106 protein-coding genes and 1 other RNA gene (2 of these 107 running past the window's edge) are annotated in these 115343 nt (G+C 55.9%); 17 read left to right on the top strand and 90 right to left on the bottom strand.

Annotated elements, in window-relative coordinates; translation table 11 throughout:
• Both KF947_RS20625 and KF947_RS20620 read left to right on the top strand, forming a co-directional pair.
• Nucleotides 1-744, top strand: the 3' portion of a protein-coding gene (locus KF947_RS20625; protein ID WP_227404965.1) for an anthranilate synthase component I family protein. Its footprint begins 678 nt before the window's first position; 744 of the gene's 1422 nt are visible here — the last part of the coding sequence; the start codon falls outside the window, past its left edge; it ends in the stop codon at nt 742-744.
• Entirely contained in the window at nt 741-1421 is a 681-nt protein-coding gene (locus KF947_RS20620) for an anthranilate synthase component II (RefSeq protein ID WP_227404964.1), read from the top strand. The genes KF947_RS20625 and KF947_RS20620 overlap by 4 nt, the downstream gene beginning before the upstream one ends.
• 18 nt (nt 1422-1439) lie before the next feature.
• On the opposite strand, the gene KF947_RS20615 is transcribed toward KF947_RS20620, so the two are convergent.
• The 8 genes from KF947_RS20615 to cysM all read right to left on the bottom strand — a co-directional run bounded on the left by KF947_RS20615 (nt 1440) and on the right by cysM (nt 11703).
• Nucleotides 1440-1715: a DUF1294 domain-containing protein gene (locus KF947_RS20615; protein WP_133730544.1), complete on the bottom strand. Its 276-nt coding sequence runs from the start codon at nt 1713-1715 to the stop codon at nt 1440-1442.
• A gap of 26 nt (nt 1716-1741) precedes the next feature.
• Complete coding sequence (gene rluF / locus KF947_RS20610; protein WP_223288867.1) at nt 1742-2830, bottom strand: 23S rRNA pseudouridine(2604) synthase RluF; 1089 nt, start codon at nt 2828-2830, stop codon at nt 1742-1744.
• A 36-nt stretch (nt 2831-2866) separates the two neighbouring features.
• A complete protein-coding gene (locus KF947_RS20605) occupies nt 2867-3412 on the bottom strand; it encodes a DUF924 family protein (RefSeq protein ID WP_227404963.1) in 546 nt (181 codons plus the stop codon).
• A 79-nt stretch (nt 3413-3491) separates the two neighbouring features.
• Complete coding sequence (gene ppc / locus KF947_RS20600) at nt 3492-6140, bottom strand: phosphoenolpyruvate carboxylase (RefSeq protein WP_227404962.1); 2649 nt, start codon at nt 6138-6140, stop codon at nt 3492-3494.
• Nucleotides 6141-6178: 38 nt separating this feature from the next.
• Nucleotides 6179-7033 (bottom strand): nucleoside triphosphate pyrophosphohydrolase, encoded by an 855-nt coding sequence (mazG, locus tag KF947_RS20595; RefSeq protein ID WP_211596150.1) that lies wholly within the window; start codon nt 7031-7033, stop codon nt 6179-6181.
• Nucleotides 7033-9309, bottom strand: a complete 2277-nt coding sequence (gene relA, locus KF947_RS20590; protein WP_227404961.1) for a GTP diphosphokinase — start codon at nt 9307-9309, stop codon at nt 7033-7035. Before relA ends, mazG begins: the two co-directional genes overlap by 1 nt.
• A 73-nt stretch (nt 9310-9382) precedes the next feature.
• Nucleotides 9383-10780 (bottom strand): TRAM domain-containing protein, encoded by a 1398-nt coding sequence (locus KF947_RS20585; protein ID WP_227404960.1) that lies wholly within the window; start codon nt 10778-10780, stop codon nt 9383-9385.
• Nucleotides 10781-10782: 2 nt separating this feature from the next.
• Entirely contained in the window at nt 10783-11703 is a 921-nt protein-coding gene (cysM, locus tag KF947_RS20580; RefSeq protein ID WP_227404959.1) for a cysteine synthase CysM, read from the bottom strand.
• A gap of 90 nt (nt 11704-11793) precedes the next feature.
• Between cysM and KF947_RS20575 the strand changes: the two genes are divergently transcribed.
• Nucleotides 11794-14562 carry an ATP-binding protein gene (locus KF947_RS20575; RefSeq protein ID WP_227404958.1) on the top strand — a complete coding sequence of 923 codons (2769 nt, stop codon included), beginning with the start codon at nt 11794-11796 and terminating at the stop codon, nt 14560-14562.
• Between the two features lie 22 nt (nt 14563-14584).
• Here KF947_RS20575 and acpS read toward each other — a convergent pair whose 3' ends face one another.
• The 12 genes from acpS to rpoE form a co-directional block, all read right to left on the bottom strand.
• Nucleotides 14585-14974, bottom strand: coding sequence for a holo-ACP synthase (acpS, locus tag KF947_RS20570; protein ID WP_133730535.1), 390 nt, complete (start codon nt 14972-14974; stop codon nt 14585-14587).
• A 34-nt stretch (nt 14975-15008) separates the two neighbouring features.
• A complete protein-coding gene (gene pdxJ, locus KF947_RS20565) occupies nt 15009-15833 on the bottom strand; it encodes a pyridoxine 5'-phosphate synthase (protein ID WP_227404957.1) in 825 nt (274 codons plus the stop codon).
• 306 nt (nt 15834-16139) lie between these two features.
• The gene (gene recO, locus KF947_RS20560; RefSeq protein WP_227404956.1) at nt 16140-16835 is read right to left on the bottom strand and encodes a DNA repair protein RecO; all 696 of its coding nucleotides are present in this window, start codon (nt 16833-16835) and stop codon (nt 16140-16142) included.
• Nucleotides 16836-16843: 8 nt separating this feature from the next.
• Nucleotides 16844-17743, bottom strand: coding sequence for a GTPase Era (gene era, locus KF947_RS20555; RefSeq protein ID WP_009286442.1), 900 nt, complete (start codon nt 17741-17743; stop codon nt 16844-16846).
• On the bottom strand, nt 17740-18432 hold the full coding sequence (gene rnc, locus KF947_RS20550) for a ribonuclease III (RefSeq protein ID WP_133730532.1): 693 nt from the start codon (nt 18430-18432) through the stop codon (nt 17740-17742). The genes era and rnc overlap by 4 nt, the downstream gene beginning before the upstream one ends.
• A 67-nt stretch (nt 18433-18499) precedes the next feature.
• On the bottom strand, nt 18500-19303 hold the full coding sequence (gene lepB / locus KF947_RS20545) for a signal peptidase I (protein WP_227404955.1): 804 nt from the start codon (nt 19301-19303) through the stop codon (nt 18500-18502).
• A 15-nt stretch (nt 19304-19318) separates the two neighbouring features.
• Nucleotides 19319-21136 carry a translation elongation factor 4 gene (gene lepA / locus KF947_RS20540; protein ID WP_133730530.1) on the bottom strand — a complete coding sequence of 606 codons (1818 nt, stop codon included), beginning with the start codon at nt 21134-21136 and terminating at the stop codon, nt 19319-19321.
• A 195-nt stretch (nt 21137-21331) separates the two neighbouring features.
• Nucleotides 21332-22744 carry a DegQ family serine endoprotease gene (locus KF947_RS20535; RefSeq protein ID WP_227404954.1) on the bottom strand — a complete coding sequence of 471 codons (1413 nt, stop codon included), beginning with the start codon at nt 22742-22744 and terminating at the stop codon, nt 21332-21334.
• 81 nt (nt 22745-22825) lie between these two features.
• Nucleotides 22826-23290, bottom strand: a complete 465-nt coding sequence (locus tag KF947_RS20530) for a SoxR reducing system RseC family protein (protein ID WP_227404953.1) — start codon at nt 23288-23290, stop codon at nt 22826-22828.
• Between the two features lie 35 nt (nt 23291-23325).
• Nucleotides 23326-24336, bottom strand: coding sequence for a MucB/RseB C-terminal domain-containing protein (locus KF947_RS20525; protein ID WP_227406327.1), 1011 nt, complete (start codon nt 24334-24336; stop codon nt 23326-23328).
• A gap of 73 nt (nt 24337-24409) precedes the next feature.
• Nucleotides 24410-25138 (bottom strand): sigma-E factor negative regulatory protein, encoded by a 729-nt coding sequence (locus tag KF947_RS20520; protein ID WP_133730526.1) that lies wholly within the window; start codon nt 25136-25138, stop codon nt 24410-24412.
• 314 nt (nt 25139-25452) lie between these two features.
• On the bottom strand, nt 25453-26052 hold the full coding sequence (gene rpoE, locus KF947_RS20515) for an RNA polymerase sigma factor RpoE (protein ID WP_035578604.1): 600 nt from the start codon (nt 26050-26052) through the stop codon (nt 25453-25455).
• Between the two features lie 393 nt (nt 26053-26445).
• On the opposite strand from rpoE, the gene KF947_RS20510 reads away from it, so the two are divergent.
• A complete protein-coding gene (locus KF947_RS20510) occupies nt 26446-27522 on the top strand; it encodes a 3-deoxy-7-phosphoheptulonate synthase (RefSeq protein ID WP_227404952.1) in 1077 nt (358 codons plus the stop codon).
• 38 nt (nt 27523-27560) lie between these two features.
• Here KF947_RS20510 and dinG read toward each other — a convergent pair whose 3' ends face one another.
• Together dinG and rhlB are read right to left on the bottom strand one after the other, a co-directional pair.
• Nucleotides 27561-29690: an ATP-dependent DNA helicase DinG gene (dinG, locus tag KF947_RS20505; RefSeq protein ID WP_227404951.1), complete on the bottom strand. Its 2130-nt coding sequence runs from the start codon at nt 29688-29690 to the stop codon at nt 27561-27563.
• Nucleotides 29691-29695: 5 nt separating this feature from the next.
• A complete protein-coding gene (gene rhlB, locus KF947_RS20500; RefSeq protein ID WP_244286488.1) occupies nt 29696-30970 on the bottom strand; it encodes an ATP-dependent RNA helicase RhlB in 1275 nt (424 codons plus the stop codon).
• A gap of 144 nt (nt 30971-31114) precedes the next feature.
• Between rhlB and KF947_RS20495 the strand changes: the two genes are divergently transcribed.
• Entirely contained in the window at nt 31115-31372 is a 258-nt protein-coding gene (locus tag KF947_RS20495; RefSeq protein ID WP_133730523.1) for a hypothetical protein, read from the top strand.
• Entirely contained in the window at nt 31372-32199 is an 828-nt protein-coding gene (gene xthA, locus KF947_RS20490; protein WP_133730522.1) for an exodeoxyribonuclease III, read from the top strand. Before KF947_RS20495 ends, xthA begins: the two co-directional genes overlap by 1 nt.
• Nucleotides 32200-32346: 147 nt before the next feature.
• On the opposite strand, the gene KF947_RS20485 is transcribed toward xthA, so the two are convergent.
• The 14 genes from KF947_RS20485 to KF947_RS20420 form a co-directional block, all read right to left on the bottom strand.
• Nucleotides 32347-33411, bottom strand: a complete 1065-nt coding sequence (locus tag KF947_RS20485) for a tetratricopeptide repeat protein (protein WP_133730521.1) — start codon at nt 33409-33411, stop codon at nt 32347-32349.
• A 4-nt stretch (nt 33412-33415) separates the two neighbouring features.
• Nucleotides 33416-34183 (bottom strand): energy transducer TonB, encoded by a 768-nt coding sequence (locus tag KF947_RS20480; protein WP_133730520.1) that lies wholly within the window; start codon nt 34181-34183, stop codon nt 33416-33418.
• Nucleotides 34180-34587 carry an ExbD/TolR family protein gene (locus KF947_RS20475; protein WP_022523852.1) on the bottom strand — a complete coding sequence of 136 codons (408 nt, stop codon included), beginning with the start codon at nt 34585-34587 and terminating at the stop codon, nt 34180-34182. Before KF947_RS20475 ends, KF947_RS20480 begins: the two co-directional genes overlap by 4 nt.
• Nucleotides 34580-35122, bottom strand: a complete 543-nt coding sequence (locus KF947_RS20470) for a MotA/TolQ/ExbB proton channel family protein (RefSeq protein WP_227404950.1) — start codon at nt 35120-35122, stop codon at nt 34580-34582. Before KF947_RS20470 ends, KF947_RS20475 begins: the two co-directional genes overlap by 8 nt.
• A gap of 1 nt (nt 35123) precedes the next feature.
• Entirely contained in the window at nt 35124-36470 is a 1347-nt protein-coding gene (locus KF947_RS20465; RefSeq protein WP_227404949.1) for a MotA/TolQ/ExbB proton channel family protein, read from the bottom strand.
• The gene (locus tag KF947_RS20460; RefSeq protein ID WP_133730518.1) at nt 36467-37249 is read right to left on the bottom strand and encodes a DUF3450 domain-containing protein; all 783 of its coding nucleotides are present in this window, start codon (nt 37247-37249) and stop codon (nt 36467-36469) included. Before KF947_RS20460 ends, KF947_RS20465 begins: the two co-directional genes overlap by 4 nt.
• 211 nt (nt 37250-37460) lie before the next feature.
• Nucleotides 37461-37862, bottom strand: coding sequence for an NUDIX hydrolase (locus KF947_RS20455; RefSeq protein WP_133730517.1), 402 nt, complete (start codon nt 37860-37862; stop codon nt 37461-37463).
• Nucleotides 37863-37925: 63 nt separating this feature from the next.
• Nucleotides 37926-38897 (bottom strand): class 1b ribonucleoside-diphosphate reductase subunit beta, encoded by a 972-nt coding sequence (gene nrdF / locus KF947_RS20450; protein ID WP_007114779.1) that lies wholly within the window; start codon nt 38895-38897, stop codon nt 37926-37928.
• A gap of 117 nt (nt 38898-39014) precedes the next feature.
• Entirely contained in the window at nt 39015-41120 is a 2106-nt protein-coding gene (gene nrdE, locus KF947_RS20445) for a class 1b ribonucleoside-diphosphate reductase subunit alpha (protein WP_206478118.1), read from the bottom strand.
• A gap of 98 nt (nt 41121-41218) precedes the next feature.
• The gene (nrdI, locus tag KF947_RS20440) at nt 41219-41653 is read right to left on the bottom strand and encodes a class Ib ribonucleoside-diphosphate reductase assembly flavoprotein NrdI (protein WP_133730516.1); all 435 of its coding nucleotides are present in this window, start codon (nt 41651-41653) and stop codon (nt 41219-41221) included.
• 9 nt (nt 41654-41662) lie between these two features.
• Nucleotides 41663-41884 carry a glutaredoxin-like protein NrdH gene (nrdH, locus tag KF947_RS20435; RefSeq protein ID WP_008956787.1) on the bottom strand — a complete coding sequence of 74 codons (222 nt, stop codon included), beginning with the start codon at nt 41882-41884 and terminating at the stop codon, nt 41663-41665.
• Nucleotides 41885-42148: 264 nt separating this feature from the next.
• Nucleotides 42149-42760 carry a superoxide dismutase gene (locus tag KF947_RS20430; protein ID WP_133730515.1) on the bottom strand — a complete coding sequence of 204 codons (612 nt, stop codon included), beginning with the start codon at nt 42758-42760 and terminating at the stop codon, nt 42149-42151.
• A gap of 202 nt (nt 42761-42962) precedes the next feature.
• Nucleotides 42963-43889, bottom strand: a complete 927-nt coding sequence (locus KF947_RS20425; RefSeq protein WP_133732868.1) for an electron transfer flavoprotein subunit alpha/FixB family protein — start codon at nt 43887-43889, stop codon at nt 42963-42965.
• 70 nt (nt 43890-43959) lie between these two features.
• Entirely contained in the window at nt 43960-44709 is a 750-nt protein-coding gene (locus tag KF947_RS20420; RefSeq protein WP_133730513.1) for an electron transfer flavoprotein subunit beta/FixA family protein, read from the bottom strand.
• A gap of 508 nt (nt 44710-45217) precedes the next feature.
• Here KF947_RS20420 and KF947_RS20415 point away from each other — a divergent pair.
• Nucleotides 45218-46882, top strand: a complete 1665-nt coding sequence (locus tag KF947_RS20415; RefSeq protein WP_227404948.1) for an electron transfer flavoprotein-ubiquinone oxidoreductase — start codon at nt 45218-45220, stop codon at nt 46880-46882.
• Nucleotides 46883-46952: 70 nt separating this feature from the next.
• Here the strand turns inward: KF947_RS20415 and KF947_RS20410 are convergent, their stop codons facing one another.
• The 18 genes from KF947_RS20410 to KF947_RS20325 all read right to left on the bottom strand — a co-directional run bounded on the left by KF947_RS20410 (nt 46953) and on the right by KF947_RS20325 (nt 64235).
• Nucleotides 46953-49148 (bottom strand): putative bifunctional diguanylate cyclase/phosphodiesterase, encoded by a 2196-nt coding sequence (locus KF947_RS20410; protein ID WP_227404947.1) that lies wholly within the window; start codon nt 49146-49148, stop codon nt 46953-46955.
• A gap of 109 nt (nt 49149-49257) precedes the next feature.
• Nucleotides 49258-49695: a phosphate ABC transporter substrate-binding protein gene (locus KF947_RS20405; RefSeq protein WP_227404946.1), complete on the bottom strand. Its 438-nt coding sequence runs from the start codon at nt 49693-49695 to the stop codon at nt 49258-49260.
• Nucleotides 49696-49706: 11 nt separating this feature from the next.
• A complete protein-coding gene (locus KF947_RS20400; protein WP_227404945.1) occupies nt 49707-50936 on the bottom strand; it encodes a porin in 1230 nt (409 codons plus the stop codon).
• 160 nt (nt 50937-51096) lie between these two features.
• Nucleotides 51097-53307 (bottom strand): ATP-dependent helicase, encoded by a 2211-nt coding sequence (locus KF947_RS20395; RefSeq protein WP_227404944.1) that lies wholly within the window; start codon nt 53305-53307, stop codon nt 51097-51099.
• The gene (locus KF947_RS20390) at nt 53304-53876 is read right to left on the bottom strand and encodes a DUF1285 domain-containing protein (RefSeq protein ID WP_133730510.1); all 573 of its coding nucleotides are present in this window, start codon (nt 53874-53876) and stop codon (nt 53304-53306) included. Before KF947_RS20390 ends, KF947_RS20395 begins: the two co-directional genes overlap by 4 nt.
• Before the next feature lie 42 nt (nt 53877-53918).
• The gene (locus tag KF947_RS20385) at nt 53919-54749 is read right to left on the bottom strand and encodes a TatD family hydrolase (RefSeq protein WP_133730509.1); all 831 of its coding nucleotides are present in this window, start codon (nt 54747-54749) and stop codon (nt 53919-53921) included.
• A gap of 54 nt (nt 54750-54803) precedes the next feature.
• Nucleotides 54804-55139, bottom strand: coding sequence for a PilZ domain-containing protein (locus KF947_RS20380; protein ID WP_223288168.1), 336 nt, complete (start codon nt 55137-55139; stop codon nt 54804-54806).
• Nucleotides 55140-55191: 52 nt separating this feature from the next.
• Nucleotides 55192-56178, bottom strand: a complete 987-nt coding sequence (locus KF947_RS20375; protein WP_227404943.1) for a DNA polymerase III subunit delta' — start codon at nt 56176-56178, stop codon at nt 55192-55194.
• Complete coding sequence (gene tmk / locus KF947_RS20370; protein WP_227404942.1) at nt 56169-56822, bottom strand: dTMP kinase; 654 nt, start codon at nt 56820-56822, stop codon at nt 56169-56171. The genes KF947_RS20375 and tmk overlap by 10 nt, the downstream gene beginning before the upstream one ends.
• Before the next feature lie 48 nt (nt 56823-56870).
• Entirely contained in the window at nt 56871-57878 is a 1008-nt protein-coding gene (gene mltG, locus KF947_RS20365) for an endolytic transglycosylase MltG (protein ID WP_227404941.1), read from the bottom strand.
• A 43-nt stretch (nt 57879-57921) separates the two neighbouring features.
• Entirely contained in the window at nt 57922-58734 is an 813-nt protein-coding gene (gene pabC, locus KF947_RS20360) for an aminodeoxychorismate lyase (RefSeq protein ID WP_227404940.1), read from the bottom strand.
• A 6-nt stretch (nt 58735-58740) separates the two neighbouring features.
• Nucleotides 58741-59979 carry a beta-ketoacyl-ACP synthase II gene (fabF, locus tag KF947_RS20355; protein WP_133730503.1) on the bottom strand — a complete coding sequence of 413 codons (1239 nt, stop codon included), beginning with the start codon at nt 59977-59979 and terminating at the stop codon, nt 58741-58743.
• Between the two features lie 192 nt (nt 59980-60171).
• The gene (acpP, locus tag KF947_RS20350) at nt 60172-60405 is read right to left on the bottom strand and encodes an acyl carrier protein (RefSeq protein WP_008956801.1); all 234 of its coding nucleotides are present in this window, start codon (nt 60403-60405) and stop codon (nt 60172-60174) included.
• Between the two features lie 124 nt (nt 60406-60529).
• Nucleotides 60530-61273 carry a 3-oxoacyl-ACP reductase FabG gene (gene fabG, locus KF947_RS20345; protein WP_009286414.1) on the bottom strand — a complete coding sequence of 248 codons (744 nt, stop codon included), beginning with the start codon at nt 61271-61273 and terminating at the stop codon, nt 60530-60532.
• Between the two features lie 58 nt (nt 61274-61331).
• Nucleotides 61332-62291, bottom strand: coding sequence for an ACP S-malonyltransferase (fabD, locus tag KF947_RS20340; protein WP_133730502.1), 960 nt, complete (start codon nt 62289-62291; stop codon nt 61332-61334).
• Nucleotides 62292-62404: 113 nt separating this feature from the next.
• A complete protein-coding gene (gene plsX, locus KF947_RS20335) occupies nt 62405-63454 on the bottom strand; it encodes a phosphate acyltransferase PlsX (protein WP_227404939.1) in 1050 nt (349 codons plus the stop codon).
• A gap of 43 nt (nt 63455-63497) precedes the next feature.
• A complete protein-coding gene (rpmF, locus tag KF947_RS20330; RefSeq protein ID WP_007114757.1) occupies nt 63498-63668 on the bottom strand; it encodes a 50S ribosomal protein L32 in 171 nt (56 codons plus the stop codon).
• A 36-nt stretch (nt 63669-63704) separates the two neighbouring features.
• Nucleotides 63705-64235: a YceD family protein gene (locus KF947_RS20325; RefSeq protein WP_133730720.1), complete on the bottom strand. Its 531-nt coding sequence runs from the start codon at nt 64233-64235 to the stop codon at nt 63705-63707.
• 201 nt (nt 64236-64436) lie between these two features.
• On the opposite strand from KF947_RS20325, the gene KF947_RS20320 reads away from it, so the two are divergent.
• Nucleotides 64437-65084, top strand: coding sequence for a Maf family protein (locus tag KF947_RS20320; protein WP_227406326.1), 648 nt, complete (start codon nt 64437-64439; stop codon nt 65082-65084).
• A 28-nt stretch (nt 65085-65112) separates the two neighbouring features.
• Here the strand turns inward: KF947_RS20320 and sppA are convergent, their stop codons facing one another.
• From sppA to KF947_RS20305, 3 genes are read right to left on the bottom strand one after another with little or no spacing between them, the layout of a single operon-like run.
• Nucleotides 65113-66276, bottom strand: coding sequence for a signal peptide peptidase SppA (gene sppA / locus KF947_RS20315; RefSeq protein ID WP_227404938.1), 1164 nt, complete (start codon nt 66274-66276; stop codon nt 65113-65115).
• A gap of 9 nt (nt 66277-66285) precedes the next feature.
• Nucleotides 66286-66930 carry an HAD family hydrolase gene (locus tag KF947_RS20310; protein ID WP_227404937.1) on the bottom strand — a complete coding sequence of 215 codons (645 nt, stop codon included), beginning with the start codon at nt 66928-66930 and terminating at the stop codon, nt 66286-66288.
• A 38-nt stretch (nt 66931-66968) separates the two neighbouring features.
• The gene (locus tag KF947_RS20305) at nt 66969-67910 is read right to left on the bottom strand and encodes an RluA family pseudouridine synthase (RefSeq protein ID WP_071692872.1); all 942 of its coding nucleotides are present in this window, start codon (nt 67908-67910) and stop codon (nt 66969-66971) included.
• Nucleotides 67911-68616: 706 nt separating this feature from the next.
• Between KF947_RS20305 and rne the strand changes: the two genes are divergently transcribed.
• A complete protein-coding gene (gene rne, locus KF947_RS20300; RefSeq protein WP_227404936.1) occupies nt 68617-72111 on the top strand; it encodes a ribonuclease E in 3495 nt (1164 codons plus the stop codon).
• A gap of 104 nt (nt 72112-72215) precedes the next feature.
• Here rne and murB read toward each other — a convergent pair whose 3' ends face one another.
• The 7 genes from murB to KF947_RS20265 form a co-directional block, all read right to left on the bottom strand.
• Nucleotides 72216-73226 (bottom strand): UDP-N-acetylmuramate dehydrogenase, encoded by a 1011-nt coding sequence (murB, locus tag KF947_RS20295; protein WP_227406325.1) that lies wholly within the window; start codon nt 73224-73226, stop codon nt 72216-72218.
• Between the two features lie 25 nt (nt 73227-73251).
• A complete protein-coding gene (locus tag KF947_RS20290) occupies nt 73252-73716 on the bottom strand; it encodes a low molecular weight protein-tyrosine-phosphatase (protein WP_133730496.1) in 465 nt (154 codons plus the stop codon).
• Between the two features lie 74 nt (nt 73717-73790).
• Nucleotides 73791-74591: a 3-deoxy-manno-octulosonate cytidylyltransferase gene (gene kdsB, locus KF947_RS20285; protein ID WP_227404935.1), complete on the bottom strand. Its 801-nt coding sequence runs from the start codon at nt 74589-74591 to the stop codon at nt 73791-73793.
• Nucleotides 74591-74836 (bottom strand): Trm112 family protein, encoded by a 246-nt coding sequence (locus KF947_RS20280; protein ID WP_227404934.1) that lies wholly within the window; start codon nt 74834-74836, stop codon nt 74591-74593. Before KF947_RS20280 ends, kdsB begins: the two co-directional genes overlap by 1 nt.
• 13 nt (nt 74837-74849) lie before the next feature.
• Nucleotides 74850-75878 (bottom strand): tetraacyldisaccharide 4'-kinase, encoded by a 1029-nt coding sequence (gene lpxK, locus KF947_RS20275; RefSeq protein WP_227404933.1) that lies wholly within the window; start codon nt 75876-75878, stop codon nt 74850-74852.
• Nucleotides 75875-77611, bottom strand: a complete 1737-nt coding sequence (gene msbA / locus KF947_RS20270) for a lipid A export permease/ATP-binding protein MsbA (protein WP_227404932.1) — start codon at nt 77609-77611, stop codon at nt 75875-75877. Before msbA ends, lpxK begins: the two co-directional genes overlap by 4 nt.
• Before the next feature lie 71 nt (nt 77612-77682).
• The gene (locus KF947_RS20265) at nt 77683-79962 is read right to left on the bottom strand and encodes a DNA internalization-related competence protein ComEC/Rec2 (RefSeq protein ID WP_227404931.1); all 2280 of its coding nucleotides are present in this window, start codon (nt 79960-79962) and stop codon (nt 77683-77685) included.
• A gap of 97 nt (nt 79963-80059) precedes the next feature.
• Here KF947_RS20265 and KF947_RS20260 point away from each other — a divergent pair, with 97 nt between their 5' ends.
• Nucleotides 80060-80617: a DUF2062 domain-containing protein gene (locus tag KF947_RS20260; RefSeq protein WP_227404930.1), complete on the top strand. Its 558-nt coding sequence runs from the start codon at nt 80060-80062 to the stop codon at nt 80615-80617.
• A gap of 16 nt (nt 80618-80633) precedes the next feature.
• On the opposite strand, the gene KF947_RS20255 is transcribed toward KF947_RS20260, so the two are convergent.
• Nucleotides 80634-81377 carry an ABC transporter ATP-binding protein gene (locus tag KF947_RS20255; RefSeq protein ID WP_227404929.1) on the bottom strand — a complete coding sequence of 248 codons (744 nt, stop codon included), beginning with the start codon at nt 81375-81377 and terminating at the stop codon, nt 80634-80636.
• Nucleotides 81378-81402: 25 nt separating this feature from the next.
• Nucleotides 81403-82644: a lipoprotein-releasing ABC transporter permease subunit gene (locus KF947_RS20250; protein ID WP_227404928.1), complete on the bottom strand. Its 1242-nt coding sequence runs from the start codon at nt 82642-82644 to the stop codon at nt 81403-81405.
• Nucleotides 82645-82823: 179 nt separating this feature from the next.
• On the opposite strand from KF947_RS20250, the gene KF947_RS20245 reads away from it, so the two are divergent.
• Nucleotides 82824-83891: an agmatine/peptidylarginine deiminase gene (locus KF947_RS20245; RefSeq protein WP_133730488.1), complete on the top strand. Its 1068-nt coding sequence runs from the start codon at nt 82824-82826 to the stop codon at nt 83889-83891.
• 10 nt (nt 83892-83901) lie between these two features.
• On the top strand, nt 83902-84804 hold the full coding sequence (locus KF947_RS20240) for a carbon-nitrogen hydrolase (protein ID WP_133730487.1): 903 nt from the start codon (nt 83902-83904) through the stop codon (nt 84802-84804).
• A gap of 118 nt (nt 84805-84922) precedes the next feature.
• Here the strand turns inward: KF947_RS20240 and KF947_RS20235 are convergent, their stop codons facing one another.
• From KF947_RS20235 to KF947_RS20220, 4 genes are all read right to left on the bottom strand, one after another.
• On the bottom strand, nt 84923-85879 hold the full coding sequence (locus KF947_RS20235; RefSeq protein ID WP_133730486.1) for a Nudix family hydrolase: 957 nt from the start codon (nt 85877-85879) through the stop codon (nt 84923-84925).
• A gap of 121 nt (nt 85880-86000) precedes the next feature.
• Nucleotides 86001-87230 carry a bifunctional glutamate N-acetyltransferase/amino-acid acetyltransferase ArgJ gene (gene argJ / locus KF947_RS20230; protein WP_227404927.1) on the bottom strand — a complete coding sequence of 410 codons (1230 nt, stop codon included), beginning with the start codon at nt 87228-87230 and terminating at the stop codon, nt 86001-86003.
• Nucleotides 87231-87285: 55 nt separating this feature from the next.
• Nucleotides 87286-90018 carry a preprotein translocase subunit SecA gene (secA, locus tag KF947_RS20225; protein WP_227404926.1) on the bottom strand — a complete coding sequence of 911 codons (2733 nt, stop codon included), beginning with the start codon at nt 90016-90018 and terminating at the stop codon, nt 87286-87288.
• Between the two features lie 89 nt (nt 90019-90107).
• The gene (locus tag KF947_RS20220) at nt 90108-90470 is read right to left on the bottom strand and encodes a hypothetical protein (protein WP_227404925.1); all 363 of its coding nucleotides are present in this window, start codon (nt 90468-90470) and stop codon (nt 90108-90110) included.
• 114 nt (nt 90471-90584) lie between these two features.
• Between KF947_RS20220 and KF947_RS20215 the strand changes: the two genes are divergently transcribed.
• Nucleotides 90585-91046 carry a DUF721 domain-containing protein gene (locus KF947_RS20215; RefSeq protein ID WP_227404924.1) on the top strand — a complete coding sequence of 154 codons (462 nt, stop codon included), beginning with the start codon at nt 90585-90587 and terminating at the stop codon, nt 91044-91046.
• Nucleotides 91047-91163: 117 nt separating this feature from the next.
• Here the strand turns inward: KF947_RS20215 and lpxC are convergent, their stop codons facing one another.
• The 17 genes from lpxC to rsmI form a co-directional block, all read right to left on the bottom strand.
• Nucleotides 91164-92075, bottom strand: a complete 912-nt coding sequence (gene lpxC / locus KF947_RS20210; RefSeq protein ID WP_133730481.1) for a UDP-3-O-acyl-N-acetylglucosamine deacetylase — start codon at nt 92073-92075, stop codon at nt 91164-91166.
• 134 nt (nt 92076-92209) lie between these two features.
• On the bottom strand, nt 92210-93385 hold the full coding sequence (gene ftsZ / locus KF947_RS20205) for a cell division protein FtsZ (protein WP_133730480.1): 1176 nt from the start codon (nt 93383-93385) through the stop codon (nt 92210-92212).
• A 34-nt stretch (nt 93386-93419) separates the two neighbouring features.
• Nucleotides 93420-94709 carry a cell division protein FtsA gene (ftsA, locus tag KF947_RS20200; RefSeq protein WP_022523899.1) on the bottom strand — a complete coding sequence of 430 codons (1290 nt, stop codon included), beginning with the start codon at nt 94707-94709 and terminating at the stop codon, nt 93420-93422.
• 313 nt (nt 94710-95022) lie between these two features.
• Complete coding sequence (locus tag KF947_RS20195; RefSeq protein WP_133730479.1) at nt 95023-95736, bottom strand: cell division protein FtsQ/DivIB; 714 nt, start codon at nt 95734-95736, stop codon at nt 95023-95025.
• A gap of 39 nt (nt 95737-95775) precedes the next feature.
• On the bottom strand, nt 95776-96717 hold the full coding sequence (locus KF947_RS20190) for a D-alanine--D-alanine ligase (protein ID WP_133730478.1): 942 nt from the start codon (nt 96715-96717) through the stop codon (nt 95776-95778).
• Entirely contained in the window at nt 96714-98159 is a 1446-nt protein-coding gene (murC, locus tag KF947_RS20185) for a UDP-N-acetylmuramate--L-alanine ligase (RefSeq protein WP_227406324.1), read from the bottom strand. The genes KF947_RS20190 and murC overlap by 4 nt, the downstream gene beginning before the upstream one ends.
• Nucleotides 98160-98176: 17 nt before the next feature.
• Nucleotides 98177-99274 carry an undecaprenyldiphospho-muramoylpentapeptide beta-N-acetylglucosaminyltransferase gene (murG, locus tag KF947_RS20180; protein WP_133730477.1) on the bottom strand — a complete coding sequence of 366 codons (1098 nt, stop codon included), beginning with the start codon at nt 99272-99274 and terminating at the stop codon, nt 98177-98179.
• Nucleotides 99275-99307: 33 nt separating this feature from the next.
• Nucleotides 99308-100489 (bottom strand): putative lipid II flippase FtsW, encoded by a 1182-nt coding sequence (gene ftsW / locus KF947_RS20175; protein ID WP_133730476.1) that lies wholly within the window; start codon nt 100487-100489, stop codon nt 99308-99310.
• Entirely contained in the window at nt 100486-101874 is a 1389-nt protein-coding gene (gene murD / locus KF947_RS20170) for a UDP-N-acetylmuramoyl-L-alanine--D-glutamate ligase (protein ID WP_227404923.1), read from the bottom strand. Before murD ends, ftsW begins: the two co-directional genes overlap by 4 nt.
• Nucleotides 101875-101946: 72 nt before the next feature.
• Nucleotides 101947-103029: a phospho-N-acetylmuramoyl-pentapeptide-transferase gene (mraY, locus tag KF947_RS20165; protein ID WP_133730474.1), complete on the bottom strand. Its 1083-nt coding sequence runs from the start codon at nt 103027-103029 to the stop codon at nt 101947-101949.
• Nucleotides 103030-103043: 14 nt separating this feature from the next.
• The gene (locus KF947_RS20160; protein WP_227404922.1) at nt 103044-104396 is read right to left on the bottom strand and encodes a UDP-N-acetylmuramoyl-tripeptide--D-alanyl-D-alanine ligase; all 1353 of its coding nucleotides are present in this window, start codon (nt 104394-104396) and stop codon (nt 103044-103046) included.
• A complete protein-coding gene (locus KF947_RS20155; protein ID WP_227404921.1) occupies nt 104396-105889 on the bottom strand; it encodes a UDP-N-acetylmuramoyl-L-alanyl-D-glutamate--2,6-diaminopimelate ligase in 1494 nt (497 codons plus the stop codon). Before KF947_RS20155 ends, KF947_RS20160 begins: the two co-directional genes overlap by 1 nt.
• 18 nt (nt 105890-105907) lie before the next feature.
• The gene (locus KF947_RS20150; protein ID WP_133730471.1) at nt 105908-107614 is read right to left on the bottom strand and encodes a peptidoglycan D,D-transpeptidase FtsI family protein; all 1707 of its coding nucleotides are present in this window, start codon (nt 107612-107614) and stop codon (nt 105908-105910) included.
• Nucleotides 107611-107946 (bottom strand): cell division protein FtsL, encoded by a 336-nt coding sequence (gene ftsL / locus KF947_RS20145; RefSeq protein ID WP_133730470.1) that lies wholly within the window; start codon nt 107944-107946, stop codon nt 107611-107613. The genes KF947_RS20150 and ftsL overlap by 4 nt, the downstream gene beginning before the upstream one ends.
• Before the next feature lie 8 nt (nt 107947-107954).
• Nucleotides 107955-108911, bottom strand: a complete 957-nt coding sequence (rsmH, locus tag KF947_RS20140; protein ID WP_133730469.1) for a 16S rRNA (cytosine(1402)-N(4))-methyltransferase RsmH — start codon at nt 108909-108911, stop codon at nt 107955-107957.
• Between the two features lie 68 nt (nt 108912-108979).
• Nucleotides 108980-109350: RNase P RNA component class A (rnpB, locus tag KF947_RS20135), an RNA gene on the bottom strand.
• Nucleotides 109351-109382: 32 nt separating this feature from the next.
• Complete coding sequence (gene rsmI, locus KF947_RS20130) at nt 109383-110240, bottom strand: 16S rRNA (cytidine(1402)-2'-O)-methyltransferase (protein ID WP_133730468.1); 858 nt, start codon at nt 110238-110240, stop codon at nt 109383-109385.
• 114 nt (nt 110241-110354) lie between these two features.
• On the opposite strand from rsmI, the gene KF947_RS20125 reads away from it, so the two are divergent.
• The 4 genes from KF947_RS20125 (at nt 110355) to KF947_RS20110 (ending at nt 113535) form a co-directional block, all read left to right on the top strand.
• Nucleotides 110355-111863: a penicillin-binding protein activator gene (locus KF947_RS20125; protein ID WP_227404920.1), complete on the top strand. Its 1509-nt coding sequence runs from the start codon at nt 110355-110357 to the stop codon at nt 111861-111863.
• Nucleotides 111853-112224, top strand: a complete 372-nt coding sequence (locus KF947_RS20120; RefSeq protein ID WP_227404919.1) for a YraN family protein — start codon at nt 111853-111855, stop codon at nt 112222-112224. The genes KF947_RS20125 and KF947_RS20120 overlap by 11 nt, the downstream gene beginning before the upstream one ends.
• An 84-nt stretch (nt 112225-112308) precedes the next feature.
• The gene (locus KF947_RS20115; protein ID WP_133730465.1) at nt 112309-112899 is read left to right on the top strand and encodes a phosphoheptose isomerase; all 591 of its coding nucleotides are present in this window, start codon (nt 112309-112311) and stop codon (nt 112897-112899) included.
• Nucleotides 112900-112962: 63 nt separating this feature from the next.
• Nucleotides 112963-113535: a BON domain-containing protein gene (locus tag KF947_RS20110; RefSeq protein WP_133730464.1), complete on the top strand. Its 573-nt coding sequence runs from the start codon at nt 112963-112965 to the stop codon at nt 113533-113535.
• Between the two features lie 79 nt (nt 113536-113614).
• On the opposite strand, the gene KF947_RS20105 is transcribed toward KF947_RS20110, so the two are convergent.
• The 3 genes from KF947_RS20105 to KF947_RS20095 form a co-directional block, all read right to left on the bottom strand.
• Nucleotides 113615-114121: a ClpXP protease specificity-enhancing factor gene (locus KF947_RS20105; RefSeq protein WP_227404918.1), complete on the bottom strand. Its 507-nt coding sequence runs from the start codon at nt 114119-114121 to the stop codon at nt 113615-113617.
• 65 nt (nt 114122-114186) lie between these two features.
• Nucleotides 114187-114813 carry a stringent starvation protein SspA gene (gene sspA / locus KF947_RS20100; protein ID WP_133730462.1) on the bottom strand — a complete coding sequence of 209 codons (627 nt, stop codon included), beginning with the start codon at nt 114811-114813 and terminating at the stop codon, nt 114187-114189.
• Nucleotides 114814-114962: 149 nt separating this feature from the next.
• Nucleotides 114963-115343: the 3' portion of a cytochrome c1 gene (locus tag KF947_RS20095; RefSeq protein WP_133730461.1), read on the bottom strand. It continues 387 nt past the right edge of the window; 381 of the gene's 768 nt are visible here — the last part of the coding sequence; its start codon lies beyond the right edge, outside the window; its stop codon occupies nt 114963-114965.

Genomic DNA, 115343 nt, shown 5'->3' with positions numbered 1-115343 from the left:
AAAAAACGCTTCCGTATTAAAGGCGATACCTTGGCGCTGTATGACCAGCTACGCACCATTAACCCTTCACCACAGATGTACTACGTCAAATTCGGCGAGCAGAAGCTGATCGGAGCAAGCCCGGAGCTTTTGTTCCGGCTGCGCCAGGGCGAGATGGAAACTTTCCCTCTGGCGGGTACAACCACCCGGGGACAGACGCCCCAGGAAGATACCAAGCTAGCCCGCGCGCTGCTTAACGATCCCAAAGAGATCGCCGAGCACAACATGATTGTGGATCTACACCGCAATGATATTGGCCGGGTGGCGCAGTTTGGCACTGTGAAAGTACGTAGCCTGATGGATATCAAGCGCTTTAGCCACGTTCAGCATATCTCTAGCGAGATCGTCGGCATTATCGCCGAAGGTGAAGATATGTTTACCGCGCTGGCCAGCAACTTCCCCGCGGGCACGCTCACCGGCGCACCCAAAATCGAGGCGATGAAGATTATTGATGATTTGGAAACCGATGGGCGCGGCCCCTACGGCGGCGCCGTGGGTCAGTTCTCGTTTAACGGCGACTGCACCTTTGCGATTCCGATTCGCACCGTGTTTGTGAACGGCGAGCGTGCCTACGTGCAAACCTGTGGCGGCAATGTGTTTGATAGCAACGCCGCCGATGAGTACGAGGAGATCCGCCGCAAGTTTGCCGGTACGCGCAAAGCCCTTGCCCCCTTTATGGAGACGGACATGGAGAGCCCAGCATGAAGGTACTTATTATCGATAATTACGACTCCTTCACCTATAACCTCTATCAGTTTATTGGTGAGATTCTAACCACAGAGAAGAATCGCGGCGGGCTGGCTAATTTTGAGATTATCGTTAAGCGCAATAATCAGATCGATTTCAACGCCATCGAAGCCATGGCACCGGATCGTATTATCATCTCCCCCGGCCCCGGCTCGCCGGATGACCCGCGCTACTTTGGCGTGTGCGCTGAAGTGATCGAGAAACTGGGCAAGACTACCCCGCTGCTTGGAGTGTGCCTGGGTATGCAGGGCATTGTGCATGTATTTGGCGGCAAGGTGGTGAAAGCGCCGCTGCCGATGCATGGCAAGATCAGCCCGATCAACCACAATAACGCCTCGGTGTTTAACGGCGTGCCCGACCAGCTTGAAGTAATGCGCTACCACTCGCTAATTGCCGATGCGACCACCCTGCCCGAATGCCTGGAAGTGACCGCCACCGTAGGCGCACTTGCAGCCGATAGCTTTGAGCAGCGCAGCCGCTGGCAGGCATTGGGTGAATTCGAACTGATGGGCGTTAAGCATAGGCAGTACCCGATTCACGGGATCCAGTTCCACCCGGAATCGTTTGCCACCGAAGGTGGTAAAGAGCTAATCGCTAATTTTCTTTTTGCGCCCGACGATCACGCCACAGCGTAGGCACCCAGCATAGGGTGGCTAAATGAGACTCAATGAAACCATTAGCCACCCTGCGCAGGCCAGATTTACGACAACCGTCAGCCAGAACGTAACTTGAAAGGTGGTTTTCTGGGTTTTATGTCTCAGCTGCTGTTGGGCCAGTAGCGCACCCGGCCAGCCACCCACTACCCCAAGCAGATGTAGCGACTTCTCACTCACCCGACGGCGGTTTTTAATCGCCGCCTTTTTATCGATAGCGTAAGTGATATAAGCGATAACGCTTACTACAGCGTAAAAGGCGACGAATGGAATCACAGTGAAGACTCTTGAAGGTTTAGGAGCTACTTGCGTCGCTGAGAAGGTTTGCCGCCCACCGCCGGCTTACCGCGGCCTTTACCAACAGGCTTACCTTTAGCACCAGGCTTGCTTTTAACACCGGGCTTACTTTTAACACCAGGCTTACCGGGGGCTTTACCGCCCTTGGGATGCGGCTTACCTGGCGCGCTGCCATTCGGGCCGGTACCTGTTTTTCCACTGACTTTTCCGCTGGCGGCTTTTTTACCTTTGGGAAGCGGTTTAGCCCCGGCGGCCTTGGCACCAGCCGACTTCGCGCCCGCTTTGGCCGGGCGCCCTTTCGCGGAAGGCTTTCCTGCGCCTGAGCTGTAGTTGGGTCTTTCCGGCTTAGCTTTACTTTTCTTCTCGGGTGACGCCTCTGAGCGTTCGGTCAGGGCGATAATAGTATCGATCTCTTTAGGCGTGAGATCGCGCCAGTCGCCCAGGGCCAAGCCTTTGAGGGATACATTCATAATACGCGTGCGAATAAGCTGGGTAACCTCGTAGCCGAAGTATTCGCACATACGGCGAATTTGCCGATTGAGCCCCTGCACCAGGGTAATGGTGAATACAAAGGTGGACTCTTTTTGTACCTTGCAGCGCTTGGTCACCTTGCCAAGAATCGGCACGCCACTCTGCATGCCCTCGATAAACTCGTCGGTGATCGGCTTGTTCACCGTCACCTGGTACTCTTTTTCGTGGTTGTTATTGGCGCGCAGAATCTTATTAACCAGATCGCCGTTATTGGTTAAGAAAATCAGCCCCTGGGAGTCTTTATCGAGCCGCCCAATGGGGAAAATACGCACGCCATGCTTCACAAACTCGACGATATTGTCCTTTTCGCTGGATTCGGTGGTGCTAACAATGCCCACCGGTTTGTTCAGCGCGATCAGCACCAGATCCTCCTCTTCCTGAGGCTCGATCTCCTGACCGTTTACTTTAACCAAGTCCCCTGCCACCACTTGATCACCGGTGGTCGCGCGGCGACCGTTTATCCACACGTTGCCCTGCTCCACAAAGCGGTCGGCTTCACGGCGAGAGCACATCCCACTCTCGCTAATATATTTATTGATACGGGTAGATTTTCGAAACGACATAAAACGCCACGTGGCTAAAAGAGGATAAGCAAACAGTTAAAAAGAGGAGCCGGGCTCCTTTAAGAAGGCCAACTCCTCGTCGGTAGAGGCCCGCCCCAACAAGACGTTGCGGTGCGGGTAACGACCAAAGCGATCAATAATCGCTTTGTGGCGCACTTCAAAGTCGTAGTTATTCTCTAACCCCGGCTGGTCAAACAGCTGCATCGCCAGCTCATGAATGGCCACGGATTCGCTATGCATATAGGGCATATACAGAAACGCCCGTTGTACACTGGTCAGCTCTGCGTCTGACCCTGCGCCTACTGCCTCTTGCGCTAGCGCCAGCGCTAAGGGATCAGTGGCAAAAGCACGGGCGTCATCGCGGTGGATATTGCGCGAGAACTGATCCAGCACAATGATCTCCGCAAGCCGCCCTTGAGCCGTTTGACGCCATGCGTAACATTCGCACTGGGCGGCTTGGGCATGCAGTGCGCCAAACCGCTGAGAGATTGTACGATCCAACTCAGCGTCTTTTTTAAACCACTGAGCAGGCGTCAACGCCTCAAACCAAAAGTCGATTACCGCTTGAGCATCTGAGGACATTGACACCTCCCTGTTGTAGTAGACGTTGTAGTAGAACGTTACGGTTAAAAATCACGGTAAAAAATCGTGTTAAAACAGCCTAGCCGGTGTTGCGCAGACCTGCTGCTATGCCCGCCATAGTGACCATCAACGCCCGGGAAAGATCGGCGCTGATCGCCCCATCGGCATCGCGATTACGCTGCAGCAGCTCCGCCTGCAAACCGTGCAGCGGATCGATGTAGGGATTGCGCACATCGATCGCCTGGCGAATCAGCGGCGTGTTCTCCAGCAGCTTCTCCTGCTGAAGAATATCCAGCACAGCTTCTTCCAGGGACGCGAAACGCTGGCGTAACTTTTTACCCAATGCTTTCAGCGATGGCTCGTCGACCAAGCGGTGCTCGTAGTAGGCAGCAATGGCGACATCAGCTTTGGCCAGCAGCATCTCCAGCATGTCCAGGTAGGTGCCGAAGAACGGCCACTCATTGCGCATCTCTTGCAGCACATCGCGACCGCCGGGCTGCTCTAAACGCCGCGAGAAGGCTTCGCCGCTACCTAGCCATGCGGGTAGCATCAGGCGAATCTGTGTCCAGGCGAAAATCCATGGAATGGCGCGCAGGGTTTCCACCCCGCCATCCTGGCGCCGCTTGGTGGGGCGTGAGCCCAACGGCAGCCTGCCCAATGCGCCTTCTGGTGTGACCGCGCGGAAATAGGGCACGAAGTCCGGATCTTCACGCACCACGCCCACATAGGCACTATGCGCTACCTTGGCAAGCTGATCCATCTCTTCACGCCAATGCGGTTCCGGCGCACGCGGTGGCAACAGCGTGGCTTCCAGCACTGCACAGGCATAGATCTCCATGGAGCGCAGGGCAATATCGGGTTGGCCAAACTTGAAGCGAATCATCTCGCCCTGCTCGGTCACCCGCAGGCTGCCGTTTACCGAGCCTGGAGGCTGAGAAAGTATCGCCGCGTGGGCTGGGCCGCCACCACGGCCAACGGTGCCGCCGCGGCCGTGGAACAGGGTTAAATCGACGCCGTGTCGGTTACACACATTCACCAGCGACTCTTGAGCACGGTACTGGGCCCAGGCAGCGGCCAGCTGGCCGGCATCTTTTGCCGAGTCGGAGTAGCCAATCATGACCTCCTGACGTTCATCGATCAGCGAACGATAGCCCGGTATCGCCAGCAGCTGATCCACCACCTCGCCTGCGTGATCCAGGTCGTTAAGGGTTTCAAACAGCGGTGCGATAGGTAGCGTTACCTGCCCCCCGACCTCTTTCATCAGCAGTGCCACGGTAAGCACGTCAGAGGGCTCAGCGGCCATGGAAATAATGTAAGTCCCCAGCGCTTCGGAATGCTCCTGGGCGATGACTTTAAACGTATCCAGCACTTCGCGGGACTCAGCGGAGCACTCCCAGCGGCGCGGAATCAGCGGGCGACGTGAGGCCAGCTCCTCGAGCAAAAATTCCTGCCGTTTGGCTTCGTCCCACTCCTGGTAGTGGCCCAGGCCCAGGGCGCTGGTCAGCTCTTCAATGACCTGGGCATGGCGGCTGGCTTCCTGACGTAGGTCGAGCTTGGTCAGCGTCACTCCAAACACCGCAACCCGACGCAGCGTATCCAGCAGCGCGCCGTTGGCGATGGTGTCGAGGCCCACATCACACAGCGAGCGGTAACAGGCGAGCAGCGGTGAGTAGAGCTGATCGCGGGTTTCAATAATCGGCCCGCCATCGTAGTTACGCCCTTCAAGCTCTGCTTTGGCCCAATCACGGGTTGATTCCATTTTAGCCAGCAGCCGCTTCAGCACTTCGCGGTAGGGCTCAGTGACATCGCCCGCTTCGGCTTTGAGCGCACTATTCGCCTTCCACATGGAGAGCTCGGTTTTAAGCTGTTCGAGATCGCGCAGATAGAGGTCGGCGGCCATCCAGCGACCTAACAGAAGCACCTCGCGGGTCACTTTAGCCGTTACGTTGGGATTGCCGTCGCGGTCGCCGCCCATCCAGGAGGCGTAACGTATCGGCGCCGCGTCCAGAGGCAGGCGTTCACCGGCAGTATCCAGCAGCAGGTTATCCAAATCTCTATGAAAATCTGGTACCGCCTGCCACAGCGAATTTTCAATTACCGCAAAGCCCCACTTGGCTTCATCCACCGGGGTGGGCCGCTCGTGGCGAATCTCGTCGGTATGCCACGCCTGGCTAATCAGCTCTTCCAGGCGACCCTGGGCGCGGGTGCCACGCTCCGGGTAATCTTCGGAGCTCTCAATGGCGGTTAAGCACTCATCGATGGCGTCATATTTTTGGATCAGGGTTCGGCGGATAACTTCGGTGGGGTGCGCGGTTAGCACCAGCTCAACGCGCATGTTGGCGAGGGTCTCGACCAATTTGCGCGGTGAGTTGCCGGCCTGCTCGGCACGCGCCAGCAGCTCACCCAGCACCGGCTGGGAGCCGGGCTTGTAATCTTCTACCCGGCGAAAGCGCGCCCGATAGTGCTGTTCGGCAATGTTCGCGAGGTTTAAGAACTGGTTAAACGCCCGGGTGACCGGCAGCAGATCCCGCTCGGGCAGCTCGCGCAGATACTCGATCAATTCGCGCTGCTGCAGCGAGTCGCCCTGGCGCCCTCGCTTGGCGTGGGCGCGAATGGTTTCAATTTTATCGACAAATGCCTGGCCCAAATCGTCGGCAATGGTTCGCCCCAGGCTGTCGCCCAGAATACGCACGTTATCGCGCAGAGATTCGTGTAGGTCGTGACTCATTGGCATGGCCTCCTTGCAGGGGTCGCATCATTATTAGATCAGGAATGGGTAGATTGTTTTTCTTCTGCTTTGGCTGCCTGCCAGTGGGCTTCCATCTCGTCTAGGGAAGCCTCTGTTAATGGCCGCTGGGCAGCGCTAAGCTCGCGCTCGACAAAACGAAAACGACGCTCGAACTTGGCATTGGTAGCGCGCAGGCACTGTTCGGGGTCGGCATTCAGCGTGCGGGCAAGGTTGGTGACTGCAAACAGCAGATCGCCGACTTCTTCCTGGGCGTGCTGTTGATCACCGGCGGCAAGCGCCTCTTCTACTTCCGCCAGCTCTTCACGAATTTTAGCCACCACGCCGCGGGCATCGGGCCAATCGAAGCCTACTCGCGCTGCACGCTTGGACAGCTTGGCAGCGCGGCTAAGGGCAGGCAGCGTGCGCGGCACATCGTCGAGCACAGAGGGCTGCTCTACGGCTCTCTCGGCGCGCTTCCTTTTCTCACGTTCTTCGGCTTTCAATGACTCCCAGCGGCTGTTGACCTGCTGAGTTTGCACCTCTTCAGCGCTCACGCCTGGCGGGCGCCGGGAAGCCAGCGTGCCCTCCGGAAATACATGCGGATGGCGACGCAGCATTTTAGTGGTAAGCGTATCGACGATATCGGCAAAGTCGAAGCGCTGCTCTTCCGCGCCGAACTGGGCGTAGTAGACCACTTGAAAGAGCAGATCACCCAGCTCACCAGGCAGTTCGTCAAAAGCGCGCCTCTCAATGGCATCGGCAACCTCGTAGGCCTCTTCCAGGGTATGGGGCACAATGCTGTCCCAATCCTGCTGGAGATCCCAGGGGCAGCCCTGCTCCCGGTCGCGCAGCACCTGCATCAAGGTCAACAGGTCATCGATACCATGGCGCATTATGCTCCTCCCTTGCGAACTTGTTGATCCGGGTCGGCGTTGCGCAAACGGCGCACTTCGGTAACGTTGGGCAACTGCTGGATACGCGAGAACAACCGTCCCAGGGATTCAAGCCCGTCGACTTCCAGAGTAATACGCAGCCGGGCAATGCCTTCATCGGTGTCGGTGAGCGTGTTCACTGCAAGCACGTTGACTTTTTCATTACCCAGCAGGCCCGTGACATCGCGCAGCAGCCCGGAGCGATCCCAGGCCTGAATCTCAATGGTCACCGGATAGCGGGTTTGGGCGCGCTCGCCCCACTCCACTTCGATAATGCGCTGGGGTTCGTCCAGGCGCAATTGCAGAATATTACTGCAGTCCTGGCGGTGAACGGTGACGCCACGCCCTTGAGTAATAAAGCCGATAATCGGCTCGCCGGGCACCGGACGGCAGCAGTTGGCCATACTGGTTTTCAGATTGCCGACGCCGAGCACCGTGATATCACTTTTGGTGGCCTTACTGGATTGGCGCTTAGGCTTGGCAAGCAGGCGATCGAGCTGCTCTTGGTCGTCGGTTTCACCAAACAGCTGCTGGGCCTGGTGCAGCACCTGACCGATACGCAGGTCACCAGCGCCAATGGCCGCGTACATGTCCTCGGCGTTTTGGTAGTTGACGGCCTTGGCCAGCTTGGGCAGGTCGAGCCCCTCGACATCCAGGCGGCGCATTTCACGGTCAAACAGCACGCGCCCCTCGTCCAGGTTTTGATCACGGGCCTGATGTTTGAACCACGCTTGGATTTTAGCCCGCGCCCGGGAAGTACGCACATAGCCCAGGCTGGGGTTTAACCAGTCGCGGCTTGGCCCACCTTTAGTGGCAGTCAGAATCTCAATTTGCTGGCCGGTTTTTAACTTGTAGGTGAGCGGCACAATGCGCCCGTTAATCTTGGCGCCCCGACAGCGGTGGCCAATTTCGGTATGTACCCGGTAGGCGAAATCGATCGGTGTGGCAATCCGTGGCAAATCGATGACGTGGCCGTCAGGGGTAAAAACATAGATACGATCAGGCGCCACATCGCTGGAGAGCCCTTCGCGGAGATCGCCAAAGCCGCCCACTTCGTCCTGCCACTCCAGTACCTGACGCAGCCAGGCGATTTTCTCTTCGTAGCTCCGGCTTTTGGCGTTGGTATCGTGCCCTTTGTAGCGCCAGTGGGCACAAACGCCCAGCTCCGCCTCGTCGTGCATGGCAAAGGTGCGAATCTGGATTTCAAGTACCTTGTTTTCCGGCCCCATAACAGCGGTGTGCAGCGACTGGTAGCCGTTCTTTTTGGGGTTGGCGATGTAGTCGTCGAACTCGTTGGGCACATGGTGCCAACGCGAGTGAATAATCCCCAGCACGGTGTAGCAGTCCGCCACTTCCGGCACCAGAATGCGCACTGCACGTACATCGTGCACCTGCGAGAAGTCGATCCGCTTACGCTTCATTTTGCGCCAGATCGAGTAGATATGTTTGGCCCGACCATCCACATCGTAGCGGTGGATGTGCTGCGCTTCCATCAAGCTCTTGATGGTTTCGACCACATCGTGAATATAGCGGTCACGGTCGAGGCGCTTTTCCGCCAAAAGCTTGGCGATCGCTTTGTACTCATCTTCATGCAAGTAACGAAACGATAGGTCTTCCAGTTCCCATTTAAGTTGCCCAACGCCGAGGCGATGGGCCAACGGCGCGTAAATATCGGCAACTTCCCGGGCAACCTGTAAGCATTTCTCCAGTGGCGCATCTTTTACTTGGCGCAGCGCACAGGTGCGTTCGGCAATTTTGATTAGCGCCACGCGTACATCACTGACCATATTGACCAGCATCTTGCGCAGGTTTTCCTGCTGATTGTGTTGGCCCATGCCATGGTCAGGCGCCAGCGGGTAGCTGATCGCGGCCATTTGCAGCACCCCATCAATCAGGTTGGCCACTTCTTCGCCAAAACGCTTTGTCACGAATTCAAGGCTCAGCAGCCCTTCCCGCACCGCGCGGTAGAGAACGGCGGCCTCAAGTGTCGCTTGATCTAGCTTTAACTCGCCAAGAATATCAGCCATTTCCAGGCCCATGCGGAAACTCGAGCCTGGCGATAGCCATACGCGATGGGTGCGCGGGGCCTCAAGCTCCAGCTTCTCGGCGAGTTCACAGGCGTCAACTAAACGCTCCGGCTCACGTAGGCGCACATCCTCCTGCAGGCGCGTTAACCATTGTTGTATGTCCACCGTTCCGCTCGCGGTTAGCGGCTGGTCTTCACGCACTTTCACCATGACAATTACTCATCCTTTCAGGGAGACGGTCTCTACACGGCCGTCACCGTGGCTTGATGCGATGGGGAAACGTCTAGTCCCCGTACTCGAACAGCATCAGCGTTTCCATATGTGCAGTGTGAAGGAACATATCCGCCACTGCTACTTGCTTGACCCGGTACCCCGCATGCACAAGGTGTGCCGCATCCCGGGCAAGCGTCGCCGGATCACAGGAAATATAGACCACCCTGGGCACTGGGTGGCGCGCCAGCGCCTGACAAATGACTTCAGCGCCGCTACGCGGCGGATCGAGCACCAGCGCATCACTATCACCATGTACAGTTAATAGCTCATTAACGCCGACAGCGTTGCTTAAATCGGCCTGCTGACCGCTGACCATCAACTGATTGCGCTTAGCGTTAATCGCAATGCGCGCCACCATGGCGGGGTTCCCTTCCACCGCATGAACCTCAGCACCCGCTGCCGCTATGGGTAGGCTGAAATTACCGATACCGGCAAACAGATCAAGTAGTTTTTGCCCTGGCTTAGGCGCTAGCCACTGAATGACCTGGGCGACCATTTGCTGATTAACCTGGGCGTTGACCTGTAAAAAATCTCCCGGTGCAAAACTTAAGCTAAGCGGTGGCTGACCATCCACCGCTAGCGACTCTTCAAGCGCTGGCACTGCGCCATGCCAGTGCAGTGTGGGTGTTTCGCGCCCCAACCAGGTGCCTAGCGCCACTCCCTGCTGCTGTGAAAAGGCTTGCCAGCGATCGGCGTCCCCAGCGTGCTCTTTTAACTGACGAACCAGCACGACCTGCGCGGTTGCTGTTGCCAATAATTCGATGTGCCCTACCTGGCGCGGCGCCTCTAACGTATTCAGCAGCTCACGCAAAGGAGTTACCAGACGCTGTAAGGCATCAACCAATACCAGGCAGCGTTCAATATCCACCAGGCGATGACTATGGGCGGCACGAAAACCCAGGCGGGTATTGCCTTGGCTATCGACTTTGACCCCCAGCCGCGCACGACGACGGTAGCCTTGGTCGTCACCCTGAATTGAGCCGATCTCGCTTAACGTGATGCCCTGGCGCGCAAACAGGTCGCGCACTACCTCGCGCTTATGATCGCGCTGAGCATCGACGTTTAAATGCTGCAGATCACACCCACCGCAGTGACCAAAATGCGGGCAAGGCGGCGTTACGCGCTGCTCAGATGTGGTTAGCAGTGACTTGATATGCGCTTCGTCAAAGCGTTTGCGGGTGAGATGAATGGCCACTTCGACCTGTTCACCAGGCAGCGCCTGATCGACAAAGACCGTTTTACCGTTGGCCGAATGGGCCACGCCACGCCCATCATGAGCCAAACGTTCAATGACCAGCGGCGATGCGTCCTCTACAGCGGTATGCGGAGCCTTGCCGCCCGGCGAGCGCGCCAGCCCAGAATGACCTGATGCGGGCCTGGGCGGCCGCCGTTTTCCCAACATGGCCATGGTTATACTCCTGGGGCAAATAGGCCAGTAGAGAGATAGCGATCACCACGGTCACAGACGATAAACACAATCACCGCATTTTCGGTTTGCTCCGCAATGCGTAACGCGCCAGCAAGGCTGCCACCCGATGAGACCCCGGCTAGAATGCCCTCTTCACGAGCCAGACGGCGCATGTGCTCTTCGGCTTCCTGCTGGCCTATATCCAGAGTGACATCCACCCGCGGCGATTCAAAAATAGCGGGTAAGTACGCTTGTGGCCAACGGCGAATGCCGGGAATACTGGCACCATCAGCGGGCTGTAACCCAACAATTTGAATAGCCGGGTTTTGCTCTTTCAAATAGCGCGACACCCCCATAATGGTACCTGTGGTGCCCATGGAGCTGACGAAGTGAGTCACCTCCCCCCCGGTTTGTTGCCACACCTCAGGGCCGGTAGTGCGGTAGTGCGCTAACGGGTTATCAGGATTGGCGAACTGGTTAAGTGGCTTGCCTTCGCCTCTAGCGATCATGCCATCCGCGATATCCCGCGCCTCCTCCATGCCACCCGCTTTGCTGGCAGAAATCAATTTAGCTCCGAAGGCAGCCATCGCCTGCTTACGCTCATCCGAAGCGTTTTCAGGCATTACCAGCACCATCTGGTAGCCTTTAATCGCCGCTGCCATGGCTAGCGCGATACCGGTATTGCCTGAGGTTGCCTCAATCAGCGTATCGCCGGGGGTAATATCACCCCTGGCTTCAGCTTCATGGATCATGGAGAGCGCCGGGCGGTCTTTGACCGAGCCAGCGGGGTTATTGCCTTCGAGCTTAGCCAATAGAGTGTTGTTTCGCCCAGCGCTAATACGCTTCAGGCGTACCAGGGGCGTGTTGCCAACCACATCTTCTAGCGTGGGGTAGCCCTTGAGATTGCCCTTAAGATCGTTCATGAATGTTCCTCATCGTCACCGTTATGCTGCATTATATCGGTGCTGCCTCAGGCTGGACAGGCAACCTCATTGAATCAACGAGCTCTTTTCATGTCTTTGAACACCCGTCTTCTATTTGCCTTACTCGGTTTTCCTCTACTGGTATACGCCATGATGGCCGTATTGCTGGTCATACAGAGTGATACGCAAGCGCGCGCGGCACAGCAAGCACGCTTAGAAAGTGCCGGAGAGTTATTGGCCCCAAGCCTTGCTGAGGCGGTTGCAACGGATGATGCTGGCCGAATGGAGGTCTTGGCGCGCCAACTCCTCAATATGCGTGGACTGCGCTCGGTTGTGCTATTTAATCAACAAGGCACTCGTCTCTTACAACTGGGTCAATCCAACGCTCCTCTGCTCGATGCCCCCGCTGATCAGCAACTCATCATGGAGGAAGATACTTGGCGGCTGCGTTTGCCACTCAATGCTTCTCAGCTCAATGCAAACCAGACCAGCACAAGCCAAGCCATTCCAGACCAGGTTCGACCAAGCAATAGTAGTGTTGGCTGGTTAGACATCGAGATGGGCACCCAGGCTCTAACCCTAGGACGCTATAAGTTGATTGCCAGCCTCAGCTTAGGCGGCATGTTACTTGGCCTGCTGCTGTTTTTAATCGCTTTCGCCATCAGCCGCTATACCACTCGCCCTATTGAAGAAGCCAACCAAGCGCTTTATCGCCTATCCCGCGGTGACTACCGACTGCGTTTGGCGACCTCTAATGCGACAGAACTTCACCACCTGAGTCGCCATATTAACGCCCTGGCCGAGCACTTCCAGCAGGCTCAGCGGGATATGCAAACACAAATCGAGCAGGCCACCAGCGAGCTCCAAGAGTCCATGGAAACCATTGAAGAGCAGAATATCAAGCTCGATTTGGCACACCGCAGCGCGCTGAGAGCTAACGCCGTAAAGTCTGAATTTCTGGCCAACATGAGCCATGAGATACGCACACCGCTCAACGGGATTATCGGCTTCTGTCGATTACTGAGTCGCTCGTCACTGGATACACGCCAGCAGGAGTGGCTGCAGCATGTGCATCGCGCTTGCGACAATCTGCTTATGCTGGTTAATGACGTACTCGACTTTTCCAAGCTTGAAGCTAATCGCCTCACCCTAGAAGAAGCGGATATCGACATTGTCGCACTGGTTGACGAAGTGGTAGGGCTGCATGCCCCAGAAGCACAACGCAAGCATCTGCATTTGGTGGCCATGGTGTATGACGACGTACCGACACCGCTGACCGGCGACCCGCTGCGTATTCATCAGGTCTTGAATAACTTAATTGGCAATGCGCTCAAATTCACCCATGAAGGCGAAGTGATCGTGCGCGTCATGCTGGATAACCTTGAAGGCCAGCACGTGGTGCTCAATCTCAGCGTCAGCGACACGGGTATTGGCCTAAGCGACGCCCACAAGGAAGCGCTATTCAGCGCTTTTTCTCAAGCAGAACCCAGCCACTCGCGGCAATTTGGTGGCAGCGGCCTTGGGCTTACCATTTGCCGACAACTGATTGAGCGCATGGGTGGGGAGATTGACGTGGAAAGCGAGCTGGGTAAAGGCACCACCTTCTCTTTTACGCTGCCCATGCTTGCTCACAAGGCTATCGAACGGCCGCCAGAAATTAGTCTGGCCAATCCGACTATTCGCTTATATGAGACTCACGCGCCCACCCGTCATGTGCTCGAGCATTTACTGCAGCGCTGGGAAGCACAACCCATCGCTTTTGATACCCCTGAGCCAGCTGGACTGATGATCTTAGGCTTGGAACACAGCGACTTTAGCTCCGAGTGGCATTCACACTGGCAAGAGGTGATTGATCAAGCAACCTGCCCTACATTGATTTTAGCCAATGGCAACAGTTTTGACCTGCCGGCGCTGCACTTAACCCATGGCGGTGAGATCCTCTACAAACCTTTTTCCCGCGCTCAGCTGGTGGCGTCGCTTAAGCAACTGCTATTACCTGCACTGATGCCGAATAAAAGCGACCAGGAACCACTAGCGCTAACAGCGGCTCCCCAGCCGCTAAAACTATTGATCGTCGACGATAATGCGCCGAACCGAGAACTTCTCAAAAGCATGCTTGAAGATCCAACACTGCATGTCATTACGCTAGAAAGCGGCCACCAGGCGCTCGAATTCGCACGCACTAGTAACGTTGACATGGTGCTAATGGACATTCGTATGCCGGGGATGGATGGCGTGCAGACCACCCAGGCGCTGCGCCGAGTCAGTAGCACCTGGGCCCGCTGCCCCATTATTGCCGTTACCGCGCACGTGCTTAGCAGTGAGCGCCAGCAGTGGCTTGCGGAGGGCCTCGATGACGTGCTAATAAAACCGATTGACGAAGCTCAGCTAGATCAGCTGCTGAATCGCTTTTTGGGGGTTACCCATCGACTGACCGCCAGCAGCGCTACAACGCCCTATTTACAACGCGATAACAACACCACCAATAAGCAACCCTTTAGCCACGCCCCACCCGCCACACTTCCCGTCGTTGATCTTGAGATTGGCGCACGCCTAGCGGGGGGTAAAGAGTACCTGGCACGGGAGCAGCTAAAACGCCTGATCGACAGTTTGGATGAGAGTGAGCAGCATATGCGCGCGGCTTTTGCCCAGCAAAATTTACCCACGCTGCTTGATTGGGTACATGGGCTCAATGGCGCCAGCCGCTACTGCGGTGCGCCTGAGTTAGCCTTGCTGGTAGAGACCCTGGAAACGCGCCTACGCACCAGCGGCTTAGACCATGTTGAAGGGCTACTGGACGACCTCTACCGGGCAATGGCACGGCTACGTGCACACCGCCCGCTACTGCTTAGGCATTAAGCATATCAAGCAAAACGAAACGTTAGCCTGGGGGTTCACGCTCTAATACAACAAACGCCACCGCGTACTCGGCTTCATCGCTCAGAGTCACGTGGCTGTTGGTGACGCCTGCAGCTCGCAAGAGCCGTTCGGCTTCGCCGTTAAGCAGGAAGTAGGGCTTGCCCAAGGCATCGTTTAGCACTTGAATATCGCGCCACTGCATACCTTCGCGCAGCCCCAGCCCCAACGCTTTGACAAACGCCTCTTTGGCAGCAAAACGCTTAGCCAGAAACGCTGTAGGCTGGGATTTTTGCAGCCAAAGCGCGTGTTCGTCGGGGCCTAAGATACGCTGGGCAAAGCGCGGGCCGTGCCGCTGCATGGCTCGAACAAAACGCTCAACACGGGCAATATCCGAGCCAATTCCCACAATCATCGTCTAAAAAAACCTCTGAATAGACAACTTCTGATCAGTGCCCGCAGCAGCCATTATGAACATGCTCAGAGTGGTCTTCATGATCATGATCGTGGGCATCTAGTGCCGCCATTAAACCGGCTTCTTGGCCTGCGATGATTAAGCGCTTCATCTCCTGCACGGCCTCTTTCAGACCAACAAACAGCGAACGGGCAATAATGGCATGGCCGATATTGAGCTCGTTAACCCCCGGCAGCGCCGCAATTGCTTCAACGTTATGGTAGTGCAAACCATGACCGGCATTGACCACTAACCCCAGCGAAATGGCGTGAGTCGCGGCTGTGGTCAAACGATGATACTCCGCATTCGCGGCATCGCTACCTGGCCGCGCCTCTGCGTAAGCGCCCGTATGCAGCTCAATCGTCGGTGCCCCGGCGCGCTGAGCAGCCTCAATCTGCTCCACGTCGGGGTCAATAAACAGGGAAACATCGCAACCCGCCGCCGTTAGCCGTTGGCAAGCGTCGGCAATAGCTTCAAAACCACCGACAACGTCCAGACCGCCTTCGGTGGTCAGCTCTTCGCGTTTTTCCGGCACCAAACAGACATGGGCAGGGCGCACCTCTTCGGCGAGCGACAGCATCTCTTCAGTGACAGCCATTTCCAGGTTCATACGCGTATTAAGCACTTCGGCCAGAATGCGCACATCGCGGGGCTGGATATGCCTCCGGTCTTCACGCAAATGCACCGTAATGCCATCGGCCCCCCCCTCTTCCGCGACTAGTGCCGCCTGCACGGGGTCAGGGTAGCGAGTACCTCGGGCTTGGCGAAGTGTCGCAATGTGGTCGATATTGACGCCTAACAGTATCCGAGGGGGGTGCATAATGCCTCCAGCGCAACAATAAGATTTTGCGTTTATGAACAGAAAACGATTAAAAATGGTTATTCGTCATCCATTGTGGAAATATCACTGCCAGACAGATAGTTGCGCTGGTGGGAGGTAGTTTTTGCTCGCGACCCCTTGGGCTGCCAGCCAGAAAACATTGAGGGTACCTGCGGCACCCTTCGCCCGCTAAAGCGGCCTCCCACAAAAATGGCTGGCTTAGTGGCATCGGCCTGAACAGTGAGACGAAAATGCCGATTAATATTAAATCCACATGATATGTGGAATAAGTTTAAGAATAAACCATCAAGGACGATGACGACGGCGGGCCATATCAAGCATCAGCTCTCGTGAGCGCAAAACGGTGGTGCCTAGATGGGGCGCCAGCGCCGCTCGCATTACCGCCTTCAACGCATTGGCAAGACCTTCATGCTGCCAATCACCTTGCTCAATGTAGCGTAGCGTTCTGCCGTCAAGCCCCCTCTCAGCAGGTACAAATGCCCGGCTGGCAGTGTCAAAAAGGTAGCGCAGCTGAGGATCCAAAACGCTACCTTCTGGCGTCGTAAACTGCGGCGTGGCCTCGAGCGCCTCTAGCAGCGCCCACTCATAGCGGCGCAGCGATAACGCGCGTTCCGCAGGCGCTGGCAGAGCCTCGAGTAGCGCGGTATAGAACGCAAATACGTCAGGCGCTGGTAGCTCTAACGGCAGCAGCCGGGTGGCGATCTCATTGGCGTAAAGCCCACATAACAGCCCTTCACCGGCCAACAGCGCCGTCTGGCCGCGGGACTCCATCAGGGTCAGCCGCTTTAAATCACGGCTGCCCTGCCAGGTCACGAAGAGCGGCGTAAACGGCTGCAGTCGTTGGCGTGATTTTGAGCCGGGCCTTTGCCCACCGTGGGCCACGGCACGCACTCTGCCGTGATCAAGCGTTAATAGATCCACCAGCGCACTCGTTTCACGATAAGGCCGACGGTGGAGCAAAAAAGCCGGCTCTGGTGACATCGCTACCTTCAATCGAGGTCGTAACCCAGGCTTTTCAAGGCGCGCTCGTCATCCGACCAGCCGCGTTTTACTTTCACCCATAAATTGAGCATCACTTTGGTGCCCAGGGCGCGCTCCATATCCAGGCGCGCCTCGCGACCAATGCTCTTGAGGCGGTCGCCGTTTTCACCAATCAAGATGACTTTTTGCCCCTGACGTTCCACCAAAATCAAAGCGCTGATATGCGTCACCCGCTCTGTCTCGCGAAACTCTTCAATTTCAACGGTCATCTGGTAGGGCAACTCATCGCCCAACTGGCGCATGACCTTTTCACGCACCAGCTCGGCGGCCATAAAGCGCAGGCTTTTGTCGGTAATTTGGTCTTCAGGGAAGAAGTGAACGCTTTCAGGCAGGTGTTTGGCCACCTCTTCTTCCAGGGTATCGACCTGAGTGCCGTGCTTGGCTGAAATCGGCACGATGGCCGCGAAGTCGCGGCGAGCGCCGACATCCGCCAGCCACGGCAGCAAATCGCCCTTTTCACCAAGGCGGTCGACTTTATTAACCGCCAGAATCACCGGCGCTTTTACGTGCTCCAGGCGCTTCAACACCGCCTGGTCTTCTTCCGTCCAGCGGGTGCGGTCGATAATAAATACTACGCAGTCCACATCGCGCAGGGCCTGGGTAGCCGCCTGGTTCATAAAGCGGTTGATCGCTTTATTACGATCCTTGGACATGATGTGCATGCCCGGCGTATCAACATAGATGAACTGCGTCTCATCGACCGTTTTAATACCCATGACCTGATGGCGCGTGGTTTGTGGACGCCGTGAGGTGATCGATATTTTCTGCCCCAGAATACGGTTCATGAGGGTTGATTTGCCCACGTTGGGTCGGCCAACAATGGCAACGAATCCGCAGGTTTGGCTCATGATTTATCTCCAGGGCTTTTTTCGAGGTACGACAGCGCTTCTTCTGCCGCTTGCTGTTCAGCATGGCGGCGGCTAGGGCCTTTACCAGTGGTATGCTCAGCCAACAGGTCAATGTAGCACTCCACGGTAAAGGTCTGGGCATGCGCTTCACCCTTCACGCAGACAACTTCATACCGCGGCAGCGCGGCTTGACGCGACTGCAGAAACTCTTGCAGTCGCGTTTTGGGATCTTTTTGGGTATCTTGTAAAGATATATTACCCAGCCTTTCCGCGTACCAATTCAACACACGGTCGCGCACCACATCCATGCCGGCGTCTAGGTAGATAGCACCAATGATGGCTTCGACCGCATCCGCCAGAATCGACTCACGGCGATGCCCGCCGCTTTTCATCTCGCCAGACCCTAGCCGTAAACATTCGCCAAACTCCATTTCCCTGGCTAGTTCTGCCAGCGTCTGCCCCTTTACCAACCGGGCGCGCAGGCGTGAAAGCTGTCCTTCTCGAGCCTGGGGGAAGCGCTGAAACAGTGCCTCGGCGATCACAAAGTTGACGATGGAGTCACCCAGAAACTCCAGGCGCTCATTGTTACGACCACCGAAGCTGCGGTGGGTCAAGGCCAATTCCAATAGCGTATCGTCGCCAAAGGTATAGCCGATTCGTCGGCAAAAAGCGTTCAAGGAATTACTCACAGCTCTCCTACGTCATTGACGTTAACTAAAGTGACATAACTGACTAAATTCAGCACAGGCAGCGTCTTCATTCAATGCGCCGCACGCTGGTAAAGCTTGGTAACCCGCCGTCCCAATGCATCCATACCGCAAACGCTCGGCCAACGATATTCTCTTCCGGCACGAAGCCCCAATAGCGGCTGTCGTTAGAGTGGTCACGGTTGTCACCCATCATGAAATAGTGCCCTTCAGGCACTTCCACTTCACGCATTTGCGGGCCAGGGTCTCGTGGATTGTTATAAATAAAGTGCTCGGCATCGCCAAGGCGCTCTTCTAACAGTAGCTGCTGAGGCGAGCCATCGGGGCCCTCTTCGATCAACTCTTTAGCGACCGGCTCACCGTTGACGTAGAGCTGCTTACCTTCATAACGGATACGATCCCCGGGCATGCCGACCACTCGCTTGATGAAATTCACCGAGGGTTCCTCAGGAAAGCGGAACACCATTACATCGCCACGCTCAGGATCATCGACTTCGATAAAGCGGGTATTCACCACCGGCAAGCGTAGGCCGTAGGCAAACTTGTTGACCAGAATAAAGTCGCCCACTTCAAGCGTAGGCCGCATTGACCCCGAAGGAATCTGAAAGGGTTCAATGATAAAACTACGCACCACCAGCACCACCAGCAGCACTGGGAAAAACGAGCGCGCGTAGTCGACCGGCCAAGGCTCTTTAAGCAGTTTTTCGCTGGTTACCGGATCCAGCCCATCTTTTGTACTGGCCTCCGCTGCGGCGAATCGTTGGCGGCGCTTGGGCTTTAATAGCCACACGTCCAACAGGTAAATAACGCCCGAGAGCGCAACAGCAAGTACCAGCAGTAATGAAAAATCCATGAGTGGCGTTCTTTCCTAGTCGTTAACCTTGAGCACAGCAAGGAAGGCATCCTGGGGAATTTCCACGCGCCCCACTTGTTTCATGCGTTTCTTACCCGCTTTCTGTTTCTCGAGCAGTTTTTTCTTACGGCTGACATCGCCGCCGTAACACTTGGCCGTCACGTTTTTGCGCAGCGCCTTAACGGTGGAGCGTGCCACCACTTGGCCACCAATAGCCGCCTGAATCGCTACATCAAACATTTGACGCGGGATTAGCTCTTTCATTTTTTCCACTAACAAACGACCGCGTTGGTGGGCATGATCACGGTGGATAATCACCGCTAGCGCGTCAACTTTGTCGCCATTTATCAATACATCGAGCCGTACTAGCTTCGCCTCTTCAAAACGTTCGAAGTTGTACTCTAGCGAAGCGTAACCCTTGGAGATCGATTTCAAACGGTCAAAAAAGTCCATGACTACTTCGGACATGGGCAATTCGTAAGACAACTGGATTTGGTTACCCAGAAACTGCATATCTAACTGAGTACCACGGCGCTGCTCGCATTCGGTAATGACGTTACCCACATACTCCTGAGGCACCAGAATACTGGCGCGAACCACCGGCTCACGCATTTCATCCACGTCGGCCATGTCGGGTAGCTTTGAGGGGTTGGAGACATAGGTAATATCGCCATTTTTCATCGCCAGCTCATAGACAACCGTAGGGGCGGTAGTGAGCAGGTCGATATCATACTCACGCTCCAGACGCTCCTGAACGATCTCCATGTGCAGCGTGCCAAGAAAGCCAACCCGGAAACCAAAGCCAAGGGCATCAGAGTTTTCTGGTTCATAGGCAAGCGAGGCATCGTTAAGCGCCAGCTTCTCAAGCGCATCACGGAAGTCTTCATAATCATCCGCACTGACCGGGAACATACCGGCATAAACCTGCGGTTTTACTTTTTGGAAACCGGGCAGTCGCGCTACATCTGGCGTCTTGGTGTGGGTAATGGTATCGCCCACCGGCGCGCCGTGGATCTCTTTGATACCGGCGACAATAAAGCCGACTTCCCCGGCACGCAGAATCCCGGTCTGCTTGCGCTGGGGAGTAAAAATTCCTACTTCCGTGGCGCCCCAATCGCGGCCCGTTGATTTAATGCGGATCTTATCGCCTTTGCGCAGCGTGCCATCAAACAGACGAACCAGCGAGACAACGCCAAGGTAGTTATCAAACCAGGAATCGATAATGAGCGCTTGCAGCGGCGCTTCCGGGTCGCCTTTGGGCGGCGGGATATCCCGCACCAAGCGCTCAAGCAAAGCATCAATACCGATGCCGCTTTTAGCCGAAACCTGGCAGGCATCAGTCGCATCAAGCCCAATAATTTCTTCGATTTCCTGGGCAACCTTGTCACAATCAGCCTGGGGCAAATCGATTTTGTTAAGTACCGGCAGCACTTCCAGACCTTGCTCGATAGCGGTATAGCAGTTGGCCACCGATTGAGCTTCAACACCTTGTGCCGCATCGACAACCAGCAATGCCCCTTCACAGGCGTAGAGCGAGCGCGACACTTCATAGGAGAAGTCGACATGCCCTGGCGTATCGATAAAGTTCAGTTGGTAAACCTGACCATCGGCAGCGGTGTAATCCAGGGTGACCGACTGCGCTTTGATGGTAATACCACGTTCACGCTCGATGTCCATAGAATCGAGCACTTGCTCTTTAAGCTCACGCTCGGTTAATCCTTCGCAGGTCTGGATCAGGCGATCAGAGAGCGTCGATTTACCATGGTCAATGTGGGCGATAATGGAGAAATTGCGAATGTGCTTGAGCTTTCCGTTGGGAACGTCTTGGGACATCGAGTCTGTTCTGCCTTAGTGGTACGCAAGCGGCCGCATAGGCAGGCCGCTTCGAGAGTTCAAAGCTCGAAAACAGCTGCCGTTTAAAAATAAGGGCCATTTCCGACAAAAAGATATCCGCTATTGTAGCGATATGCGCAGGCTAGGAACAGCGGTCCGGCGAGAACCGCCGGACCAGGAGTGAAAATAGGCGGGTTATTCCAGACGCAGCGCTACGAAAAGCGAACGCCCGTCGCGGAACAGACGTACAGGGATAGCGCGGTCAGTCGGCAGCGCCTCGACAATCTCTACCAGCTCATTAGAGGAAGAAACGCTGCGATGGTCGATGCTTACCAACACATCGCCTGAACGAATACCGGCCTCTGCGGCCACGCTACCAGACTCAACCTGACGAACGATTACACCGCCGGGGATATTTAGCTGCTCGCGCATGGCGTCATCAATTTCAGCGACCATCACGCCAAGGCGCGCCTGGTTATTGCTGCTGGCCTGTGCCGACTGCTGCTCAGCGTCGGGCCAACTGCCTAACTCGACGGACTCAGTCAGTTCTTCACCGTCACGCATCAAGGTGAGCTCCACCTCGGTGCCTGGCGAACCTTTGCCGATCAGACGCGGCAGCGAGCTTGAGCGTTCAACCTCTTCGCCATTGACCTCAAGAATGACATCGCCAGCTTGAAGTCCTCCCTGGGCCGCCGGGCCTTCAGGATCCAGATCAGCAATCAAAGCCCCTATGGCATTTTCCATACCGAAAGACTCGGCCAGATCATCGGACACGGGCTGAATCATGACGCCTAACCAACCACGATCCACTCGGCCACCTTCACGCAGTTGCTCGGCCACATCCATGGCAACGTTGATGGGGATAGCAAATGAGACGCCCATAAAGCCGCCACTGCGGGTAAAGATTTGCGAGTTGATGCCTACTACTTCCCCGTCTAGGTTGAACAGCGGGCCACCGGAGTTACCGGGGTTAATCGCCACATCGGTTTGAATAAAGGGCACATACGCATCTCGCGGCAGGGTGCGGTTAATCGCACTAACGATACCGGCGGTGACTGAATGATCAAAACCAAAAGGAGAGCCAATGGCAGCAACCCACTCACCGACTTTTAGCTCGTCAGAGTCACCTAGATTGAGCGTAGGCAGATCATTTGCATCAATTTTGAGTAATGCCACGTCGGTTTGTGGATCGCTACCAACCACTTCTGCACTCAATTCACGACGATCATTAAGCCGCACAAGGATCTCATCTGCATCTTGCACTACGTGCGCGTTGGTCATCACATAACCATCTTCACTGATGACGAACCCCGAGCCCAGAGACTGGCGCTCTTCAGTGCGTCCTCGCCCGCCACTGGGGGGCGCTGGAAAGCTATCCCCAAAGAAATGGCGGAAAATTTCAGGGATTTCCTGGCCACCGAATCCGCCAAAATCGGGTGCGCTGCTGCGCTGGATCGTTCTGCTGGTCGAAATATTTACCACCCCAGGGGCGGCGTCTTCAACCAGTTCGGTGAAATCAGGCAAATCCTGTGCGCTGGCGGCTTGGCCAAACGTTAGCAATGCCACCACACAGACCCAAAGTGTGGAAGGGAGAATCAAGCGCTTCATGCAAGAGCTCCTACTTAAGATGATAGTAAACGAAAGCATATCAACGACTCACAGCAGGATGCTGGAGAATTCATTAACGAACTAATTGACCAAGCGTGGGCGAAAGCGTTCCCCTCGCTCACGCATTAGATATTTAATACTTAGCGCAGCGGCCACCAAAGCAATAAAAAAGCTCAGGGGGGCCAGCCAAATCGTGTTACTGGCAAGTGACACCATACCTGAAAGCAATAGTGCCAACAGTAGGGGCAATCCATACACTCCAAAAGCCAGCAACGTTACAGAGGCACGTGGCAGACTGATAGTGACTTGGCTTCCTAATGGATAGTTGTGCTCGGCGTTATCTGTTTCGGAGGGAAGCACTATAGCAATGCGCTGACTGCGCTGCCGCACCAACAAGCCGACTCCGCACCCTCGCCCCTGGGCACACTGCTCACAGCCCTCTTGGGCGACAACTTCTACGATGCCCCCCTGCTTGGTATGCTCGACAATCGTGCCCGTGCGAAGCAAGGGGGTATGAAACACAGGTCTACAGGGAGCAAAGTTCATTATTTATTCTCCCACCATGCTCAAAATGACGAACGCTACTGGACAGTCTCATCGCCACTTTCACGAGCTGAATCTCCAACTAAGTCGAAAGTAATTGAGCGGACAATACGCTGCAACGTGGATGCTGGCAGCTCACCAATGGCCACAAGTTGCCAGTGGCCTTCAGCATTGGAGATGTGCTCAATGGCAACTGCCGACACGCCCAACTGCTTAACACCTTCTTGCAAGGCGGTCGTCTCTGCCGACGCAATGGGCTCTACAAAAATACTCACTGTGGCCAATCCATCGCTGTAGACACGCTGCGCTACATCATCGCCAGCGAAGGTAACGGGTTGCGCTACAAAGCCATCGGGTAGCCATGTGCTGCGCCAAGGAGTATTAAGGATAACGCGGGGCGTACTCTCTCGAACGCTGCCGGTATACTTTTGAGGCGATTGAAGCTGAGTAATTTGGAAGGTTTCAATGATCCTACCCTGCTGATCACTGAGTACATGCTTGAGCAGCAGGCCAGTATCCTGGTCTAGCCACCATTCATGAGAGAAGCGCCATTGATCAAGAGGATCGAAAATAAGTTTGACCGCATCGCGGCCGGCGACACGAGCATCATCCTCAAAGTCAATAGCGTAATATTTTTCAAGATGAGCCGCCCAACTGGCAGGCGAAGGTAATTCACCGTTGCTGTGTTCTTGGGTCCAGGCCAGCCTGCCCACCGGAGAGCGGCGCTCAATGCTGACAGAGGGACCATCCAAGTACTGTACCACCTGCTGACGAATGCCATCCTGGATACGGTGTGATAGTGCCAACGTACGCACATCAACGGCATCAATGGCCACCGCTCTAGCCTGAAACGCATAGCAGTGACTAGCCCATAAACCGCGTTCAAGCCACTGCGTTGCACTACTAGGCGTCTCGCCGGAATCTACTGCACACTCATAGCCGCCATGGTTGGCTGAAGAACTATTAGCGTTTTCTGCATGCGAATGAAATGGGAGAGTACCAACTACTATAGCCAGCAACCATGCGCGTCTAGCTCGTTGGGAAACCATCATGTTGCGCAATCCCATCCCGCGCACTCCCTACTCACCTAAAATGCATTATCAATCAAGTACGACATTCAGTTTAGCGCTGACCCAATGGTTCAGTCACTGCCGATGAACGCATTAACGGCATCCAACTATCACCGCTGCCGTAAGCAGCGCTTTGAGTATGCTGCTCTAAATAAGATTGCAGCAAGCCAATCTGCTCTACGTCAATATTAGTACCCTGGGAAGCCGTCACTCCCTGAGGCGTCTGAGCTGAAAACCCAGTTTCACTAATATTCATCAATCCGCCTTGGGCCGACTGACCGCTAAGCCGAAACGGCGTAGGTTCAAACATGGGCATATCAGCACGTGAGGCTACTGCCGACTGAGAGGCCAGGTTAACGGGCTGTACCTGAGTAGCGCCATTAGCGCCAGATGCAGTCGTTGCCATATCGTTACCGCCCTGGCCAACGGGTGAGTCGTTGCCGAAGAACTGAACGCCAGTGATCACCATCAGTGACACTGCAGCGGCAACGCCAGCGCCGCGGGCGAACGAAATCCCCCCCGTACGCTGAGCTACAGGCTCGGCATCTTGCGTCATTGGCGCTGGCTCGTCACGCAGTCGGGCCATAATGCCAGCGGAGAGATCAACGCTTACATCGACGCCCTGCTCCCGCTGCATCATGCTGCGGGCAAGGTGATAGCGGCGCCATGTATCTGCGGCATCGGTATCGTTAGGCAGTGCCTTCAACACTCGGCGAAGCTCAAGCTCATCACTCTCGCCATCCATTAACACCGAAAGTGATTCCCGTGTGTTTTGACTCATACTTCACACCCTCACACTGTTAAAAAGAAGTACTGGGGTGATGGCTCATAATTTGTGTGCACCACCACACCGACGACTTCCAAGGCCAAGACTCAGTTGCAAGCCAATTAAACTGGCGATACTCATTAGCCTGCAACACTAAGCTCATGACGCTTTGCACATTGATATATCAACGGATGACACATCATACGTGCTCATCAAGATAGTCAGGCTTTATGACGCCTTACATGCCAGACAGTTCACAAAAAAAATAAAACCTTCATTTCTTATCCTGGCATTGCTTGGCAATCATAGTGCCTTGCCTCTACTGACCGCTACTCATCGCGACTGTTCCGCGCCGTCGATACCAATGGGCGGATATGCTCATCAACCGCCTCGCGAGCGCGGAAAATTCGCGAACGCACGGTACCCACCGGGCACTGCATTACTTGAGCAATATCTTCATAAGCAAGGCCATCCAGCTCGCGCAGGGTAATCGCCGTGCGCAGATCATCAGGCAGGTTTTCGATCGCCTGATAAACCGCGGCTTCGAGCTGATCTCTGGCAATCGCCGCTTCCGGTGACTCTGAATCTGCCAACCGCCCGCTTTGGTCGATAATTTCAGCATCGACGATATCCAAATCACTCCCCGGCGGGCGCCTTCCCCGCGAAACCAGATAGTTTTTGGCTGTGTTAATCGCAATGCGGTACATCCAGGTATAGAACGCACTTTCTGAGCGAAACTTACCTAAGGCGCGGTACGCCTTAATAAATGCCTCCTGAGCCACATCCTGAACTTCAGAGTGATCATGAACGTAACGGCCAATTAGGCCGATAATTTTATGCTGGTACTTTTTCACCAGCAGATCGAAAGCGCGCGTATCACCTTTCTGGGCACGTTCAACAAGCTGTTGGTCTGTTTCCCGAGTGCCCATTCACACGCTCCTCCAGCTCGTACGGCGTGCGCCGAGCCCCATTCCTATTAGCCCTGACAAGTGGGCGTTCACAGCAAGCAGCATAGCGTCCCTTGGGCATTGATTAATAATAGAGTGAATAAAAGAGCGATTACTTCGCCCTCATATGTTGCTGCATTTTATAACGGTACTGAATTTTAACGACCTAAATTTTAACAACAGAGACCCAGTGTTGCGCGTTCCTTGCAGCGCATCAAGCGCTTACCCCCTTTCGCAAACCCTGCGGCTGACACTTTTAATCTCGCTAAAGTTCCACAGCAATTGATTTTTACCTGCTCGGCAAGCGATAGTAGTCGCCACTTTTTTTATCGCCTTTTTCACTTTTTCAACCATAACGCAAGCACAGGTAGCAAGATGTCCGAACAGCAGGTTAATAACCTTAACGTCCTAGCTCAAGACGTTCTCACCACCCCAGAAGCCCTCAAAAATGCCGTGCCGTTAACGGATGCGGCAGAGCGCACCGTAATTGAAGGTCGTCAAACCATTCAGAATATCCTTGATGGCAACGACCCACGCCTACTGGTAGTGGTCGGACCGTGCTCAATCCACGACGTGGAAGCCGCTCTTGACTACGCCCGCCGCCTTCGTGCGTTGGCGGATCAAGTTAGCGATAGCCTATATATCGTGATGCGCGTCTATTTTGAAAAACCGCGCACAACGGTCGGCTGGAAAGGTCTGATCAACGACCCGCACCTCAACGACTCCTTTGAGATCGATGAGGGCCTGCATATCGCCCGCAAACTGCTGGTCGATCTGGCCGAAATGGGCTTACCGCTAGCCACAGAAGCACTGGATCCCATCTCGCCCCAATACCTGCAGGACTGCATCAGCTGGTCGGCGATTGGCGCCCGCACCACCGAGTCCCAGACCCACCGGGAAATGGCTTCCGGCCTCTCCTGCCCGGTCGGCTTTAAAAACGGCACCGACGGCAGCCTGGACGTGGCAATTAACGCGCTTCAGTCTGTGGCCAGCCCGCACAATTTCCTGGGCATTAACCAGGCGGGCCAGGTAGCCATTATTCGCACCCGCGGCAATGCCTATGGACATGTCGTGTTACGCGGCGGCAACGGCAAGCCCAACTACGACAGCGTAAGCGTAGCCCTGGCAGAAAAAGAGCTCGAGAAAGCCAAGCTCTCGCCCAACATCATGATCGACTGCTCCCACGCCAACTCCAACAAAGACGCCGCGCTACAGCCGCTGGTGCTGGAGAACATCACCAACCAGATTTTGGAAGGCAACACCTCCGTTATCGGCCTGATGGTGGAATCCAACATTGGCTGGGGCAATCAAAAACTGCCGCAAGATCTTAGCCAACTGCAGTATGGCGTTTCCATTACCGATGCATGCATCGATTGGGACACCACAGTGGAAACCTTCAATCGCATGAACGATAAACTGGCCGCCACTCTGGCCAAGCGCATCGCCAAGTAGGTCAGATACCCCGCTACGGCGGGGTTTTTTATGACGGGTCAGCGACTAATTTCTCGACGAAATGGCGGCAGCGCATCCAGCAGCGCTTGCCCGTAGCGGCGGGTAATCACCCGTTTATCCAACAAGGTGATTGTGCCGCGATCACTCTCTTTACGAATCAGGCGTCCGCAGGCCTGCACCAGCTTAATAGACGCATCAGGCACGCTAATGCGCATAAACGCATTACCGCCCTGGCTTTCTATCCACTCCGCTAACGTAGCACCCACCGGGTCGTCGGGTACCGCAAAAGGTAGCCGCGTTATCACCACATGCGTCAAATAGTCGCCGGGAAGATCGATCCCCTCGGCAAAGCTCGCCAGGCCAAAGATGATACTGCCCTCCCCCCTATCCACCGCCGCCCGATGGCGCTCGATAAGCTCACGCTTAGGCAGCGCATCCTGAGCGAGCACGCGCTCCTTCACATTCGCTGGCAACGCTTTGTCGACTGCACGCAGCTGGGCGCGGGAAGAGAACAGCACTAGCGCCGCCTCTTTGTCGGCCAACTGCGATACAAACGTCACAATCGCCCGCTCATGGGCCTCCCTGTCGCCAGGGTCGGTGGCCTCTTTAGGCACGCGCAGCACCGCATTGGCGTAATCAAAGGGGCTAGGCAGCGCCTGATAGCGGTAGCGGTTCGCCAAACCTGCGCGCTCTTGGAGGCGTTCAAAGCGGCCCAGAGCGGTCAACGTTGCCGAAGTGACCACCGCCCCATGGCAGCGCCCCCATAAATGCTTTGCAAGGGTATGCGCGGCTGATACGGGGCTAGCCGAAAACTCAACCTCCGGCTCACCGGCTACGCGGCTTAGGGTAATCCAACGGGCGCTGGGCGCCTCATTAGCAACATCCTTTTCGCTAAACGCTTGCCACAAGGCATGGGCCTCTAACGCCCGTCCATGCAACAGCGCCACCAACGGCAACCAGATTTCTGCCTGCTCACGATCAAGGCCGGTCTGCTTATCGGGATCAAGGCTCTCGCGCAGAATATCGCTGATACTCTCGAGACAGCGCGACAGCGAGGCAAACATCACCAACAGCTGCTGCGCCTGCTCCTGTAGAGCATCGGGCACCTGACCTTTCTCAAAACGCGATTGATGGGTGGCCTCTTCGTCCGCCAAGCCGTTTGGCCGCCCGGCTAGCTGATGCCCCATGCTAAACACATCGCCCAGCGCGGGTTCCAGGTTATGAATCAGCTCCGGCAAGCTCACCAGCAGCCGCGACACCGTTGGCTGAATAGCCAACGCCTGGTGAAGGTCAGTTAAACTGCTTCTCAGCGTTTTCAGCCAGCGCAAGCAGCCGTGCACCGCAAAGCGGTGGGCAAAGTGGGAAAGCGCCTTCTCTGGCAGGTGGTGGCCTTCGTCAAAGACAAAGATGCAGTCCGCCGGGTCGGGCAGAATCGCGCCGCCGCCCAAGGCCAAATCCGCCAGCACAAGATCGTGATTGGCGACGATAACGTCAGCGTTTTCAAGCTCTCGGCGGGAACGGAAAAACGCGCAGGCACCAAAGTGCCCGCAGCGCCTCCCCGTGCACTGGCGATGATCCACCGTCAGCCGTCGCCAGTGAGCATCCTCAATCGCCTCAGGCCAGTTATCGCGATCCCCTTCCCATTCGCCCTGGCCGTAAGCTTGCGCCATATCACTGGCAATAACCGTAAAGTCACTGCTTTGCGTTTGCAGGGACTGCTCAAACAGCGACAGCGTCGGGTTGGGCTCGGTACCTTCGAGCGCCTGATCCAGGCGCGCCACGCACACATAGCGGCCACGCCCTTTGGCTAATGCATAACGAAAGGCGATACCGCTGTGGCTAGCGAGTGAAGGCAAGTCCTGATTCAGCACCTGCTCTTGAAGAGCGACCGTGGCCGTGGAAATAATCAGCCGCTTGCCCCGCGCTTTCGCGATCGGCAAGGCGGCGATCAGATAGGCCAGCGTTTTCCCTGTCCCGGTACCCGCTTCAAGCACACAGACGTGGGTATCACTGGTGCGCTTACCCTCGCCGTCGCTCTCGATATTACCCAAGGTTCGGGCGATTTCAGCGATCATCATGCGCTGGCCGTAGCGTGGGGTCAGCTCGAGGGTGTCCACCACGCGACGATAAGCGTCTTGAATCTCGCTCTTGAGGGCAGTATCCAGCATGTGGCTTAGAGCATACCTTCCGGCGGATGCACGCAGGGTAGCTTGTCATTGATATAGCGTTCGATTTCCGGTAACGAGAAGGCATCCTCTTCACCGACAAAGCTAATCGATACACCCTTCGCACCAGCTCGACCGGTACGACCGATACGGTGTACGTAGTCTTCCGGGTCTTCGGGCAAGGTGTAATTGATGACGTGGCTCACGTCTTCAATGTGGATCCCACGGCCAGCAACGTCAGTGGCGACCAATACCTGAATTTCGCCTTCGCGGAAGCTTTCCAGGGTTTTGATACGCTGATTCTGAGGCACATCGCCCGACAGCATCGCTGCACTGACACCGGCTTTTTTGAGCAGGTCGTCGAGTTTGCGCACTAAGTCACGACGGTTACCAAAGACCATGACGCGCTCAAAGCTCTCCTGCTGAAGTAGATTCACCAGCAAGCGCTGCTTGTCGTCATCGGACACCATATACACACGCTGATCGATATCCGCCTGATTCTCAACGGTCACTTCGATTTCAACGTGGGCGGGATCAAGCGTCCATTGGCTGGCAAGATTCAGAATGTCGTCGGTAAAGGTGGCCGAGAAGAGGAAGGTCTGGCGCTCTTCTTTTTTCGGCGTGTAGCGAATGATTCGCTTCACGTCGGGGATAAAGCCCATCGACAACATGCGGTCGGCTTCATCTAATACCAATACTTCAACTTCATTAAGGTCGATATCGCGTTTCTGATGGAAATCCAACAGACGCCCAGGTGTCGCCACCAGGATATCGATCTTGCTGCCCAGGCTTTCACGCTGTTTCTGGTAGTCCATACCGCCGACCACACTCGCCACGTTGAGCTGGGTGAAGCGTGCTAACGCTTTAGCATCCTTTTCGATCTGCAGTGCCAGCTCGCGGGTGGGCGCAATAATCAAGGCGCGCGGAGCCCCCGGCTTTTGACCATTGGGTGTTGGCTCTTCCAGGAAGTAGGCCATCACAGAGATCAAAAAGGCCGCGGTTTTACCGGTTCCCGTTTGCGCTTTACCGACAATGTCGCCACCTAATAGCGTTTGGCGCAGGGCCTCGGCTTGAATAGGCGTGCAGTACTCAAACCCTTGGGCATGAATAGCGCGCATTAAGGGCAGCGGCAGATCAAAGTCATGAAAGCGCCACTTGCCGGCCACGGCGGGCACCTGAAACTGACGAAGATCCCAGCTCGACTGGCGACGACGCGGTTTACGACGGCGGCGTTTTGGCTTGCGGTTCTGGGCCGGTGCTGTGGTCTGTTCCGACTCGCTCATAGGCTGTCTATCTGTCCATTGCTGTGGAAGTTGGCTTCTTGACGTGCGCATTGTACCAGGGCTTGGCGATAAGAGCGCGTCCTGCTGTCGAAGGAGTCCCAAGGCCTGTTAGAATAGCCGTCAAATCGACGTAAGGAGCGCGACATGACGCGTAAGAAAAAAACTCGTTCACTGGCCGATAAGGTGACAATTCGTACCGGCCGGCGTAAAGATTATAAAAAATGGCGCCACGACAATCCTGACCAAGTCGCCCCTTCGCGCCGTTTTGTGGCGAAAAAGCAGCAGCAGCGCAAGCTCCAGGCAGTGAGAAAACTCGCCCGCCAGCAGAACGGACAGGAGATTGCCATTCACCCTGACAAAACTGATGGCGGTGCCAACAAACCGCAGGGGGACGACTCATAATGCGTTTGGTTTCGTTCAACATTAATGGCATCCGAGCACGGCTTCACCAGTTACAGGCGTTGATCGACACTCAGCAGCCGGACGTGATTGGGCTCCAGGAAACCAAAGTGCAGGATAGTGAGTTCCCCCTCGCCGACGTGGAAGCCATGGGCTACCACGTTTTTTATCACGGCCAAAAAGGCCACTACGGCGTTGCCTTGATGTGCCGCCAGGCGCCTGCTGAAGTTTTTTACGGCTTCCCCGATGATGACGAAGACGCCCAGCGCCGCATGATCGGCGTTCGTCTGATCGCCGATGATGGCGAAGCCGTGACGATCTGGAACGGCTATTTTCCTCAGGGCGAAAACGTTACTCACCCGACTAAATTCCCTCATAAAGAGCGCTTTTACGGCCAGCTAGCGCGACTGCTTAGCGAGCAGCACCGCTCTGACGAGCGACTGGCGATCATGGGCGATTTTAATATCTCACCGGAAGACCAGGACATTGGTATCGGCGACGCTAACCGCAAGCGCTGGCTGCGTGAAGGCAAAACCAGCTTTCAACCCATTGAGCGCGAGTGGCTCGAAGGTATTAAAGCCTGGGGACTTACCGACAGCTACCGCCTCTGCTATCCGCAAAGCGATGACCGCTTTAGCTGGTTCGATTACCGCTCAAAAGGGTTTAACCAGGAGCCCAAGCGCGGCCTGCGTATCGACTATATTCTAGTCACCCAGGCGCTAGCTGAGCAGGTCACCGGCGCGGGCATAGACTACGATTTACGCGGCATGGAGCGGCCATCGGATCACGCGCCTACCTGGAGTGATTTTGATATTACGCTTAAAATCTAGACCTCTCTGCATACGGCGCTAGGGCGCCGCGAGGGCGCTGTGAACCCATCCATGGGCGCTACTTTTTCCATCCCTGGAAAAAGACCCTCGCTTTACCCTATCGCCGACCTACTGAACTGGACAGACATCTTTTCTGCGTGAGATTAACTAGTTGAAACTGGCCAGCCACTGCTCCGCTTCATCGTCACCTAATGACGAGGCGCGGGCAAAGGCTTGTTTCGCTTGCCCATCCTCACCCCAGGCGTAAGCGAGCTGGCCATAGGCACGCCAGTCTGCGGCAGCTTGCGTATGCAGCGCCAAGGCGTGCCAGGCATTTAGGGCCTTCTCAACGTCTTTGGCCTGCCGCCAGGCGTTAGCCAGCAAACGCAGATGGGACTCATCGCGGACAATATCGCCCTCACTCATCGCCCGCTCTAGGTGTTCTGCCGCCCTTGCGGGGGTGCCGCCGACGAGGTGGAGTTGAACCAACAGCCAGAAATCTTCCTGCTCGGTTAGCTTGCCTAATTGCCAGGCCGTCTCCCACAGGCCAGCGGCTACCCCAGACTGGCCAGCCTGCTGAGCAAGCCCGGCGGCTTGGCGCCAATCGGCGGCGTCGCTTTTCGCGTTCAAGCCATCCAGCAGCCAGCCCAATGCCTGATCGCCTTGCCCTGCATTGCGATACACAGCAAGCGCCAGAGCCTGCTGCGCTTCGCTTAGCTCTGGCGTCTCATTAAGCGCCTGCTCAAGCCAATCGGCAGCTTCATCCCAGCGTTCCTGTTGCGCCAGCAGGCGGGTTAGCTGCCAGGTAGTGTCAATATCCTGCTGACTGTCTAACCACTCACTGAGTAACTCAATGGCCTGATCACGCTGACCGGCAGCACGGCGCAGTGAGGCCTCCTCACGTAGCCAACGGGCTGCTTGAGCACTATCGACTCCGCTTAAACCACGGGCAATCGCCAGACGATCCGCTGCCGCAGCGTGCTGATCCTGGCGCGTCAAAGCGCCGGCTGCGAGCTGTTGGTAGAGCGCGCTGGCCCACTGATCCGATTGGTTGCCGGACGCCAACCGCTCCGCCTGGGACGTCGCCCGCTCAACGACTTGTGCCAACGCCCCCTCTTTTAACTGGCTTTGCAGCGCATTGAGGTCAGCAATCACATCACCTTGTAGCGCAGGGCTGGCCTGTGAAGAAAGAGGCCAAACGCTGAGTAATAGAATGCTTAAAAAACGCTTCATACGGCTACCTCAACTGAAACTCGATCCGCTGGGTGGCATTACGCAACTGATCACTGGGTTCAAATTGCCACTTGGCAATCGCATCACGCGCGGCATCGTCAAATACGCGACGCGGCTGCGCATTGGTAACCCGTATAGAAGAGCTATCCACACTGCCATCGCGGCGAATCGTAAAGGCCACCTCTACAAAGCCTTCCATACCTCGGCGCTGGGCACGTGGTGGATAGTTTGGATTAACCCGGCTCGTCGGCGTAGCTTGACCAACGCTCACCGGCTCGTTAGAGGGAGCAGGCTCAGCTGCTGGAGCTGCCTCACGCTCAGCAGGCTCACTCGGCTCAGCAGTGGTAGCGGCGGGTGCTGGCTCTGCAGGCGCTTCCCGAGGCGGTGGTTCCGGTGTGGGTTCTGGCGTTGGCTCAGGCCGGGGTTCCGGTTCAACTTCCGTTAGCTCGGGAAGTTCGCTGTCCATTTCAACCGGCTCGACGGGCTCCTCTGGCAGCTCCACTTCCGGCAGACTAATAGTGCTTTCCGCTACCGGAGGCGGCTCGGGCGCAGGCATGGGAGGCGGTGCTTGCTGGGGTGCCGCTTCAACAGGCTGAGGCGTGGGCGCCTCCTGCTCAGGGGCCACCTCCGGCGCTTCAATCATGGTCATTGCCATGCTCATGGTCAGCTCTTCGGGCTCCCGCTCAGGGGGGGCCACTAGCTGGGCAAGCAGCCAGAACAAGCCCACCGCCAGAACGACACCCCCCAATAACGACAGCAGGTGGCGCATCATGACCCACTCCGACTCGCTGCCACCGCCACTTGGTCAACGCCCGCTTCACGTAGGCGATCCATCACCTCGATCAGCAAGCCCGTGGTGGATTCGCGATCCGCCTGGATAACTACCGAGCCATCATCACTTAGCATATCGGCTACCTGCTGACCGACCCGGTGGGCATCCACGGGACTGCCATCTACCCATACCGCACCTTCGGGGGAAATCGCCACGAGCACCTGGGCATCCGGGCGTGGGGTGGCAGCGCTGGATTCCGGTCGTTCAATCTCGACACCACTCTCTTTGACAAAGCTGGTAGTCACAATAAAGAAAATCAGCATGATAAATACCACGTCGAGCATGGGGGTAAGATTCACCTCATTGCTCTCAGCAGTCGCATCTATGGAACGACGTCTACGCATCACTCTCCTCCAGTGCCCGCGCCAAGCGATCATGCAGCCTCTGGTCTTCACGACGGATGACGTGCTCTAAACGACTAATAAATAGCAGCCCGACCACGGCAATGGCCATGCCGGTCAAGGTCGGCAGCGTCGCTCGGGCGACGCCGTCCGCCATGGCACGGGCTTGATGGGTCTCACTCAGCGAAAGGCTATCAAACACGCTGATCATGCCCGTCACTGTGCCTAACAACCCCAATAACGGACATAGCGCGACTAACAGCTTTAGCCATGGCAAGGGTTTGCGCAGCCTGGCGACCAGCGCCTCGGCCCACACTTGACGAAGCGTCCGGGCACTCCAGCTAGTGTGGTCGCTACGCGCCGCCCAGCGGCGCAACAGTTGACGCCGCGCTGTACGCCAAGTAATCCGGTAGTACCACCAGCGCTCCATGGCCATGGCAAACACCAGTACGGCCACGACGGCCAAAACCACCAGTACTGCGCCCCCCGCCTCCACTAAGCGCTCAACGGGTTCGAGCCAGAGAGGAAGAGTGGACATGTTAATTCACCACGGGCGTGTGAGATTCCAGATGATCTGCCAGTGTCGCGCTCGCCTGCCCTTCAATCACGTGGGTCAGGTAACGGCTGCGGCCTGCCAGAGCGGTCTGTACAAACAGCAGCGGCACGGCGGTAATCAGGCCCAGCACGGTAGTCACTAGCGCCTGACTGATACCGCCCGCCATTAGCTGCGGGTCGCCGGTGCCAAACACGGTAATCGCTTGGAAAGTCACGATCATGCCGGTTACCGTGCCCAGCAGACCGAGCAATGGTGCTATCGCGGCAAGCAGCTTCACCATCGGCTGACTGCGTTCCAGCCTGGGCAACTCGGCCAACACTGCTTCATCCAACCGCGCTTCCAGCGCCTCCGGAGTTTGATGTTTATCCATGCCTTCAAAGCGCAGCAGAACCCGGCCCAGCGGGTTATTGTCCCGCAACTGATCGAGAGATTGCCGCTGGCGTTTAACACGCAGACTCACCAGTACCAAATAGAGATACTGCCCCAGCCCGATGATCATGCCCAGAATACCCAGCGCCACGACAACATAGCCGACATAGCCGCCCTGCTGGAAACGCTCCCATAGACTGGGTTGCTGGGCCAAGGCCTCCAGCACACTGCCCTGGGTAGGATCCACCGCAAATACATTGCTTTCGCCCTGGTAGTAAGCCGCCAGCACCCCGGCAATGGCATCAGGGGTACGCGGCAGAACCACTAGGTTGCCGTCATTTTCACCGCGCTCTAAAAGCTCGTTCTCGGTAAAGGCCGCAAAATCGCCCAGCCGTACCAATTCGCGAGCGGCTACCTCTCCATTTGCATCGGCGACGGGCATTGAAAGCCGCTCGGCACGCCCGGTGCGCGCGGTTAACGTCGCCAAGCGATCCACCACATTTTCCAGTTGATGGCGCTCAAGCACTTCAACTTCATCCAACCGAGGCGGTAACGACCCCTCCTCCAAGGTCAAAAAGCTTTCTTCGCCAAGCGTGTTGCGAACCTCTGAGCTGTGTCGGGCAAGATTGGCCAGCAGACCCGAAAGCGCTTCGCCCTGTTCTGCCTGGCGTTCGCTCAGCTCGCTGGCTTGGTCTGTTTGCTCTGCCTGCTGCGTCTGCAGTGCTTCATGCTGCTGCCGGGCATCTTCATGCTCGGCGCGCGCTTGCTCCAGCGCAGACTCTAGCGCCTGCTGGTCATCCAGAAAGTTCATTAGCCGCTGCTGGTCTCGCACTTCAGCAGCCTCACGGGCTTCACGCAGAGACGTAGCGCTTTCGGTTTGCGCCATTGATACGCCACTCACCGCTACCAGCCCCAATACAACGCAGGCATAGCCAAGTTGACGAAGTGTTAGCCGACTCATGGTTGCTCTCCCTGCAGGTCATTGGCACTAATCGAGAGCGGCAAGGTTAATAGATCCGGGGCGCGCTGATCTTCCGCCATACGCAGCCCACTGCGCACTTCACGTAGGTACTCGTCATCCAGCGGTTGCCATGCGCCGTTCTCAGCGCTCCACACACCGCCCTCTCGGCCGTCGGGGGTTAGGTAATAAAAGCCGATACGCCCGATGCGCAAGTAATCCACTTCGCGTTGGCGGCCATCCTGACTTAGGCGCCCCCGCCAGCTGTCCATCTCCTGACCATAGTCAAGCTCAACGCGCCAGGCCTCTAACAGTCCATTAATACGCTCAATGGTGTTTTGACCTTGCTCGTCGGGCTGACGCTCAACCCGCGCTAACCGCTCTTCACGTAGAAACGGCAGGTCACGCTCTATCCATTGGCTTAGCTGAGCAGACATATTTTGTTCGATCACAGGCAGCGCCGCGCGGGTATCTTCCAGCGTATCCAGCGCCGTCGCCAACCGCTGCTGACGCTCGGCCTCTTCCGCCAAGCGCCCGGACAGAGAGGCGTTATCAGCCTTCAGCTGTCGGGTTTCGCGCTCCAAACGGCGCAACTCTTCCAACTGCTCACGGGTCTGCGCATCGGCAGCATCGATCTGCTCCTGAAGCGCTGCCTGGGCTTGCTGGGCTTCGACACTTTCGGCCGCTTGAGCCACTGCTTGTTCACTTGCCATCAGCGTGCCACTGGCCAGCACTCCCGCTAGCCACCATCCACGCAAGGCAAAGAAAGGCCTGTTCAGCACGTCGACTCTCCGTCACTGAGTAGCGGGCGGCGGGCACCGCGCCACTAAAAACTAATTGGGTATTAGAACGATTTGCGTTTATCTTTTACGGGACATAGCCTACCACTAATAGAATAAATGACAATATTTATCATTAACCATCAGTTGATTTCGCTTACCTGACACGCATAAAAAAGGCGCCCATCGGCGCCCGTTATCACAATGTTCAAGCTTAATAGTTAACCACTACGTACTCTTTTGTCAGCGGCGCCAGCGGGAGTTGCCAAGCCTCTTCACGGGTTACCCATCTTGCTTCGGCAATTTCAGCCGCCGCCTCGACAGGCTCGTCGATAACCAGGCTAAACAGGTGCGCTTCGAGCATCATGTCCGGCTCATTGGCAGCGGGAGCGCTGTGCACGCCTAGCGGAATCAGTTGATCTTCATTAACCTGCAAGCCTAACTCCTCTTTCAGCTCACGGCACAGTGCCTCTAACGCAGTTTCACCCGCATCGATCTTGCCGCCGGGCTGCATAAAGAAGGACGTATTGTGCTTGCGCACCAGTAGCAAACGACCATCGGGATCGCTCACCATTGCTGCGGCAATTTTCAATACGTTAGCGGGGTTGTCTGGCATACCTCCTCCTTTATGCGCCTTTATCTATACCACCAGCTTATCTACCACCCACTCCTACGGCCATTAAAACGCCCAGTCGTCATCTTCTGTGGCGACGGCTTTACCGATCACGTAGGAGGAGCCGGATCCAGAGAAGAAGTCGTGGTTCTCGTCGGCGTTGGGTGATAGCGCCGCCATGATGGTGGGATCCACATCGGTGACGCTGCTGGGGAACAGCGGCTCGAAGCCAAGGTTCATCAGCGCTTTATTGGCGTTGTAGTGAAGGAATTTTTTGACGTCTTCACTTAGGCCTACCTCGTCATACAGTGACTCGGTGTAGCGCACTTCGTTGTCGTAGAGCTCCAGCAGCAGCTCGTAGGCGTAATCTTTCACTTCCTGCTGGCGCGCGGGCGTCGCTTCCGCCATCGCCTGCTGGAATTTATAGCCAATGTAGTAGCCGTGTACCGCTTCGTCGCGAATGATTAGACGAATGAGGTCGGCGGTGTTGGTCAACTTGGCATGGCTTGACCAGTACATCGGCAGGTAGAAGCCGGAGTAGAACAGAAACGACTCAAGGAATACGCTGGCGACTTTGCGCATCAGCGGGTCATCCGAGCGGTAGCGCTCTAAAATCAGCTGGGATTTTGCCTGCAGCGTGGGATTCTCTTCACTCCAGCGGAACGCGTCATCCACATCGCGGGTGGTACAGAGCGTCGAGAAGATCGAGCTATAGGAGCGCGCGTGCACTGATTCCATAAAGGCGATATTGGTATAAACCGCCTCTTCGTGGGGAGTGCGAGCATCTTCCATTAATACCGGTGCGCCCACGCTGCTTTGGATGGTGTCGAGCAGCGTGAGACCGGTAAACACACGAATCGTCAGCTGCTTTTCTTTTTCGGTCAGCGTGTTCCACGACTGAATATCGTTAGACAGCGGGACTTTTTCCGGCAGCCAGAAATTACTGGTCAAGCGGTTCCAGACTTCCAGGTCTTTATCATCCTGAAGCCGGTTCCAGTTAATCGCATCAACCCGCGATAAACGTTGCATGGTGTTCATATCACTCTCTCAAAGCCCGGCTATGAGAGCCCGGCTGTGACAGCCGGGCTAGCAAAGCTTGTTTAGAAACAAATGCTCAATAACAGACACAAGGCGAATCGGCAGAAATCAGTGCCATTACAGCGTGCAAGAAACGCAGCCTTCTACCTCGGTGCCTTCTAACGCGCTCTGGCGCAGGCGAATGTAGTAGAGCGTTTTGATGCCTTTGCGCCAGGCGTAAATCTGCGCCTTATTGATATCGCGCGTGCTTGCGGTGTCCGGGAAGAACAGCGTTAGCGATAAGCCCTGGTCAACGTGCTGCGAGGCTTCCGCGTAGGTGTCGATAATCTTTTCCGGGCCGATTTCGTAGGCATCCTGGAAGTAGTCAAAATTCGCTTCATCCAGGAAAGGCGCCGGGTAGTAAACACGCCCCAGCTTGCCCTCTTTACGGATCTCAATTCTCGCCGCCACCGGGTGAATACTGGAGGTGGAGTTATTGATGTAAGAGATCGAGCCCGTCGGCGGTACCGCCTGCAGGTTACGGTTATACAAACCGTGGGCCATGACCGAGGCTTTCAGTTCCTGCCAATCATCTTGGGTCGGCAACGCGATACCGCTGCGCTCAAACAGCCCGCGTACTTTATCGGTGCGCGGCAGCCACGCCTGGTCGGTGTACTTATCGAAGAAGGTCCCCGAAGCGTAGGTAGAGTCGGCAAAGCCCGCAAACGACTCTTTGTGTTCAATCGCCAAACGGTTCGACGCCCGGATCGCATGGAAGGCAACGCAGTAGAAGTAGAGGTTGGTAAAATCCAAACCTTCGTCAGAGCCGTAGTAGATGTGCTCCCGCGCCAGATAGCCGTGTAGGTTCATCTGACCCAAGCCAATCGCCCGCGACTTGGCATTACCTTCGGCAATAGAGGGCACGCTGCGCAGGTTACTCATTTCAGAAACAGCGGTGAGACCACGAATAGCGATTTCCACACTGGTACCGATATCACCTGCGTCCATCACCTTGGCAATGTTCATGGAGCCCAGGTTACAGGAGATGTCCTGACCGATTTGGCGATAACCAAGGTCGTCGTCATACTCGGTAGGCGTATTGACCTGAAGAATTTCAGAGCAAAGGTTACTCATGTTGATACGGCCAGCAATCGGGTTGGCGCGATTAACCGTGTCTTCAAACATGATGTACGGGTAGCCCGACTCGAACTGCAGCTCGGCCAGAGTCTGGAAGAAGGCCCGTGCATTGATCTTATGCTTGCGAATGCGCGCATCCGCAACCATCTCTTGGTACTTCTCGGTAACGCTGATGTCGCCAAAGGGCACGCCGTAAACACGCTCTACATCGTAGGGCGAGAACAGGTACATGTCGTCGTTGCGCTTGGCAAGCTCAAAGGTAATATCTGGAATCGTCACGCCCAGGGAGAGCGTTTTGATACGGATTTTCTCGTCGGCGTTTTCCCGCTTGGTATCCAAAAAGCGCAGAATATCCGGGTGGTGAGCGTTCAGATACACCGCCCCTGCCCCCTGGCGAGCGCCCAGCTGGTTGGCGTAGGAGAAGGCATCTTCCAGCAGCTTCATAATCGGGATGATGCCCGATGACTGGTTTTCAATGCGCTTGATGGGTGCACCGGATTCGCGGATGTTGCTGAGCAGGAATGCCACACCGCCGCCACGCTTGGAGAGCTGCAGCGCCGAATTAATGGAGCGCCCAATGGACTCCATATTGTCTTCAATACGCAGCAGGAAGCACGACACAAGCTCGCCGCGCTGCTGCTTGCCGCAGTTCAAAAAGGTGGGGGTCGCCGGCTGAAAGCGGCCGCTAATGATTTCATCCACCAGCGACTTCGCCAGCGTTTCGTCGCCCCGCGCCAGGGTTAGCGCGACCATGCAGACGCGGTCTTCGTAACGCTCTAGATAGCGTTTGCCGTCGAACGTCTTCAGCGTATAGCTGGTGTAGTACTTAAAGGCGCCCAAAAAGCTTGGGAAACGAAACTTATAGGCGTAAGCCTGCTCGAATAGCGCCTTGATAAAGGCGAAGCTGTACTGGGCCAGCATCTCGGCTTCGTAGTACTGCTCTTCGACCAGGTAATCGAGCTTTTCTTCCAACGAGTGGAAGAACACCGTGTTCTGGTTAACGTGCTGCAAGAAGTACTGGCGTGCCGCTTCACGATCCTTATCCAGCTGTAGCTCGCCATTGGCACCGTACAGGTTGAGCATGGCGTTAAGAGCGTGATAGTCCAGCGTGCGCGCTTCTGTCTTCGCTGCTGGCCGTTTGGCCTCACCGTTTTTAGTGGATACGTCGTTCGAGACTGAGTCTTTCGGCGCTGAGTCTTTCAGGGCTAGGTTTGTCGTTTCCAAAACTCTTCTACTCCTTGACGGACATTGGCCACGTCATCGTCGGTGCCAAATAATTCGAATCGATACAGCAGCGGCACTTGGCATTTTTTCGCAATAATGCGGCCAGCAAGGCCATACGCTTCGCCAAAATTTGTATTTCCCGCTGCAATCACCCCCCGCAGGAGGCCCCGATTATGTGTGTCGTTAAGAAAATGGATCACCTGCTTGGGCACCGCACCCTGCTCGCTCCCCCCACCATAAGTGGGGGTAATTAAAATATACGGCTGGGTGACTCGTGGAACAGGCTCATCTCGATTCAACGGCAGTCGCTTTGCGGCAAAACCAAGTTTTTCTACAAATCGATGGGTATTGCCTGATTTTGTAGAGAAGTAAACCAAACTGCCGGCGATAGGTGAAGGTGAGCAACTTGCCAGCATTAGGATGACTTAAGCCAGCGCTTGAATGCGGTCTGGACGGAAACCCGACCAGTGATCCTCGCCGACGACTACGACAGGAAGCTGGCGATAGCCGAGAGCTTCGACTTCTTCTTGAGCACCGGATTCGGCGGTAATATCGATAACAGTGTAATCAAGCCCCTGCTTGTCGAGCGCGCGGTAAGTCGCGGTGCATTGAACACAAGCGGGCTTGCTATAAATTTGGATTTCCATGGCTATTTTCCTTTTCATAGCGGCATTTTTCGGGTAGGGCACATCTAGTGCCAGCCCTCTCTAAAAGATACGACGCATACTATATATAGACCAATGAAAAATCAATTCAAGCATATGTGGTATTTTTCATCCACAGGATATTGACAGCTAATGCCCAACCCTGCCCCCTAAAACACTGTCCCAGACAATAAAAAACCGCCCACTAAAAAGTGGACGGTTTTTAACAGCGCCGTGAACCGGCGCAGTTAGCGGCTCATAGCAATATTAGCTAATCGCAGCCTGGTAACGACGCTCAACGTCTTCCCAGTTCACTACGTTAAAGAACGCAGCAATATAGTCAGGGCGCTTGTTCTGATACTTCAGGTAGTAGGCATGCTCCCAAACATCCAGACCGAGCAGCGGCGTATTGCCGTGCATCAGCGGGCTGTCTTGGTTCAAGGTATTTTCTACCACCAATTTCTTTTCAGGGGTAATGGAGAGCCATGCCCAACCACTGCCGAAACGGCCAACGGCCGCTTTTTTGAACTCTTCTTTAAAGGCTTCCAGACCGCCCAGCTCAGCATCAATCGCTTTTGCGACATCGCCCTGGGGATTGCCACCACCGTTAGGCGACATCATTTGCCAAAACATGGAGTGGTTGGCATGACCGCCACCGTTATTAATAACGGCTTGACGCTTGGCTTCCGGAACGCGATCCAAATTAGCGATCAGCTCTTCGACAGGTACATCTTCAAGACCTGTGCCTTCCAGCGTGGCGTTCAGGTTGTTGATGTAGGTTTGATGGTGACGAGAGTGGTGAATTTCCATCGTCATCGCATCGATGTTTGGTTCGAGAGCGTCATATGCGTACGGCAATTCGGGTAGTGTATGTGCCATATCATCATCTCCTTGAGTGGCTTTCGTTGCTTTCACTTACCTATGTGCGGTCAGCCCGCAGCTTTTTCAACCACCGGGGTGGTTTTTCTTACCTTTTGCCCCAGTACTTTAGTCAACTATTGCCAGTTTACCTAATACACCGGCCAAAAAAAAAGCCGACTTCTGGCGAAGTCGGCCCACCGCTATTGAATCACGGTATTGCTTACAGCTTGCTCTCAAGCTCCGGCAGGATCTCAAACAGATCCCCCACCAGGCCGTAATCCGCCACCTGGAAAATCGGTGCTTCGTCGTCTTTGTTGATCGCGACGATCACCTTGGAATCCTTCATGCCCGCCAGGTGCTGGATGGCACCGGAAATGCCCACGGCGATATACAGATCCGGGGCGACGATCTTGCCGGTTTGGCCGACCTGCATATCGTTGGGCACAAAGCCTGCGTCTACCGCGGCCCGGGAAGCACCGATGGCAGCCCCCAGCTTGTCGGCAATGCCATCGAGCAGCTTGAAGTTTTCGCCGTTGCCCATCCCGCGGCCACCGGAGATCACCACCTTGGCGCCGCCCAATTCAGGACGATCCGACTGCGCCAGCTCCTCTTTCACAAAGCTGGACTGGCTGTTTTCTACCACGGTATCGACCGCTTCAATCGTCGCGCTGCCGCTGGTGCCGACCGCATCAAAACCGGTGGAACGCACGGTGATGACCTTGAGCGCATCGTCGCTTTTGACGGTAGCGATGGCGTTACCGGCGTAGATCGGACGCTTAAAGGTATCGGCGCTGTCCACGGCGATAACGTCCGACAGCTGGCTGACGTCTTTTAGCGCCGCTAGGCGCGGCAGTACGTTTTTGCCGGTGGTGGAGGCGCTGGCCAGCACGTGGGTGTAGCCATCGGCCAGTTCGACCAGCAGCGCGCCCATGGGCTCGGCCAGCTGGTGGGCGTAAACGGCGTTATCCGCAACGCGGACTTTGCTCACGCCATCGAGTTTGGCGGCGGCTTCGGCAGCGGCTTGCACGCCTTCACCGGCCACCAGAACGTCAATATCGCCACCGATGGCTTGGGCGGCCGCCACGACGTGGGCGGTGGCGCCGGCCAGTTGGCCTTCGTGTAGATCCGCAAGTACCAGAATGCTCATGGCATCAACTCCTTTCAAAGCTCTTTTCTTAAAGTACGGTTTTCAAAGCACTTATCTTAAAGAGCTTATCTCAAAGAACTTTGGCTTCGTTTTTCAGCTTGTCGATCAGCTCGTCTACCGAGGCGACTTTGACGCCACCTTTGCGCTCGGCGGGCGACTCGACTTTGAGCAGGCTGACCTTGGAGGCAACCTCAACGCCGTAGTCGGCGGGGGTTTTCACATCCAGCGGCTTTTTCTTGGCCTTCATGATGTCGGGGAGCTTGGCGTAGCGCGGCTCATTCAAACGCAGGTCGGTGGTGACAATCGCCGGTAGTGTCAGGGCGATGGTCTGCAGGCCGCCGTCAATTTCACGCGTCACGTTCACCTTGTCGCCGTCGACCGCTACTTCCGAGGCAAACGTACCTTGAGGTAGGCCGGTGAGCGCGGCGAGCATTTGGCCGGTCTGGTTGTTGTCGGTGTCGATGGCCTGTTTACCCAACACCACCAACCCCGGCTGCTCTTCTTCAACCACTTTGGCCAGCAGCTTGGCCACGGCCAGGGATTCGGCGCGCTCGTCGGTTTCGATATGGATGGCGCGATCCGCCCCCAGCGCCAGCGCGGTACGTAGCTGCTCTTGGGCGGCTTTGGGCCCTACCGTGACGGCGACGACTTCTGTCGCCACGCCCTTCTCTTTCAGGCGTACCGCCTCTTCCACGGCAATTTCGCAGAAGGGGTTCATGGCCATTTTGACGTTGGTAAGATCGACATCCGAGTGATCCGCCTTAACGCGGATTTTGACGTTATAGTCGATGACGCGTTTCACCGCGACGAGTACTTTCATAGGTTCCTCGCTTGGCTTGTCGTAAAGCCGTTACCCTGAGACGGCACCCGCCCAGCGGATACCCCTTTTTAAGACGTGTGATGCATTGAAGACTTACTGGCAACCGCTCAACAGCGATTCGCCTGCCCCAATACAGGCGCTGCCAACGATAACGGCGGCGCTTTTAAATTCAATATACAAAATTCAATCGAGCGTTTGATAGGTGCGCAATTGAAAAACCCTACCAATTTGCCATAGCCTGCCATAAAGCGACAATACCTAATGCTTAATCGTCCACTACGGCCTTAGTCGTAGCACTGAACTGTGGTAAGCAAAGCATACCGTCAATAAATGCTCCTTTCACCATCGTAGGCGTGACCTGACACAGGTATTATGCCTATCATGGGGCATAACCAGAAGCAAACGACCGTTTTAAATTAAGGCCGACTTTTTATAAGCTAGTTCCCTGGAGTAACCCTGAGATTAGTTTTGTAAACGCTGGCACTTAAAGAGAATAAGGAGAAACCGGGTGGAAACTGTAGAACGCGATGTAATGGACTTTGATGTCGTCATTGTCGGTGCGGGCCCATCCGGGCTTTCCGCCGCATGCCGACTCATGCAGCAAGCCAACGAGGCTGAGCAAGAGCTCACGGTTTGCGTCGTTGAAAAAGGCTCAGAGGTTGGCGCACATATTCTATCAGGCGCGGTCTTTGAACCCCGTGCATTGACGGAGCTGTTCCCCGACTGGAAGGAGCGCGGCGCACCACTCAATACCCCGGCAATTCGCGACGACGTTTTCTTGCTTAAAGACGCCGAAAAAGCGCAGAAAGTGCCCAATGCTTTAGTACCTAAAAGCATGCATAACACCGGCGGCGAGCTTACCCGCTATGTGATCAGTGCGGGCAACCTGTGCCGCTGGCTGGCGGAACAGGCAGAGGGCCTCGGCGTAGAAATCTTCCCAGGCTTTGCCGCCCAAGAGGTCATTATTGAAGATGACGCCGTGCGTGGCATTCTGATTGGCGACATGGGTGTTGCCGCCGATGGCACCCCTAAAGATGGCCATATGCCGGGCATGGAACTGCGCGCCAAATACACGCTGTTTGCCGAAGGCTCGCGGGGGCATTTAGGCAAACGCTTAATCAAAGACTTCTCACTGGATGAAGGTTGCGACCCGCAACACTACGGTATCGGCCTTAAAGAGCTATGGGATGTGCCTGCCGACAAACATGAGCCTGGGCTCGTATTGCATGGCTCTGGCTGGCCATTGGATAAAAACGCCCACGGCGGCTGGTTCCTTTACCATGCGGAAAACCAGCAGGTCGTTGTGGGTTTGATTATGGATCTGGGCTACCAGAATCCGTGGCTCTCGCCCTTCGACGAATTTCAGCGTATGAAGCATCATCCGGTACTTAGTCAGTATCTGGAGGGTGGCAAGCGCGTGGCTTATGGCGCCCGGGCGATTACCAAGGGGGGCTTTAACAGCCTGCCCAAAATGACCTTCCCCGGCGGGCTATTGATTGGCTGCGATGCGGGTACCCTCAACTTTTCCAAGATCAAAGGCCTGCACACCGCCATGAAGTCTGGTTTGGTTGCTGCGGAGAGCGTATTTGAGGCGATCAAAGGTGGCGACGAAGGCGCCCAGGAGCTAACGAGCTTTACCCAGAAATGGGAAGCCAGCTGGGCCTACCAAGAGCTTAAAGAGAGCGCCAGCTTCGGCCCCGCGATCCATAAATATGGCACCGTGGGCGGTGGAGCGTATAATTTTGCTCACCAGTTGCTGGGCAACAAGCTGCCTAACGTCCACGATACCAACACCGACTATGGCGCCCTCAAGCCTGCAGCCGAGTTTGAAAAGATTAACTATCCCAAACCGGACGGCAAGCTCTCCTTTGACAAGCCTACCTCGGTATTTTTGTCTAACACCAACCATGAAGAGGATCAGCCGTGTCATTTGCGCCTGGACGATCCTGAGCTACCAATCCGCGATAACCTGCCCAAATACGCCGAACCGGCGCAGCGCTACTGCCCGGCGGGTGTTTACGAAGTGGTAGAGGATAGCGCGGGCCAGCCACGCTTTCAGATCAATTTCCAAAACTGCGTGCACTGCAAAACTTGCGACATCAAAGACCCAGCGCAAAATATTACCTGGGTAGCACCAGAAGGCGGTGGCGGACCCAACTACCCTAATATGTAAAGTCGTCGGCTAAACCTGTGCACTGCTTGCCCTATATTGGCTGTAAAAGGGTAAGTGGTGCTTGGTTGGGCTATTTCTCCCTTTGGCAGCTCTCCTCTGCTGACAACGGTCTATTACTATAAAAGCCGTGAAAAGGGAGACTGGCGTGGCTGCCTATGAAATGGGACTGCTCATGAGAAGCGACCCCTTTCGCGAACACCTGCATCCCTAGACGCTTACCCAACTCAATGACCGATGACGATAACTGCTGGTCGCGACGGGTGCCTGATAAGCGCTTAACTAAAGAAGAACTTACTTTTAACGTATCGACAGGCAAAGCGTTTAAGTCAGATAGAGAAGAATACCCTGTACCAAAATCGTCAATGACAATCTTAACCCCGAGTTTTTTAATCTCGGCAAAGATACTTGCCGTACGCTGAACATTCTGCAGCAGCATGCTCTCTGTAATTTCCAACTCAAGTAGCCTGGGATCCATTCCAGTAGTGGCTAATGCCTCCTTGATACTCTCCAAAAAGCTGTTGTCGTAAAATTGGCGCGCAGAAATCTTGACCGCCATCGTTAATGCGGGAAACCCCTCTTGTTGCCACAGCATATTTTGCCGACAGGCATTTTCGAGCACCCATTGAGCGATAGGCATGGCCAAACCGCTCTCTTCAGCCAGGGCCATGAATTGGGCGGGTTCCAGTAACCCAAGCGCTGGGTGCTGCCAACGAAGCAATGCTTCCATGCCAAGGGTGCTGCCCACTTCGACGTCATGCTTTGACTGGAAGAACAGTCGAAACTCATGGCCAGCAAGCGCACGATGCAGTCCAGACTCCAAGGTTAAACGCACATCCATTTCCGCACTTAATTCATCGGTATAGAATTGGACAGTGTTTTTGCCCAGCTGCTTCGCCTGATACATCGCCATATCGGCGCTTTTCATTAATGTTTGCTCGTCAAGCCCGTCAAACGGATACAGTGAGACACCAATACTTACCGAGACATGGCACTCCTGGCCCGCTACCATAAAGGGCTCTCTGACGGCGGAGAGAATTTTTTGGGCTATGGGCTCAATTTGCTCTCGTCGACTAACCTTGCTCAAAAGGATGACAAATTCATCACCCCCTAACCGAGCGACGATATCACTTTCACGCACAGAAGAAGTCAATCGCCTAGCGGCTTCTTGCAGAAGATGGTCTCCGGCATCGTGACCCAAGGTGTCATTGATTAACTTAAAGCGGTCAAGATCCAGGAAAAGCAGTGCGAAAGAGTCACCGTGGCGACCTCCCTGCTTCACGGCTTGGGTTATTAAGTAACTCAGAAAGGCTCGATTAGGCAAATCCGTTAGCGTGTCATGGAATGCTAAGTGTTCAACCTGCTGGGCATGCAGTACACGCTCTTCCATTACTCGCTGCTGCGCTCGTTGAAGCTTCCAGCTCAAAAGGCCAAGTAGAGCTAGAATGATGAGCAGAAGGCCGCTTGCCCAACCGGCTCTGTACCAATATTTACGCGCAAGTTGTTGAGCCGCGGCCAACTGCTCCTGCGTAGAAAGCCCGACAACGATCGATAATGGAAAATCATACAGCTGGCGTAACAGCGTATAGCGCTCGACCCCTTGCCAGTGGGTCACAAAGGGCACACTAACAGCATCCAGTGAGCTACCTTTCCAGGTTCGCATATCCATTAACTCGCCCGAATAGATAGTATCTCCAGAACGCCTGACACGCACAAGGCCATCCGCGCCGACGAGAGCCAGCATGCCCTGCTGGCCCAAAGACCGTACTTCATAACTGCTCACAAAGTAATTTGCATCAATAGCGACCACGACCCACCCCGCCCCTTCCTCTTGGTCAGGAGCTACCTTAGGCCTTAACGGACGAGTGAAGGTAAGCTGTTTTGCTTGGTGGACATCTTTTTCCCCCACTGCCAAGTAATCATCGCCCAACATTGCTTGCGAAGGAGGTGCCTGGCGTTGCCCAAGTAAACCTGGGTCAGTGGTTTCAATAATTGTGCCCTGCGCATCGACAATACTGATGGTAAATAGCAGTGCAGGGGGCAACAACCTCTGTTCATTTAACGCACTGAGCACTCTGGAGTGATCGCTACTATTGGCGGTAAAACGTACCAATTTCAGTGTTGTGTCGATCTCCCTGAGAGCTCTTACCATTCGTGCTTCATAGGTGTCGGTGATTTCACCTACGGACAGCTTTGCCTGGCGCTCAATGGACATACGCTCTTTATTGACTAAAAAATACGTACTACCCCATATCACCAGTAACATCATAAAAGCCACTATGCTGAATAGTACCAGTGGCTCTACAAGATGATGTGTCCATCGATAAGTAAAGGTTTTGGATGAACCGCCCTCTTCAGGGCTTGCTTGATCATTGAGGCTACTCAATTGTCACCACTCGCAAACGCTCATCAAGAAAAGAAGGGTCTATATAGCCCAATGCTTTTACATCACTGACTAACCGTTCTACCACTGCGCGACTACTAGCTAGCGCTTGGGGCGGCTGCCCTCGACCGGTAAATATCTGTCTTGCCCAGTGCGCCTTGATCTGCGCGGGGGTTTGCCCCGTGTAGTGGGTATAGAATTCGCTTCTCGCTGCTGTGCCTTCAGTGAGATCCAAGGGCACCACTTGTACGCCGTTGACTATGAGCGTGCGACGTCCTAAATAAATATCCCTTAAATCACTGTTGGTAAGACGAGTAACAGGGGCCTCGGCTGATACCACCACCAATACTTCAGCTGAAGCTGGATGATAAGCCATGCTCAATACCGCCCCCAATATGAGGCTGATGCCGGATCCAGTTAGACGTTTAAGCATTGCAACTCTCCTTAAAACACAAAGTCGAGCGCAAGGCTGAACAAGTTAATACGACCACCTGGAATAAATTCAGGCTGTTGATTAATCAGCCCCCCGGATGAGCCTGAGCGCATATCGATGTGATCATACTGGGCCGTAAGGGCCATACCTGGCCTAAAATCCCAGCGTGCCCCAACCGTTATGCTCTCTTGCTGCATTCCGCTGGATAGCAGCTCATTCAATATCCCGTTAAGTAGCTGGGCGCCTTCTGCAAAGGGCGATGGATACAGGGCAGCATTCAATCCCGACTCTGACGTATTACTGGTGACTTTTGCTCGCGCTACACCTACATAGGGCGTCCACTCGGCAATGCGGTAACCGAATGTCATGTAGGCGCCTTCACTATCACCTAGCAGAGAAGGAGACGAAGAGCGTGCCCACTCGCCCATAACAAACCATGAACCGGGGTCATAACCTACCCCCAAGCTCAGCAGGCTCGTACGCTTACCATCAACTTCGTAGCGGCTAGCAAGCTGTTCACCGGGTAGACCAAAGAGGCGGTAAACATCGAAGAATTGTGAGAGTTCATCTGCGCTTACTTTCAGTTCGCCGTAGCTGGCAAACAGGGTGGCATCTCCCCAATGAGTACGGTGAGAAACGCCCCAGGAATCGCTGGCGTCGACACTCCCCGTTGAGTAATCAACGCTGCCACCACCAAAATTCATCTGCAGTTCATTGGAAGTCTTCCCTACTGGGTATCGATAGCGCACATCAACGCCATCGAAATTAGCCACCGGGAGTAAACGGTAGACTTCTTGTGGAGGCCTAATCCAAGGGGTGGCGTAGCTAACCTTGCGGTGCTCAGAAGACATAAACGAGCTCTGAACCATACGCCCAACGCGGAAGCTAAGATTAGGAGTAAGATCGTATTGAACATTCGCCCACTCAATATCAGGTGCGAACGAACCATCGTGTCGCTTCTCGCTGATCACCTGAACAACCGAGGAGATTTGAGGCGTCATGCGCAGCGTAGCCTGGAGCCCTAAGCGGCTATCAACTTCAGCACTCCAGTCATGACTATACCCCGCGCCTTCTGAGACAAAGGGGGCAGCAACGAAGTCAGCATTCCGCTCGTCAGAGCGAACGACCCCTAGCGTGCCAAAACCATTAAATTCCAGATTAGGCATACCGCTATCGGCAAGTAAGGCGCCGCTTTGGGTGACGATCAAAATGGCGCAGAGCCAAGAGGCTTGCCTTACCATGCCCGTTCCCTATTTCATAAGTTATATGCGATGAGTCGCTGAATATTAGCTCGGTAGGAGTACAGGTATTAAATCGGCGGGGCCATACTAAGTCAAACAGCCCTAAAGCTTAACTCGACTACAAATGTGAAAGAGTGTGTCTTATTGGTTAATCAACGACTTACCCAGCAAGGGTTGAGCCATTTTCGAGCAGTTCAATCGGTGCGCGGCGTGCAATGAGCCTTCTTCGTCCTGCCTGATCAAAGCGCACATCAATAACCGGATCACTGGCACTTCCCTCCACTGCCGCCACTTCGCCTATGCCAAATACCGCATGATGAAGCCGTTGACCAGGGTAGAAATTCGCCTCTGCTGAATAACCTACTTTGACCTCTTCAACCTGTGCCGGCGCAAGCACAATATCGTCTCGCCCCAGTCGCGCCAGATAGCGTTCAACCAACCCCACTGATGTCACTTGCAGGGTCGCCGCGGGTGCGTTGGTACTGGCTAAGCAGGAGGCAACCCGCATGCTATCCTGCCAGGCGCTTTCGGCAATAAAGCGACTCGGCCGGTGCACGCCCCCGTCATGAAGCACTAATAGTTGCTCCTGGGCACGAGTGATCGCCACGTAGAAGAGCCGCCGCTCCTCCTCAAGCCGGTCATCGCTGAGCGGATTATCGCGGCTATAGTGGGGAAAGTCTTCTTCGTTAACCCCGGCAACCGCTACCAGCGGCCACTCGAGCCCTTTGGCGCCGTGTACAGTGCTAATCAGGACACCGCCCGCCTGATTTTCCACCGGGCGTTCAAGAAGCTCGATAAAGGCATCAGGGTCTTGCACGCTTTGCGCTTGTTCGATTAGCACGTCGAGTAAGCGCACATCCTCTTCGCCTTTATCTCGCCGCGCTGCCGCACGCTTCAGCGTTTTTTCAGCATCAATACTTTCCACCACGTGGCGTAGCAACTTAGCGGGTGGCCATGCGCTCAGCTGTGGCAGCTCACAAAGTAGCAGCCAGCGCTTTTTCAGCGTGCGCCGCTGGATCGGCTTTAACGCCGTAAGCATGGGGTCATGCCGCTCGGGCCACTGCTGAGTAGTCGCCAGTTGGTGTGCCAAACGCTGAAGCCGCTCACGGGCAACGAAGGGTGTTGGTTGAGAAAGCAGCAGTAACAGCTGCTGCGGATCGCGCAGAAGATCAGGGCGACGTGACAGCTTTAAATACCCCGCCAGCGCCTGCACCAGCGGCAGACGAAAAACAAAACGATCCTCACGCTGAAGCCGAAACGGTATCCCAGCCTGGAGCAGCGCCAGCTGGAACGGTACCGAAAGCGCCCAGCTGCGTACCAGCAAGCTGGCTTCGTTAAACGCTCGCCCCTGGGCCTGCCAATCCATCAATGCATCAAGCAGTAACCGGCTCCCCTGCCCGACTGAAACACGGGTTTCAGGGTTATTAGCTGCGGCCAGGCACAACTGGTTGGGGCGACGCTGATTAGCGGCAATGGCATGATTAGCTGCCAGCGCCAACGCATGACCATGCCTGAAGGTGGTCGATAGCGGATAATCGGTCGCCTCGCCAAAAGTGGCGGTAAAATTTTCCAGCATGGTGTCGGGCTTGGCGCCGCGCCACTCATAAATACACTGGTTGGCATCACCCACTGCCATTACCTCGGCACGACTACCTACCAACACCGATAAAAGTCGCTGCTGTGCAGCGTTAATATCCTGGTATTCGTCGATAATGACATGATCCAGAAACCCTTCGACCCGACCACGCAGGGCGCTATCAGCCTCTAAAGCCAACAGCGGACGATAGAGCAGATCGGCATAGGTCATGACGCCTTCCGCTGCCAACAGCCTCTCTGCTTCGGCAAAGGCTGCCGGAAAATAGTCAGTATCCGGGTCAAAATTGAGCCGCTCGTAGAGCGCTTCCGGGGTGACCATTTCTGCTTTAACCAAGCCACAGAAGTGGGCCAATACTTCCAGGCGATCTCCCTCCAGGGCAGCATCCCGGCGCTCAACCGCGTCACGCAGCACATTGAGGCTCGCTTGGCGAAGCAGCCTTTCCAGTTGCCAATCGGCGGACAGTAGCTGGCGCGGCGCCAGCGCGCCCCACCGGCACAGGCTCATGGTCAAGCGGTGGCCCAGGGAGTGAAAAGTACGCACATCCGGCAGCGCCTGGCCTGCAGGAGCCATTGAAGCTAAGCGGCGTTGAAAATCATCTTTGGCAGAGCGGTTAAACATCAGCACCAGGATACGCTTTGGCGGTACGCCACTGGCCAATATATGCAGCACCCGGGCAGCCATGGTGGTGGTTTTACCGGCCCCGGCCACGGCCGCTACCCGTGCATGCCCCGCCTGGTGATTAACAACAGCTTGCTGTTCAGCGGTTAACTTCACGGCGCCTCGCCAAGTAATTCATCATCCACCTGACCCAACGCAAACCACTGCCCGGCACTGGTTAGTCCCAGTTCACTCTTGCCATCGCCCACATTACGGGTTTCAGCCGCCTCAACCAACTGGTAAAAGACATTGCGGTGCAAGCGGGCAGCTAGCCCAAAACGCACTGGCAGCTGTGGCACCGCCTCGCCTTGGGGAGTTGAGGTGACGGTGAGCGGGTGTTCAGCATCTAAGCGAACCACGTCATCAAACTGGGTGGTAAACCACCAGGCACCGTCACGAAAGTCAGCCTCTACCGCCACCAGCGGCAGGTCTTCGACCTTTATTCGCCAGCGCTCTACCGGCGTAACCAGGCAGTAACCCTCGTCATCCAGGCGCAGCAGCGTTGCTAATAGGCGTGCCACCTTAGGGCGGGCAAACGGCTGCCCTTCGTGCCACCAACTACCATCGGCGTGAATGACGATATTCATATCACCCGAGAGCGCAGGCTGCCACTCATCGAGCGGAGGAATAGCGCCAGCGCGCTCTTCATCTCCACTACCTTGCTGCAGCAATCGATCAATATTCATCTCGCCCACCTCGTTTGAGCGTATTCAAGGCGCCCCAGGCTGCTATAGAAGCCCTGAGTGGGCCAACGCATCTTTAACGTGTTCCGGGGCATCGGGCGCCGCGGCACGGAAGAGCTGATAAAAGTTGGCGGTCGTTTGCATGGCCACTTCATCGACACTGATGCCCCGCTCCTGGGCAATGCACTCCGCCACTTGTACCACCCAGGCGGGCTCATTGGGCTTACCGCGATGAGGAACGGGCGCTAGATAGGGGCTATCGGTCTCAATCAGCAGGCGATCAAGAGGCAACTGACGGGCCAATTCGCGCAGTGGAGCAGCGTTTCGAAAAGTAATAATGCCCGACAGCGAGATATAAAAACCCAGCCGCACCGCCTCACGGGCCATCGCCAAGTCTTCTGTAAAACAGTGTAATACACCGCCCACCCGCGGGTCGCTATATTCACGCAGCAAAGCCAGGGTTTCCTCTTTGGCTTCGCGGGTGTGAATAATCACTGGCAGTTCAAGTTCCCGCGCGGCGATCAAGTGGCGCTTGAAGCGCTCGTGCTGAACCTCTATTGGCACACTGTCGCGGTAGTGGTAATCCAGGCCAGTTTCACCGATCGCCACCGCACCATACTGCTCAGCAGCATCTTTTATATCCGCGACGCTAGGCTCATTCTCACATTCATGTAAGGGGTGTAAGCCAGCGGAAATTGCCACATCTTGGTGGGCGCGGGCAATGGCCGCCAATTGCGGCACGTCTTCCAGCGTCACTGCTACCGCCAGAAATTGACTGACATGGGCAGCGCGGGCGGCGGTCAAAGTGGCATCAATATCGCCCCCATGGGTCTGGTCGGATAAACGATCTAAGTGACAGTGTGAATCAACAAACATACGGCTCTCGACATCAAATGGGTACTAACAGGCTGTTCTCAACAAATAGGACATTCAGAGTGTGAACGATGGCGCGGCTTTATCTAATTGACCGGCAAGCAGCGTCTCAATGCGGTCACGAACGGGATAATCCTGCTGACTGAAGTGCAGGCCAATGCCTGGCATACGGCGGCCAGTCACCCCCTCTGGAGATACCCACACTACCTGACCAGTAACCGAAAGACGTTCGCTTTCACCCGGCAGCGTAAGCAGTAAAAACACTTGCTGGCCAAGCTCATAAGGGGTCGGAGTAGGTACAAAAACCCCCCCGCGATCCAGAAAAGGCATATACGCGGAAAGCAGTGTTGGAACATCCGGGATGGTAAGAGAGAGCGCTTTCTGAGCAGCCATGACGACCTCGCTGTACTGTTTTGAACAGCCGTGGGGGATTGAACAAACACCACTATGAACGCAGCAGCGCCGCCCAGCGCACCAGCCATGCTTCAAGCACTAACTGAGGATTGGGGTTTGCCCCAACCGCCAACAACCGGCGCTGTTCGCGGGCATAATCGAGCAGGCGAAACCAATCCTGAACACGACCATTTTTAACCGCCTGGCGGTAGAGCGGCTCTAAATCGGGGTTATGCAACACCGCTGCCTCCCCAGACAAGCCTAGACGAATCAGGTCTTCCAGCCAGGCGATACCGTACCACAAGATGGCATCAATCGCCTGACGATCCAGACGGGCCGCCTCTGAAACGGGCTCGGCACCACGCACTAGCTGCTCAAAACTATCGTGAATCTGGTGGCGCAGGGCGCGCTCTTCCGGTGCCGCCAACTCCACGGCCAGCAACGGCAGGCCACCCGCCACCTGCCACCAGAAGTAGGCTTCGTCGGCGCTGCCCAACTGCTCAATCAACCAGCCACGACACGCCTCAAAAGCCACGCTGGGTAGCGACCACTGCTGACAGCGAGAGCGAATCGTCGCCAGCATCCGCGAAGGTACGTCTGAGAGCAGAATAAACAAGGTTTTATCACCGGGCTCTTCAAGGCTTTTGAGCAGCGCATTGGCAGCGGCAACGTTCATTGCCTCGGCGGGGGAAACCACAATCACCCGGTAACCGCCCTGCTGAGCCGTTTGCGAAACAAAGCGATTAACTTCGCGGATAGGGTCAATGCGGATTTGGCGCTTTCCCTCTTCCGGAGAAACCCGCAGCAGATCCGGGTGATAACCCGATGCCAGCATTGAGCAGCTATGGCAATGGCCACAGGCTTGATCAGCAGGCGAAGCGCATAGCGTTCGGGCAATTAACGCCTCCGCTAAATGCTGCTTACCCACACCGTGGGCGCCGTGAATTAACAGCGCGTGGGGCATACGCCCACCATCAGCCAAGCGGGTTAAATGCTGCCAGGTGGCTTGGTGCCACGGCATTACGCCGGTTAACGCCATGCCGCGACCTTTGTTAATAGGACTTGGCGGATTTGGCTTTGTACCTTATCCAGGGTGTATTGTGCATCGATCACCGCAAAGCGCTCGGGCGCTTCTTCCGCTCGTGCCAAGTAGCCATCCCGCACGGCCTGGAAAAAGTCAGCCTGCTCCTGTTCAAAACGATCAAGCTGCTCATGGCGATCACGAAGGCGCGACTCTAGGCGCTGCCTTGCAGCCTCTTTGGGCATATCGAGCAGTAGGGTTAAATCGGGAGAGAGCCCCCGCTGAACAAAGTCTTCCAGCACGGCGATACGCTCCTTGGCAATGCCGCGCCCTCCGCCCTGATAGGCAAAGGTGGCGTCGGTAAAGCGATCACACACTACCCATGCCCCTCTCGCCAAGGCGGGGAGTATCTTTTCCGCCAGGTGCTGCGCTCGCGCAGCGAACATTAGCAGCAGCTCCGCGTCGACATGTAGCGGCTCTTGGGGGGCAGGATCCAGCAGCAGTGCGCGAATAGCTTCGCCACGCGCGGTACCACCCGGCTCTCGAGTTCGCACAACTTCCAGCCCCTCGGCTTCCAGACACTCGGCGACAAAGCCCACATTGGTGGACTTGCCCACACCTTCGCCGCCTTCCAGCGTAATGAAGCGTCCACGCTTACTCATCATGCTCCCTTACAGTGGTCATCAATCATTGGTGATGTGGCATGGCTATCACCGGTTGCGGATATAGCGATTAACGGCATTGTTATGCTCCCGCAGCGTACGCGAGAAATGGTGTGTACCATCGCCACGGGAAACGAAATAGAGCGTTTCGCCAGGCAGTGGATTCACCGCTGCCTCCAAGGAGGCACGCCCAGGCATAGCAATCGGCGTGGGCGGTATGCCGTCAATGACGTAAGTGTTATAGGGCGTGGCCTCGCGAATATCGGCGCGGGTAATTCGCCCTTCATAGCGCTCACCCATACCGTAAATAATCGTCGGGTCGGTTTGCAGGCGCATGCCCTGCTCCATGCGGCGTTTGAACACACCGGCAATTTCGCGCCGCTCCTCGGGCGCACCGGTTTCCCGCTCGATCAAGGAGGCCATAATCAGCGCTTCGTAGGGTGAGTCAATGGTTAGGTTGTCCGCCCGCTCTTCCCAAACCTCTTTCAGAATGCGCTCCATCCGCTCCAGTGATTGACGCAGGATATCGACATCGCTCATACCCAGATGATAGCGATAGGTATCGGGAAAGAACCAGCCCTCGGGAAAGGTGCCTTCTCGATCGAGTAGCGTCATCACCTCCGCATCGCTCAACTCCGCTGTGCGGTGATCGAGCTTTGGCGCCGCATTGAGTAATTCGCGCATCTGCCGAAAAGACCATCCCTCAGGAATGGTCAGCGAGTAGGTGACGACTTTATTGCTACCCAGCAGTGCCATCATTTCCAGGCCACTCATATCCGGCAGCAGCTGATACTCTCCGGTACGCAGTTGCGGTACGCGTTCCGGCTCGACCCGCGCTAGCAAGCGAAACGCCCAGGCATCTTCCAGCACGCCCTGCTCTTCCAATCGCGCCACGACCTGATTAAAGCCCGCGCCAGAGGGCACCTGGTAAAGCATTGGCTCATCAAGCGCTAGCGGTGCCTCTAATCGGCTCTGCCAATAGAAATAACCGCCTGCTGCAGCTGCAGCCCCAACCACTACTAACACCAATAAAGCGGTTAATAACCGTTTCACCATGACACCTCTAGAAAATTGCTGAGCGATATCTAAACAGTGGCGTTCAAACAACGCCCAATAGCTGATGCGCCAAGCGCTGGAACGGGTCAGGCTGACTCAAGGGCCAGCGCTGCAGCAGTGAACCATCCGCGGCAAGCAAGGTGGTAACAGGCCATACCCCCTGGACAGAGTTGGCCACCCATAGCCGCTCGACATCAGCAAGTTGATGAAGCGTCAGCGAAGCGTGAGCGGCGGCACCTTGGTCAAGCAATGCAGCACGCAGCGTGCCAGCCACGCCGCACTGGTCAAGCTGAGGCGTTAACACTTCACCCGCCTGCTGCCAAAAAACATTCATACTGGTGGCTTCTACCACAAGGCCTTCACTGTCGGCGAGTAAACCTTCGGCAACAGCGGTATCGTTCCACTCTTGACGGGCCAATACGTTTTCCAGTCGATTTAGATGCTTGATACCTGCCAACCGAGGCTGACGAGCCAGCCGCAAATCGCAAAGTCGCACGGTCACCCCTTCCTGCCAGCGCTTAACCGACGGTTGAAACTGCATTCGACGACTGAGCAGCCGCGGCGTGATCTGATCGGGCTGGGCATAGCCACGCCCGCCGCTGCCTCGGGTCAGTACCACCTTAAGCACTTCGAACTCAGCAGTGGGATCGCCTTGCCAAGTGGCGTCAAGGGCCTCCTGGCAGGGTAGCGGTAACCCCAGGCGATGACAGCCTTGTGCCAGGCGCTCCTTATGATAACGCCAGAGCACCGGCTTTCCTGCCCGCAGCAGCACTGTTTCAAACAGACCATCGCCATACGCCAGCCCACGATCGTCAAACGGCACAGATTGATCAGCGGATGACGTAGGCGGCAGCATCGCTAACTACACCTTCTTAAACAGCAGCGAGCCGTTGGTACCACCAAAACCGAAGGAGTTCGAAAGCGCCATATCAATGCGCATATCCCTCGCGGTGTGCGGCACATAGTCCAGATTGCAGCCTTCCTGCGGGTTATCCAGATTAATGGTGGGCGGCGCGACCTGATCCCGAATAGCCAGGATACTAAACACCGCCTCTACCGCACCGGCGGCCCCCAACAGGTGGCCAATCATCGACTTCGTGGAGCTCACTGCCACGCTGTTGGCAGCGCCACCCAAGACGTTCTCAATGGCACGACTTTCGGCCAGATCGCCGGCCGCAGTGGAGGTACCGTGGGCGTTGATGTAGTGAACCGAAGAAACGTCAACCTGGGCATCTTTAATCGCATTGCGCATGGAGAGCGCTGCGCCACGTCCATCTTCCGGCGGTGAAGTCATATGATAAGCGTCATCGCTCATACCAAAACCCACCAGCTCGGCGTAGATATTGGCACCTCGCGCTTTGGCATGCTCATACTCTTCAAGCACCAAAACACCAGCACCGTCGGATAGCACAAAGCCATCACGGTCGGTATCCCAGGGGCGGCTTGCGGCTTCCGGATCGTCATTACGCGTAGAGAGCGCGCGAGCCGCAGAGAAGCCGCCCAGCCCCAGCGGCGTTGTGGCCATTTCTGCCCCGCCGCAGATCATTACGTCCGCGTCGCCATAAGCGATGGTGCGTGCGCTGTAACCAATATTATGAGTACCCGTAGTGCAGGCAGTCGTAATGGCAATATTCGGGCCTCTGAAGCCGTGCTGAATCGCCATATTGCCCGAAATCATATTGATGATAGAGCCCGGCACGAAGAATGGCGATACTTTGCGAGCGCCACCTTTGTTAAGTGCGTTGTGGTTATGCTCAATCATGGGCAAGCCACCAATGCCTGAGCCAATAGCCACACCGATACGATCGGCATTCTCTTCGGTGCACTCAATACCCGAATCTTCTACCGCTTGGGCGCCCGCCGCCATGCCGTACTGAATAAACAGATCCATCTTACGGGCATCTTTAGGATTCAGGTACGGGCTAATATCAAAGTTTTTGATCGCCCCACCAAAGCGGGTGTTAAACCCACTGGTGTCGAAATGCTCAATAGGCGTAATACCGCTTTTACCGGCCACAATGTTGGCCCACGACTCATCAACGCTATTACCCACTGGGGTCACCAGGCCTAACCCAGTTACCACTACCCTTTTCCGTGCCATCAGCTTTCCTCCAGGCATCCATGGTGACGCGACCCACTTGGGTCATTTGCTGCTTAAATTTGGTCAACAGTATAACGGAGATTGAACGTTATAAGCATTGTGGCAGCAAAGCAAAAAAGCCGTCCTGGAAAAGGACGGCTTTTAAGGCGGGTGGCTAGCACCCCACCCTGGTTCGATGCATCGACGCAGCCCTTACTGGTGGGCGTTCACGTAATCGATGGCTTCTTGAACCGTGGTGATCTTCTCAGCTTCTTCATCGGGAATTTCAGTATCGAATTCCTCTTCCAAAGCCATGACCAGCTCAACGGTGTCGAGCGAATCAGCACCCAAGTCTTCTGTAAAAGAAGAGCTGTTTTGGATGTCTTCTTCTTTAACGTTCAGGCGCTCTGCTACAACTTTCTTAACGCGCTCTTCAATAGTACTCATTAACGTACTCCAGTCGTTCACATTAGCCGTTTTTGATAACCAGCTATTTGGAAACCGCAAGCCAAAAGCTGCGGGGTAGTTTATAGACGCCCTTGGGTAGACGCAACCGCCAAGCCCAAGGCCATCAACGCATATTCATGCCGCCATTCACGTGAAGCGTCTCGCCAGTGATATAACCGGCTGCATCGCTGGTCAAAAAGCCCACTGCTGCGGCGATCTCTTCCGGCGCCCCTAAACGGGCCAGCGGAATTTGCTTAAGCAGCATTTCGTGCTGTGCTTCAGGTAGCGCTTCGGTCATATCAGTGGCAATAAAGCCCGGCGCCACAGCGTTGACCGTAATCGCACGAGAGGAGACCTCACGCGCTAGCGCGCGGCTAAAACCTTCCATACCAGCCTTAGCTGCAGCATAGTTAGTTTGGCCCAGGTTGCCCATGGTTGCCACTACAGAACTAATTGACACAATACGCCCAAACCGCGCCTTGGTCATTCCCCGTAAACACGCCTTGCTAACACGATAGACAGATTTCAGGTTGGTATCCATGACGGAGTCCCACTCATCTTCTTTCATACGCATCAGCAAATTATCACGCGTGATACCCGCGTTGTTAACCAAAATAGTCGGCGCACCAAAGCGCTCAGTAATCGTTTTCAATACGCTATCGATACTGGCCTGGTCGGTCACATTAAGGCATAGACCTGCCCCTTCAATGCCGTGCTCTTTCAAATCGGCATCAATTTTCTCAGCGCCAGACTCACTGGTCGCTGTACCAATGACAATACGGCCCTGGCGACCTAGCTCGCGAGCAATGGCCTGACCAATACCGCGACTCGCCCCCGTTACCAGGGCAACTCTACTCTCTTGTGTCATAACGTTCTGCCTCTCACCGTGTAATCAAGCAAGGATAGTGGAATAAAACATTCCCAGGTCACGCCTTATCAGCCAAGGTTTCGCGCGCCAGTTCAAGCGCAGCTTCCAGACTATCAGGATCGTTCACCGCCAATCCTTTACTACCCTTCACGATACGCTTATTGAGGCCAGTCAACACCTTTCCTGGCCCGCACTCAATAAATACCTCCACGCCCTGATTCGCCATGGCTTCAACACAGGCGCTCCAGCGCACCGGCTGATAAAGTTGCTCGACTAGCCGCGTGCTCAATGTCGCGGTATCGGCATGGGCCTGGGCATCGACGTTTTGGATGACACTGTAGCGCGGCGCCCGCAGCTCGATAGTTTGTATCGCCTCTGCCAGGCGCTCGGCCGCAGGGCGCATCAATGCGCAGTGCGACGGCACGGAAACCGGCAATGCCATGGCGCGCCTGGCACCGGCCTCTTGGCAAGCAACAATAGCTCGCTCAACGGCTACTTTAGAGCCCGCTATCACCACTTGCCCTGGGGAATTGTAGTTGACCGCTGAAACAACGTCGCCCTGAGCAGCCTTTTCACAGGCGGCTTCAACCGCATCGTCCGCCAGGCCCAGGATTGCCGCCATGCCGCCTTCACCAGCGGGCACCGCCGCCTGCATGGCCTCGCCGCGCAGGCGTACCAGGTTGACGCCTTCGGCAAAGCTCATGACGCCTGCGCACACCATAGCGCTGTATTCGCCTAGGCTATGGCCCGCCATAACCGTCGGCCGCGGCCCTTCCAGCTCTTGCCACACTCGCCAAATGGCGACGCTGGCAGAGAGCAGCGCAGGCTGGGTGCAAGCGGTTGCATTAAGCGACTCTTCGGGGCCTTCTTGGACGACTTTCCACAAATCGTAGCCCAAAGCATCCGACGCTTCCTCAAATGTCGTTCCCACCACACTATAGCGCTCGGCAAGCTCTCGCAGCATTCCAAGCTGTTGAGAGCCTTGCCCGGGAAAAATGAGGGCAAGGGGTTGAGACATGTCGTTCACCTTTGCTCTTGTAGGCATTTGCTCATATGAGCGATAGGCGAGGTTATTGGCACATCCTGATGCCACCTATAAACCCGCAAAAAAGTTAAATCTTTATTATCTGATCATGGCGGGCAAGTGCCATCATTTTCACTTGATGGCGCTTGCCAGCGGCCTGCGATCCGCGCAGGTAAGTTATGTTCTACTTCCTGCAGGGCGCGACGGATAGCGTAGTAAAACCCATCGGCATGAGTACTGCCGTGGCTTTTCACTACGATACCGCGCAACCCCAACAAACTGGCCCCGTTGTAGCGCACGGGATCAAGCTCTTGCTTTAAGCGCTTTAACACAGGCTTGGCCAGTAGGCTTGCCAAACGACCACTTAGGCGCGACTCAAACGCCATCTGCACGCGCTCAACCAACATACTCGTCAAGCCTTCGCTCGCCTTGAGGACAGCGTTGCCCACAAAGCCATCACACACCACTACATCAAGCTGACCTTTAAACAGATCACCACCCTCAGCATAGCCCTGATAGTCGAAAGCACTACCACTGGCATACTCACGCAGAAGACGATCAGCCTCACGTACGCTAGCACTTCCCTTGGTGGCTTCAGCACCAACGTTGAGTAGCGCCACGCGCGGCACCGCGGTGCCATCAACGCACTGCGCCATCGCCGCCCCCATCAGCGCGAAATCGACCAGTCGATGGGCAGGAGTGCCCACATTGGCGCCTAGATCCAGCAAGTAACAACGGCGCCCTTGGCGGGCTGGAATCGCAGTACTGATGGCAGGACGAGAAATCCCCTCGACCATCCCCAGTTCGCGCCTTGCCAAGGCAACAAGCGCCGCCGTGTTACCTGCGCTTACGCCAGCCACCGCCTCACCCTGGGCGACACACTGCAGCATGTGCGCCATGCTCGTTGCCCGGCCTCTGCGCAACGCCCAGGCAGCCGTTGCCCCCTGCATCACGCTATCGGGCGAATCACGCGCCACCAAACGTGACGTTGCCGCAGCCAGAGGCTGCGGCAAGCGCGAAAGCTCAGCAGTAATCTGCTGACGCGGGCCAAACAGAATCAGCTCAAGACCGGGGTGTTCCAACACCGCCCTTGCGGAGCCTGCGATAATCGCATGAGGGCCTTGGTCACCCCCCATCACATCAATCGCTAAGCGCATACCGCACTGAGTCCGTTTAGCCGCTTAGTAATGCAATTGAGGCTTATACCTCAACCACTTTACGACCACGGTAGAAACCGTCTGGAGAAACGTGGTGACGCAGGTGAGTCGTACCGGTTTCTTTGTCCTGAGACAGCGTCGGAGCGGTCAGCGCATCGTGGCTGCGACGCATGCCGCGCTTGGAACGAGTTTTACGGTTCTGTTGAACTGCCATGGGGGTTTACTCCAAGGTATTTAAGGTAAAGGGTGCTTATTTTTTGCCTTTCAAGACATTCAGCACCGCGAAAGGGTTCGTCGCTGGCGCTGTATCTGACGCCGCGCCTTCTGTTTTGCTGACCAGCTGCTCCGCCGAGACATGACATTCGGCTTCATCGTGATAGACCACCTGGGGCAGACTGAGAATCAACTCATCCTCAACCACCGTCAGGAGATCCAGCTGTTCCTTTTCCACCAGCACCGGTTCATGACTAGCAGGCAACTCGGCCGCCAAGGCTTCATCAGTGATCATTCCAAGCAGAAAGTCACTGCTCACCTCTTGAGGCAACGGCACTAGGCAGCGTCGGCAGGCAAGCGCCAACGTCGCTTGCAAGTGGCCACGAATTTCACGACGACCTTGAGCATCGACACCAAACTCAAGCACGACATGACAGTCGCCGGTTTGGTCACCCGCTTCTTCGGCAAGACGTGGCAGCTTATCCAACGCTACCAAGCCTTCGATTCGTTCGTGGCGGGCTGCGAGCTTATAAGGCTCCACCCGACTGGGGAGTTGTGAGGTCAACATAGGCGCGCAATGATAGGCACTCCCCCTGCTGGTGTCAAAGCTGTCGGTATATTTCTTCATCACTTCCTCAATAAATAACCAACATAGGTCTCAATAAACAGCCGACATGGGCACAATTCGCAGCTTTCGCTACACTCTACTGCTTTGCCGTCCCACGAGCGCAACCGCATTAACCAGGAGTTTTCTGTGACCTCACCCTCCATGACAGCGCCATCGAGCACTCAGTCCTTAAGTGCCCAGTCCTTAAATACTCAGTCCTTAAAGACGGAGCTGGTACTTGCCTCAAGCTCACGCTGGCGGCGTGAGTTGCTGGATCGACTGCAACTCCCCTACCAGTGCCATTCACCGGATATTGATGAAACGCCGCATAATGGCGAAACACCACACGCACTGGTACATCGCCTAGCGCTTAGCAAAGCCAACGCCGTGTCGGCTCACTTCCCCCACCACTGCATTATAGGCTCCGACCAGGTGGCGGTATTTGACGGCGACATTCTTGGCAAACCCCATACAGTAGAAAAGGCCTGCGCTAACCTTGCCCGCTTCTCTGGCCAGCGCGTCACCTTTCTGACCGGTTTAGCGCTACTGGATACACGCCACCAGCGCCATCAGGTTCATGTCGAGCCCTTCGAGGTCGTGTTCCGCACTCTTAGCACGCAGGAGATCGAAAACTATGTGACCAAAGAGCAGCCGCTAGATAGCGCTGGCAGCTTTCGTATGGAAGGCCTTGGCATTGCGCTGTTTGAAAGACTGGAAGGCAGTGACCCCAACGCTCTGATTGGGCTACCGCTGATCGCGCTCTGCGACATGTTGCGCCAAGCGGGCCTTGATCCGCTTGGCGCGCCCTAACCAATACGCCCAGGACGAGGATTGGCGATCAGAAACTAAGCGGGGTGTTAGACGCCCTAATGCCCAGCACTTCGGCGGTAACCTCGGTAAAACGCCGAGTAAAGCGCTCAAATGGATCAAGACTCGGCGTATAGTCCACCCAGTCGATATTACCTACTTGATCGCGAGACAGCTGTTCAAGGCTACCTAGCTGATCGACCAACCCTAGTTCGATGCTCTGTTCACCACTCCAGATCAGGCCTGAGAAAATGTCCGAGCTATCACTGAGCCGTTCGCCGCGCCCCGCCCGGACGTCATCGATAAACTGGCGATGAGTTTGGCTCAGCACGCCTTGCCAAAACGCCTCTGCCTCATTATCCAGCGGCTGGAATGGGTCTAAAAAGGCCTTATTCTCTCCTGCGGTGAGTACGCGGCGCTCAACGCCAATTCGCTCTATCGCCTCTTCAAAGCCAAAACCAGCGTAAATCACACCAATCGAGCCCACTAAGCTCACCGGCGAGGCAACAATCTCATCTGCCGCTGCAGCAATGTAATAAGCACCGCTGGCACCGACATCCTCAATCACCGCAATAATTGGTTTATCACCTTGCTCACGTAGGCGCATGATTTCCGCATAGATACGCTGAGACTGAACTGGGCTACCGCCGGGGCTATTAATGTGCAGCACCACGGCAGCAGCGCTTTCGGCATCCCAGGCTCGGTTTAACCCTTGGATGATGCGCTCCGCATTGGCTGGCGAATCGCTAGCAATCACCCCATCAACCTTAACAATGCCCAAGTGGCGCTGGGTGGGCGTTGCAACACTTGGCGAATCCCAGAACAGGCTATAAAGCGCGGCAGACAGCGCCGCCAGCACAACAGCGAGAAACATCAGCCGGAAAAACAGCTTCCAGCGCCGAGTCCGCCGCTGCTCGGTCAAGACGCCGCCTATCCAGTGATCCATCATTTCCAGCTGCGCTAATCGCTGGCGTTCGCGCAGGGTTTCGGCATCATCACCTGGCGCTCCCGGAGACTGCTTAGCTCCCTTACCAGGTGGAACTTCGGGCCCTTCAGTCCAAGGATCTTCTTTGAACTCGTTGGTCTGGTCGCTAGTAACTGAGCCTTTACGGTCAGCGTCGTTCCGGCGATAGCCATTAGCCGGGCCGTCATGACCACCTTGTGTACCCTCTTGGCGGGTTGGATCGTCACTCATAAAATGTCCTTATAACCGATCAAAAAGCTCGTCAACGCTATGGGCAATCCACTTTGGCTCGCTCATTGCTAAGCGCTCAGGCGTATGCACCCCATAGCTTACACCCACCCGATCCATTCCCACTGCCCTAGCCATTTCCAAGTCATACTCGGTATCGCCGACCATTACCGCCCGCTCGACCGGCACCGCAAGCTCAACCAACAACTCTGAAAGCATCTGTGGGTGCGGCTTGGAACGAGTTTCATCCGCGGTGCGGCTGGCATGAAACCACGCGCCGCTGCCAGTCTCAGCAAAAATACGGTCAAGTCCGCGACGGCTTTTACCTGTTGCGACCGCTAAACGCTGCTGCTCATGCCCGCGCAAACGGGCGATATGAGCTTCGACACCGCCAAAAAACGCCATCGGCGTGGCGTCGGCCTGCACAAAGTGGTGCGCATAACGTTCGCGAAGCCGCTCTGCCTGGGCAGGTAAAATACCTGGACAAAGCTGGGCAATTGCCTCGGGTAGCCCCAGGCCAATAATATCTTCCACCTCAGCCGCTGTAAGCGCCCCCCACTCAGCCTCTAAAGCAGCCGCCTGCATACACGACACAATCCGCGGCACCGAGTCCATCAAGGTGCCGTCCCAATCAAATATAATTAACTCATACTGCATGGCAGCTCCCTGTAAAAGGCAACGCGGTGAAAAAGAAGTTATTGACGGGCGCGCTTGAGCGTTTCTTCCAGAGCTTCTGGCAACGGCGCTTTGACGGTAACCGGGCGGCCGTTAGTGGGCTCAGGAAAGGTCAGCGCTCGCGCATGAAGGAACAGACGCCCCAGCCCTAACTGCTTGGTGAGCAGACCACTTTCACGGGTAGCGTACTTATCGTCACCTAATAACGCATGGCCTGCGTGGGCGGCATGTACGCGAATCTGGTGGGTACGGCCCGTGACCGGCTCAGCCTCTATAAGGGTTACTTTTTCGAAGGTTTCGACCACTGAAAAGTGGGTGCGCGACACTTTCCCGTTGGGATCTACCCTTACCCTCCGCTCGCCGTTACCGGCATCAAAGCGGTCTAACCGAGCACTCTCATAGGTTTTCCGCGCAGGCCAGCGCCCACTGACCAGGGCCAGGTAACGCTTATCCATGCCATGCTTTTTCAGCGACTCGTTCAGCGTCACCAGCGCATCTCGCGACTTGGCCAGCAGCAAACAACCGGATGTATCGCGATCCAAGCGGTGAACCAGTTCCAGAAAGCTTAGATCATCGCGCACCTGGCGCAGCGCTTCTATTAAACCAATTTTAACCCCGCTGCCGCCATGCACCGCCAAACCAGAGGGTTTGTTAAGCACCATCCAATCGGGGCCTTCCATGATAACGCTGCCTACCAGCAGGTCGCGCAAATTATCACTGACTTCCTTCACCGCTTCGCGAGGCGCCAAACGCAGCGGCGGAACGCGTACTAAATCCCCCGCTTGCAAACGGTAATCCACCTTCACGCGCTTTTTATTAACGCGCACTTCGCCTTTACGCACGATGCGATAAATAAGCGCGCGAGGCGCCCCCTTAAGCCGCGTCATGAGAAAATTATCAATTCGCTGCCCTGCTTGCTCCGGGGCGATATCCACCCACTGCACTTCACGCCCTTCGGACATTACTACTTACTCCTGCTTAAAAACGGCATTCTAGCGTAGACCCAAGGGCATTGCGTCAATTGCTGGTCGTAGTCTTTACTGTTATATTCGAAATCGTTCACCAGCTAAGCGCAGAAAGCTGTCTTGTCTAGCGCTAGTGACTAGCTGTTCGATAGCTAATTGATTAAATTTGTTAGCAGAGAGCATCACCGCTGAGCTTGGTTAATGCGCCTGCCCGACTAACACGCAGGCCTGAACGCAAAAACGGCACCAGTGTACGCATTGCCCGTTTTACAGTATTAAAACTGATCTTAAAAATGCAGTAACTCTGCCGCCCGTGTTTATGCCGGCAGAGGAAAGTAAGCCTTGCCCTCAACGGCAGGCAGCAACTAAACAACGCCACGCCCTGAGCAGCTCCGCCTTATTCGTCACAAGGCGATGACTGACTCCGGGCGAAAAGTTCAACGCTGTGCCGGTGGCCGGCGTTGGTGAATCGATGAATGCCAGGTGTTGGCGGTGTCAGCAGGGCCGGATGGACGTGACAGCCACCGGAACACGTCCTGCCTCCGCCACGTACTCAACGCCCTATTGGCCGGGTTGGCGATGACGCCTTCCCGGCTTGACGCGTCAGCATTGCAATGCGCCGAGCACAAGCACGCAGCACCCAGCGATTCGCCTACGTCACCCAATAGGCAGTTCGCCGGCACGCAACGCTATGCGAGACACTATGAAACGGATGCTTATCAATGCGACCCAGCCCGAAGAGCTGCGTGTCGCTTTAGTTGATGGACAACGCCTATACGATTTAGATATCGAATCCGGCGCAAGAGAACAGAAAAAAGCCAATATCTATCGCGGCAAAATCACCCGTGTAGAGCCCTCCTTGGAAGCCGCCTTCGTTGACTACGGCGCCGACCGACACGGCTTTTTGCCCCTCAAAGAGATCTCTCGCGAGTACTTTGTCAAAGATGTTTCCGGACGTCCGAGCATTAAAGAAGTGCTTAAAGAGGGCCAAGAGGTCATCGTCCAGGTCGATAAAGAGGAGCGTGGCAATAAAGGCGCCGCGCTAACCACTTTTGTCAGCCTGGCTGGGCGCTTTTTAGTATTGATGCCCAATAATCCGCGTGCGGGCGGTATTTCTCGCCGTATCGAAGGCGACGAGCGCAGCCAGCTCAAAGACGCCATGGGCCAGCTCACCGTGCCGGATAAAATGGGCCTGATTGTGCGCACCGCGGGCATCGGTCGTAACCCGGAAGAGCTACAGTGGGATTTGGATTACCTCGTTCAGGTGTGGGAATCGATCACCACCGAAGCCGCCAAGCGCCCTGCCCCGTTCCTGATCTACCGGGAATCCAACGTCATCATTCGCGCCATGCGCGACTACCTACGCCAGGACATTGGCGAAGTACTGATCGATAGCCCCGAGATTCACGCTGAAGCGCTGGCCTTCATCCGCCAGGTGATGCCCTCCTATCAGCAGAAGATCAAGCTCTACGCGGACGAAGTCCCGCTATTCTCGCGCTTCCAGATCGAATCACAAATCGAAACCGCCTATCAGCGCGAAGTGAAGCTGCCTTCTGGTGGCTCGATTGTGATCGACCACACTGAAGCGCTGGTCTCCATCGATATCAACTCCGCCCGCGCCACCCGCGGCAGCGATATCGAAGAGACGGCACTACAGACCAACTCTGAAGCCGCCGATGAGATCGCCCGCCAGCTGCGCCTGCGCGATATCGGCGGTTTGGTGGTGATCGACTTTATCGATATGGGGCCTGCGCGCAACCAGCGTGAAGTTGAAAACCGCATGCGCGATGCCCTCAAGCTGGATCGCGCACGGGTGCAAATTGGGCGTATTTCACGCTTCGGCCTGATGGAAATGTCCCGCCAGCGCCTGCGTCCCTCGCTCGGGGAAACCAGCGGCGTGGTCTGCCCGCGCTGTAATGGCCAAGGCACCATTCGCGATGTACGTTCGCTGTCGCTGTCCATCATGCGCCTGATTGAAGAAGAGGCGATGAAAGAAAACAGCGCGCAAATTCGCGCCATTCTGCCGGTACCGGTCGCCACCTACTTGCTCAATGAAAAACGCAGCGTGTTGGCAGATCTTGAATCTCGCCAGAATGTTCGCGTGGTACTGCTGCCCAATCCTGATATGGATACGCCCCACTACGACGTACAGCGGCTGCGCGATGATCACCTGGACGAGGATGACACCCAAAGCCTATCGAGCTTTGAGCTCTCCACCGATACCGAAGTAGGCAAAGAGCCGACACCCAGCTTCGTGCCGCCCGCTCAACGCGCCGAAGCCGCCGTCAAGAGTGTTACCCACAACGCTCCCGCCCCGGCATCGCTGCAAACGGAAGAGAAGGCGCCCGCTGCAGCTCCAGCGGCCAAAGCAGCACCTGTGACCAGCGAACAACCCAGCGTTATTGGGCGCTTTATCCGCGGCTTCGCCAAGTTGCTCGGTAGCGACGAAAGCAGCGCCGAAGCCACGCCAGAGCCCAAGGTTGAAACACCCGCGCCGCGCAAGCCAAGCGAGCGCAAAAACAATCAACGCAGCGGCGAGTCGCGGCAAAAGTCGTCGCGTGGCGAGCGAGGCGACAACGCCAGCCGTAATGAGTCGCGCAGCGATAACAGCGCCCGCCCCGAGCCCAAAGCTGAACAAAAAACTGAACAGAAAGCCGAGCAGCGCAGCATCACACCGCGTCCTGCCAGTGACGACAGTAGTGATAAGCGTAGCGGCCCCAGCCGTACCCGCAACCGCCGTCGTCACCCCCAGCAGGACGACGCTAACGGTCAAGAATCAGCCAAAGCGCCTCGCAAAGAGAACCAGGCTGATAGCTCTTCCAAAGATAGCTCTTCCAAAGATAGCTCTTCCAAAGACAGCGCCACCAAAGAGGGCTCTAAAGAGAGCACCAGCGGCAGAAGTGCAACGCAGAAAGAGTCACGTCGTGATGGTGGTGACAAAAACCGCGACAGTCAGCGCGATGAAACGGCCAAGAGTTCAGAGCCCAAGAACGTCGAGACCAAGCAGGATGACGGCAAGCCGAAGCGTACGCGTAATAACCCGCGTAACCGCACGCGCACCCAGGCGATCAATCCCCAGGCAGAAGCTGAGCAGTTAAAACTGCAGGCCGAGGCTCAGAGTGAAGCGCCCGCAGTGACACCAGAGCCGGCCGACGCCTCCGGGGCAGAAGAGCAGGTGGGCAAAGCAGCAACACATGACGCACCGATTGCATTAGGATCGGACGCGGCAAACACCGCTGAGCCAGAAGCGGCAGCAGCCGATGCGCCTGAGCCCAACGCCGAGCAAGCGGACGACGCAACGACCGCCGATCGGCCCGTGGCAGAAAACGCTAAAGCGCGCAAGTCGACGCACCAGCGCCGTCAGCCTAAAGCGGCTTCACCAACGGAGCAAACGTCAACTGCCGCCACCGTTGAGCAAAATGAGGCCGTTGCAAAGACAAGCGAACCGGAGGCCACAGCCAGCGAAGAGCCGTCAGCGCCATCTGAGGAGACCTCAGCAACAGCCAAGGCCAACGCAGAGCCAGCTGAAAGTGAGAAAACCGACGATAGTCAGCAGCCCAGTGCTAGTGAACAGGCAGCGCCTGAAGCCATCGAACCGCCTGCAGACAACGCCGTTGACCCAACGGCAACTATTGAAGAGGCGGCCTCCCCGGCACCTTTCAATAGTGCGGATACGGATCAAAGCAGCGACGAGCGTCAGCCCGAAGAAGTTTCAGCTAAGACCCAAACCCGCCAGGAAGCGTCAAACCCAGAGGTTGCTGAGAGTACTTCTGAGAGCGCTTCTGAGAGTGTCTCCGCAACCCCTTCAACTGAAGAGCCTGCCAGCAGCGAGCCAAAGCAAGACAGCGCAGAAAAAGGTGTTGAGCCTAAGAGCGTTAAAGACACAAACTCTGAAGACAGAAGCGTTGAAGAAAAAAGCGCTGAAGAGAGTAGCGCTGAACCTAAGAGTTCTGATGATAGCTCTGACGGCGGTTCTGACAATAGCTCTGAAAAGAGCAGTGACGAACTAGCAGCGACTGAAACACCTGCGACTGAAGCCACTGCAGCTGAAGCAGACGCTCAGCCGGTCGCCAGTGAAGCACCCGCTGAAGCCACAGTAACGGAAGAAGCGCCTAAACCGCGCCGTCGCCGCACCCGGGCCCACAACGACCCACGTGAGAAACGCAAACAGGCGCAGCAAGACACACGCTCCGAATAGATCGGTTCACCGTGTTGTAGTAACAAAAATCCCCGCTTCGGCGGGGATTTTTGCGTTATGTGCACCTTAGAGGCAAGGCGTAGAAATTAACTAATAGAAATTAACTAACAGGGATTAATTAACCGCGGCTCGGGCTCTAAGCGCACCCCAAAGCGTGCCTCGACTTGGTCAGCGATATAGCTAGCTGTTTTCATTAGCCCCTGGCGATCACCGCCGCCAAAGTGCACCAGCACCAGCGCTTGATGCTGGTGTACTCCGAAGGCACCATCACGCATCCCTTTCAAGCCACACTGGTCGATTAACCACCCCGCCGCCAGCTTTGTTTGCCCTCCTTCCTGTGGGAAATGGGGCATCGCAGGATACTGCTGCAACAACTGCGCTGCCAGCACATCAGCTACCAGCGGATTTTTGAAGAAGCTCCCCGCATTGGCCAGCACCTGTGGGTCGGGCAGCTTCTCGCGTCGAATACCACATACCGCTTCGGCTACCGCCAGCGGCGTGGGAGAGCTTGCTAAACGTGCAGCGAGATCGCCATACCCTAGCCGGGGGGCAGGCGTGGGTGACAAACGCAAGACTAGCTGAGTGATCACAATACTACCTGCCAACTCGCCTTTAAAAATACTCTCACGGTAACCAAAGCCGCACTCTTGCGCGCTTAGCCAATTTACCCGCCCGGTGGCAAGCTCCATTACCTGCACCGCTTGCAGCGTATCGGCAAGTTCAACACCGTAGGCACCAATGTTCTGCACCGGCGCAGCACCACAACTGCCGGGGATGAGCGCTAGATTTTCAATGCCCCACAGGCCGCGTGCAGCAGTCGCCATCACCAGCGTATGCCAATTAACCCCCGCCCCTACGTGGGCAAGCACATGCCCTTGGCGCTGACTGAGCCAGTGCTGTTGCAAATCAGGCCGCACCACCAAACCTGGTAGTGCCTCGGGAAGCAGAACATTGCTGCCGCCACCGAGCAGCGTGACGGGCCAGCCTTTATGGCGTGCCTCGGCTACCGTTTGGCGTAGTGCTGTTAATGTCTTTGGTGACGCGAAGCGCTCTGCCTGGCAGGGAAGCCTAAGTGTATTAGCGGCGGACAAATCCACATTGCTGAGAATATTCATCTGTGCAGCCACACCATTAGCCCCATTACAGCTCTCGCTTAAGGTGTCGAATCAGCCCTTCTGATGCAGCTTCAATCATATCTAGAACCTTCTCAAATCCCTCATCACCGCCAAAATAAGGGTCTGGGACTTCAGCACCGGGGGTACCAGCAAAATCTAAAAACAGCCCAACATGCGCCTGGCTATTGGCAGGCTGCAGCTCGCGCATGGCGCGTAGATTGTCCTGATCCATGCCCAGCACGTAGTCGAATTGGGTAAAATCGTGCTCGCTTAGCTGGCGGGCACGCAGGTCGCTTATATCGATACCGCGCAGTAGTGCTGCCTGCTGGGCGCGGGCGTCTGGGGCTTTGCCCAAATGCCAACTGCCGACGCCGCAGGAGTCTATCTCGACCTCATCGGCCAACCCTGCTCGCTCAAGAGCACGACGAAAAACACCTTCGGCGGTCGGTGAACGGCAAATATTGCCTAAACATACAAATAATACTTTCACGATAGCTCCTTAAAAACTGAGCTGCCCAAGCAAGCGCCCGCCCCTGCGCTAAGTCGGCAACGCCCGAACCCGCGTTAGACCAGCAGCGCCCGAATCCGCGCTAGATCCTCGGCCGTATCAACACCGGCAGGGTTTACTTCGCAGGCCAATGCCACTTGAATAGCGTGACCATTCTGCAGCGCACGCAACTGCTCGAGCTGTTCAAGCTGTTCGAGGCTTGAGGCAGGCCAGTCCCGATAGGCGGCTAGAAAGCCAGCACGATACGCATACAACCCGATATGGCGCAGCCAGGCATCGGTTGCCAGCATGGACGGTGGCGCTTTGAACTGCTCACGATCCCAGGGGATGGGCGCCCGTGAGAAATACAGCGCGCGGCCTTGCAGTGTGCGCACGACCTTGACCACGTTGGGATTAAACAGCGTGTCCACGTCATTGATAGGCTCCGCCAGCGTGGCTATCGACGCTTCAGGATCATCGGCTAGGCGCAGCGCCACCTGGTCGATCAGCGCGGGAGGAATCAGCGGCTCGTCGCCCTGCACATTCACCAGGAGCGCATCATCCGTCAATGCCAATATATCAGCCACCTCGGCTAAGCGGTCGGTGCCCGATGGGTGATCGTCGCGGGTCATGATCACTTCGGCGCCGTAGGGCAGCATAGCATCACGAATACGGCTATCGTCTGTTGCCACGACCACTCGGCTGGCGTGGCTTTGGCAAGCACGGCGCCATACGTGAGCAACCATCGGTTCCCCGGCAATTTCAAGCAGTGGCTTGCCGGGGAGCCGGGTAGAGCCATAGCGGGCAGGTACGACGACAGTAAAGTCAGGCACCTTGAAATTAACCATTTCATCAGCCATGTCATCAAAGACGGTCATTAAGCGTCTCCTGAACGCTCTTGAGGATGCCCTGGAGAACGTCCTGGTGAACGCCCTTGTGAAGTGTGCAGCTTTTCATCGGCATCCATCTCGCGAGCCTCTTCCGGCAACATCACCGGAATCCCCTCTTTGATCGGATAGGCAAGGCCATCGTAGTGGCAGCGCAGCTCTTGAGCGTCGCGGTCATACTTCAGCTTACCGTTGCACAACGGGCAGACCAGCATTGCCAGCAGTTCCTTATCCATGCGCGTATCTCCTTTAGGAAAGTGCCGACAGCCGCGCTGCCAGCCAGTGCTCAAATTCGGGTGGAAGGGTTGCCTCCACATCTAATACCCAACTGTTAGGCGGGGCCAGGGCGTAACACTTAACGGCATCTTTAGCGGTCATAATCACTGGGCGGGTATCTGCAAAGCTTAGCGCGTCCGCACTAAAGTGCTGGTGATCGGCCAACGGGTGCCACTCGCCCTCAACACCCAACGCGGAGAGTGTACGAAAAAAACGCTCGGGATGCCCGATACCTGCCACCGCGTGCACCGGCAGCGTAAACGGCAGTGGCGCAAGCGGAAAACGTGCGCCGTCATCAAGGCGGCGCCAGCATAGCGGCGCCAGCTGCATAGTGGTGGCTGACTGCAGAATAGACGGAGTAAGCGGCAGAGAGGGCTGTGATTCGCCGTTGACGATCACCGCGTCAACACGCTGCAACCGGCTGGGCGACTCGCGCAGCGGCCCGGCGGGCAGGCAGCGCCCGTTGCCCAATCCACGGGCACCATCCACAACCACCAACTCAATATCTCGATCCAGCGCCAAGTGCTGCAAACCGTCGTCGCTCAAGATAATATCGCAGCCCTTTTCTACCAGTGCCTGAACCCCGCGCACACGATTAGGATCTGCGACCACCGGCAGTCCCGTCTGCTGTGCCAGCATCAGCGGCTCATCACCGCTTTCGGCAACGTTAGTGTCAGCAGTGACCAGTAGCGGGTAACTGGGCGCTTTTCCGCCATAGCCGCGGCTAACGATACCTGGCGTCCAGCCTTGGGCCACCAGCCAACCAGCTAGCCACGCCACCAGCGGCGATTTACCCGTCCCTCCCAAGGTGATATTGCCTACCACGATAACCGGCACCGGCGCCCTCCATGTGACTTTTTTGCCACTAGAGTACTCCCGCTCCCGCCGCGCCATGGCCCACTGGTACAGCGCCCCTAACGGCCTCAGCGGCGATAGCCAGCGGCTGCCCTGGTAAGCGCCTTGCAGCCAGCGCTCCGACAGCGTTCTCTTGGCAAGGCTCATGGCGCTTCTTGAAACTGCAGCTGATGCAGCGCTGCGTAGGCGCCATCGGCTTCCAGCAATGCCTGATGCGAGCCCTCTTCGATAATACGTCCCTGATCCATCACCACAATGCGGTCAGCTCGCTCTATAGTAGAGAGGCGGTGGGCGATGACCAGCGTGGTGCGCCCCTCACAGACTCGCTCAAGGGCTTTTTGAATATAGCGCTCGGATTCCGTATCCAACGCGGAAGTGGCCTCATCCAGCACCAGTAGCGGCGCATCCTTAAAGATCGCCCGGGCAATCGCCAGCCGCTGGCGTTGGCCGCCCGAGAGCATCACACCATTTTCACCCACGGTGGTGGCATAACCATTGGGAAGCTTATCGATAAACTCATGGGCATAGGCGGCTTCAGCCGCAGCCTGAACAGCCTGGGGATCAGGGTTGGCCACCCCGTAAGCAATATTATCGGCAATCGAGGCGTTAAATAGCGTTACCTGCTGCGACACCAGGGCAATCTGCTGGCGCAGTGGGCCAAGCGCGTATTCATCAACATTAATGCCATCGATAGTAATACTGCCTTGGGTGGGGCAGTAAAAACGCGGCAGCAAACTGACCAGAGTGGACTTGCCGCTCCCCGAACGCCCGACTATCGCCACCAGTTCGCCCGGCGCTATGCGTAGATTAATATTGTGCAGGACTTCGGGCTGGTCGTCGGCGTAGCGGAAGCTAACATGATCGATCACGACATCGCCGCTTAAACGGCTGGCGATGTGTTTGCCACTATCCTCTTCAGGGGTCATATCCAGCAACCCGAAAAGCTCTGACGCGGCCGCCAGGCCTTTCTGAATTTCACCGTTAATCTCGGTCAGTTGACGTACCGGCTTGATCATCAGAGCAGCCGCGGTAATAAAAGCCACAAACTCACCAGGCGTCATGTTTTCCATCAGCGAGGGTGCCATGGCCAGCCAAACCAGTAGCGCCATAGAGATGGCCACCAACATTAGAATCACAGGGGAACTGACCGCACGGGTCATGGCTTCTTTCATACTTTGACGGCGATTCTCTTCGCTTACCCGCTCAAAGCGCTGTTTTTCATACGGCTCAGCGCCGTGGGTGCGCACTACGCGGTAGCCCGACAGCGCTTCCGAGGCAATGTGGGTGACATCACCCATGGAGTGCTGAATGCGTTTTGAAATGCGCCTAAAGCGCTTGCTGACGTAGCTCACCACCACGGCAATGATCGGCGTCACGCCCAAAAATAGCAGCGTTAGCATCCAGTTAGTCCAGAGCAGATAGAGCACCAGGCCGACGACGAATAGCCCTTCACGGAGAATAATCGTCACCGCTTTGGTGGCCGCCCCAGCGACTTGTTCAACGTGGTAGGTCACCCGCGATACCAGTTGACCACTGGAGTGATGATCAAAAAACCAGCCTGGCAGATGGAGTAGATGAGCAAATACGTCGCAACGTAGGGTATGAATCACGTAGCGACCCACATAGGCCATGAAGTAGGTGCTTAAAAAAGTACCTACCCCCCGAGCGGAGAACATAATAATCACAAACAGCGGTAGAAATAGCCGAAACGCTGCATCTGGGTTTTGAATGCCATCAATCAAGCGCTTCATCATTTCCGCAAGCGCCGTACTCGATGCGGCGTAAACCACAAAGCCCACTATCGCTAGCGCAAAAGCCCGCCAATGCGGTTTCACATAGCCCAACAACCGCTTATAAATACCCCAACCTGAATCAGTCACACGCGCTCCTAGCCTAGACCCTAGGGCCCATAGTATGCAGTGCGGGGAATTCTACCTGATGGCGACGCGCTTCAACACTGGTTGCGTCTTCCTGGCACTGGTCGCGTCGTTTCGATCTGGATGGGCTGGGCGGCGTTTAGCCAAAAACGCAGTGCGCCGTCATGGGCCGTGCTCCATAGACAGCTGCCCTGCTGGCGAAAACGGCGCACGACGGCATCCACCGGATGTTGAAACGCATTACTCCGACCGGCGCTAAATATCACATGCTCAGGAGCGATGGAACGTACGAACTGGATACCCGAACTGGTGCCGCTACCATGGTGCCCTGCCACCAAAACTCGGACAGGCAGCTCCACCTCACGCAGAAAGCGACGCTCTACTTCAGTGCCCACATCTCCGGTAATCACCAGTCGCTGTTCACCAACGCTTACCTCTAGCACGCAGGAGCGGTCGTTGGCAGATAAATCGTTATCACCCGCGGGCGGCCAGAGAATACGGTAACTCACCCCGTCACGCTGCCATGTTTGTCCACGCTGACAAGCAATACCGGCAACTGGCAGCGCCTCCCCCGCAGGAGTCATCCACTGGCTGACCCGGTGGTCGGCTAACAATGCCTCAATACCACCCGCGTGGTCATTATCAGCGTGGCTGACGATCACTTGATCAAACTGCTGATCCGGCGACCACAAGGTCTCCAAGGGCATAAAGCCACTACGAAAGCGCGGGCCTGTGTCGTAGAGCAGGCGATAATGTTCGCTACGCAGCTCTATCAACTGCCCCTGCCCCACGTCATGGACGCTGACTCTGAGTGCATGGGGGGGAATCGATGGCGGAAGCGACCACCAGGGCAGCGCAACGATCAGCGTGGTGGCTCCCAGGCGTAAACTTGGTAGCACGGCAGGCAGCCCCCAGCATAACGACAATAGTAGCAACCCACAGGCAAGCGGATATGCTAACGACCGATCAGGTTCCCATAGTGGCCAACGCTGCACAGCAAACGTCAGCAACAGGTGAAAAACGCTCAGCGCCTGCTCAAACAGCTGCCATACCATCTCTCCCACCATGGGAATAGGTGACAGCAGCCACCCCAGCAGCGCCGTTGGCACCATTACCGAGCTCACCCAGGGTACGGCGGCTAAATTGATCAATGGGGCGGCGGGGGCCACTCGCCCAAAGGCCACCAATACGGCGGCAGCCATTAGCGGGGCCAGCAGCAGTTGCGATCTCACCAGCGCCCAGCACCAACCCTTTATCCCTTGAGGGCGCTGCCGCCCCTGCCAAATAATAATCAGCCATGCCACCGCCACAAACGACAGCCACATGCCAGGTCGCCATAGCGCTAGCGGATCGACTATAAGTACCACCCCGAGTGCCAGCCACCAGCCCTGCCAAGCCCCTGGCGCATGCCGGCCACTCAGCACCCACAGCCCGATCAATGTCATCACCATCGCCCGCATAGCCGGCGGCGCCATCCCGGCAAGGGTGGCGTAACTGACACAGGCTAGCGCTGCCAACCACCACGGCCAGGTGCGCATACGCCAGTTGGTGGGCGTTGCAAACCGAGCGACTGACTTGGCTAGCAGCAGTACAAATGAGGCCACCAGCCCGACATGCAAGCCTGAAATTACCACCAGATGCGTGGTGCCGGTGGCATTCAGTAGCGACCAGTCGTCTTGGGTAAGCTGTTCGCTATCGCCTAACGTCAATGCGGCCAGCCAGCGCTTGGTTCGCTCGTCGAGCGGCTGACGGGCTAAAAAATCCAGCGATAGCTGGCGCAACGAGGGATCAGCAGACGAGAGCCGAACTGGCGCTGGCTCCTGGCGCAGGTAGCCAGTGGCATGGATTCCCTCACGCCACAGCCACTGCTCATAATCGAAGGTATCAGGGTTGGCAAAGCCACTTGGAGGACGCAAGCGCAGCGTCATTTGCCACCGCTCTCCGGGCTTAAATCGCTCATCGCTATAAGCGGTTATGCGCACCTTAGCGAGCGAGGAACAGCTGGGGCGTTGTACCTGACTATTTGCAGAGCTTTGGCATTTATCAACGTTTAACAGCAGACGCTTGGCGTTACCCACCGGCTGGGCGGTCAACACGGTTGCTTCAATGGCAATATCTTCTCCGCTTAGACCCGCCGGTAAGCGACTCCCCCATTCACCTTGTACGCTAATAAAGACCCAAGCGCCGATTAGCAGCCATATACCTATGCGTGGGCGCCACCCCATTACCAGCAACGCGGCTACCAACACCCAGCCAAATGCGTTTGGAGTCACCCCTGCGGTGTGGCAATACCAGGCAAACATCCCCCCTGCGAGTGCCGCAAGCGCCGCTGGCATGGCAACACCTAACCGCATAGAACCCTCCCTGGCGACGCTTCATTGATGGCCTAGCATAGCCGAAAGGCAGCTCGATATGGATAATGAGCCACATCGATAGGCAAGAGTATCCGTCATGCCGCGCAGATTCCTGCAGCGCTACATGCCCAAACCCGACACTATCAGGAAACAGCGCTCGCTACGCTTTATGGCACCGCTGATTGCAGACCCGGGTTTGTGGCTTTTAACTCGCCGAAGCGTTGCCAATGCATTCAGCGTGGGCGTGTTTTGCGCGATGCTGCCCATCCCCTTTCAGATGGTCGTTGCCGCGCTGGGTGCGCGCCTAACACGCTGCAATTTAGCCCTCTCTGTGGGCTTGGTATGGATTACTAATCCATTAACGATGCCACTGATTTTTTACGGCAACTACTGGATTGGCACCTTTCTCCTCGGCGCCCCTGTACGGGAGGCCCCCTCGCGTATTTCAACTCGCTGGATCGCCGAACAGATGCACGACATTATGCCGCCGCTGATCGTCGGCTCGTTGGTAACAGCGCTCATATTAGCGATCGTGGTCAATATTGGCATTCGCTTGATCTGGCGCTGGCACGTCTCCCATAACTGGAAACGCCGCCGCCAGATACGTCGGCAGCGGCGTGCGCAGATAGAAGCTGAATTTGACGATAAGGTTTAATGAATGATCCCGACGGTTAAAGCGCCGGGGCCTGCTCGACCAACTTACCCGCATCCAGTTTAAGCACACGGTCTTGATGGGCCGCCAGGCTAACGTCATGGGTCACAATCACGAACGCACAGGCGCTCTCTTTGGCCAGTTCATCCATTAGTGCCAAAATAGTCGCCGCCGTGGTTTGATCCAGATTGCCCGTGGGCTCATCCATCAGCACCAGGCTAGGATCGGTAACCAGCGCACGGGCGATGGCCACGCGCTGGCGCTCTCCGCCGGAAAGCTCACCCGGCTTATGATCCGCCCGCGGCTGCATGCCTACCCGCTCGAGTATCTGCATGGCCCGCTGCTCGGCCGCCTTTTTCGACTGACCGCGAATAATTAGCGGTAACGCCGCATTTTCGAGTGCAGTGAATTCCGCCAACAGATGGTGGAATTGATACACAAATCCGATGTAGCGATTACGAAAGCTGCCAAGCGCCGCTTCATTCAACCCTGATAGCGGCTCACCGGCAATAATCACACGGCCTTCACTAGGGCGATCAAGACCGCCCAGCAGATTTAGTAATGTTGTCTTCCCCGAACCCGAGCTGCCCACGATGGCCACCCGCTCCCCGGCGCGCACCTGCAAATTGAGCTTGTCCAGTACCGTCAGATCCTGGGGGCCCTCGCTGTAGGTTCGTGTCAACGACTGACAATCGAGCATTACCGCCGCCTCTTGCCCAGTATTGATGGGCTTAGAATTTATAGCCGTCGAATTCATAGACATCGTGTCATCCTTGTTCCTGAAGCCGTTATTCATAGCGCAGCACATCCGCCGGCTGAACTTTTGCCGCCCGCCAAGCGGGATAAAGTGTCGACAGGAACGTCAGACCAAAGGCGGCCAAAACGATACGACTGACATCATTCCACTGCAGGCGAGAAGGAAGGTCGCTAATAAAGTAGACCCCAGCATCCAAGAACTGGATCCCCAGCGTTCCTTCCACCCAGCCAATTAGATCGGCGATGGTCAGCGCCAGCAACACACCCACGGCCACCCCAATGGCGATACCGATAAAGCCGATGGCCATGCCCTGAACAATAAAAATCCCCATAATCGAGCTCGGTTTAGCACCGATCGTCCGCAGAATGGCGATATCCGCGCGTTTATCGGTGACGACCATGACCAGCGTCGAGACGATATTAAACGCCGCCACGGCGATAATCACCGTCAACAGCAGCGCGATCATGCGCTTTTCCATCTGTATCGCCTGGAAAAGATTGCCTTGAGAGAACGTCCAGTCGCTACCCCGATACTCCGGGCCAAGCTCATTGAGAATCGCCTGGGTCTCGCTACTGGCGGCAAACAGATCATCCAGCTGTAGACGCAGCCCGCCAACCGCATCACCCAGGCGCGCCAGGGTCTGCATATCTTCAATATTGGCGTAAGCCAAATTAGCGTCTAGTTCGGCACCGACGCTAAAAATACCGCTAACGGTAAAGCGTTTTAAGCGCGGAAAGACCCCCGCAGGGGTAATCGATGCTTCAGGCACCAGCAGCGTCACTCGATCGCCCACGCCAACGCCCAGGTTGCGTGCCAGCATTGAGCCCAGCACCACATGCCACTCACCGGGCACCAGATCGGTCAATTCACCTTGGCGCATATGCTCACCAATGATCGACACTCGGTCTTCCCACTCCGGGTTGATACCGTTGACCATGGCCCCCTGATTACGTCCACCCACGGAGAACATACCCTGCTGCTCAACGTAAGGCGCCGCACCAATGACCCGCTCGCGCTGCATCAACTCTTCGGCTAATGTCTCCCACTCCACCATGCCTACTCGGGACTCAATTTTAGCGTGAGGCACCATGCCCAAAATACGCGTGCGCAGCTCATGGTCGAAGCCGTTCATCACCGACAGCACCAAAATAAGTACGGCGACCCCCAGCATTAGCCCCAACATCGAGGTGAGCGAAATAAACGAAATAAAGTGGTTCCGGCGTTTAGCGCGCACGTAGCGCAGCCCCACCAGAAAAGGCAAACGATCAAGCATGGCGTCATTCCTTATCAATAAGCGCTCATGGTACGGTTTTTTTAGTCTCTCTGCATGTTCAAACGGCCATTAGAGCGGCCTTCGCCGTGAGCGTTTAGAATAAAAACGTTACGCTTGCAACTTGCTCCGCCACGCCCTACATTGCGCCGATTTACTGCTGACCGTGGGGCTGCGCTTTAATGACGTATCGTTTGCTACCCGAATGGTATCCCCAAGATGGGATACAACTGACCTGGCCACGCCCAGAAGGCGATTGGGCGCCTCTGCTTGCCCGTATCGAAGCGACTCTCGAACGCATTGTGATTGCCACCGCGCGCTATCAGCGCGTGTTGATTTGCGTGCCAGACGAACTAACCAAACAGCGCTTGGCCGATACTTTTCACGCCTACGCTGTGCCCGCTGAACGCCTGCAGCTTATTGTCGCACCCACCGACGATACCTGGGCGCGGGATCATGGTCCGATCAGCGTGGTCGATGAAGATGGCCAATTAGTGATGCTCGATTACATTTTCACCGGCTGGGGTGGGAAATTTCCTGCTGAGCACGATAATCGCCTCACCCAGTGGCTTGCTGATGCAGGCGCTTGGGCATGCCCGGTGGCCTCGCGTAACCTGGTACTGGAAGGTGGTGGTATAGAAACCGACGGTGAAGGCACCCTGCTCACCACTGAAGCATGCCTGCTTAACCCCAATCGCAACCCCACTCTCTCTCGAGCAGAGGTAGAAGCGCAACTTGGCGAGGACTTCGGCGTTGACCGTGTTTTATGGCTTGCTAACGGCCATTTAGAGGGCGACGACACCGACAGCCATATTGATACCCTGGCTCGCTTCTGCAACCCAACTACCATCGCCTATGTGCGTTGTGACGACCCCAACGACCCGCACTACCCGGCCCTGGCGGCGATGGAGCAAGAGCTGCAGGCTTTCCGGCAACGCAATGGCGAACCCTACCGGCTTATTCCGCTGCCTTGGCCCCAAGCCTGCTTTGACCCGGAAGATGGCCACCGCCTGCCCGCCACCTACGCGAATTTCCTGATCATCAATCAGGCCGTACTGGTGCCTACCTACGGCGATCCGGCGGACGTCACCGCACTGAGCGCGCTAGCGGTTGCTTTTCCCGAGCACACGCTAATTCCGATTGAGTGTGTAAGCGTTATTCGCCAACATGGCAGCCTGCACTGTTTAACCATGCAGCTGCCAAAAGGCACGCTTGCCCGGGGCACGCCTGCCACGACCGCTATTTGCTAGAGGAGTCACCATGTCGACAACGCTAACCGTCGCTGTTGTGCAGCAACCCGCGTGGCCAGACAAAGCCCAAAGCCTGTCAGCAAGCGAAGAAGGTATCCGTAGCGCCGCTACACAAGGCGCGCAGTTAGTACTGCTGCAAGAACTGCACGCCACCCACTACTTCTGCCAATTTGAAGACCCTGCCCTATTTGATCTGGCGGAGCCCCTCGACGGCCCGACCGGCCAACGTCTGGCGGCGCTCGCTAAAGAGCTGGACATTGTCCTGGTCGGCTCGCTATTTGAGCGCCGCGCGCCGGGGCTCTACCACAATACCGCCGTGGTCTATGACCGCGCCAAAGGTCGCGTCGGCCAGTATCGCAAGATGCACATTCCTGATGATCCTGGATTTTATGAGAAGTTTTACTTCACACCAGGTGATCATGACAGCGCTCGCGGAGAGGGCTTTACCCCGATCGAAACATCCGTGGGTCGCCTCGGCGTCTTGGTCTGCTGGGATCAGTGGTATCCCGAAGCCGCCCGGCTTATGGCGTTAGCCGGTGCCGATTTACTGCTCTACCCCACGGCAATCGGCTGGGATCCCAATGACGACGGTGAAGAAAAGAACCGCCAAAAAGATGCCTGGACAGTGATTCAGCGCGCCCACGGCGTGGCCAACGGTTTGCCTGTGCTAGTGGCCAATCGGGTTGGTTTTGAAGCGGATCACTCTGGAGTCGGCGATGGCATTCAGTTCTGGGGGGGTAGTTTTGTCTGTGGGCCGCAAGGTGAGCTATTGGCCCATGCGGGGGAAGCGACCGAGCAGTTAGTCGTTGAGCTTGATATGGCGCGCAGTGAAAATACCCGCCGTATCTGGCCTTACCTGCGCGATCGTCGTGTGGACGCTTATGGGGATCTGACTCGCCGCTACCGCGACTAGTAGGCTTGGGCTTAGCTTTAGCTAAAAGATAAAAACGAAAAAAACGCCTGCCTTGGCTAAATGCCGAGGCAGGCGTTTTTCATTGCATAACGCTCTTTATGCGTTCTGGTTTAGTGTGTTATTTCCAGAAATCGCGGATCGAGGCAATCCCTTGAGCACCCACGGCACGGGCATGATTGGCATCAAAGCGCGTCATACCGCCCAGTGCGAATACTGGCATGCCTGCGCGCTCTACCAACTGCTGGAAATCATGCCAGCCGAGCGGGAATACTTCCGGGTGTGACGGCGTGGTGCGCAGCGGCGAAAGGCTAACAAAATCGCAGCCTAACACCGCCGCCTGGGTCAGCTGCGTTTGATTGTGGGTCGATGCCGACAACCACTTGCTTTCGGCAATCGGACGACGCTCAAGCTGCATCAACCGCTCGCTGGTCAGATGAATGCCATCGGCGTCAATGTGATCAAGCAGCGTTGGCTCTCCATTGAGCAGCAGTCGCGCACCGTGCTCTCGACACAGAGTTAATGCACGCTGGGCACGGGCCAGATAAGCCGATTCATCCAACTGCTTGGCGCGCAGCTGTACCAGACGAATCTTGTCTTCACGCAGCGCGCGTTCCAAAAACGCATCGAAACGCGCCTCATCCAACTCTTCCCCGGTAATTAAATACTCGGTAGGCAACCTTACCGCTCGCAGAATCGGCAAATTAGCCGCTGGGAAGGGGTAGTTGGAGAGCTCACTCATGGGCACCCAGCGCACCGCCTGCCCTTCACGACCAAAGGGCTCGCCAGCAAACTCATGCACCTGCCATACATCGAGCAGGATATGCTTGTCGGGGTACTCATGGTGGACGCGAATCAACGGCTGAGCACAAACAATCTCAACGCCTAGCTCTTCGTGCAGCTCACGCTTTAACCCTTCAAGACCGGTTTCATAGGGAGCCAGTTTTCCGCCTGGAAACTCCCAAAGTCCGCCATGATCGACGTTCGATGGCCGACGAGCGATCAGTACTTGCTGTTGATCGGCGCTGATAATCGCTGCCGCTGCGACGTGAACCCGTCGTTTTACCTTTATGCTCATAGACTCATATACTCGTTACGTCTTTATCCACTGCGCGCACCAATGCTAAGGGCATCGGTGCTATCTCGCTGCGTGTGCCCACTACCCCTGCCAACCAACGCCCCGTATAGGGGGAGACTGACTAGCTGCGGTAATCCGCGTTAATAGACACATAGTCATGGGAGAGGTCGGAAGTCCATACCGTGGCACTTTCCTCGCCGCGCCCCAAGTTAATGCGAATGGTAATTTCTGACTCGGCCATGACGGCGCTGCCTGCCGCTTCGGTATAGCCTGCAGCACGCCCGCCATTTTCAACTAGACGTACATCGCCTAAATCAATCACCACACGGTTGACATCAAAGTCGCTTACAGGCGCTCGTCCTACCGCGGCCAAAATACGTCCCCAATTAGCATCTGAAGCGTAAAGCGCTGTTTTGACTAGCGGTGAATGCGCAACAGTAAAGGCCACGTCAAGCGCCTCTTGACGACTTTTCGCCTCGTCGACCTGAAGGGTAACGAATTTCGTCGCGCCCTCGCCGTCGCGAATAATCGCCTGCGCCAGTTCGGTCATTACTCGCTGCAAGGCGTTGCTGAAAACGGCTATTTGCTCATCATCGACGATGCTAGGACCAGTGCCGGTTGCCGCTAACATACAAGCGTCATTGGTGGAGGTATCGCTGTCCACAGTGATGCAGTTAAACGAGCGATCGACGGTTTCACGTAGCAGTCGATCCAGCAGCGGCGCTTCAATAGTTGCATCGGTCACCACAAAACCCAGCATGGTCGCCATATTGGGCTTGATCATGCCAGACCCTTTAGTGATGCCGTTAATCGTTACCTGCTGATTGCCTATTTCAACCGTGACACTAGCGCCTTTGGCGCGAGTATCGGTGGTTAAAATGCCTTGACCCGCGTGTTCCCAGGCAACACTGTCGCTGGCCATGCTTTCAAGCGCCGGTGCCAATCCCGCTAGCAGACGCTCCATCGGCAGCGGCTCGCCAATTACGCCGGTTGAAAACGGCAGAACGTCCTGCTCAGATACACCGGCTTGTTTAGCCAGTTCTGCACAGCTCGCCCTTGCGTCCCGCAAACCTGCTTCACCCGTACCTGCGTTAGCATTGCCAGTGTTGATTAGCCAAAAGCGAGGCGAACGGCTTTCTGCACGGCACTGTTCGAGGTGTTGCTTGGCCACCAAAACGGGGGCTGCGCAGAACGCATTACGGGTAAAGACTCCTGCCACCGTCGCGGTCTCGGGCAGTTCAATCACCACCACATCACGGCGATCTGGCTTCTTGATACCCGCCATTGCAACCCCCAGGCGCACCCCTTCTAGGGGTGGCAACTCTGGAAAGGGAGTGTTTCCAACCGCCATGATTTTCTCCTTAAGGCAAAGACCGTTTCACAGACCGTCTCAAAAACGGGCGCCGTTAGCTTAGTTTTCCACAGCACTGCTTATACTTTTTACCCGAGCCGCAAAAACAGGGGTCGTTGCGGCCCACTTTCGGGCCTTCCCGGCGCACAGGGCGACCATCGACACCAGGCGCCTCCTGCTCGGTTTCGGACTTCTCCTGGGCCGGAGCGTCATGACGGCTAGCCGCTGTGGCGGTTTCCCGGGCCAGCGCCTCGCGGCGCTGCTGCTCAAGAGCATCAACTTCCTCAGGCTGACGAACCTGCACGTGGCTCAGAATGCGCGTCACATCAGCTTTAATGTGCTCTAACAGATGCTGGAAGAGTTCAAAGGATTCACGTTTGTACTCTTGCTTGGGGTTTTTCTGAGCATAGCCACGCAGATGAATACCGCGACGCAGATGATCCATCGACTGCAGGTGCTCTTTCCAACGCGTGTCCAGCACTTGCAGCATGACCTGCTTCTCAAAGCGACGAATCAGCTTCTCGCCTGCCGCCTCGATTTTGGCTGCATAGGCCTCACGGTGCATCGTCTGCAGCCGTTCACGCAGCTGCTCTTCACTAAAGCGATCATCCTCGGCGGCCCATTTAACCACCGGCGCGTCAAGGTTGAACTCCGTCTTCAGGTGGGCTTCCAAGCCGGGCAGATCCCACTGTTCGGGCAGGCTTTGGGGCGGCACGTAGTCGCTGATAGCCGTCTCCATCACCTCTTCGCGGATGCCAATGACAGCATCAGCGACATCGTCCGCGGCCAGAATCTCATTGCGCTGGTCGTAGATCACCCGGCGCTGATCGTTGGCAACGTCATCGTACTCAAGCAGCTGTTTACGAATATCGAAGTTACGCCCTTCGACTTTCTTCTGGGCACGCTCAACGGCGTTCGAGACCATCTTATGCTCAATCGCTTCGCCATGCTCAAGACCCAATGCCTGCATCAAGCGTTTGACGCGGTCAGAGCCAAACAGGCGCATCAGGCTATCTTCAAGCGACAAGAAGAACCGTGTCGAGCCAGGGTCGCCCTGACGCCCAGCACGGCCACGCAGCTGGTTGTCGATACGCCGGGACTCGTGGCGCTCAGAACCCACCACATGCAGGCCGCCAGCGGCGAGAACGCCATCGTGACGCGCTTGCCACTCGACTTTTAACGCTTCAACCTGCTCTTGACTGGGGTTTTGCAGCTTGGCAACTTCGGCTTCCCAGTTACCGCCTAGAACGATATCGGTGCCACGACCGGCCATATTGGTAGCGATCGTAATCGCCCCTGGGCGGCCTGCCTGAGCAATAATTTCGGCTTCACTCTGGTGCTGTTTGGCATTCAGTACACTGAACGTCAGGCCCGCCTCGCGCATCAGCTTGGCAAGGTACTCGGATGTCTCAATAGACGCTGTACCCACCAGCACCGGGCGCCCGGCTTCGGTCTCGGTTTTGACATCCTTGATGATCGCTTCGTACTTCTCCTCAGCGCTCAAATACACCAGATCGTTGAGGTCTTTACGGGCCAATGGACGGTTGGTGGGAATAACCACCACGTCAAGACCGTAAATTTGCCGAAACTCAAAGGCTTCAGTATCCGCCGTACCGGTCATTCCGGCGAGCTTTTCATACAGGCGGAAGTAGTTCTGGAACGTCGTTGAGGCGAGCGTCTGGCTTTCGCGCTGCACCGTGACGCCCTCTTTGGCCTCAACGGCCTGGTGTAAGCCTTCCGACCAGCGGCGCCCTGGCATAGAGCGACCGGTGTGCTCGTCGACGATCACCACCTGACCTTCAGAGACGATGTAGTCGACATCACGATGATAGAGATAGCGGGCGCGTAGCGCCGAGTGCATATGCTGAAGCAAGTTAAGGTTTTGCGCGGCATACAGCGACTCTTCGTCGCCTAATAAGCCTTCAGCGCGCATCAACTCTTCAACTTTATTATGTCCCTGCTCAGTTAACTCTACCTGCTTCTGCTTCTCATCGACCAAGAAGTCACCGACGACCGTGGCCTCCTCATCTTCAATTTCTTCGCCTTTTTCAAGCTGCTGGGCAAGTTGATTAACGACTTTATAGAGGTCGGTATTCTCATCTACCGCGCCGGAAATAATCAGTGGCGTACGCGCTTCATCGATAAGAATCGAGTCAACTTCATCGACAATCGCATAATGCAGGCCGCGCTGGACTTTATCTTCTAACGAGAACGCCATGTTATCGCGCAGATAATCGAAGCCGAACTCGTTGTTGGTGCCATAGGTAATATCGCACTGGTACGCGTGACGCTTCTCTTCGCCCGACTGACCGGAGAAAATGACGCCAATAGACAAGCCTAGGAATTCATACAGCGGACGCATCCATTCGGCATCACGGCGAGCCAAGTAGTCGTTCACCGTGACCACGTGTACCCCTTTACCCGGCAACGCATTCAGGTACACCGCCAGTGTCGCCACCAGGGTTTTACCCTCACCGGTCTTCATTTCAGCGATGCGGCCACGGTGCAGGGTCATGCCCCCTACCATCTGCACATCGAAGTGACGCATACCCATAACGCGCTTACTGGCTTCTCGCACGATCGCAAAGGCGGGCGCTAACAGCGAATCAAGCGACTCGCCGGCTTCTAAGCGCTGGCGCAGCTCGGCGGTTTTGCCTTGCAGCTCAGAATCGCTAATTGCCTCAAGCTCTGTTTCCAAGGCGTTAATCTGCGGCACATTCTTGTGCATGCGTTTGACATCGCGGTCGTTTTTAGAACCCACGACTTTACGTAATAAATTATTAAGCATGAAATATCCAAATATTCACGAGCGTCCCAGCGGACGTTGCCCTTTCAGTACATGCTGCTTATCTGTGCAGCATGCACAAAGTAGATGTATTAACGACAGGCTTGGCGGGAAGGCGGGCCGCGCTGGGTCAAGACATCCTGCGCGGCAACCAGCACAGCCATCGGGGCTAGCCAGTGACATAGACGCCGTACAGGGGCAAAGCGCTGAGGGCTTTTCGCCCAACGTTGCAGGGCACGCCGTCGTTTGGCGACCCAGTGGGACTGCGCACGCAAAATCGCCGGCACCCAGAAACAGATAGTAACGCTACGTTCGCCACCACGGAATGCATCTGTAGGGCTTAAACTGGCGGGTAAAAGGCAGCTCACTAACAGGCCGGCCAGCCACCAACGCGCTAAACCGTAACGGCGCTGGCGCCGCGGCAAAGCTGATTGAACATCAAGCGTAGGTGACATGCTGTAGACCGGCTCCTGAGCGTGGTAAAGTTAACTAATCAGCCATCGGCGAAGGTGGCCGACGTCATTAGTCGTGGTGGTGCCTAAAACAGCAGCACCCTGGGAATTAAGCGTATGAGTATAAAGGTTAAGCGTTCGCACGCCCAGCCCATCGCCCGCTTGCTATCGAAGTCGGGCGATATTAATCAATTAATGCGGCTGTCTCGTCTCATCGATCAGGCCCAACGACACCTGCGCGCCCATTTGCCCGAAGAGATGCGGGAGCATATTTTTGTGGGGGGCTTTAGCGAAGGTCGTTTAACCCTGATTAGCGGCCAGGCGAGCTGGCTGACGTGGTTACGCTTTGAACAACGACGCCTATTAGAACTGCTCCATCAACTGCCCGGCTTTGAAGGGGTCAGCGGCTTTACCTTTAAGGTACGCCCTGTGCGTCCTCTTGTGGCACCCAAGCGTAACACGCGCAGTCTGTCGGCCGACGCAGGCAAAACCCTTTCCGAGTGCGCTGAGGACACCGCCGATCCAGCGCTAAAACGTGCCTTGGAACGGCTTGCATCTCATGCTCGGCCGACCAAGTAACATGGCTTACCAGCCAAATCGCCCTGCTCTTAAAAGCATAAAGCACCGCCTAAGCGATGCTTTATAAACCAAAAAAGTAATAAAAAACGCTAATATTAAAAAGCGAAGCTAGCTAAATCACGCCATTGCAGGTGCGGCATAAGAGATCGGCGCAACCGCTTTTTCCTCTTCAAAGGTGACAATCTCATAGGCATCGGGCTGCGCCATCAATTCGCGGCAGAGCTGATTATTGAGAGCGTGCCCCGACTTTACCCCACGGAACTCGCCGATCAAGCTATAACCCAGCTGGTACAAGTCACCGATAGCATCCAATACTTTGTGCTTAACAAACTCATCTTCGTAACGCAGCCCGCCTTCATTAACGATGCGGTAATCATCCACCACAATGGCGTTATCTAAACTTCCGCCGAGCGCCAGATTATTAGAGCGCAAAAACTCTAAGTCGCGCATAAATCCGAAAGTACGTGCACGGGAAACTTCTTTAACGAAGGACGTAGTCGAGAAATCGATCAACGCGGTCTGCTTCTGCTGCTCAAAAACAGGATGATCAAAGTCAATTGCAAAGGAGACCTTGAACCCTTGATGGGGTAAGAAAACCGCTTCTTTATCGCCATCGGTCACCGCTACGCGGTGCTTGATACGAATAAATTTCTTTGCCGCATCCTGCTCCAAAATACCCGCCGACTGAATCAAAAACACAAATGGGCTCGCGCTACCATCCATAATAGGCACTTCAGGTTCGCTGACGTCCACATAGGCGTTATCGATACCCAGCCCAGCAAAGGCAGACATCAGATGCTCAACGGTGGCTACTTTAACCCCGTTTAAAACAAGAGCCGTGCATAGTTTGGTGTCTTCAACCAATTCTGCCCGGGCAGGAACGTGCACAACGGGATCCAAATCGGTTCTGACAAACACAATCCCAGTATTGGCCGGCGCCGGACGCAGAGCTAGGTGGACTTTTTTGCCAGAATGCAGGCCCACTCCTGTGGCGCGAATGACGTTTTGTAGGGTGCGTTGTCTGATCATGGATAGTAGCCGAGCTCTAATGACGGTAATAACCGCAGGGGAAAAGTTATCAAACAGTGTTCACTTTAACAGCAAACGAGCGTTTTAGCCAATAAAACGCTCGCTCGTTGTTGCAATGAGCCTGGTATCGAGAATCAATCCGCCTGGCGGCGTAGAAACGCGGGTATGTCCAGATAGTCATCCGCTTCGGAAGCGCGGCGCTTTTCAGGACGCGGTTTTGCAGTCGCTTCGGGTGCTTCAGCGCGAGCAGTTGCCTGCTGACGCATCACCGTAGGCTGCTGCAATTTGCGGTAATCGGATGACTCCGCAGCTGACCGGCGGGCAGGCTCACGCGCGGCCGCCTTTGGTTTTTGCCCATCCAAGCCAGCAGCGACAACGGTGACACGTAGCTCGTCGGACATTTCCATATCAATGGAGGTGCCGACGACGATGGTGGCATCCGGAGACGCAAACTCCTGAACGGTAGCGCCCACATCGTTGAACTCGCCGATCGATAAATCGGGGCCCGCAGTGATGTTGACCAAGATACCGCGCGCGCCGTGAAGATCGATATCTTCCAGCAGCGGGCTGCGGATCGCTTTCTCGGCGGCTTCGCGAGCACGATTTTCGCCCGTGGCACCACCGGTACCCATCATCGCCATGCCCATTTCAGACATAACGGTGCGCACATCAGCAAAGTCGACGTTGATGATACCCGGGCTGGTGATCAGCTCTGCGATACCCTGAACAGCGCCCAGCAGCACATCGTTCGCTGCACTGAAGGCCGTCAGTAACGTGGCATTCTTGCCCAGCACGGAAAGCAGTTTTTCATTGGGGATAGTGATCAACGAATCAACGTGCTCGGAGAGCTCTTTCATACCCTCTTCAGCAGCGCGCATACGCTTTGGCCCTTCAAAGGGGAAGGGGCGCGTCACTACCGCAACGGTGAGGATCCCCAGTTCTTTGGCGACCTGTGCAACAACTGGAGCGCCTCCGGTCCCCGTACCACCGCCCATACCGGCAGTGATGAAGACCATATCAGCACCGACCAGCAATTCCGCAATGCGTTCGCGGTCTTCCATTGCCGCCTGACGACCCACGTCGGGATTGGCACCTGCGCCTAATCCCTTAGTGATTTCGCTACCCAATTGCAATACCGTCTTCGCTGCACAGCGTTTCAGCGCCTGGGCGTCCGTGTTGGCGCAGATAAACTCAACGCCTTCAATATTGCTTTCGACCATGTGGTTAACAGCGTTGCCGCCACCGCCGCCAACGCCAACCACTTTGATGACCGCACTGCTCGAGGGTGCGTTATCTACCAATTCGAACATAAGCCCCGTCTCCTGAACCGCGCTTGCGGCCCTGTCAGAAATTTCCTTTGAACCAGCCTTTAATTCTTGCCAGCGCCGAATGGTCTTCCTTGATATCACGCCGGGCAAGCTCGTTGCGTCCCTTATGGGCTGCAACCACTCCCCCGTGGCTTCTTAGACCTTGCCCATGACGCGTTTCCTGCAAGGCATAATGCAGCAGACCAACGCCCGTCGCATAAATGGGGTTACAAACGACGTCCGCCAAACCTCTCACATTCTGCGGACATGCGATACGAACGGGCATATGGAAAATCTCTTCTGCCAATTCGCTAACCCCTTCCATACGCGAGGTACCGCCGGTGAGCACTATCCCAGCAGCCACCATGTCTTCATAGCCACTACGGCGCAATTCGTCTCTCACTAGCGTAAATAGCTCTTCGTAGCGTGGCTCTACCACTTCAGCGAGCGCTTGACGCGATAGATCACGCGCTGGACGATCACCTACGCTAGGTACTTTAATCATTTCATCGCTGGCGGCTAAATGGGTTAGCGCGCAAGCGTATTTAACTTTGATCTCTTCAGCGTGCTGCGTGGGTGTTCGCAACGCCATGGCGATATCGTTAGTGACTTGATCCCCGGCAATAGGAATCACCGCCGTATGGCGTATGGCGCCTTCGCTGAAAATAGCCATATCAGTGGTTCCGCCACCAATATCGACCATACAGACGCCCAGTTCACGCTCATCTTCAGTCAGCACGGCCATACTTGAGGCGAGCTGCTCTAAGATAATAGCATCAACTTCAAGACCGCAGCGGCGCACACACTTCTCAATATTTTGCACCGCGTTTAATGCAGCTGTCACTAAGTGAACCTGCGCTTCCAAGCGCACACCGGACATGCCAAGCGGCTCACGAATGCCACCCTGGGCATCAATCGAGAATTCTTGAGGCAGCACATGCAGCACTCGCTGGCCTTCTGAAATAGCGCGCGCCCTTGCGGAGTCAATCACCCTTTCAATATCGGAGGGCGTTACCTCACGCTCTTTTATGGCTACAACGCCGTCCGAGTTCATTGAACTAATGTGGCTGCCTGCCACGCCAACGTATACCGAGTGAATATCACAACCGGCCATTAATTCTGCTTCTTCAACGGCGCGCTGAATAGACTGTACCGTTGATTCAATATTGATTACCACGCCACGCTTCATACCACGCGAAGGATGCGAACCAATACCTGCAATTTCAATTCCGCCATCATCGGTAGGTTGACCGACTATCGCGACGACCTTGGACGTTCCAATGTCCAGCCCGACCACCATATTGGATGCGTTGGGTGAGCCTGCCATGAGTCGGGAAATCTCCTTGCGTCATTGTTAAAAGTAAATATAAATAGGGCTGCGCTTAAACCAACGCTTAACATTGAAAGCGTGCTACCCAAAATACTCAGTGCTGTTTTTCAGACAATCGCTAAGTACCAATAGTCGAAATTAAAAACTATTTAACCCGCACCCAGCCCATAGTATAGAAACAATAGTCGCAATACGACTAGTACATACCCACAATAATAGGCTTGGGAAGCAATTTAAAGCCGATTATTGGCCTTTTCAACGATGGCAACCACTCACTTTTACACCTTATTTGCATAAAGTAATAGGAGTGTTACTCATCTTGCACAGCAAATTCACTTTCTCCATGCCACGCAACGGCAACACCATTAGGGTAGCGCAGATCAATATAGCGAATCTGATCCCCAAGAGACGACAACTCCCGTTGCCATGAAGCCGACAACCTTGCCAAGCGTACTTCATGCTGACGCCGGCCTAACATCACCCAAGCACCATCGTTTAATTGCAGCCGCCAGGCACCACGCGGCTCTAAACGAAGTTGAGTAAGGCTCAACGATAACTGTTCAAAGTGAAGTTTTAACCGATGGTAATAGTCCAACACTTCTTCACTGCTGCCAGCAGGGCCAGCGAGATCGGGCAAGCCGGCGGGTGGTGATAATGGCGCAAAAGCGAATGGCTCGCCTTCAGGGTTCAGCAAGAAGTCATCATTCCAGCGTGCGACAGGCTGCTGCTCAACCAGCTCAAACACCAGCGCATTCGGCCACTCACGGGAAATGCGCACTTCATTCAACCAGCCCACCTGTAGAGCACGGTCGCGCAATTCACCCAAATCTGCTGACAGCCAAGTAGCATCGACGACCAGTGGCGCCAACTGAGTACGCAGGTAGTCGGCGCTTACGTACTCCCATTCACCGCGAATAGATACCCGCTCAATCGGACGATCTAGCCACAGCCAAAGCGCCCGTCCGCCAGCGCCCATAAGTAGCGCCAGCAGTAGAATTCCCAACCAAGCGTTACGCCTTTTCATAAGGCACTTTTAAAAAGGCGCTTTTAAATAAGTTGTTACTCATGCTGTAAACTGCTCGCCTGCGGTGTTGAGTATTTGCAGCACTAGATCATCAAAGCCAATGCCCGCATGAGCCGCCGCTTGAGGAACCAAACTATGATCGGTCATACCAGGCACCGTGTTGACCTCCAGTAGCCAAAAACGCCCTTCACTATCACGCATGACATCAACCCGACCCCACCCTGCGCCACCAATAGCGGCAAACGCCTGCTGGCAGAGCAATGCAAGCTCAGCCTCATGCTGTGCCGACAAGCCACAGGGCAAATGGTACTGGGTAGTATTAGCGATATATTTGGCTTCGTAGTCGTAGAAACCGCCAGGCACTTCAACACGAATCGCCGGTAACACCCGATCACCTAGCAGCGCAACGGTATACTCTTCACCCACCACAAAACGCTCCGCCATCACGCGGGCGTCGAACTGGGCGGCCTCATGATAGGCCGCCTCAAGCGCGGCCTGATTTTTAACGATGCTAATACCCAGCGTCGAGCCCTCATGCACAGGCTTCACAATCAACGGCAAGCCAAGTTGCTCGACCACCGTTGACCACTCCGACGTTGCCTCTAACATAATACTTTCAGGGGTGGGTAGCCCAACCGCACTCCACACCTGCTTGGTGCGCTGCTTATCCATGCCCAGGGCCGAAGCAAGCACCCCACTGCCGGTATAGCGAATGTCGAGCAGCTCTAGCGCCCCCTGTAGCGTGCCGTCCTCCCCACCGCGGCCATGCAGAGCCACAAACACCAGGGAGGGAGCAAGTTGCTCCAACCCTACTAGGCCTTTGTCACGGGGATCATAGCCGCAGGCATTGACACCTTTGCGTTGTAGCGCCTCAAGCACCGCCGCACCGCTTTTCAGCGATACCTCGCGTTCAGCGGAGGTGCCACCGTAAACGACAACGACTTTTTCAAGAGACTGGGGGGTTGCTATGTCAACACTCACAGATCCACCTCGCTCATCGCTAACTGTGCCTGGGCCAAGCGAAGGGAAATCCCCCCCACATCACCAGCACCCTGGGTTATTAAAATATCACCTGGGCGCAATACGTTGGTTAACAGCGCAGGTAGTTCGTGTTTATGTTCGACAAATAGTGGGTCGACGTCACCACGTTGACGAATAGAACCCGCCAAGGTTCTTCCTTCGGCACCAGGAATAACCGCTTCACCGGCACTGTATACATCGAGCAGCACCAGCGTATCGACTTGAGAAAGCACCCTGACAAAATCTTCGTATAAGTCGCGGGTACGGCTGTAACGATGGGGCTGATAAAGCATAACCAGGCGACGATCCGGCCATCCGGCGCGAATCGCCTGAATGACCATGTCAACTTCACGGGGATGGTGGCCATAATCATCCACCAGCATGATGTCGCCCCCACCTTGAGGTGCCGGGAAATGACCATGCACCTGGAAACGTCGACCAACCCCAGCAAAACCTGCCAGACCGCTTAGAATAGCGCTATCACTCACGCCCGAATCGGTAGCCACTACAATCGCCGCCATGGCGTTTAAAGCATTGTGGCGACCCGGCATGGCCAAGCGGACATCTAACGGCGCAGCGCCACCAGGGCGTAGCGCAGTGAACGACACTTCACCACCACGCTGGGCAAAATCAACAATCCGGTAATCGGCATCGCTATCAAACCCATAGGTCACGAACTGCCGCTTCACCTGCTCACAAAGCACGCGCACATGGGGGTCATCGATACATAGCACAGCCAAGCCATAAAACGGCAAGTTGTGTAGAAATTCGATAAAGGTGCTTTTTAACCGCTCAAAGTCGCCCCCATAGGTTGCCATATGGTCAGCATCGATATTGGTGACAATCGATACCATCGGCTGCAAGTGCAAAAAGGAGGCGTCCGACTCATCGGCTTCGGCAACCAAGTAATCGCCCTCGCCTAAGCGTGCATTAGCACCTGCACTGGTTAATTTCCCGCCAATCACAAAGGTGGGATCAAGCCCTCCTTCGGCCAGCAGGGTTGCCGTTAAGCTGGTCGTGGTGGTTTTGCCATGGGTGCCGGCTACGGCGATGCCGTGACGAAAACGCATTAGCTCAGCGAGCATTTCAGCCCGACGTACCACCGGTACACGATGCTCATGGGCCCAGCGTATCTCTGGATTGGTTTCATCAATGGCACTGGACACCACCACCACATCAGCGCCTTCCACATTGGCTTCCGCATGACCGATCGCCACATTGACCCCACATTGACGTAATCGCTCCACCACCGAGGAGGTTTTCACATCACTGCCGCTAACGGTGTAGCCCTGATTGGCCAGCACCTCCGCAATACCGCACATCCCTGCGCCACCAATGCCGACAAAATGGAGTCGCCGAATTCGGCGCATGCCGGGGCCAGCGGCAGAACGTGAGGGTGTCATGGTTTTGTCTGAATCGATCACGCAGAGTCTCCTAACGGCACCATCGCCAAACACCCTTCAGCCAAGCGCTTCGTGGCGTCTAAATGGGCGGCCTGGCGCGCATTCGCCGCCATCGCAGCCAGGGTGTTCGGGACGAGCAATTGATTTAAAAATTCACTTAACCGCTCAACGGTGAGCTCAGACTGAACCACACACTTTGCCGCTCCCGCTTTGACTAGCACCTGGGCGTTGATCCGCTGATGGTCATCAACTGCAAAGGGGAAAGGCACTAGCAGCGCTGGCTTGGCCGCAGCTGCCAACTCCGCCACAGTCAGGGCACCTGAGCGACACACCACTAAGTCGGCCCACTCGTAGGCAGCGGCCATATCGTCAATAAAAGGGCAAACCTCGGCACTCACGCCGTGCTGCTGATAATTTTCAGCAGTGGTTTTTTCACGGTCTTTACCCGCCTGATGGCGCACCTGGGGTCGCCGATCAATGGGCAGAGCTGCCAACGCAGGGGCCAAGCGCTCGTTAAGGGCGACAGCGCCGAGCGAGCCTCCAACCACCAGCAAACGCAGAGGCCTTGCAGAGAGGCTCTCCGCATCTCTTGGCATGTTCCCTAAAGCAGCGATATCGTCACGCACTGGGTTGCCAATGACGTCGGCACGCGCCCCAAAAGCCTCGGGGAAAGCGGCATAGGTACGCTTGGCAAGCCGCGACAGCACGCGATTGGTCAGGCCAGCCACGGCGTTCTGCTCATGGATTACTAAAGGAACGCGCGTCAGCCAAGCGGCTAACCCGCCAGGACCACTGGCAAAGCCACCCAAGCCGACCACCACATGAGGCTTGAAATCGCGAATAACCGCACGCGCCTGCAGTACCGCACGGCTAAGGTTTAGCGGTGCTTTTAGCCAGCCCGTCAAGCCATTGCCGCGCAGCCCGCTAACCGCAATTGTATGTAATTTAATCCCCGCTTCAGGCACCAAGCGGTTTTCAATTCCTCTAGGGCTACCCAACCACTCAACGTCGACCTGGTGTTCCTGCAAAGCGTTGGCGAGTGACAAGGCTGGGAACACGTGGCCGCCGGTGCCCCCCGCCATAATCAGTACTCGTCGGCTAACGTTAGTCGTCACATCAAACTCCTGATAACACCAAGCGGCATAGCGTTACGATAAACGCGGTTCATGGCGGGATTTATAAGGTGTGGAAGCGCGCCGAGGCCGATGACGTGTTTCAGCATCCGTGCGCAGCAGTAGCCCTACCATTATGCCTGTCACTAGCAGGCTAGAGCCGCCATAGCTCATTAGCGGCAGCGTTAACCCTTTAGTCGGCAACAGCCCGGAACTTACCGCCATGTTAATAAACGCCTGGGCGGCTACGACAAAGCCGATACCATAGCTTACATAAGCGCCAAATAGATGCCCTGCCAGCTCAGCTTTGCGCCCTATCCACATAGCGCGGGCAATCAATAGAGTGAACAACAGCACGACGATAATCGCGCCGATCATGCCCAGCTCTTCAGCAATCACCGCAAATATAAAGTCGGTATGCGCCTCGGGCAGATAGTGTAATTTTTGCACACTGTTACCCAGGCCGGTGCCCGTTACATGGCCCCGACCGAAGGCGATTAATGCTTGGGTTAACTGGTAGCCGGTCGCAAACTGATCGGCCCAGGGGTCTAAAAAACTGGTCCACCGGGCCAGCCGATAGGGTTCGATCAACACCATGACAACCGCCCCGGAGCCGAGCAGCAGTCCGCTTCCAACCAGCAGCACCAGCGAGGCACCGCACATCATCAGCATGCCAATCACGCAGACGGTAAAGACCACCATCCCGCCGAAATCAGGTGCTAAAAATAGCAGCCCAACCGGTACGGCCAGCACAGCCAGAGGGCGCCACATGCTGAACGCTCGGCGACGCAGATCGTAGGTAAAACGCGACATAAACGCCGCCATATAGAAAATTAGCCCGACTTTGGCAAATTCAGAGACCTGTAAACTTGGCAAGGGCCCCGGCAACGCTATCCAGCGCTTACTACCATTGATCTCCTGACCAATAATCAGCACCAAAACCAATAGAAAAATAGTGGCGAGCAGAATCAGCGCTGCGTTTTGGCGCCACACTTCAAGCGGCACGCAGAGCATAAATACGCAGGCCAGGATGGCCAGCACCAGGAAAACGCCGTGCTGACGTGAGTAGTGATAGGTATCTTCCAGCAAGCCAATCGACGCTGAGCTAACCATGACCCAGCCCAACCCCGCCAAGGCAACCGCTGCTACGATGAGCCATACATCGCAGGGGAGATCACGAGTGGTAAGCACCGTGCGTAGACGCTGAAGTCGACTCATGGCGCCCCCCCCGTGGAAGGCAGTGCCCGTTGCTGCACCCAGCGGCGGAATACATCGCCGCGCTGCTGATAGTTAACAAACTGATCCAGACTCGCGCAAGCGGGCGATAGCAACACGCAGTCGCCCGGCTGGGCAAGCTCAAAGGCTGCCTCCATCGCCTGGGTTAAATTCTCCACCTGCTGAATGCTGACGTATTCAATCAAGGCGTCAGCTAGCCGCGGGGCATCTAAACCAAATAGCAGTACGTGCCGCGCGCACTTCGACAGCGGCTCAGCTAAAGGGGAAAAATCAGCCCCCTTACCTACCCCACCCGCCAACAGAATCAAACGACCTTCCAGCGTAGCGCCAATGCCATTAATGGCCGCCAAGGTAGCACCCACATTGGTACCCTTGGTGTCATTGACCCAGGTAACGCCATTAATCTGCGCAATGACTTCACTACGGTGTTCTAAACCTTTAAATTCCCGTAGCGCGCTGCACATGGGCTCAGCCGCAAAGCCCAGCGCCTGCCCCATGGCCAGTGCCGCCAAAGCATTGAGGTAATTGTGCTGGCCGGCCATTTTTAACTCATCAATAGCCAACCAAGGGGTGGAGCCCTGCATTAACGTCAATTTGCTCTGGTGATACGCCAGCCCCCACTCGTTCCCCTTTGAGGCTGTTTGCGTAAAGTAAGTCACTTGGTCAACGGGATATTCAGGCCACGTGTTAGTATCATCGGCATTCGCCACGGCCTGCTCGGCACCCATAAAAATACGCTGTTTCGCGGCGCGATAACCGTGCATATCACCATGACGATCCAGGTGGTCTTCGGACAAGTTCAGAAAGGCAGCACAGCTGGCGCCCAGGTAGGGCGTCATTTCAAGCTGAAAGCTTGAAAGCTCTAAGATATACAGCGCGGCATCGGGATGGCTGGCCAACAGATCCAACGCGGGGGTACCAAGATTCCCTCCCACCGCTGCATTAATACCAGCAGCAGCGGCCATCTCTCCTAGCAACGAAGTGACCGTAGACTTGGCGTTGGATCCGGTGATAGCAGCAATGGGGGCGTTAGCAGCACGTACAAACAGAGCAATTTCGCCCACTACCATCGGGTCGCCTGTACGCGGGTTTTGCTGATCCGCAAGCTCTTTCAAGCCCGGCATTCTCGGATCAAGCCCAGGGCTAATCACCACCTCTTCAACATCACGCAGATCCAGCGACGATAACGGGCCGCAGTGAATGTCGACCCCCGGGTGAGCGGCTTTAAAGTCATCCAATCCCGGAGGTTCGGCACGCGTATCCGCTACCATGTAGGGCACTTTTAAGCGGCTTAAATGGCGGCATATCGCTCGACCCGACAGGCCTAGCCCAACAACTAGCGTTAAACCTTTAGCAACTCGAACCATCACCGGCCCCCTCTCGCCTAGTGCTCTCAACCCGTCATTCCACTCTTGGCCATTTGCATTAACGAAATTTCATTAACGAACCTTGAGCGTTGCGAGGCCGAGCAGCACCAGTACCACGGTAATGATCCAAAAACGCACGATTACCCGCGGCTCAGGCCAACCTTTCAATTCATAGTGGTGATGCAATGGCGCCATGCGGAAGATGCGTCGCCCGGTGAGCTTATAGGATCCCACCTGAAGAATGACCGACACCGTCTCCATGACAAAAATACCGCCCATAATAAACAGCACGATCTCCTGACGCACGATCACTGCCACCACGCCTAACGCAGCTCCTAATGCCAAAGCGCCTACGTCACCCATAAAGACCTGGGCGGGGTAAGTGTTGAACCATAAAAAGCCGAGCCCGGCACCAGCAATGGTGGCACAAAAAACCGCCAGCTCGCCGGTGCCCGCAATAAACGGAATATGCAGGTAGTCAGCAAACAGAGTATTACCGCTGGCATAAGCAAACACTGATAAGCCCATGGCCACCAGTACCGTAGGCATAATCGCCAAGCCATCGAGACCATCGGTTAAATTAACCGCATTGGAGCTGCCCACAATCACGAAGTAGGTAAGCACGATGTAGAACAGGCCCAGCGGCAGCGCAACCTCTTTAAACATTGGCACTAACAAGCTGGTTTCTACCGGCGTTGAGGCGGTCAAATAGAGCAGCACTGCCGCCCCAAGCCCCACCACCGACTGCCAGAAATACTTCCAGCGGGCGGGTAGGCCACGGGGGTTTTTTTCCACTACTTTGCGGTAATCATCGACCCAGCCGATGGCACCAAAGCCCAGCGTGACACCTAACACCACCCAAATATAGAGATTGGTTAAGTCACCCCATAACAAGGTACTCATGGCGATGGCCAACAAAATCATTGCCCCACCCATGGTCGGGGTGCCCGCCTTGGAAAGATGGGACTGTGGGCCATCGTCACGCACGGATTGACCAATTTGCCCTTCTACCAGCTTGCGGATCATCCATGGCCCTAGCCACAAGCAGAGCATTAACGAAGTGAGAGCGCCTAAAATCACGCGCAGGGTTAAATAATTGACTACCTGAAAATCAGATTGGTACTGCGACAGAAAATTCGCCAAGTGAAGTAACATGAACGGCGTTTACCTTATTTATCCGAACGCAGTGCATTAATGACATGTTCCATGCCCGCACTGCGCGATCCTTTCACCAGTAAAGTGGTGTCCGGCGGCAAAGTATTAGTGACATGGCGCGTTAGCGCCTCGTGATCGTTAAAATGCAGCCCACGACCAAAGGCCTCACTGGCAGCGCGTGCGGCGTCGCCCAGTGTCAACAGCTCATCAATGCCAAGCTCAGCGGCGTAGCGTCCAATATCCGCGTGCAGCGCTGCCGCCTCGTCCCCTAGCTCGCCCATCGCCCCTAATGCACACCAGCGTGGGGTTGGGAAACTGGCCAGGGTATCCAGGGCCGCTTTGACCGCCCCCGGGTTGGCATTGTATGTGTCATCCAGCAGCTTGGCACCCCGCAAACCGGACACCACGGTTAGCCTACCCGCTAGCGCTTGCAGCGACTCCAAGCGCTCAATGATCTGCTCTGGAGGCACGCCTAGCGCTAATGCCGCAGCGGCGGCAGCTAAGGCATTGCTGACATTGTGCTTACCGAGTAGCGGCAAACGCACTTGGCCCAGCGCCTGACCATGCTGCAGTAGCGTGAAAGCATACCGCCCTTGAGGATCACAGGAAAGTTCTGAGGCGCTGACATCTGCCTGAGGGTGAAAGCCAAAGCTAACCACTCGCCTTGGGGCCGCACGCGACGCCCAAAAGGCGTAATAGTGATCATCGCGGTTCAATATGGCCGCCCCCTGTTCGCTTAGCCCGGCGAGCAGTTCACTTTTCGCCTGGGCGATCTGCCCCATGCCGCCAAATTCGCCCACATGGGCGCCGGTGACATTGGTGATAATCGCAATATCGGGCTGTGCCAGCGCTGCCGTCCAGGCAATTTCACCTAGATGATTAGCACCTAGCTCTACCACCGCAGCTTTATGCTGTTGGCGCAATCGCAATAAGGTCAGCGGCGCGCCGAAATCGTTGTTCAGATTGCCCTCGGTCGCTAACACCTCGCCCAAGGGCGTCAGCAGTGCCGCACACATCTCTTTAACCGTGGTTTTACCGCTATTGCCGGTTACCGCTACCAAGGGGCCGTGCCATGCGCACCGATGAGCACCGGCTAACAGTCCCAGGGCTAAGCGAGTATCGGGGCACACCAATTGGGGTAAATCACTGGCAACAGGCGCCTCGACCAACGCCGCCGCTGCGCCAAGCGCGTGGGCTCGCTCGACAAAATCGTGACCGTCAAAACTGACGCCTTTTAAGGCAACAAACAGGCAGCCAGGCTCAATTTTGCGGCTATCGGTAACAACCGAATGAATGGTTAACTGAGCGCTGTCTGAGGGCGCTTCGATACACAGCGCCGCAGCCACTTGACTAAGAGCCCAGTGCATTACTGCGATCTCCGCTGGACAAAGGCGCGCTGAATCTCTTCGCTATCGGTATAAGGATGGCGCACCCCTTGTATCTCCTGATACGCCTCGTGCCCTTTTCCTGCGATCAGTACCACATCCTTAGCACTAGCTTGTTGAATAGCGGCTGCCACGGCCTCGCGGCGATCAGCGACTTCAATCGGTTGCGCAGCCGCTGAGAATCCGCTCATGATCTGCTCACGGATTTGCGTGGCAGATTCATTTCGCGGGTTATCGTCGGTGACCACGACGTGATCCGCCAACTGCTCGGCGGCCCTGGCCATTTCAGCACGTTTACCCGTATCGCGCTCACCGCCACAACCAAAGACGCACCATAGTTCACCCGCATCGCCCAAGTGAGCACGGAGCGCTTGTAGGGCACTTTTCAAGGCATCCGGTGTGTGGGCGTAATCCACCACAACGCTTGGGGCGCCAATATCACCATACAGCTCCATACGCCCGGGCACAGGCGTAAGCGACGTCGCTGCATCAAACAGCGCATCGAGGGATTCGCCTAATCCGTACAGCACGGCCATCGCCAGCAGGACGTTATCTAAATTAAAGCGTCCCATTAACGTTAAGCGCAGCATTTTCTCGCCGTCGGGGGTCGCAATCATTGCCTGCTGCCCCTGCTCAAACGCCTGCCAGTCAAGCACACGAAACGTAACGGCCTCATCTTGCCCGGTAGCTAGCACACGTACGCGGCTACTAATACCAGCCAGCATTAAGCGCGCCAAGGGGTCATCCCCATTCACTACCGCCAAAGTTAGCTCAGAGCGGCGAAACAGCTTGGCTTTCGAGGCCGCGTAGGCGGCCATGCTGCCGTGGTAATCCAAATGGTCGCGGGTAAGATTGGTAAACACACTCACGCTAACGTTGACCGCGTCCAATCTGTATTGATCCAGAGCGTGGGAAGAGGCTTCGAGGGCAACGCGCTTCACCCCCTGTTGGGCCAACTCACCCAGCGTCGCCTGCAGCGCCAAGGGGCCAGGCGTGGTTAAGCCACTATCGCTCAATTCTCCTGGGCGCCCCACGCCTAAGGTGCCGACAAGGCCCGCCGGGGTTCCCAACGCCTCGCTGAGGGCAGCAATATAGTGAGTGACAGAGCTTTTGCCATTGGTGCCGGTCACCGCAATGACTTCCAGGTCACTGGGCACTTTATACAGTGCCCGCCCTAGCTCGCCTAAACGCGACGACAAATGAGGCAGCTTCAGCACCCGCCCCTCAAGCTGCACATCGCCGTGAGTCCCCTGCGCTAAAACAAGCGAAGCCCCAGCCTCAAGGGCTTGCTCGATGAAATCACGCCCGTCACGCTGGCTGCCAGGCACGGCCACAAAAATGTCGCCCTTGGCGAGCTTGCGCGAGTTCATTTCCATGCGCACCTGATCCGGCAGCTTGGGCAGGTCAGTGGGCAGCGGTGACTTGGGCCATACTTTCGCGAGCGACGTTAATACTTCGCCTGGACTCAGCGTCATGCCATCTCCTTAAAAAAACTACTCCGCCTCATGATCTGGCGGAACGTCCAGCAAGCGTAAAGCATTCCCCGTCACACTGGAAAAAACCGGAGCGGCAACAGCGCCGCCGTAAAATTCGCCTGCTTTGGGGTGATCAATCATTACCACTGTGACAATACGCGGGTCAGAAATAGGGGCAATACCGGCAAAGACGCTGCGGTATGCATCGGTGGTGTAGCCCTGCTGGCCTATTTTACGCACCGTGCCTGTTTTCCCTCCGACGCGATAGCCCTCGACGCGAGCTCGCCGCCCGCCAGTATAGGCCGCAACGGAAGTTTCCAGTATCCGCAATAGGTCATTGGCAACCGAGGGCTCTATCGCAGGAACGCCTTGGGGTGGTTCAGAAAGGCGTAGCAGTGAGGGTGTTAAACGCACGCCATCATTGGCTAGCGCCGTGTAGGCACTCGCCAGCTGCACCGCTGACACAGACAAGCCGTAACCGTAGGAGAGCGTCGCCCGCTCGCTGCGCGACCAGCGCACCGGTGCTGGTAAGCTACCAGTAGATTCGCCAGGAAAACCGGTTCCTGGTGCCTGCCCCAGCCCTAACTGATTATACTTTTCCCAAATCGCCGTATCGCTCAACCGCAGCGCCAGTCGAGACATCCCCACATTCGAAGAATGTTCCAGAATGCCAGCCAAATCCAGCTCGCCATAATTACGGAAATCGCGAATGGTGAACTGATCCAACCGCATCCAACCGGGGGACGTATCAACCACAGCGTTGCGATCCACCACGCCACTCTCTAACACCGCAGCCATAGCTAGCGGTTTCATCACCGAACCGGGTTCAAATACATCAACCAACGCCTGGTTACGTAAACCACGCGGATCAAGCCCTGCTCGATTGTTAGGGTTGTAGGAGGGCAAATTAGCCATAGCCAACACCTCTCCCGTGCGGGCATCCATCATCACCAGCACGCCGCCATCAGCCTCATTCTCAGCCACCGCTGCGCGCAGTTCCCGATAAGCCATATATTGAATGCGTTGATCAATAGAGAGGGTCAGTTCACCACCCGGCTGGGCTTCGTCAATAACCCCCAGCTCGCGAACCAGGCGCCCGCGGCGATCCTTAATGACCCGCCGCTGACCTGGCCGCCCCGCCAGGTAATGCTGATAAGATAGCTCCAAGCCTTCCTGACCAACATCGTCAACGTTGGTTACCCCCAGCAGTTGGGCGGCCACCTCACCAGCGGGGTAATAACGCTTATATTCGCGCTGCGGATACACGCCAGGCGTACGCAGATTAAGAATCTGCTGGGCCGCCGCGGGCGTCATCTGGCGACGCAAATACATGAACTCATGCTCGCTAAAGCGCGCTACCCGAGCCTCGAAGTCACCCAGCGACATGCCTAGCGCCTGGGCCAGCATTACCCGTTGTATAGCATCTTCAGGAAGTTCTTGTGGATTGGCCCAAAGAGTCACCACCGGCGTGGAAATCGCCAATGGTTCACCATTGCGGTCTGTAATCATGCCGCGGTGGGCAGGGATTGTTTCGTGGCGAAGAGTACGTGCGTCACCCTGACTTTGTAGAAAAGGGCGGTCAATAACCTGCAGCAAGGTAATCCGACCAATCAAAATAACCGATGCCAAGCCAATCGCCAGCAGAATAAACATGAACCGCCCGCCGCCGAGCGGAGGGGCAATCGGCGCCTGACGCGAGGTGCCACCTCGACGTTCGCTTCTCATGGTCGAATCACCTCAACATCATGGACATCGGGGATCCGCATACCCAAGCGCTCGGTGGCAATTTGTTCAATACGGGCAGGCGTTGACCATGCACCCTCTTCGAGTAGCAGTTGCCCCCACTCCGTTTGCAGCTGGTTCTCTTCTTGCTCCAACTGCTGCAACTGAGCAAATTGAACCCGCGTCATATGAGTAGTGACGACCACACCCAGCCCAGAGGCTATGCAGAGTAAAAAGAGTAGCGTAATAGCTACCGGCCAGGCGCGCAGACGCAGCTTGAAAGGCCATTCGGTGCGTAGCGTGGTTGCCCACTGCTCAATCCGATCCATGCTCATGACGACATTTACATCCGTTTGCGTGCAGCCCGCATGACGGCACTACGTGCGCGGGGATTGGCATCCACTTCCTCCTCGCTCGGCCGCACACCTTTGCCGAGCGCTTCAAGACGCCGATTCAATTGATCGTCGCGAATCGGCACCCCTCGCGGCAAGTCGGTATCGCCGCGGACATGGTGGCGAATAAAGCGTTTCACGCGACGATCTTCCAACGAGTGAAAGCTGATAACCACTAAGTGGCCACCGGGCGCCAGCGCCTCTAGCGCGGCGTCTAATGCGCTGTCTAACTGCTCAAGCTCGCCGTTGACGAAAATACGCAGCCCTTGAAACGCTTTCGTGGCAGGGTGGCGCCCTTTTTCCCAGGCGGGGTGGGCTACTTTCAACACCTCGGCCAGATCCACCGTATGGGTAAACGGCTTCTCAACCCGACGAGTGACCACGGCGCGGGCCAAACGCTTGGCATAGCGCTCTTCGCCATAGGTTTTAAACACGTAGGCAATATCTGCTTCACTGGCCCGGGCCAGAAAATCAGCCACACTTTGCCCTTGGGTAGGATCCATACGCATATCCAGCGGGCCGTCGCGCATAAAGCTGAAGCCGCGCTCGGGGTCATCTAGTTGAGGAGATGACACGCCAACATCGAGTAACACGCCGGAAAGCTTGCCAAATACGCCCTGTTCACGGGCAAACTCGGCTAGCTGTGCAAATTCTCGCTGGGCGATCTGGAAGCGTGAATCGTCAATTTCAGCGGCCGCGGCAATCGCTTGGGGATCGCGATCCATCGCAAGCAGTTGGCCCTGGTCATCCAGACGATCAAGGATCAATCGTGAGTGGCCGCCTCTCCCGAAGGTGCCATCTAAATAGACGCCTCGCGCATCGTGCACCAGGGCATCGACAGCACCTTCCAGTAGTACGCTGGTATGGCGAAAGCAGTTAGCAACCTGTTCAGCGTCAGGAGAAGGCATGTTTTACTCACACAAAATGATAGTGACAGCGTAATAAAGAGCGTGCGGACACGCTCTGGTACGTTAAGTGGGGGAGTCGGCCGATAAGCCGGGTTCTGTCGTGGACAGCCATTCCTCTAGGCGCTGCGTTACCACAGCGCTCAAGCAACCTACCCGGATCCAGCGCGGGCCACGCCATTGGATCCCTATTTGGTCTTGCTCCGAGTGGGGTTTACCATGCCACGCACTGTTACCAGGCGCGCGGTGCGCTCTTACCGCACCCTTTCACCCTTACCGGCCCCAGAGGTTTATTTCAGGGGCTTAGGCGGTCTACTCTCTGCTGCACTTTCCGTCGGCTCGCGCCGCCCAGGCGTTACCTGGCACTCTGCCCTATGGAGCCCGGACTTTCCTCCCCCAACACCTTTTGAGGGGTATTAGCGGCGACTGTCTGGCCAACTCCGGCGGCAAGCATACCAGCGCCCTCGATTTGCCTCAATGCTCACCTTTAATTGCTTGCAAACGTGCGTACCAGACTTGCTTGCGGCCACCTAGCATTCGCGCGGCAATCGCAGCGCCCTGCTTCACGCCAACCCCCTCTGCCAGCAGCGCCTCCAGCAAGGCGTCCGCTGATATATCCTGGCGCTCACTCTGCTCAACCGGCGGAGCCCCGGCAACAATGACCACAAATTCGCCGCGTGCTTGATTAGGATCAGCGGTCAACTGCGCCAATAGCGACGCAGGGGTACCGTGCAGAAACGTTTCGAAGGTTTTGGTTAGCTCACGCGCCAATACCACATCGCGATCCGCCATTTGCTCCTGCAGCGCCTCAAGAGTGTGCACGATACGGTGAGGAGATTCATAAAACACCAGCGTCTCTTCGCGGGTTTTCCAACTCTCCAATGCTTGGCGCCTTGCGCCCGGCTTAGCAGGCAGAAAACCGGCAAATACAAAGCGGTCTGTTGGCAGGCCCGCCCCTGACAGCGCAGTAATCAGGGCACAGGGGCCGGGAATTGGCACAATATGGCGATTGCGTGCCCGCAACTCACGTACCAGCACAAAGCCGGGATCGCTAATCAACGGTGTTCCGGCGTCACTGATCAGGGCAATATCTTCACCTGCAGCGAGATAGCTATCCAAAGTATCCACCCGGCGCGCTTCGTTGTGCTCGTGCAAAGAGAGCATTGGCTTGTTTAGTCCCAAGTGCGCCAACAGGCGCCCACTGTGGCGGGTATCTTCAGCCGCAATACGCGAAACTTGTCCTAACACCCGAGCGGCACGCGCGGTTAAGTCATCCAAATTCCCAATTGGCGTGGCAACCACGTACAATGTGCCCGGATTATCGTCTGTCATTGTTGACTCTCAATTCGTTGATGGCTTGCCCTGCTGGTGCGCTATGCTTGTGCAGTGGCTTGGTCAATCGCTGACAAGCAGCGACAGCGCAAATGGAAACCTAAGGAAGGATACATGAAACAGTCATTACGTGGCTTACTCACCGCTGCCCTCATGGCATTTCTCGTTGCTGGCTGTGCGATGCAATCGCCTAGTGTGGTAGATCGAGTGCCCGATGAAGACCCTGGCCAGTTACTCAGCCAAGCGGAACAGCAAGCGCCAGAGCAAGCCGCGAAAACACGTCTGGAAGCGGCTAATATTCTGGCCCGCCAAGGTGAGCGCGACAAAGCCTTCGAAACCGCCGATGGGATCGATGAAAGCTTGCTCTCAGAACCCGACCGGGTACGCTGGGCGCTGCTATTTTCCGAGCTTGCCCGCGCGTTGGATGAACCTCGTGCCGTGCTGCGCGCCACACAGGTACTCGACGACGAACTGCCGATGCAGGCCAACCAGCAGGCGCGACTTGAAGAGCGCCAGCGCTGGGCCCGCGAGGCGCTTGATCAGCCCAGCGGTGCAGTGAGCGTTGCGCTGCCAGAGCTTGAGGGTCAGGAAATACGCCGCATCGTGGTTGCACTACCCGAATCAGGCCCGCTTAGCAGCGTCGCCAACACCATCGCCACAGCCATGCGGCAGCACCATGACGTCAAGGGCAGCAGCGTCGAGCTGAGCTTTCTGGACGCCTCGCGCTACTCGATGGATGAGCTTTATGATCGCGCACAGCAGATGAATGCGCAGTTAATCATTGGCCCACTAGATAAGGATCAAGTCACCCAACTAGAGCAACGTGATAGCGTGCCGCTCCCTACACTGGCACTCAACTATGGCAGCGGTGAAAACAATCAAGCCCAGCGCCTGTTTCAGTACGGCCTTTCAGCTGAAGATGAAGCACGCCAAGTTGCCCGCCGCGCTTGGCAGGATGGGCACCGCCAAGTCTCCATGATGGTTCCCGATAACGGCTGGGGCCGCCGCGTAGGCGAAGCCTTCTGGAATGAGTGGCACAGCCAGGGTGGCGAAATCACCAACGCCGTGCGCTACAACCCTGAGAGTTCGGTCTCCAATGCCGTACAAACCGCTCTCAATGTCAGCGGTGATCGCGCGCGCCTAAGCAATATTGACGCTCTATTCCTGCTCGCACTGCCCGAGTACGCGCGCCAGGTGCCGCCGACCATGGATTACTACTACGCCCCCGACCTGCCGATCTATGCCACTTCACATTTGCATGAAGGGCGCCTGCAGACACGCCTTGACCAAGATCTAAACGATGTTATGTTCGTGGATATCCCCTGGCAGATCCCTGATGCAGCCGTCGGTGGCGAAGAGGCTCTGCCCTTTGCATCTACCTACCAAAGCCTGCGGGATGAATCAGACGCCTCCATGTTCCGCCTGATGGCAATGGGCGTTGATGCTTACGAGCTGGCTATCCGCTTTTCCAATCTTGGCGAGCTGAACGGCCTGAATGGCAGTACCGGCGCACTCTACTTAAGCGACGATGGACGCATCTACCGCGAGCTGCCCTGGGCCAAGTTCCAGAACGGCGTGCCCTCGCCCATTTTAATCCCAAACCTGGACGACAGTGACGACTAACGCCCACACCGCCCGTGCCCGCGGCGCAGCCATTGAGCAGCTTGCCGCTCAATGGCTGCGCCAACAGGGGCTCACCCTTGTCACGCAGAATCATTACGTCAAAGGGGGTGAACTTGACTTGGTAATGCGCGATGGCGATATTCTCGTCTTTATTGAGGTCAAACACCGCACCACGACGCGCTACGGGCATCCGCTGGAAACCGTCACTTATCAGAAGCAGCAGCGCCTGGTGCGTGCAGCAAGGCTTTATATCGCCCGCGGCGGGCTTTTATCACCCTGCCGCTTTGATATCCTAGCGATAACGGGCAAGCCGCCCAACCTTGAGTTTAACTGGGTAAAAGCTGCGTTTGATGCCTTTTGACTGTCTCTAAAGCTGTTTTTATATACCGTTTTTGAAAACGGTCTTTAAAAACGCTCTTTATCACCATGCAACCAGGAAGCCCTGATGGACTTTCAATCTCGGATACTCGGCCACTTCAACGCTAGCATTGACACCAAGACGTACGCCAGCGAAGTACTTCCGCCGTTTATTGAAGTGGCCAGCCAAATGATGGTGCAGTGCCTTGTTAGCGAAGGGAAAATTCTTACCTGTGGCAATGGCGGCAGCGCTGGCGACAGCCAGCACTTCTCCTCTGAATTGCTCAATCGCTTTGAGCGTGAACGCCCGAGCCTCCCCGCTCTAGCGCTCACTACTGATACGTCCACACTGACCTCAATTGCTAACGACTATAGTTACAATGAGGTGTTTTCAAAACAGATTCGCGCCTTAGGGCAGCCGGGAGATGTGCTACTAGCTATATCCACCAGCGGTAATTCAGGCAATATTGTGCAAGCTATTCAGGCCGCGCATGATCGCGACATGACGGTAGTCGCTCTTACCGGCCGCGACGGTGGCGATATGGCGTCACTATTAGGCCAGGATGACTGCGAGATTCGCGTCCCGGCCACATCGACGGCGCGCATCCAGGAAGTTCACCTACTGGTGATTCATTGCTTATGCGATCTTATTGATGAACAGTTGTTTGGCAGCGCTTAGTGCCCATTTCTACTGCGTTAACAACCACGATGTATTTAACTGCTAGCACCAAGGAGTCATACGATGACCCAACGCCTCTCCACCCGCGTCCTCATGACCGCTGCGCTTTGCACAGCACTCTTCGTTACTGGCTGCGCTAACAATTCAGCCTCCAATCAGTCCAACTACGCTCAGCGTAGCGACGATGTTGAAGCAATCGACACTACCATTGAGCGTGAAGTAGGTCGTGCCCTAGAGCGCGCGGATGCACGCTTAGCCGACGCCCGCATACGTGCCCATAGCTATAACGGCGTTGTGCTTCTGGTGGGTCAAGTGCCTAGCGATGAGCTTCGCAATATGGCGGAAGACGTCACTAGCCAATTGCGCGGCGTTAATAGAGTTCATAACGAGCTAACCATCGCAGCTAACTTACCGGCAAGCCAGCGCCTAGCTGACACTTGGCTAACCACCAATGTTGTCAGTCACTTAGCAACCAATGACCGCATCGACTCGTCAAAAATCAAAGTCACCACTGAAAATGCCAGCGTATATCTGATGGGCCGCGTAACCCGGGAAGAGGCTGATCGCATCGTCAATGCCGCCTCCTCAGTTGGCGGCGTACAGCGAATCGTAAAGGTATTTGATTACCTCGACTAATCATCTCAGTGCGCTCTAACAGCCACAAAAAAGCCTCGCTTAATAAGCGAGGCTTTTTGTGGCTACACCCCAGGGTACTTTATTTAACAACCCGCAAGGTTGGCTTTTTCTTCGCCTTACTCTTCGCTTGAACCTGTTTGTCAGCGCCTTCGCCTGAAGCACTAGTCTCACTGCTATCACTCTTTTCCGCAATGGGATCAGTGACCGACAGCTCAGGCTTGGTTGAGGGTTTTTCTTCCTCAATATCGCCAAAGGATTCGGCACCTTCGCCCAGCTCAGGCTCATGGCCAAAAACCATTCCAGCGCCATTTTCTCGAGCATATATAGCGATTAACGCCTCGGTCGGTATCATCACCTGCATTGGCTGCCCGACAAAGCGCGCATTAAAACCTATCGCCTGATTCTCCATAAAGAGATCACGCACAGCGGTCGGCGCCACATTCAAAACGATCTGGCCGTTCTGAACAAACTGGCGGGGCACTTCCACGCCAGGCAAAGTAGCGTCAACCACTAGGTAAGGCGTTAGCTCATTATCCAACAACCACTCATAGAGCGCTCGGGCGAGATAGGGGCGACTCGATTTCATCTAGACTCCCTCCTCCTTACAAGAAAGGCTCCCTGCCCTGTTGAGCACAAAGGAGCCAAATGAATTCAAGCGCGCATCTCTTTTTCACGCTCACTTAAAGATGCCTTAAACGCTTCACGCTCGAATACTCGCGACATGTAGGACAGCAGCGGTTTTACCTGCTTTTCAGGCAACTCAATGTTGAGTTCCGGCAAACGCCACAATACAGGCGCCAAACAGCAATCCACCAGCGTAAACTCTTCGCTCATGAAGTAAGGCATATCTTCAAAAATCGGCGATATACCAATCAGGCTTTCACGCAGCTCTTTACGCGCTTTATCCGCCTCTTTCTTTCCACCACTACGAATCAGATCGACCATTGGGCACCACTCACGCTCTATGCGGTGCATCCATAGGCGGCTTTGCGCGCGCGCTACTGGATAAACAGGCAACAACGGAGGATGCGGGAAACGCTCATCCAAATATTCCATCATGACTTTGGATTCATACAGCACCAAGTCACGATCTAACAACGTCGGCACGCTGTTGTACGGGTTGAGGTCTGCTAGCTCTTCGGGTGGTTTTTCGTCAATCACATCGACGATATCGACGGCAACCCCCTTTTCCGCCAACACAATGCGCACACGATGACTGAAATGATCATCACTACCAGAGTAAAAGATCATCGACGACCGCTTGGCCACAACACCCATGAAAGCATCCTCACATCAAAACAATCTTGGATAATAACACGCCAGCGCTACCTTAGGGGAAGCTAGCTTGCTTTGCTTTATTGCCATGCTGACAAGCAAAAGGCGCACGGCTTACGCCGTGCGCCCTACTGACCATCAGCTACCGCTAATTAGTGGATGTCTCGCCAGTACTCACGCTTGAGCAGGTAAGCAATCACACCAAAAATAAAAATAAAGATCAGTACTTTAGGCGCCAGCGCCTGGGCCTGAAGCTTGGAGGGCTCACCTACATAAGCCAGGAAGTTAGTAAGGTCATACATCGCTTCCTCAAACTCAGCAGGTTCGAGCTCGCCTGGTTCGGTCACTTGCAGCACGTCACAAGACTGGTACTTGCCCGATAACGCATCCGGCTCTTGGCCTTCTACCGGGTGGTCTGTTTCGGCACATACCAGCTCCTGCACGCCCTGCAGAGGTTCCAACACGTTCGGCATTGCCACTAGGTCAAACACCGTGTTGTTAACGCCCGTGGGACGGCTGGGGTCTTTGTAGAA

The organism is Halomonas sp. FeN2 (assembly GCF_020595105.1).
Lineage (GTDB): Bacteria > Pseudomonadota > Gammaproteobacteria > Pseudomonadales > Halomonadaceae > Vreelandella > Vreelandella neptunia.
Note: the sequence above shows the minus strand (reverse complement) of the source record. Positions and strands in the feature narration are given on the sequence as shown.

Bases quoted from the DNA above. Each gene is read 5' to 3' on its own strand.
- KF947_RS20215 (WP_227404924.1), top strand. From the start codon at position 90,585: ATGAGTATAAAGGTTAAGCGTTCGCACGCCCAGCCCATCGCCCGCTTG.
- ftsZ (WP_133730480.1), bottom strand. From the start codon at position 93,385: ATGTTCGAATTGGTAGATAACGCACCCTCGAGCAGTGCGGTCATCAAA.
- KF947_RS20475 (WP_022523852.1), bottom strand. From the start codon at position 34,587: ATGCGTAGACGTCGTTCCATAGATGCGACTGCTGAGAGCAATGAGGTG.
- KF947_RS20320 (WP_227406326.1), top strand. From the start codon at position 64,437: ATGACAGCGCCATCGAGCACTCAGTCCTTAAGTGCCCAGTCCTTAAAT.
- recO (WP_227404956.1), bottom strand. From the start codon at position 16,835: ATGTCACCAGAGCCGGCTTTTTTGCTCCACCGTCGGCCTTATCGTGAA.
- era (WP_009286442.1), bottom strand. From the start codon at position 17,743: ATGAGCCAAACCTGCGGATTCGTTGCCATTGTTGGCCGACCCAACGTG.
- KF947_RS20575 (WP_227404958.1), top strand. From the start codon at position 11,794: ATGTCTTTGAACACCCGTCTTCTATTTGCCTTACTCGGTTTTCCTCTA.
- KF947_RS20520 (WP_133730526.1), bottom strand. From the start codon at position 25,138: ATGAGTCAAAACACACGGGAATCACTTTCGGTGTTAATGGATGGCGAG.
- KF947_RS20220 (WP_227404925.1), bottom strand. From the start codon at position 90,470: ATGTCACCTACGCTTGATGTTCAATCAGCTTTGCCGCGGCGCCAGCGC.
- KF947_RS20470 (WP_227404950.1), bottom strand. From the start codon at position 35,122: ATGTCCACTCTTCCTCTCTGGCTCGAACCCGTTGAGCGCTTAGTGGAG.
- KF947_RS20250 (WP_227404928.1), bottom strand. From the start codon at position 82,644: ATGCTTGATCGTTTGCCTTTTCTGGTGGGGCTGCGCTACGTGCGCGCT.
- KF947_RS20380 (WP_223288168.1), bottom strand. From the start codon at position 55,139: ATGGCTGCTCAGAAAGCGCTCTCTCTTACCATCCCGGATGTTCCAACA.
- nrdI (WP_133730516.1), bottom strand. From the start codon at position 41,653: ATGCTGGCAAGTTGCTCACCTTCACCTATCGCCGGCAGTTTGGTTTAC.
- KF947_RS20425 (WP_133732868.1), bottom strand. From the start codon at position 43,889: ATGAGCATTCTGGTACTTGCGGATCTACACGAAGGCCAACTGGCCGGC.
- relA (WP_227404961.1), bottom strand. From the start codon at position 9,309: ATGGTGAAAGTGCGTGAAGACCAGCCGCTAACCGCGAGCGGAACGGTG.
- KF947_RS20620 (WP_227404964.1), top strand. From the start codon at position 741: ATGAAGGTACTTATTATCGATAATTACGACTCCTTCACCTATAACCTC.
- nrdH (WP_008956787.1), bottom strand. From the start codon at position 41,884: ATGGAAATCCAAATTTATAGCAAGCCCGCTTGTGTTCAATGCACCGCG.
- secA (WP_227404926.1), bottom strand. From the start codon at position 90,018: ATGCTTAATAATTTATTACGTAAAGTCGTGGGTTCTAAAAACGACCGC.
- mazG (WP_211596150.1), bottom strand. From the start codon at position 7,033: ATGCGCCATGGTATCGATGACCTGTTGACCTTGATGCAGGTGCTGCGC.
- KF947_RS20150 (WP_133730471.1), bottom strand. From the start codon at position 107,614: ATGAGAAGCGAACGTCGAGGTGGCACCTCGCGTCAGGCGCCGATTGCC.
- fabF (WP_133730503.1), bottom strand. From the start codon at position 59,979: ATGGCACGGAAAAGGGTAGTGGTAACTGGGTTAGGCCTGGTGACCCCA.
- KF947_RS20245 (WP_133730488.1), top strand. From the start codon at position 82,824: ATGACGTATCGTTTGCTACCCGAATGGTATCCCCAAGATGGGATACAA.
- acpS (WP_133730535.1), bottom strand. From the start codon at position 14,974: ATGATTGTGGGAATTGGCTCGGATATTGCCCGTGTTGAGCGTTTTGTT.
- KF947_RS20400 (WP_227404945.1), bottom strand. From the start codon at position 50,936: ATGGTAAGGCAAGCCTCTTGGCTCTGCGCCATTTTGATCGTCACCCAA.
- dinG (WP_227404951.1), bottom strand. From the start codon at position 29,690: ATGCTGGATACTGCCCTCAAGAGCGAGATTCAAGACGCTTATCGTCGC.
- KF947_RS20305 (WP_071692872.1), bottom strand. From the start codon at position 67,910: ATGTCCGAAGGGCGTGAAGTGCAGTGGGTGGATATCGCCCCGGAGCAA.
- rluF (WP_223288867.1), bottom strand. From the start codon at position 2,830: ATGTCGTTTCGAAAATCTACCCGTATCAATAAATATATTAGCGAGAGT.
- KF947_RS20405 (WP_227404946.1), bottom strand. From the start codon at position 49,695: ATGCTTAAACGTCTAACTGGATCCGGCATCAGCCTCATATTGGGGGCG.
- rsmI (WP_133730468.1), bottom strand. From the start codon at position 110,240: ATGACAGACGATAATCCGGGCACATTGTACGTGGTTGCCACGCCAATT.
- KF947_RS20160 (WP_227404922.1), bottom strand. From the start codon at position 104,396: ATGCACTGGGCTCTTAGTCAAGTGGCTGCGGCGCTGTGTATCGAAGCG.
- KF947_RS20465 (WP_227404949.1), bottom strand. From the start codon at position 36,470: ATGAGTCGGCTAACACTTCGTCAACTTGGCTATGCCTGCGTTGTATTG.
- KF947_RS20325 (WP_133730720.1), bottom strand. From the start codon at position 64,235: ATGTTGACCTCACAACTCCCCAGTCGGGTGGAGCCTTATAAGCTCGCA.
- KF947_RS20115 (WP_133730465.1), top strand. From the start codon at position 112,309: ATGGACTTTCAATCTCGGATACTCGGCCACTTCAACGCTAGCATTGAC.
- sppA (WP_227404938.1), bottom strand. From the start codon at position 66,276: ATGAGTGACGATCCAACCCGCCAAGAGGGTACACAAGGTGGTCATGAC.
- KF947_RS20585 (WP_227404960.1), bottom strand. From the start codon at position 10,780: ATGGCCATGTTGGGAAAACGGCGGCCGCCCAGGCCCGCATCAGGTCAT.
- rpmF (WP_007114757.1), bottom strand. From the start codon at position 63,668: ATGGCAGTTCAACAGAACCGTAAAACTCGTTCCAAGCGCGGCATGCGT.
- KF947_RS20495 (WP_133730523.1), top strand. From the start codon at position 31,115: ATGACGCGTAAGAAAAAAACTCGTTCACTGGCCGATAAGGTGACAATT.
- ppc (WP_227404962.1), bottom strand. From the start codon at position 6,140: ATGAGTCACGACCTACACGAATCTCTGCGCGATAACGTGCGTATTCTG.
- ftsA (WP_022523899.1), bottom strand. From the start codon at position 94,709: ATGGCAGGCTCACCCAACGCATCCAATATGGTGGTCGGGCTGGACATT.
- lpxC (WP_133730481.1), bottom strand. From the start codon at position 92,075: ATGATCAGACAACGCACCCTACAAAACGTCATTCGCGCCACAGGAGTG.
- cysM (WP_227404959.1), bottom strand. From the start codon at position 11,703: ATGAACGATCTTAAGGGCAATCTCAAGGGCTACCCCACGCTAGAAGAT.
- KF947_RS20235 (WP_133730486.1), bottom strand. From the start codon at position 85,879: ATGAGCATAAAGGTAAAACGACGGGTTCACGTCGCAGCGGCAGCGATT.
- fabG (WP_009286414.1), bottom strand. From the start codon at position 61,273: ATGACACAAGAGAGTAGAGTTGCCCTGGTAACGGGGGCGAGTCGCGGT.
- KF947_RS20260 (WP_227404930.1), top strand. From the start codon at position 80,060: ATGCCGCGCAGATTCCTGCAGCGCTACATGCCCAAACCCGACACTATC.
- KF947_RS20385 (WP_133730509.1), bottom strand. From the start codon at position 54,749: ATGTTTGTTGATTCACACTGTCACTTAGATCGTTTATCCGACCAGACC.
- KF947_RS20110 (WP_133730464.1), top strand. From the start codon at position 112,963: ATGACCCAACGCCTCTCCACCCGCGTCCTCATGACCGCTGCGCTTTGC.
- rne (WP_227404936.1), top strand. From the start codon at position 68,617: ATGAAACGGATGCTTATCAATGCGACCCAGCCCGAAGAGCTGCGTGTC.
- lpxK (WP_227404933.1), bottom strand. From the start codon at position 75,878: ATGAGCCTTGCCAAGAGAACGCTGTCGGAGCGCTGGCTGCAAGGCGCT.
- kdsB (WP_227404935.1), bottom strand. From the start codon at position 74,591: ATGACCGTCTTTGATGACATGGCTGATGAAATGGTTAATTTCAAGGTG.
- nrdF (WP_007114779.1), bottom strand. From the start codon at position 38,897: ATGAACACCATGCAACGTTTATCGCGGGTTGATGCGATTAACTGGAAC.
- KF947_RS20455 (WP_133730517.1), bottom strand. From the start codon at position 37,862: ATGCCAGACAACCCCGCTAACGTATTGAAAATTGCCGCAGCAATGGTG.
- KF947_RS20240 (WP_133730487.1), top strand. From the start codon at position 83,902: ATGTCGACAACGCTAACCGTCGCTGTTGTGCAGCAACCCGCGTGGCCA.
- KF947_RS20375 (WP_227404943.1), bottom strand. From the start codon at position 56,178: ATGGCGTTAACCGGCGTAATGCCGTGGCACCAAGCCACCTGGCAGCAT.
- murC (WP_227406324.1), bottom strand. From the start codon at position 98,159: ATGACACCCTCACGTTCTGCCGCTGGCCCCGGCATGCGCCGAATTCGG.
- KF947_RS20280 (WP_227404934.1), bottom strand. From the start codon at position 74,836: ATGGATAAGGAACTGCTGGCAATGCTGGTCTGCCCGTTGTGCAACGGT.
- rsmH (WP_133730469.1), bottom strand. From the start codon at position 108,911: ATGCCTTCTCCTGACGCTGAACAGGTTGCTAACTGCTTTCGCCATACC.
- rhlB (WP_244286488.1), bottom strand. From the start codon at position 30,970: ATGAGCGAGTCGGAACAGACCACAGCACCGGCCCAGAACCGCAAGCCA.
- KF947_RS20485 (WP_133730521.1), bottom strand. From the start codon at position 33,411: ATGAAGCGTTTTTTAAGCATTCTATTACTCAGCGTTTGGCCTCTTTCT.
- KF947_RS20105 (WP_227404918.1), bottom strand. From the start codon at position 114,121: ATGAAATCGAGTCGCCCCTATCTCGCCCGAGCGCTCTATGAGTGGTTG.
- KF947_RS20155 (WP_227404921.1), bottom strand. From the start codon at position 105,889: ATGACGCTGAGTCCAGGCGAAGTATTAACGTCGCTCGCGAAAGTATGG.
- lepA (WP_133730530.1), bottom strand. From the start codon at position 21,136: ATGTCCCAAGACGTTCCCAACGGAAAGCTCAAGCACATTCGCAATTTC.
- xthA (WP_133730522.1), top strand. From the start codon at position 31,372: ATGCGTTTGGTTTCGTTCAACATTAATGGCATCCGAGCACGGCTTCAC.
- KF947_RS20605 (WP_227404963.1), bottom strand. From the start codon at position 3,412: ATGTCCTCAGATGCTCAAGCGGTAATCGACTTTTGGTTTGAGGCGTTG.
- KF947_RS20125 (WP_227404920.1), top strand. From the start codon at position 110,355: ATGAAACAGTCATTACGTGGCTTACTCACCGCTGCCCTCATGGCATTT.
- mltG (WP_227404941.1), bottom strand. From the start codon at position 57,878: ATGGTGAAACGGTTATTAACCGCTTTATTGGTGTTAGTAGTGGTTGGG.
- pabC (WP_227404940.1), bottom strand. From the start codon at position 58,734: ATGCTGCCGCCTACGTCATCCGCTGATCAATCTGTGCCGTTTGACGAT.
- KF947_RS20535 (WP_227404954.1), bottom strand. From the start codon at position 22,744: ATGAAGCGCTTGATTCTCCCTTCCACACTTTGGGTCTGTGTGGTGGCA.
- lepB (WP_227404955.1), bottom strand. From the start codon at position 19,303: ATGGATTTTTCATTACTGCTGGTACTTGCTGTTGCGCTCTCGGGCGTT.
- KF947_RS20390 (WP_133730510.1), bottom strand. From the start codon at position 53,876: ATGAATATTGATCGATTGCTGCAGCAAGGTAGTGGAGATGAAGAGCGC.
- ftsW (WP_133730476.1), bottom strand. From the start codon at position 100,489: ATGAGTCGACTTCAGCGTCTACGCACGGTGCTTACCACTCGTGATCTC.
- KF947_RS20195 (WP_133730479.1), bottom strand. From the start codon at position 95,736: ATGAAAAGGCGTAACGCTTGGTTGGGAATTCTACTGCTGGCGCTACTT.
- KF947_RS20265 (WP_227404931.1), bottom strand. From the start codon at position 79,962: ATGCGGTTAGGTGTTGCCATGCCAGCGGCGCTTGCGGCACTCGCAGGG.
- KF947_RS20430 (WP_133730515.1), bottom strand. From the start codon at position 42,760: ATGGCACATACACTACCCGAATTGCCGTACGCATATGACGCTCTCGAA.
- KF947_RS20525 (WP_227406327.1), bottom strand. From the start codon at position 24,336: ATGGTTTCCCAACGAGCTAGACGCGCATGGTTGCTGGCTATAGTAGTT.
- acpP (WP_008956801.1), bottom strand. From the start codon at position 60,405: ATGAGTACTATTGAAGAGCGCGTTAAGAAAGTTGTAGCAGAGCGCCTG.
- KF947_RS20255 (WP_227404929.1), bottom strand. From the start codon at position 81,377: ATGTCTATGAATTCGACGGCTATAAATTCTAAGCCCATCAATACTGGG.
- KF947_RS20530 (WP_227404953.1), bottom strand. From the start codon at position 23,290: ATGAACTTTGCTCCCTGTAGACCTGTGTTTCATACCCCCTTGCTTCGC.
- KF947_RS20310 (WP_227404937.1), bottom strand. From the start codon at position 66,930: ATGCAGTATGAGTTAATTATATTTGATTGGGACGGCACCTTGATGGAC.
- sspA (WP_133730462.1), bottom strand. From the start codon at position 114,813: ATGGGTGTTGTGGCCAAGCGGTCGTCGATGATCTTTTACTCTGGTAGT.
- mraY (WP_133730474.1), bottom strand. From the start codon at position 103,029: ATGTTACTTCACTTGGCGAATTTTCTGTCGCAGTACCAATCTGATTTT.
- KF947_RS20410 (WP_227404947.1), bottom strand. From the start codon at position 49,148: ATGATGTTACTGGTGATATGGGGTAGTACGTATTTTTTAGTCAATAAA.
- murD (WP_227404923.1), bottom strand. From the start codon at position 101,874: ATGGTTCGAGTTGCTAAAGGTTTAACGCTAGTTGTTGGGCTAGGCCTG.
- plsX (WP_227404939.1), bottom strand. From the start codon at position 63,454: ATGCGCTTAGCGATTGATGTGATGGGGGGTGACCAAGGCCCTCATGCG.
- KF947_RS20480 (WP_133730520.1), bottom strand. From the start codon at position 34,183: ATGATGCGCCACCTGCTGTCGTTATTGGGGGGTGTCGTTCTGGCGGTG.
- ftsL (WP_133730470.1), bottom strand. From the start codon at position 107,946: ATGAGCATGGATCGGATTGAGCAGTGGGCAACCACGCTACGCACCGAA.
- tmk (WP_227404942.1), bottom strand. From the start codon at position 56,822: ATGAGTAAGCGTGGACGCTTCATTACGCTGGAAGGCGGCGAAGGTGTG.
- KF947_RS20510 (WP_227404952.1), top strand. From the start codon at position 26,446: ATGTCCGAACAGCAGGTTAATAACCTTAACGTCCTAGCTCAAGACGTT.
- murB (WP_227406325.1), bottom strand. From the start codon at position 73,226: ATGAATATTCTCAGCAATGTGGATTTGTCCGCCGCTAATACACTTAGG.
- argJ (WP_227404927.1), bottom strand. From the start codon at position 87,230: ATGGCGGTTGGAAACACTCCCTTTCCAGAGTTGCCACCCCTAGAAGGG.
- pdxJ (WP_227404957.1), bottom strand. From the start codon at position 15,833: ATGCACCCCCCTCGGATACTGTTAGGCGTCAATATCGACCACATTGCG.
- rpoE (WP_035578604.1), bottom strand. From the start codon at position 26,052: ATGGGCACTCGGGAAACAGACCAACAGCTTGTTGAACGTGCCCAGAAA.
- fabD (WP_133730502.1), bottom strand. From the start codon at position 62,291: ATGTCTCAACCCCTTGCCCTCATTTTTCCCGGGCAAGGCTCTCAACAG.
- KF947_RS20420 (WP_133730513.1), bottom strand. From the start codon at position 44,709: ATGAAAGTACTCGTCGCGGTGAAACGCGTCATCGACTATAACGTCAAA.